Below are 83,110 nucleotides of genomic sequence, written 5' to 3'. Positions count from 1 at the left end.
GCCTGGCGCCCCCCCCCCCCCGGGGGGGGGGGGGGGCCGCGCCCCCCCCCCCCCCCGGCCCCCCCCCGCCTCGTTGCCGCTATCGCCTTGCGGCGCTAGTTCTCCGGGATCTCCGGCGTCGCCGAGGCGTCGTACTCCGGCGCGGGCAGCGCGCCCAGGATGTCGGTGATGTCCTCCCGCTCGAACGGGGCGCTGCCCGTCCACTGCACCGAGATCGCGGCGGCCCAACCGTCGGGGTCGAACCGGGTGACCTCGAGTTGGTGGTTGGTGTACTCGTCAGGGTCCGACGCGCCCTCGGGGACCTCCTGAGGCTCGATGAGCTCTTCGAAGGTCCAGACGGTCCCGTCGTACTCCGTCTCCGACTCGCAGACGGCACTGTCCAAGCAGCGGTGCAGCTCCGGGCCGAAGTCGGCCGAGTCGGAGATGCCCGGCACCCAGCCGCCCGGCAGCGTGTAGTTCAGATTGAAAGGGGCCTCGCCGCCGCTGTCGGCGAACTCCATGACCCCTGAAGCGTGGTAGCGGCGCTCGACGACAGCACCGTGATTCGAGCTTCCCAGGTACTCGGCCGTACCCTCGCCGAGCGAGGAACCGGGCATCTCGGCCTGGAACATGTCACGCGCCGCATCGGCCGAGGCCTCCGCCGCCTCCTGAGCCGACTCCTCCCATCCGGCGTCGTAGAGCCAGCCGGTCGGGACCTCCACCAGCTCCTCGACCGGACGCAACTCGCTCGTGTCGAAGGCCACCTCGGGCATCGCCGCCACGGCCTCGGTGAAGTCCTCGAAGGCGATCGCGAACTCCTGCGCCCCCTCCCCGCAGCCCATGTCCCACACGGCATGCAGACCGCTGCCGTCGGGATAGGTGAGCAGGGCTTCATACGCGCACTCGTGATTCACGGTGGTGAGTGTGCGGCCGCCGTCGACATCGGTGGTCTCGAGCTCGTCGGTCCAATCCGCATCCTCGTTCCAGGGACTGCCGCTGGCGCTGATCACATGCTGCGGGAAGAGCTGCTCGGTGACCGGCCCCGGCTCGGCGGTCCAGCCGCCGGGCAGCAGCGCCCGGACGTGGAGCGGCGTGTCCTCCTCATCGTCGCCCCCGTCCACGGAAACGCTGGTCTCATAGCTGCGCAGCCAGGTCTGGCCGTAGTTGCCGGGCGACTGGCGCGGCCGGAACGAGAACGGCTCGATGTCCTCCTGGACCACGCCCCCGACCTGCTCGATGAGCGGCCCGAAGGCCGCCTCCGTGTTCTCCTCGAGGAGGGCCCGCTCCTCCTCGGTGCCGAACACCTCGGACTGCGCATAGGGGTAGCCGGCCATCGCGGTGTCCTCGACCGAGTCGGCGGGCGGGCTCGCCTCCTCGTCGGCACCGGGCAACCCGAGCACGGACAGGGCGAGGACCGCGGCGATCGCGGCGACACCGGTCGCGGCGGCGCCGCCGACCATGGCGCGCTGGCGGCGGCGCACGCGGTAGCCGTCGCGCACGATCCGGTCGAGGTCGAACGCAGCGGGCGGCGGGGCTTCGGGCAGGGCGGTGCGGAACATCGCCTCGGGATCGTCTTGCAGGTTCATCGGTATTCGCTTCCTTCCGCTAGACCCGGGCCAGGACATGGGAATCGTTGAGGATCTCCCTCAGCTTTCGCAGAGCCTTGGCGGACTGGCTCTTCACGGTTCCCGTCGAACAGCTCATGGCGGTCGCGGTCTCGTCGACGGACAGTTGCTCCCAGTACCGGAGTACGAGCGTCGCGCGTTGCCTGGCGGGCAATTGATTCAGCGCCGCGATCAGCTCCATCCGGACCTCAACATCCTCTTGTGGACGGTCGAGTTCCTGAACGGGCAGTTCGGAACTGACTCGCTCGCGGCGAACCCAGGCGAGGCGCCGGTGGGATATGAACACGTTGGTGACGATCTTGCGGACGTACGCCGAAGCGCCGCCCGGCTCGACGCGCCGCCAGGCCGCGAACATCTTCGTCAGCGCCTTCTGCACGATGTCGTCGGCCTCGTACCAGTCCCCGCACAGCAGATACGCGTACCTGCGCAGGCTCTCGCGCTGGGCGATGGCGAAGGATCGGAACTCGGCCTCTTGCTGCTCCTCGGACTTCACGGGGCCTCTTTCAGATGACGGGTCGGAGCCGGGCCGGCCGCGGCAAGGTGGATTCGGCGCAGCCCGACACGCCTGATACGCGGGAACCGGCCCTGGGGTTGCCCGAGCGGTCGATGTGATCTGCGCCCTTAAATCGCGGCGCGGCCGGCACTCGCCTCGCCCTGATACCGACCGGCCTGCGTCCCTGCGGCGCGTTGTCGCGATCACAGGAACCCGTTTGTAGGGGCGCAGGCGCATCCGGTACAGTTACATCCCGTCGGCGCCGAGAGCTTCGAGGCGCTAACACACCAGTGGGGTATGGTGTAATTGGCAACACGGCTGATTCTGGTTCAGTTGTTCTTGGTTCGAGTCCAGGTACCCCAGCCAATTTGGTCTTATCCAAACAGACAGGCCCGCTGAGCGGGCCTTTTGTCTTGCCCTGGTCAACTCCTGCGCGACTCCGCGTCGCCGAAACCAGCGGCTCCAGCAACTCAGTGACTTGGTTATCAATAACCCGGGGAACCCGCTCCCCGTCTTCCACCGCGACGAAGAGCCGCCCGAAGAACCCGGTGTGAACTGCCCGATGGTGCGCCTCCGGGAGCACCTCGAGGAACCGCCGAGGATCCTCCAACAACTCCAACACCAGGCTCACCGCCCGCCTGGCGGTCTCCAGCCCAGTGCTCCCGACCCGCTCAAGCCGCTCGCTGATCCGAGCGAGCTGATCCCGCAGGTCCCGAACCTTCTCGTTCAGCCGAGCCTGCGGCCAGTCAGGGTCACCGACGAGCTCCAGAAGCTGATCCTGCTGACGCTCCAGCCGCTCACGCTCGCCCGACAACTGCGTCCGCAGCTCTTCATCGACGCGCTGGCGATCGACTACCGCCTGCTCCAGCTGCATCCGAAGCTCAGCCGCCAAGGACGGCGGTATCCGAAGCCTGCCGTAGTGCGCCCGCACTTCTGCTTCCATTACCGCGACCGGTACTCGCTCGCTGCGACAGGTCTTGTCTGCCCGGCCGCTGCAGACGAAGTACGAGTATTTGACCCCGCGGCCGTTCGTCACCGTGTCGAGGTAGAACCGCGTCCGGCAACGTGCGCACCAGATCACGCCCTTCAATGGGTGGTCGTACACCCGCTTCCGAAATCCGCCGTTGTTCTGCCGCAGGACTTCCTGCACCCGGTCGAACAGATTCTGACTCACCAGCGGCTTGTGTCGCCCCTGATGCTCGACACCCTTGAAGGTGACCCGTCCGAGGTAGTAGCGATTCCGCAGGATCGTGCCGATGGTGTACATCGGGATCTCCCGTCCGGCCGGGCACCGCTTGCTAGGCCGAGTCCGAAGCCCGGCGTCAGTCACAGCCCGCTGCAGCTCCTTGAGCGAGTACATCCCGCTCGCATACAGCTCGAACATCATCCGGATGAAGGGAGCCCGCTCCTCGTCAACGACCACGGTCCGAACCTCGCGGCCCTCGACGGTCTCGCCAGCGTTCCGGTATCCGATGGGCGCCTGGTACGGCGTTCCTCCATTGGCGGCCTTCGCACCCATCTTGTAAGCCACGTCTGCACCCGACGCCCGCGACTGATACTCGTTGACCCCATCGAGGATCGTGGCCACGAGATCGCCGATGTAGGTGTCCTCGGTGTAGTCCATGATCGAAACGAGCTGAACCCCAAGCTTCTTGAGCTCCCGCCGCGTGATCGCCGCATCCGCAGTGTCCCGGTGCATCCGCGACCGCGCGTACACGATGATCGCCCCGACGTCCTTCTCGTTCCGGATGCGCGCCATCATCTCCAGGAACTTCGGCCGCCCATCGACCGTCATACCGGACTTCCCCGGCTCGACGTACTCGGCCACGATCTCCATCCCAAGCTCCTCGGCCTGGCGCTGGCACGCGTTCCGCTGCGCTGGAATCGAGTTCCCCTCCGGGGCGTAATCCGTCTCCACCTGCCCCCGCGAGGACACCCGCAGATAGAGCACGGCACGTTTCGCCCTGACGTCCTGACTCATGATCGATCGGCCTTCCGACTGGTTGATTCGGTTCGACCTGCCGCATTCGCCGAGCCGGGCTCAACCGCGGCGCTCCGCTCCAACTCCAGTGCGGCATCGATCAAACTCTCCACGATCAGCCGCACATCAACGTCATCCCGAAGCGCCCCGGTCACCCGCACGCGAACCTCTCTGCCACCCACGAGGCTCACCGCCCCACCAAGGCAAAACAGCAGGTCAACGCCAAGGTAGACCCGCTTCGCGGCAACGTCGAGCGATGCGAATTATCCGACTCCGGAGTACGACGAAGCCTCCCGCGAACGGGTTGGACTCCGGGATCTGCGCCGGCAGAGGTGTCGGTGGCAGCCAACAAGAAGACGACCAAACGCGATGCCTCGCCGCGATCGATCGGTACAGCCTGGGCTCCCTAATTCTACCCTTTGCACCAATGGCGAAGCAGGATCAAGAACGGCCTTTTCGACAGCCGAAAACCAAGACGACAGATGTCCAGACGACTCGTTAGGCTCCGGAACATCGGACTACGAGGGAGGCAGGGCATGAGACGGAAGCTGGCGAGGTTCGTCGAGTCAGACCAGCCTGTCGACTACATGGGCGGATATGACCATGCGCTCGTGCACTGCCCGAGGTGCGACGGCATGGCGGTTCGCCGCAAAGAAAGGGTGACCTGCGGATCGTGCGCGTACACCTCTGAACTGCGTCGCAAGCCGAAGGAAGTCAAGTCCGAGCCCCCGCAAGTCGTCATGTGCCCCGAGTGCAATCGCTACGTCGGCACCTACCGCTCAGACCTTCGCTTGCTGCGCCTGCGCTGCCGAGGCTGCGGCTGGGTCAAGGAGCCGACGATCTCCGACTCGTGGGGAAAGCCGAAGCGCCAGAAGCGGACTCAGCTCTGGCTGGAGGTCGACTTCCGCGGGGAGCAGCTGTGGGCGGTGAACGAAGAGCATCTCAACTTCTTGGAGAGTTACGTCGCCGCCGGAGTCCGGGAGACCAGCCCGTTCAACAGCACCATCGCAAGCAGGCTCCCCGCCTGGATCAAGTCAGGCAAGAACCGCGACGACCTCCTCCGCGCGCTGGCGAAGCTGCGGACGCGACTGCCAGAGAATATGCCTCCGACACGCTAAGAACATGGCTCGGTTGTCGAGGCTCGTGTGACGGGTGAGAACATCCCTACGACGGCCGACACGAGGAATGGACAGTTGTTCCAAGCGGCGGTCATCAACAGTACTTCGAAGGAGACGCCATGTCCGCGATCAAGAGGCTGGAGTCCGCGATTCCTGCAATGGTGCAGTTTCGCGCGCCCGCGCCGCGCGAGGTGCGTTGGGAGGTGCTGCGCGAAGAACTGGGGGTGGAGCTTCCCTCCGACTTCCGTGCCTTGGCGGAGGCGTACCCGGAGCTGGTATTCGAGGATTTTCTTTGCCTTGGCTTGCCCCGTCCTGGGGAGGAGCTGTCCTACGTTGCGGTTCATCGACAAGCGGCCGAGATCCTCGATGTTTGGCGCGAGGAGGGTGACGCTGCAGGGTATGTTCCGTATCCGGAGCCCGGTGGACTATTGCTCTGGGCGTGGTCGTACTCAGGGGACTACTTCTACTGGCGAACGTGGTCGGCGTTCCCTGACGACTGGTCGGTCGTGGTTATGGGCGCAAACGGCGACTGGTCGGAGTATGCAATAGGCGTCGTAGATTTCCTTGCCGCGCTCTACCGCAAAGACTTCACCATTCCGGGCATGCCCAGGAATTGGCCGGGCGATGACCCCGATGTGGTAGCTGTCTGACCGCAATCCGGCTCTCAAGGACTCCACCCACCTCGCGCTCTTCGCCGGGACGACCGGTGCCGCCACCGATTTCAGCGTGATCAGCCTGGGTGGGACACCGCAGCGATGAGCCACCGTGAGACAGGTGCCGACCCCAGTTGACGTACATCGTCGATCCATCGTGCTTCAGCCAGTTCAGGAGAGAGGGAAACCTGCTCGTCCGGAGCGACTGCGCGCAAGATCGTCAAGGTGTCTCGTTTGCCTTCCAAGGTTGTCGCCACCGTTTCCAGGGCCGTGAAGGCTTCTGCGGGGAGCACGAGGGCAAGTTCCTCGGCCACCTCCCTGGAGATGGCCTGCTCGGGTGACTCCCCGGCAGGTTTGTAGCCGCCTCCGGGCAAGCCCCAACGGCTTGGATCGCTGTAGGAGTGGCGGACCACTAGAAACCGCCCTGACCCGTCCGGGTGCAGCAGAAGCGCCTTCACTCCGAACGTCGCCGGCTTCCGGATCTTCCACCACAGCCGCATCCCCGGCGCGACCAGGCGGAGGATCGGGGCGGGTAGGCGGATGTGTCTCATCGGGCGATTATGACGGTCCTGAAGTGCGGGTCGTCGTAGCGGTAGCGGATCATCCGGCGCGAGCCGGTGAACGGCTCACGGGCATGGATCATTGCCCGGTTGTCCACGACAAGCAGGTCACCGGGGCGCCACCGATGCACTACCGCGATCGCTTCGGACAGGGCAGCTTCCACCTCGGTGTACATCGACGCCTCCGACAAAGACGCCGGAAGCGGTTCGCAGACCGCATTAGTCTCAAGCGCTGACCGAAACCGCAGGGTCAGCCCATGCTCGGGGGTCTCAACGATCAGGGGGTGAGTCGAGGACGTCGGCCGCCAAGCGGTTGAGTACGCGATGCGGACCTGAGCCATCTCCGGTCGCGACTTCAGCAGAGCACGGGCAGCAATCCGGCCGTCGTAGAGGCAGGTCGCACCGCCACTGGTCGACGCGGACAGGCATCCGAGCGCGAAGTACCGCAAGGGTTCAGGATCGTCCAGCTGTTCGGTGTGGCGAGGCAGCCATTCCTGGGAACCATGCGCTTCCAGCACACGAACTCCCACCCATGCAGCACCGACGTGCGCACCGAACCGGACCGCCGCCTCCGTGAGCGCATGCTGATTCGCCTCGGAGCGGATGAGGGCGTATCCCCGAACGTTCAAGTCCAGAACTATCTCGTCAAGGTCGACAGCGACAGACTGCACAATGATCTCCAAAACCAGAGGAAGTCTGGGGGTGCGGAGCCACCGCCCACCCGGTGGCTCCGCGGGGGAGAAGGGTCAGAGCGCGCCGCGTTCGGCGGCGCGAAGGAGGATCGCCTCCACTTCGGCTCGCCATTGGCGACGCCGTTCTTCGGGAGCGGCTTTCCAGCTGGGACGAGCGACCATCCCGCAGATTCGACCGCTCTCATGGAGGAGGTCGGCGATGGGAGTCAGCTCGTTCATCGCATTGACGAGACAGAGCACCACATGCTCAGCGGCCGTGACGGGTTCGACGGCGAAGCGGAAGCCGTCGATCTCGAATGTGCCGACCACACTGGGCGGAAGTGGCGCTGGTTCGCGTGGCTCCGGACGGTCTGCGTGCCAGGCGGCAACGAGCGCGACAATCTGGGTCCGCTGCTGCGATTTCCAGGTGTCGGTCTGCTCCCGCCACGGCTCTTCCCACCGGACTTCACGGACGACACCGCCTGCATGCAGCGCGTACCCGATCTTTATCGGCGTCCCTTGCTGGTCGAGCCACACGGATGCATAACCGGTGCCCCGCCGAGCCATGACCGTGAGCTTGTTACCCCGACCTGTCAGCCATGAGCCGAGGATTTCGGGCCTCGTCCGGTTGCCCTTCTCGTCTTTGACTCGTAGTCTCTGAGCCGTCACCATTTCTCCCTTTGACGGATCTGGTGAGGCGGCCCGCCCGAAGCTTGGAACCCGAAGGCGGGCCGCACAACACTGGCTTGCGCACCGCCTGAGCAGCCAGGGTCCATGTGTAAGCGGTGGATGACTCTCGGGAGCCATGCTTGTAGCATCGTCTACAGCGAAGCCGACAGGAAGACCCAAACCGTCTACAAGGTGTCTACAGATGACCCCAGGACAACAACTGCGCGCGGCGCGAACCGCCGTTGACCTCAGCTTGGGCGACATGGCCCGCCGCTTGCCCTGGAGTAAAGCGGCCCTAGGGTTTTACGAGACTGACCAACGCCCTGTCCCGAGCGAAGTGATAGTGGCGTATACCGAAGTCGTCAACCAGGAACGCCGACGACTGGCTGAGGAGGAAGGCATGCGGCGCAGGGCATTGCTCTCACTCGGAGCTGCGGCGGTGCCGGGTCTCATCGCCGGAGCGCCGTTCCTCCCAGACAACGGCCTCAAGTCCCTCGGCGAAACCGAACTCGATCAGCTAGAAGCGCTGGCGACTCACTACCGAGACTGGAACGAGCGCACCGGAGGAGGCCTCCAACTCCGTGCCGTCCTCGTTCAGATTGACCAGCTTGCGGAACTGGCTGAAGTCGACCGGAACCGATCCCGTCGTGCTCGAACTTTCAAGGTGATGGCCCGCTTCTCTCAGACGGCCGCAACGATGTTTTGGGACACTGGCGACGACGGAAAAGCTCGCCGGTGCTACGAGTTCGCGCTCCATGCTTCGGTTGAGGCTCGCGATCGCTCCGGCGAGGTGAAAGCGCTGGTCGGCATGGGTCGCCAGGAACTCATCCTCGGCAACCCAAGTGAGGCCCAAGAACTCACGAGGCGCGCGCTCGAACGAGCTTCCGGACATGTCCCCGCGGCGTTGATGGCGAAGGTCTACACCCGCCACGCATGGTCAAAATCCAGCCTCAGTGACATCAACGAGTTCCGCAGAAGCACTGATCTAGCGGCCGAGACGCTCGCTGACGCAAACGACGATGGCGGAAGCTCCTTCGACAATGCCGAGTTCGCCGGCACCACTGGAGCGCGCCTCCTCGAGATGGCGCATGAAGACCGAAGCCTCGCAGCCGAAGCCGCTGCCTCGATCGAAACTGCAATCGCTGTGCGCGATCCGAGGAAGCTCCGATCGCTCGCTCTAGACCAGCTCGGGCTCGCGCAGGCACGGATGCTCCAAGGCGAACTCGAGGAAGCCTGCTTGCAAGGCAACCGAGCGGTCAAAACCGCGACGAAGACCGGTTCTTCCCACGTCCGAACCAAGCTCGAGAACCTGCGCACTCTCGCCGCGACCTACCAGAACGAATCCTGCGTCGCAGAACTCCGGGACCACATCGACACGGCTCTGGCAGCCTGACCTCATCCACAAGGAGCACCAAATGCGGATCGGCATCACCGGGCACATGAACCTCTCCCCGGAAACCGTTAACCTCGTGCGGGCCGCCATCAGAGAGGCGCTCGAAGAGTTCCAAGACGGCGACCTTGTCGGATTCAGCTGCCTCGCAGCAGGCGCAGACTCAATCTTCGCCCAAGCAGTCCTGGGCGCCGGTGGCAAGCTGACAGTGGTCGTCTCCTCCGCGGACTACCGCGACAAGAAGGTCGATCCAGAAGATCGACCCGCCTACGATCGCCTGATCACACAAGCTGCCGAGGTCAACGCGATGCCCTTCGAAACCGGCGGACGAGAAGCCTACGCGGCAGCCAACGAGCACATCCTCGCCTCGATCGACCACCTCTTCGCAGTCTGGGACGGCCAACTACCAGCAGCCAAAGGCGGCACTGCGGACGCAGTTTCCCAAGCACAGTCCCGCGGAATACCGGTCACAGTCATCTGGCCCAATGGTTCCGCCCGTGTGTAAATCAATCTTAGAAGTGCCTTAGAATTCGGATGTAAGGCTCTACTGAATAACCACATCATGATGATCGGTTGCAAGAATTGACCCATCTCTCACAATATAGACCTCGACGTAGTGGCGTCCAGACCAAGATGTGGATTCAATACGTTTGCGAGTCCGTTCTGAGATCATGCCGGCGGTCATGATCTTGTGCTTCTCGAGGGCTTCGAGGATTTCGAAGTCTCTCCTGGTCAGGCGGCTGGTTATCTCGTTGAAGTCGCCCGTGTTCGTACCTGGGATCCGCTTCGCGCACATGCCGATTCTCACCGCCTTCCCGTTGCGGCGGAGTCGGTCTCGGCGGCGAGGGGTGCTGTGAGGCGGGCGTGCAAGGCCTGTACCTGGGGGTACAAGTGCCCGTACGTCTCCAACGGGCCAGCCACAACAAATCTTGAGTTTATGAGCGGTCATCAGGTTGATGACCGCTCAAATGTCTTTGAAGTATCCCTTGCTCAAGCAACGCTTTTCGCGTCTTGATCCTCGCGGCGGGCCCACTTCCAACCTATGAGCCGCCCTGCCGCTTCGCATCAGCGCTCGCGGGACGGTTCCCGATGCGTGTGGCGCCAGGCGGGAGTGGCAACGCCGTTGAGTACCGTGTCGACGATCCGCTCGGCTACGTCGTGGTCCACCGGCAGATGTCCGAAGAGGACTCGGTAGTACACGGTCGCGCCGAAGAGATCCAGGAGCAGATCGATGTCGGCGTCGGGGACGATGTCGCCGCGTTCGATCCCTCGCCGCAAGGCCTCGGCAGTCGTCGCCCGGCGTGGGTGGAAGTAGCGCTCCAGGAAGACGCGGTCGAGTTCGGGATCGCCGGCGAGGTCGGCTACCAGGGCGGGCAGGACGGTGCGGCCGATTTTCACCGGATATGCGGCACCGAGGGTGCCAATGCCTTCCACCAGGTCGCATCGCGTGCAGCCCGTGTCTGGAGTGGGCGCGGTCCCGACGATAGCGGCGAGCGCGTCCACGACCAGATGAGCGCGGCTCGGCCACCTGCGGCGGAGCGCCGGCTTGCTTGTGGAGGCCCGGGCGGCGACGGCTTCGAACGTCAGCTTTGCGTAGCCGACCTCGTTCAGCAGCTTCGCTGTCGCTTCGATGACGGCCTGGTCGATGCGCTCGTCGCGGGGCCGCCCGGTCCGTGTGTCCGCCATGTCACATAGTCTAACACTTACATTCCGTTCCGTAACGGAACATAATCGCTCTCATGATGCATTCCACAGCAGCAACCGGCGGAGTGCTCTCTGCCGCGCACCGGTCCCGCACCATTGGCGTGACCCTTACCGTGAGCCTCGTGGCGTTCGAGTCGCTCGGCATCGCGACGGTGCTCCCCGGCGTCGCCCGCGATATCGGTGGACTCGGGTCGTACGGCTGGGGCCTCGCCGCGCTCATGCTCGCCAGTCTCATCGGCACCGTGCTCGCAGGACGCTCCTGCGACCGCCGCGGCCCGCACCGGCCGCTCCTCGCCGGGCTCGCCGTGTTCGCCCTCGGCTGCGGCATCGCGGGCAGCGCGACGTCGTGGCCGCTGTTCCTACTCGGACGTTGCGCCCAGGGCCTCGGTACCGGCGCCTTGATGGCCATGGCCTACACCGTCATCGGCCTCACCTACCCCGAACGACTGCGGGCCCGCATGTTCGCACTGCTGTCCTCGGCCTGGACCGTGCCGTCGCTCGTCGGGCCCGTCGTTGCCGCCGCCCTCGCTTCGGCCGCAGGGTGGCAGTGGGTGTTCGTGCTGATGCTCCCGCTCATCGTCCTCGCCGGCGCGCTCACCCTTCCCGGCCTGAGGCGGCTCGACGGCCGGACGGACGACGCGGCCCGGACTCCCCGGTGGCGGGGACCCGCCGCGGCCAGCGCCGCGCTCGCAGCGGGCACCGCGCTCCTGCTCCTCGGATTGCAGCTGCGTCATCCGGCTGCCGCGTTCCTATGCGTCGCAACGGGTGCGGCCGTCGCCGTCGCCGCAGTCCGAGTCGTCACCCCTGCGGGGACACTTACCGCACGGCGCGGCGTGGCGTCCGGCGTCATCGTGCGGTTCCTGCTGTGCGCCGTGTACTTCGGCAGTGAGGCGTTCCTCCCGCTCGGGCTCACCGAGCTTCGAGGCACCGGCGAACTCGAAGCCGGCCTGGGGCTGTCCGCGGGCGCGCTCGCGTGGGTCGCCGGCTCGGTGCTCCAGGCCCGGTGGGATACCGGGAGAGTACGCGCCACCGTGGTGGGGTTCGGGGTGCTCGCCGCCGGACTCGCCATCATGGCGTTCGGCGTACTCGCCGGACCCGGCATCGTCGCGGTGCTGGGGTGGGCCGTCGGAGGGATGGGCATGGGCATCGCCTTCAATGCCGCCACCACCGAAACCGTCAGCCAGACTCCGGCTGCGGGCCAAGGCGAGGTCAACGCCGCGCTGCAACTCGCGCAGACCCTCGCCACAGCCGTGGTGAGCGGTCTCGGCGGCGCCATAGTCGCGCACTCCGGCCCCGTGCCGCAGGCCTTCCTGGCGACGTTCCTCGTCACCGGCCTCCTGGCCGTACTCGGCCTTGTGCTTGCGCCCCGACTGCGCGCCAGCGGGCGAGGATCGGTGCAGGCCGGATGAGAGGGGCTCGAGCTTCTTGACACGTTTCCCGTATCCGCGTTCGCCTCATTCAGGAGGTAGAGGTGATGCGGATGGGCTGAGGACCCTGGCGCCGGGGCGGACTTGGGCCGCCCAGAACCAGCACCGCAAGGTGCGCCTCTGGCTCGAGACCGGCTTTCGCGGTGACATCCTGTGGGTAGTGAACGAGCAGCACCTGAGGTTCCTGGAGGACTACGTCGCCGCCTGTGTGCGCGAGACCAGTCCGTTCAACAGCGCCATCGCAAGCAGGCTCCCAGCCTGGATCAAGTCCGGCAAGAACCGCGAGGGTCTACTCCGCGCACTCGCGAAACTGCGGGCACGGCTGCCGGAGAACATGCCTCCGAAGGCTTAACTGACAAGTCCGACCTGGTGTTCGGCGATTCGTGCAGGATCGCAGGAATATACGACGTTATTCCAAACTCGACTGATTGTGTTCACTGGACGCGCCTTCCTCGCCCTTGAAGGGCGGCAGTCGGGTTGGGCGCGGCAGCGCCGGCGCGCGGACTTCGCGGCGGTCCCGGGTGTTGACGGCCGCTGCTAACATGAGGCACATTCTGGCTTCGAAGCTCGGTGATTGGGGACGATATGACGACTCCGGATTTCAGCGGTCTCACCGACGCCCTGCAGCAGACCCTCGATGCTGCCAAACGCGTCGAGGAGATACAAAGCGGCGCAGCGGAATCCGACCCGATCGAGGTCGAGGCCGCCGACGGCCTGATCACCGTCGGCGCCAAGCTCCCCGGTGCGATCGAACTGCGCATCGACCCCCGCGCGATGCGGCTCGGCTCCGAAGTGCTCGCCGCCGAGATCGCAAAGGCCGCGAATGAAGCGCTCACCAAGCTCCGCGAGAGCGTAGGCGCCGCAGCGGCAGTCGACCTCCAGGAGGTCACCGAGCAGCTCGGCGAGCTCCAGCAGGAAAGCGCCCAGCGCATGAACACCTTCATCGACGGTCTCTTCCAGGCCCACCAGCGGGCCGCCGAACGGGAGGGGCGCTGACGTGGACCGGCTTTCCATCGACCCCGACCTGCTCGACACCGTCGCCCAGGGGCTGGGCGTCAGCGCCGAGGACCTGGCCTCCGTGTGGCAGTCGTTCCGGGAGCGGATCGCCCCCCAAGCGGCGGAAGGCGCGGGCGGCGACGAGATCGGCGGCATCATCGGTGAGATCCACAATGTGATCGTCGAGATCTTCGACGAGTCGGTCAACTCGGTGATCGAGGAGTTCTCCGAGGCCGGGGCCGACGTGCAGGAATGGGCCACAGGCCACCGCGACGCCGACGAGAACATCCGGGCCATCTTCGAGCAGCTCAGCGGCGAACTGGGGGTCTGAGGATGGTCATCAACCTGCCTTCGGCCCTTGGCGAGCTGCTGAACATGCTCGGCTTCAACTGGCCGATGTCCAATGAGGACACATTGTTCGACGTCGGCACCGCCTGGATGGAGCTGCCGGGCGAGATCGACGGCGTCCTCTCCGGTGCGGGCCAGCACGCGGAGACGATGTTCAGCGAGAACATCGGCGACTCGATCGAGGCCTTCAAGACCTGGTGGGACAGCGAGGACAGCCCCGCGAAGCTCCTGCAGGACGGCACGGTCGGCATGTGCCTCACCGGTGGCGCCCTCATGGTCTGCGCCGGAGTCGTGCTCGCGTTGAAGATCGCCGTGCTCATCCAGCTCGGCATCCTCGCCGTGCAGATCGCCGCCGCCATCGCCGCGGCCGCCGCCACCTTCGGCATCGCCTCCGCGGCGCTCCCCGCCCTGTACGCCCTCGGCCGCAAGATCGTCGGCGACCTCATCCAAGAGGCCGTCATGCGGCTGCTGATGTAGCGGGGGCAGCCATGGCAAGGACTACGAGAGCCGGCTCCGGGGCCGTCAGCCGACTGGTGATGCCGGTCGCGCAGCGCCTGAAGATCGCACGGAAGCGGCGGCGCAACCTCAAACCGGTGAAGGACGTCAAGACGCCGCCGCCGGCCGGCTCGTACGACAAGCGGATCCTCATCGATCCCAAGAAGTACCCCGAGAGCGCCAAGCACATCCGCGGCGCGCAGAAGAAGGGCTACCCGCGGATCCTGACCAAGGATTCGAGCAAGTCGAAGAACCGCCGCCGCCGGAACCTCTCGCTGTTCCGGGTGCCGATCAGGCGCGGCAAGGACCGCGACGAGTACCCGTTCGCATCGACGCAGGAAGGCGGGCACGGCGCGAGCATCAAGTACCTCGATCCGAGTGACAACACCGGGGCCGGCAGCTCCCTGCGGCATCAATGGAGCGGCCTGCCCAACGGGTCTAGGATCTGGGTGGACACCTACCGCAGACCCGGCGACCCGCCCTAGATGAGGAGCAGCATCCATGTCGCAGCAAGCGCTGAATGACCTCCTGGCGCAAGGCGGGGGCGCCCTGGCCGCGCCCCTGCCCGCCGAGGAGCTCCAGTACGTTCCGGAGCCGCTGCGCCCGCTCATCTCGAAGCGCAACGGCTTCTACGCCTTCGGCCCGGCCCTGTACGTGCGTCCCTGGGGCGCGGGATACCAGGGCAACTGCCTGTGGTGGAACGCCAAGGACCTGTGGCGTCAGGAGTACAAGGGCGTCGGCGACGACCTCTTGTTCTTCGCCGAGGACCTGTTCGGCTTCCAGTTCGGCCTGGCCCGGAGCGGTTTCTACTCGTTCGACCCGGAGACGACCGAGCGGGAGTTCATGGCCAAGGACGTCTTCGGCTGGGCGCAGAAGATCCTGTCCGACGCCGACAACCTCACCGGGGCGCCACTGGGCGATGCGTGGATCGAGCAGAACGGCCCCCTGCCGCTCGGGACGCGGCTCGCCCCGGTCGTGCCGTTCTTCCTCGGAGGGGAGTTCGAGGTCGACCACCTCAACCCCATTCCCGAGGTCGAGCTCATGCGGTTCCGCGGGGACGTCTTCCAGCAGACCAAGGACCTCCCCGACGGAGCGCAGGTCGATCTGGGCTTCTGATCGGCCGGTCCGACGGTTAGGATCCGAGCATGGTCTACGAACCCGATCTCGACATCCTCCTGACCGACGGGTACCGCCCGGACTGGAAGAAGCGCACCGAGGTCGTCATGGAGCGCCACGAGCTGACCCCGGCCGTGCTGCCGACCGGTCGTCTCCTCGCCAGCGACGGCTATCCGACCCAGGACGACGAGCCGTTCGCGGTGACCATCCCTCCGGGCACCTACCCGATGTACGCGTGGGTGGCGGTCTTCTCCAAGCGCGGCAAGGAGGTCGACCGCCGCTGTGCCGCGCTGGAACTGCGGGTCCGCGACACCCCGACCATCGACTGGGAGATGGCCTGCGCCGAAGGCGAGAAGCTCGAGGACCTCGAGAGCGAGGACGACTTCTTCGGGTTCGACGTCGAATCCGGCCGCGCGACCATCGCCGACTACGCGACCTGCGAGGCGCTCTGGCGGTGGAACTTCAGCCGGTACGAGTCGGTGTTCATCCCCGACCCCCTGCCCGAGCGGCCCGTCCCGCGCTACGTCTCGGCGGTCGTCGACCCCGAGACCGGCGGCAACCTGACGGTGGTCGGCTCCGGCTGGGGCGACGGCGTCTACCCCACCTTCATCGGACGTGACGAGCACGGCGACATCACGAGTTTCGTCACCGACTTCATGCTCTTCGAGGAATAGCCTCCGCAAAAGACGCACACCGCAAATCCGGGACGGCGAGTCTTCGCCGTCCCGCATTTGTGTGCAGCGCTCGCCGAGGGCGAACCGTGATCACCTTCGGGTCCCACGAACGAGTGACTTTCGGTTCCTCTATTCGAACAGTTCTCTTCGCGCAGTTGTCAAACTGCACTGGGTTTGCAATGAAATGCCAGTAATGAGGAAACGGAGTGAATGAAAATACTCCGCTACACTCCGATCATGAAGGCCCGTACCCCGAGGTCGCCCACCGATGGCCTTGCCCCCGTACAAGATCAACTTCAGATCGACGGTCGTCCCATTGTTAGGAGGCCTTGATATGGCATCCCCCCGAGTGCCCAAACACCGGCGCCCACCGACCGGCGAGGCAAGCGATGAAATTGATCAATTGCCCGAAGGCGGCACCGAGTCGCCGCCTCGATTGAGCACCACCAACGGCGACATCTACTACATTCCCAAGGCTAATGGAGCCGTCAACGTCGTCAATCGGTCCCCGCGTTTCTCGAACCGGAAACTGACGTTCGGCGCGGCCGGAACGGCGGCCGCGGTCGCCGTGACCGTCGCGATCGTCATCTCTGCCAACTCGGGAGGCGATCCCGTCGACCCCGACAGGGCACTGGTCGTCTCCCTCGTCAGCAATGCCAGCGTCTGCGGCGGGCTGGGCTTCATGGCTGAGGACATGGAAGCCGCCGAGCCGTTCCTCAACACCGAACTCGTCTACTCCCAGTCGACCGACCGGTTCATGGAAGAGGCGTTGGGGGCGGGCGCGTTCGCCCTCGATGAGGGCCTTTTCGAGTTCGGCGTCAGCCTCGCGGAGGGAGTGGAGGAGGGTTCGGCGTCCATCCACGATATCCGTCCGGTCGAAGTCGAGCAGATACCCGAGCCCGTGAACGGCGCAGGAATCGACCTCGTGCTCTGCCAAGGCGACGAGTACAAGGCGATGACGATGCTGTTCGGCGCGGCCGACCCGGGCCCGTTCATCCGCGAGGAAGGGGACGGCACGGGAGTGAACACGGGCAAGCGGTTCTTCGACGGCAACGAAGGCATCATCCCGATCGAGGCGGGAGACAACGTCTATGTGGAGATGCTGGCGGCCATCGACGACACGGCGGAGACCGCGCACGTCCTCGCCTACGCGTTCAAGCTCGAGATCTCCTACCGGTTCGAGGGAACGGACCACACGATCGTGGTGGACAACGACGGTCAACCGTTCCGGATCGCGAAGCCGCCCACGTGCTTCGACTCGTACATCACCCGCGCCTACGGCGGTACCGCGATGCTCGAGCTCGAGCACGACCCTGCGCTCGAGACGCCTTCCGGCTGCGTGGAAGAGGTTGAAGAATGAGGTCCACTCCGTCGCGGCGAGCGCGACTGTACATCGGCATCCTCATCGCGGCGGTCGTCGCCGCGGCCGCCGTCACCGTCATCCTCAGGCTCGGATCCGATGGGGACGACGCGGGCACGGCTGCCTCGATCGGAGTCACCACGGTGCCGGTCCCCGACGAATCCCCATTCCTCGACCTCGCCGTCTACTACCCGAAAATCGAGGAGCTCCCCGAAGACGACCCGGTCAACATCGCGCTGCAATCGCTGGTGCTCGACGACCTCGCCGGCTACGAGGATTTCGCCAGGCAGGAGGCGGAGGCGCTGGGTACCACCGAGGAGGTCGGAGCTTACGCCATCGATGAGTCCCGGGCGGTGGTCGAGTCGCACGAGGGCTTCGTCAGTGTGGCGCTGCTGGTCCAGCAGGGCCTATACCACGGCATGGGCGACAGCTACTGGCTTTCCACCACTGTGGACATCAACGAAGCGCGCCCAGTCGAGATCTGGGAGCTGCTCATCGCAGACCGCCGCCCGATGGCGATCTTCACCCAGCTGGTGATCCTGGAGCTGCTCAAGGACGATGGCATCTGCGAGGACATGCTGCTGGAGAACAACTTCCTCAACGGCATCTACTCCAACTACGGGGGCGGGCTCCCGTACGAGGAATGGGACGAGCACGTCAACGAGTACACCTACATCGACTACGCGGTGACGGGCGAGGGGATCTTCGTCGCATTCGACGAGTACGGGATCGGTTCGGGCGCATGCGGATCGATGTCGACCCTCATCGAATGGCCGGTCGTGGAGGACTATCTCAGCGACTACGGCCGCACCGTCTTCGAGACCGCGGCGGGGTGACGGGATGCGCTTCGTGCAGTCGGTGAAGCTCGTACTGATCACCGCGATCCTGCTCGTCCCCGGCGGAGCGGCGGTCCATGTGCGGCAGGCGTCCGCTCAGGTCGCAGACATCATGCGGTCGTGGGACGCCTGCGAGGTGTTCGATGACTTCGCCCCGCTCCGCGACTACTTCGACATGTACGAGATCAGGACCCCGACAGGCGAGTTCATCGCGATGGGCTGGGGCGAGGGAGCGGATGCGGAGGCCACGACCTGCAGCGGCCGCTTCTCGCTGGCCGTCACCAATCAAGTCACCGGGGAGATGTACAAGTGCTGCTCGGGCGAGGTCTGGCTCTCCCTGTCGCCGTGGGAATCCGTCGAACTCGCCAAAGACGACTTCGATGCTCGGGCGTTCAGCGGCGCCATGCTTCCGATGACCCGCTATGCGACGAGCATCGACATCCCGGTGGGCGATTGGGACGAGGTGGTCTGCCACGAGGAGAGCATGACCCTGGACTTCGTGCTTCGCAAGGACCATTGGAACCTGGACTTCGCCCTCCGCATCGACTACACGGACGGGCTCCATATCGAAATGGAGCACCTCCGGGGCTTCATCGTCGAGTCGGTGCTGCCGGCCTATCAGGCGGCGGTCGTCGACCGACTCGAGCAGCCCTCGACCGGATGAGAGGACGACCGTGGCGAGAAGCCCCTTGAGGAGTTGATGGGAACCGGCCGTCTTCGGGCGGCGTCTTACCGGTGCCCACCTCTCACACGCTGGAGTGACCGATGCGCCGTCTCCTCGCCGCTGGCGCGGCAATCTTGCTTTCCGCTTTCATCGTCTTCGCCAACCCCGGCTCGGCCTGCGCGTGCAGCTGCGCCGAGCAGACCGATGCCGAGGCATTCGACGGCGCCGACGCCGTGTTCACCGGCACGTTGACCCGGAGTGACGAGAGCGGGTTCCCGCCCGGCTCATCCTCGGATCCGACAACGCTCGAATTCGAGGTGGACGAGGTCTACAAGGGAGAAGTCGCGGAGGTTCAGGGCCTCCTGACCCCCGGTTCAGAGGCCTCCTGCGGTTGGTTGCCGCCGGTCGGCGAGGAGTACCTGGTGTTCGCGTATCTGGAGGACGGCAAGCTGAACGCGGGATTCTGCGGCGGCTCCCGCATGCTCGACGGGCAATCACCCGCCTTCGGCGTCGAGGCGGCCGCGCCGGTGCCGGGCGAGGCCGACCTGGCGGAAACCGAGCTGTGGCCGTACGGCGTCGCCGCTGCCCTCCTGGTCGCCGCCACCGGCGCCGGCTGGTGGTTCCTGCGGCGGCGACACTTGAAACGGGTCCGATGATCGATCGGGCATCGCCCGGCCAGGTCGCGCTCACACTGCGGAGCGCCCGCTCAGCAGCGGGAACGATGCTCGCAGGGCCCATTGGGAGCTGCCCTCGGGTCCGGCCGAAGCCGTGCCGTCGAGGAGGCGGGCCCGTTCGGTGATGCCGATGAGGCCGCGCCCGTATCCCGTGGAACCGGGCAGCGCGGGAAGCGGATTGCGGACGGCGAGGTCGAGGCGCGATGGCGAGATCTCGACCAGGACGTGGATCGGTGAACCGGGCGCGTGCCGCAGCGCGTTCGTGAGCGCCTCCTGTGCGATCCGCGGAAGGCCTGTCCAACCGCGCGATCGCCGCGCGGCTCTTCCTCAGTCTGGAGACGGTGAAGACGCACGTCCGCAGCGTCCTCACCAAGCTCGGCGCCGGCAGCCGGACCGCGGCGGTGATGATGGCCTACGAGTCCGGTTTCATCAGCCCCCGAAAACAGTCGGAGACGATATGAGCTGTCCCACTGTTGGTGCGATCATGTCGAGATGCGCCGATCGGTTCCGTTCATTGGGTACAGGGCCGCGAGGGGCGCGGCCCAGGACTTGAGGAGGCAGCCATGACGGTCATCCGCATGGATCACGCCGGTTACGTGGTCGGAGACCTGCAGGCTGCCATCGCGTTCTTCGTCGAGCTCGGCCTGGAACTCGAGGGCGAGGCGACCGTGGAGGGCGCGTGGGTCGACCAGCTCATCGCGCTGGAGGACGCCAAAGCCGACATCGCGATGCTGCGGACCCCGGACGGGCGCAGCCGGATCGAGCTGTCGACGTTCCAGAGGCCGCTGACAGCGGTCCCGGCGCCGAGCGCTCCGGTGAACGTCCCGGGCATCCCCCGCCTCACGTTCGTCGTCGACTCGGTCGACGAGGTCTTCGGCCGCCTGCGCGCCCACGGTGCCGAGCTCGTGGGAGAGATCGCGCAGTACGAGGACATCTACCGGTACGGCTACGTGCGCGGCCCCGAGGGCGTCATCATCGGGCTGTGCGAGGAACTCCAGCGCGCCTAGACGATCTCGAGGTTGGCCATCATCCCCATGTCCTCGTGCTCGGCGTTGTGGCAGTGGAAGAGGTAGCGGCCGCGGTAGCCGTCGAAGCGGGTGATGATCTCCGCGGATTCGCCGGGGCGCAAGGCGATCGTGTCCTTGAGCCCTGCGTCGTGGGGGAGCGGCTCGCCGTTGCCGCGGGCGAGGACGCGGAATCCGACGAGGTGCAAGTGGACCGGGTGGTGCACGTCGGCGATGAGGCGCCAGACTTCGATGTCGCCGAGTCGGGCGGTGACGTCGGTGCGGTTGGGGTCGAAGGGAAGTCCGTCGATGAGCCAGCCGTGGCGGCCGTTCATTCGCCCGGCGCGGAACGCGATGTCGCGCACCACGGCCGCCTCGGAGCGGTCCCATTCCGGCAGGTCGTCGGCGAGCGACTCCGGGATCGGCATGCTCGTTCCTTCGCGCACGACGTGGAACGCCATGACGTCGGCGGTGCGGCCGGAACCGAGGCGGTTGGCGAGGCGGACCTTCGTGCCGACCGGCACGTCGCCGAAGTCGAGCAGCAGGTCGTAGCGTTCGGCCGGGGCGATCGGGAGCCGCTCGTGGCGGACCGGGGCTGACAGCAGTCCCTGGTCGGCGCCGATCTGGACGAGCGGCAGGCGCCGGCCCTCCTCGGTGACCGCCTCGAGTTCGTAGTGCCTCGCGTTGGAGGCGTTGAGGATCCGCAGCCGGTAGAGCCCGGTGTCGACCTCGTGCAGCGGCCACGGCGCGCCGTTCACGAGGATCACGTCGCCGAGGACGCCCGCGGTGAACGGCTCCTCGACGCCGATCTCGCCGGTCAGGCTCGGATCGAGCGACGGGTACGCGAGCTGCCCGTCGGCGTCGAAGGCGCGGTCGGCGATCATCAGCGGGAGCTCGTGGTCGCCGCGGGGCAGGTCGAGCGCGTCCTCGATGTCGTCGCGCACGAAGTGGAGCCCGGCGAGACCGCGCCAGATCGCCGGGGCGGTGAAGTCCATGCGGTGGTCGTGGTACCAGAGCATGGTGGCGCGCTGGTCGAGCGGGAAGCCGTACTCGCGCTGGACGTTCGTGACGACCGCGAGGCCGTCGGTCATGCCGTGCCCGCCGTGCCCGTGCGAGGCGCTCTCGGTCCAGCCTTCGGGGAGCACGAGATCGGTCGGGTACCCGTCGGAGGAGGCCGGGGTGCGGCCGCCGTGGAGGTGGACCACGGTGGGGACCGGGAGTTCGTTGCGGTGCGCGACAGTGACATGGCGTCCGCGCCGCGATTCGATGGTGGGCCCGGGGAACGTGCCGTTGTAGGTCCATAGTCGAGTCGAACGGCCGGGGATGATCTCGGCCTCGGTCTCCATCTGCACCATCTCGTACCGGTCGCCATCGGCGGTGGACGCGACGGGCGCGAGCACTGACGGGATCGGCAGCGGCACCGAGAACGGCTGCGGCAGTGGCACTTCGCTGACGAGCTGGTCGCCGGTCTGGGCGGGGCGGCGGGCCCACGCGGCCGAGAGCGCCAGGCCGCCGGCCGCGACGGCGCCGAGTCCCGCGCCGATGCCCAGCAGCCGCCGCCGCGACACGTGTTCAGCCATCGGTCCGGGCCTCCTTCACACGGCGGGGCAGCGGCCGCATCCACAGCGCCGCAAAGGTGACGGTGATCCCGGCGATGAGCGCCACGCCGAGCGGCAGGTGGAGCCAGAGCGCCCCCTCCATCCCGGCGAAGTACTGCGCCACCCCGCCGAGCATCAGCGCCAGCGAGGCCCAGAACGGCCAGGCCCGGCGCACCCGGATCCAGACCGCGACGGCCGCGCCGACCTGCGCGATGCTGATGGACGACAGCAGGTCGGCACCCAGCACGTGCGCGGCGAGGCCGTCGAAGTCGCCGCTGAGATAGACGCCCGCGAACGTCGGCTGCGCGAATCCGCCGATCAGGAAGAGGGTCGCCGCCGCGCGCAGCACCCAGCCGCTGACAGCCGTGCGCGTCCCGGGCGGCGCTTCGTCGAGTGTCGATAGTCGTTCCACGGCAACGACGGTATGACCACACGGTTAAGTCGGCAAAGACCAATATCGCTATGGTGTTATAACGCCGAAGGCATGAGAGGACGTCAATGGAGCTGAACGCCCTGTACCAGTTCCTCGCGGTCGCACGTGAGGAGCACCTCAGTCGAGCCGCGGCGCAGCTCCGCGTCGCCCAGCCCGCGCTCAGCCGCACCATCGCGCGCCTCGAGGCCGAGCTCGGCGCGCCGCTGTTCGACCGCGCGGGCCGCTTGCGGCTCAACTCGACCGGTGCCGTCTTCCGCGACCATGTGGAGCGGGCGCTCGGCGAGCTCGAGGCGGGCCGCCGGGCGGTCGCGAAGGCCGCGCTCGGCGGCGCCGACACCGTGAGGCTCGCTTCGGAGACGTTCCTGCCGCTCACCGGCCCGATCGCCGCGTTCAAGGCCGCGTACCCCGAGGTCGAGGTGCGGCTCCGCCAGATGTCCACACAGGAGATGGAGCACGCGCTGCGCGCCGGCGAGGTCGATCTGTGCCTCGCCTCGCAGCCGGTGAAAGCCCCCGGCACCACCGCCGAAGTCGTGCACGTCGAGCAGGTCTGGCTGGCCACCCCGACCGACCACCGTTTCGCGGCCGTCCCGCGAGTGACGATCGAGGACCTCGCCGAGGAGCCGTTCGTCATCACCCGGCGCGGCCAGTGGCAGCGGCGCCTCCTCGACTGGCTCTTCACCGACCGCAACCTCGAACCGCGCATCGTCTGCGAGATCGACGAGCCCGCGGCCACGTACACGCTCGTCGGCGCGGGCCTGGGCCTGAGCCTCTTCCCGCAGATCGCCCGGTTCAGCATGCCCGACCCGGGCGTGGCCTGGGTGGGCGTGGACCACCCGCACTGCTTTCGCACGCTCAGCCTGCACTGGGCGCGGCTTCCCGCTGCGGCGCAGCGCTTGCGCGCGCAGATCGAGGACTGGGACTGGAAACAGGGCACGCCCTAGCGTCGGCCTCCGACCGCGGCGGCGATGCCGTCGAGGATGAGGTCGAGGCCGAAGTCGAAGTCGGCCTGCGTGGTGTCCGCGCCGGTGTCTTCGAATGTGGCCGAAGCGAACAGCGCGGCCGCGTCCGGGAACCGCTCGGGGGAGACGAGGGCCGCCATCGCGCGGCCGTAGGCCTGCTCGACCGCCGCCTGGTCCTGGCCGGTGTCGACCTTGCCGGCTTCGAATCCTTGCGCCAGTTGGGCATTGCCGCGCACGTACTCGCCTACGAGCATGATCGCGCCGACCTTCGCGGGCCAGTCGAGTCCGGTGGTCCTGAGCGCGCGCAGCCCGGCGTCGAACCAGCCGATCAGGTTGGGGCCCTGCGGCGGTCCCGAGACGGGCGCGGTCGCGAGCCACGGGTGCCGGGCGAAGACCTCCCGCTGCTCGGTGGCCCACAGCCGCAGCCGCTCCCGCCACGGCCCGGTGCTGTCCAATGAGGAGGGAACTGGGCCGGCCGCCGCGTCCTGCATGAGGACCAGTAGCTCGTCCTTGGAGCCGACGTGCCGGTAGAGCGACATCTTGGTGACCCCGAGGGACTCGGCGACCTTCGGCAGTGTCGCGGCCGCGAGGCCGTCGCGGTCGGCGAGGGCGACGGCGGCGTCCACGACGCGGCCGACGTCGAGTTTCGCGGGCCGCCCGAGGCGGGACTCCGATGCGATCCGCCACAGCCGCGCCAGCTCATCAGGCACTGCCGCCTCATCCATGCGCCGTGGTCACCTCCGTCCCTCCGTCTCCAGGCTTGCGCGTCATCATCGCACATGCTATTAATATCTCAAGGATACTATCCCTAGGATATTAATTCAACCGATCGCGAACCCCGAAGGATCGACATGACCGCGCCAGCCGTCCTCGCCGAGCCGCGCATCCGCCGCGGCCCCGTGCGCCCCACCGAAAGGGCCCTCGCGCCCGACCTCGCGCGCGGCGCGATGCTCCTGTTCATCGCGCTCGCCAACAGCGCGGGCTACTTCCTCGCCAGCGCGCCCGGCGTCGAGACCGACCCGCGCGGATTCGAGCGCTTCTACAACTTCTTCATGGTCGAGTTCATCCACGCGAGGGCGTTCCCGCTGTTCGCGATCATGTTCGGCTACGGGCTCGTCCAACTCGCCCGCCGCCAGGCCGAGGCGGGAGCGACGCCCGGCCAGGTGCGGCGGGTCCTCCTGCGCCGCAACGCCTGGCTGTTCGTCTTCGGCATCGCGCACGGCGTCCTGCTGTACTCGGGGGACTTCCTGGGCGCATACGGACTCATCGGCATCGCGTTCACGCTCCTGCTGCTCCAGCGCACGGATAAGGTGCACCGCTTCGCGCCCTGGTACCTCGTCGTCGGCGGGCTCTACGTCCTGGTCCTCGCGGGTCTGCTCGCGGCCGGGTTCCAGGCGGGGGACGCCGCGATCCCCGTGTCGCCGTTCAACTCCGTCGAAGCGGGCACTTACCTCGCGTCGGTGGGCGAGCGGCTCGCCGAGTGGCCGGTGCACACGGCGACGCTGCTGCCGATGATCCTCATGGTCTGGGTCGGCGCGTGGGCGGGCCGCCGCCGCTTCCTCGAGGAGCCCGAGCGGCACTTGCCTCTCCTGCGCTGGACCGCGTTCGGCGGCCTCGCCGTGGCGGTCGCCGCGGGTCTGCCGATGGCGCTGCTCAGCGGCGGATTCCTGCACGTCGACGAAGGCACTGCCGCCGCGATGAAGCTGCTCTACGAGACCTCGGGCTTCTTCGGCGGCATAGGCTACGCGGCCGTCTTCGGCCTCCTCGCCCACGTCCTCACCCGCAGGCCCGCGGGGGTCATCGTGACGGCCGTGAGCGCCCTGGGGCAGCGGTCGCTCAGCGGCTACCTGCTCCAGTCCGTGGCCTGGCTGGTCCTGGCCACGCCGTTCCTCCTCGGCCTGGACGAGCGGGTCGGCAGTCCGCTGCTGGTCTCGCAGGCCTGCGCGCTCGCCGTCTGGGCGCTGTCCGTGCGGGCCGCCTACCTGGCGCACCGCCGCGGCTACCGCGGCCCCGCTGAGACGCTGCTGCGGCGACTCGCCTACGGCCGCAAGCGCTGACGAGTCCCGGGGGCCCGCCGTCGGCGGGTCCCCCGGATTACGCCCGACCTAGAATCGAGCCCTACTCGTCAGTGCTCAGAGAGACAAGGACCCGCCGTGCCCGAGATGATGCGCGCCGTGACTCAATCCCGCCTCGGCGGGCCCGAGGTGCTGGCGCTGACCGAGGTCGAACGGCCCGAACCGTACTACGGCGAGATCCAGGTCAAGGTCCGTGCGGCGGGCGTCAACCCCGTCGACCCCGCCGCCCGCGAGATCGGTCTCTACATCGGACAGCCGCCGTTCATCCTCGGCTGGGACGTCTCCGGCGTCGTCGAGAAGGTCGGCATCGGCGTCACCCGCTTCAAACCCGGCGACGAGGTCTTCGGGATGCCCCGCTTCCCGCACCAGGCCGGGACGCACGCCGAATACGTGACCGCCCCGAGCCGCCAGTTCGCCCGCAAGCCCGCCGCCCTCTCCCACATCGAGGCCGCCGGACTCCCGCTGTGCGGCCTCACCGCCTGGCAGGCCCTGGTGGACCACGCCGGGCTCGCGGCCGGCCAGACCGTGCTCATCCACGCCGCCGCCGGAGGCATCGGCCACCTCGCCGTCCAGATCGCCAAGTCCCTTGGCGCCCAAGTTATCGCCACCGCCAGCGCCGGCAAGCACGACTTCGTGCGCGGCCTCGGCGCCGACGAGGTGATCGACTACCGAACGGTCGATTTCGCCGAGGTCGTCTCGGGTGTCGACGTCGCCCTCACCACCCTCCCCGGCGATTACGCCGAGCGCTCGGTCTCGGTGATCCGCGATGGCGGCGTGCTGGCCCAGCTCTACTACTCCCTGCGCGACGCCGAGTTCCCTGAGGCGGTCGCGCGCGGCATCCGCACCGACTTCATGCTCGTCGAACCCGACCAGGTCGGCCTTGAGGCCCTCGCCCGCCTCGCCGACGACGGCAACCTCAAGGTCCACGTCTCCCAGACGTTCCCGCTCGAGGACTTCGCGAAGGCGCACGAGGCGATGGAGTCCGGCGGCGCGATCGGCAAGCTCGTCGTCACCGTCGACTAGGCAGCGGCGCCGCCGTGTTCCCGCGCTGGCAGAATACGGCGGTGCCCATCACGATCGCGCATCTCAGAGACCAGCTTGCCGCCTACCTCGTGCGCTGGCCCGAGGACTTCGAGGTCGTCGCACCGCTCCTCGCCCTCACCGGCCCGGACGCGTTCGACCGCTCGACCATGACCGGCCACGTCACAGCCTCGGCCATCCTCGTCAATCCCAAGGGCGAGGTGCTCCTCATCCACCACAAGAGCCTCGACCGCTGGCTGCAACCCGGAGGCCACGTCGAACCCACCGATGAATCACTTCCCTTGGCCGCCTTGCGCGAAGCCGTCGAAGAGACCGGCATCGAACCCTCGGCGCTGAAGCTCGCCGACCCCGTTCCCGTCCACGTGGACATCCACCCCATCCCCGCCAACCCGCGCAAAGGCGAAGAGGCCCACTGGCATTTCGATGTGCGCTACCGCTTCGACTGCGACGACCCCGAACTCGCACCGCAGCTCGAAGAGGTCCACGCCGCCGAGTGGCGCTCCGCCACCGATCTCGACAGCGAGGATCTGGCCGCGCGCCTCGAGGGTTGACGTCGTGATCCTGCCAGCATCCCGCTGCGCCGCCTGATGAGCTGGAACGCACGCACTTCCAGCCGCCAGAACAGGACGCACGTCGATGCACACCACCGCCCCGCCTCCCGCGAGGACGACCGAGCCGGCGAACCGCCCGGGCCTCACCCCATGGCTGGCGGTGGTCTCGGTGACGACGGGCATCTTCGCCATCGTCACCACCGAGATCCTGCCGATCGGCCTGCTGACCTCGATCGGCGCCGGCTTCGCGATCACCGACGGCATGGCCGGGCTGATGATGACCATGCCAGGTCTCCTGGCAGCGGTCGCCGCCCCGCTGGTGACCGTCACGACGGCGCGCTTCGACCGGCGCGCGATGCTCTGCGCCCTCATCCTGCTGCTGGCAGCGGCCAATTTCCTCGCGGCAGCGGCCACCGGCCGACGCGCATGTCGGAGCTGGGGAACATGCTGCGAGGCACCGGCACGCGATTCGCGCTGGCGTTGACCTTTCTTATCGTGGCGGCCCACTTCGGCGCTTACACGTACGTGACGCCGTTCCTGGAAGAGGTCACGGCGGCGGGTCCGGCCACGGTCACCGCGGTCCTGCTCGTCTACGGCGCGGCCGGGATGATCGAACCACCGTGTCCCGGTATCCGCGGGCCACGTTCGCGGCCGTGGCGACCGCGATCGCGCCGAGCACGCTGCTGCTGCCCGTCCTCGGCCACGGCCTCTTCGGAGCGATCGCGCTCCTCGCGGTCTGGGGGATGGCCTACGGCGGCGTCCCGGTCTGCTCCCAGACCTGGTTCGCCAAGTCCGCTCCGCGGTCCATTGAGGCCTCATCGGTGCTGTTCACCACGTCGATCCAGGCCACCATCGCCGTCGGGGCACTCGCCGGAGGCGTCGTCGTCGACCGCGCCTCGCCCGCGGCGATCATGTCGCTCGGCGGCGTCGTCGCCGCACTTTCGGCGCTGATCGTCTGCGCGCACTACGCGAAGCGAGTCCCCTGGCCCGAACCGAAGCGTTGAACGCGCAGGCGGTCGGCTCGCTGAGCCCGCCGGGCACAGGGAGCCGACCGCCGCAAAGGTCAGGCCGGGTCGCGGTTCCAGGTCCAGGCGTAGTTGGTGTCCTCCACGTCGAGGGCCGGTTCGCAGAGTTCGAGGGGGCGGAAGGTGTCGACCATGACGGCGAGTTCGTCGAAGTAGTCGGCGCCGATGGAGCGCTCGGGCGCGCCCGGCTGCGGGCCGTGGGTGAAGCCGGACGGGTGCAGGGAGATGGAGCCCTGCTCGATCCCGGAGCCGCGCCGGGCCTCGTAGTTGCCGCCGCAGTAGAACATGACCTCGTCGGAGTCGACGTTGTGGTGGTTGTAGGGCACCGGGATCGCGTCCGGGTGGTAGTCCACCTTGCGCGGCACGAAGTTGCAGATGACGAAGTTCGGGCCCTGGAAGACCTGGTGCGCGGGCGGGGGCTGGTGGATGCGGCCGGTGATCGGCTCGAAGTCGTGGATCGAGAACACCCAGGGGTAGAGGCAGCCGTCCCAGCCGACCACGTCGAACGGGTGGTGGGCGTAGGTGAACTTCGTCCAGAGGGTCGCGCTGCCCCGGCCCCGGTGCTGCACGTAGACGTCCACGTCCTCGCCTTCGACGAGGAGGGGCTCCTCGGGGCTGCGGAGGTCACGCTCGCAGTACGGGCTGTGCTCCAGGAACTGTCCTCGGACCGAGAGATAGCGCTTCGGCGGCGTGATGTGGCCCGTCGACTCCACGACCAGGGTCCGCAGCATCTCGGTGCCGGTGGGGATCACCCGGTAGATCGTCGACATCGGCATGATCAGGTAGTCGCCCTGGACGATGTCGATCGCGCCGAACGAGGTCTCGACGTGCGCCTCGCCGGATTCGACGTAGATGCACTCGTCGCCGATCGCGTTGCGGTACAAGGGGGAAGGCTGGTCGGCCAGCGCGTACGAGATGCGGCAGTCCGCATTGGACAAAAGGTGGTGGCGGCCGAAGACGGCGTCGCTCGCGCCGTTGAGCTTGTGGGTGCGGAAGTGGCGGGGCTTGAGGGGGTGGTTCGCGACCGGCTCGGCCTTCTCGGGCCGGTGCTCGGTGCTGGAGGAGATCGCGGTCGGCCGGAAGCGGTGATAGAGCAGCGACGAATCGGAGGAGAAGCCCTCCTGGCCCATCAGCTCCTCGGAGTACAGGCTCCCGTCTTCCTGGCGGAACTGCGTGTGTCGCTTGTCGGGGATCTGCCCGACGGAACGGTAGAACGGCACGTCGACTCCTTTGTCGGTTCGCACGGCGGGCGAGGGTGACGCCCGCTCGGGCGGCGGTTATGCCCTGAGGATAACCTTCCGGCCGTTCGATTTCGAGTGGTCCGCGCGCGCCCGCGCGCGGCCCGGGCCCATTCGCGCACGAGCTGCGCGGAGCGCTGGACCCGGACTCCGGGAACCGCCTAGGCTCGGCAGCATGGTTGGACCGATACCCGCGATGCTGCGGGGCCTGATCGATGACGCGGCGCTCTTCCCACCAGGAAACGCGCCCATGGAAGCGGCCGTCCCCGCCCACCGCGGGTACCGCCAGTCCTGGTACGAGGCCATGATCGGCCCGCTCCTGGTGCCGCAGTCGCAGCTCGCCGAGCTCGATCCCGGACGGGGCGAACTGGCCGTCGGCGTCATCGTCGACGGCGATCTCGAGCAGGTCGCCGACGACGTCGCCGCCCTCTCGCCGCAGGTCACCGTCGTGCACTACGAGTCCCGGCACGCCCTCGAGCACCTCGGCGAATACGCGCCCTCGTGGGGCAGGCCGGTCTTCGCCGAGCTGCCCTTCGGCGACGACGCCCTCGACGCCGTGCGCGTCACCTCCTTCACCCCGAAGTTCCGCACCGGGGGCATCGCCGCCGAGTTCTTCCCGGCACCCGAGACCCTCGCCGCCGCGATCGCGGGCTGCCGCCTCCGCGGCCTCCAGTTCAAGCTCACCGCCGGCCTCCACCACGCCGTGCGCCACCGCGATCCCGTCACCGGATTCGAGCACCACGGCTTCCTGAACGTCTTGGTCGCCACTGCTGATGCCGCCGACGGCGCCCTGACCGACGACATCGCCGCCACCTTGGCGTCCACCGACGCCGGCGACCTCGCCCAGCGCGCCCGCCGGGTCCTGCCGCGCCCGCGCGCGCTGTGGACCGGCTTCGGCTCGTGCAGTGTCGACGAGCCGCTGAACGACCTCATCGACCTGGAACTCCTGCACCGAGGGGAAGCCGCATGACCGACACCAGCTGGGTCGAGGGCGCCGACGACGGCCCCTTCGGCCTCGACCACCTCCCGTACGGCGTCTTCTCCACCGCGAAGGACCCTGCCGCGCGCATCGGCGTCCGCATCGGCGACCAGGTGCTCGACCTGCGCGCCCTCGCCACCGGCACGTTCTTCCTGCCCTGGATCCGGCCCGCGTTCCACGAGCACGACCTCAACGGCTTCATGGCCATGGGACCCTCCGCGTGGCGCCTCGTGCGCCACCAGCTCACCGAGCTCCTGAGCGATCGCCGCTTCCAGGACCAGTCCGCGACGCTCCTGACCCCGGTCGCCAAGGCCCGCATGCACCTGCCGTTCAGCGTGGCGGACTATGTGGACTTCTACGCCTCCGAGGAGCACGCCACGAACCTTGGACGGCTCTTCCGCCCCGATTCGGAGCCGTTGCTGCCCAACTGGAAGCACCTCCCGGTCGGCTACCACGGCCGCGCCGGCACCGTCGTGCCCTCCGGGACCCCGATCACCCGGCCCAGGGGCCAGCGCAAGTCGAAGGAAGGGCCGATCGAGTTCGGCCCGAGCGCGCGCCTCGACATCGAGACCGAGGTCGGCTTCGTCGTCGGCGTCGGCACCGAACTCGGCACCCCGGTGAGCCCCGACGACTTCGCCGAGCACGTGTTCGGCGCGGTCCTCGTCAACGACTGGTCCGCGCGCGACATCCAGGCCTGGGAGTACGTGCCACTCGGGCCCTTCCTCGGCAAGTCCTTCGCCACCTCGATCGGCCACTGGGTCACCCCGCTCGACGCGCTCGCCGGGGCCAAGACCGTCGCGCCCGTGCAGGAACCGGTCCCGCTCGGCTACCTGCGGGAGACCGAGCGGTTCGGCTACGACCTGCGGATGTCCGTGCGCTGGAACGGGACCGAGGTCTCGCGGCCGCCGTTCGGAGGCATGTACTGGACCCCGGCGCAGATGCTCGCCCACATGACCGTGAACGGCGCTTCCCTGCGCACCGGCGACCTGTACGCCTCCGGCACCGTCTCCGGGCCCGAACCCGGCCAGCGCGGCTCGTTCCTGGAGCTGACCTGGGGCGGCAGGGACCCGGTCGAGGTCGGCGAAGGCGAGACGCGCGCGTTCCTCGAGGACGGCGACACGGTCGTCATCGCTGCGACCGCGCGCGGCGCGAACGGCGGCGAGATCGGCCTGGGCGAGGTGACCGGCACGATCCTGCCCGCCCTCAACTGAGGTCCGCGGCCTGCCTGACGAGCGGGAGGGTCCGGTACGGGATCTGCTCGGCCAGGGCGATCACCGTGGTGGCCCGCTGGACCCCTTCGCTCGCCAGGACGCGGTCGATCACGCCCTGCAACTCGGCGTTCGTGCGCGCCACGATCCGGCACAGCATGTCCCCCTGGCCCGTGACCGTATGCGCCTCAAGCACTTCCGGGATCTTGGCGAGGCGCTGCGCCATGTGCTCGTGCCCGACCGCCTGCCGCAGCTCCAGTGTCACGAAGGCCGTCACCGGATACCCGAGGGCCGCGGGCTCGACCCGCGGCCCGAAGCCGCGCACGACCGCCCGCTCGGTCAGCTTGTCGAGCCGCGCCTGCACGGTCCCGCGCGCCACGCCGAGCCGCCGCGAGCACTCCAGGACCCCGATCCGCGGCTCCGCTTCCAGCAGCTCGATGAGCCTCGCGTCCAGAGCGTCGATGCCCGTTTCATTGGTCATATTGATCAGTATATGCGCGATCTCTCTGCAAGCTTTGCGCAAGTTGCCTACCATTAGATCGACTGCTTGCCCAGTCTCACGTTTTGGACAATGATCCGGGGGTACAGCTCTCGAGGACCAGGAGGCCGCCATGGTCGACACCGCCAACCGCCCCAGCGAGGCCGAGCTCGGCCCCGACTCGCCGAGTCTCGTGGGCGCCGTCGAGCACGACATCCGCGAGGACGCCTTCCCGATCAAGGGCTGGGACCACGTCCGCTACTACGTGGGCAACGCCCGCCAGGCCGCCCACTACTATTCGACCGCGTTCGGCATGACCCTCTTCGCCTACCGCGGCCCCGAGCAGGGCTACCGCGAGCACACCGAGTTCGCGCTCAAGTCCGGCGGCGTCGTCTTCGTCCTCGCCGGCGGCGTGACCGCCGACGCCGAGGCCACGAAGCACTATGCCGCGCACGGCGACGGCGTCATCGAAGTGGCCCTCGAAGTGCCCGATGTGGACGCGAACTACAAGCACGCGATCGAGCAGGGCGCCATCGCGATCGAGGAGCCGCACGACCTCACCGACGAGCACGGCACCGTTCGCCGCGCCGTCATCGGCACGTACGGCGAGACCCGGAACGTGCTGATCGACCGGTCGAATTACGACGGCCCGTTCCTGCCCGGCTTCGTCGCCGCGGAACCCATGGTCGCGCCGCCGCGGAAGCGCTTCTTCCAGGCGATCGACCATGTCGTGGGCAACGTCGAACTCGGCAAGATGCGCGAATGGGTCGGCTACTACGAGCGGGTCATGGGCTTCACCAACATCGTCGAGTTCGTCGACGACGCGATCGCCACCGAGTACTCCGCGCTCATGAGCAAGGTCGTGGCCAACGGCAGCCGCAAGATCAAGTTCCCGATCAACGAGCCCGCCGAAGGCAAGAAGAAGTCCCAGATCGACGAGTACCTGGAGTTCTACGGCGGCCCCGGCGTCCAGCACATCGCGCTCGCCACCAGCGACATCCTCGCCGCCGTCGACGCGATGCGCGAGCGCGGCGTCGAGTTCCTGGAGGCTCCCGACGCCTACTACGAGGACCCTGAGCTGCGGGAACGCATCGGCGAGGTGCGGGTGCCGATCGAGGAGCTGCAGGCGCGGCGCGTCCTGGTGGACCGCGACGAGGACGGCTATATGCTCCAGATCTTCACCAAGCCGCAACAGGATCGGCCGACAATGTTCTACGAGATCATTGAGAGGCACGGCTCGCTCAGCTTCGGCAAGGGCAACTTCAAGGCCCTGTTCGAGGCCTTGGAGAAGGAGCAGGCCAAGCGCGGCAACTTGTGACGGGGAGCGGACACATGCACGCACCACACGGGCCTGACCTGCACTGCAAGACCTGGCAGGCGGAGGCGGCGTACCGGATGCTCCAGAACAACCTCGATCCCGAGGTGGCCGAGCGCCCCGACGACCTGGTGGTCTACGGCGGCACCGGCAAGGCCGCGCGCAGCCGCGACGACCTCAAGGCGATCCTGCGGACGCTCCTCACCCTGGAGGCGGACGAGACGCTGCTGGTCCAGAGCGGCCGCGCCGTCGGCGTGATGCGCACCCACGAGTGGGCGCCGCGCGTGCTCATCGCGAACTCGAACCTGGTGCCGGACTGGGCCAGCTGGCCCGAGTTCCGCCGCCTCGAAGCCCTCGGCCTGACCATGTACGGCCAGATGACGGCCGGTTCGTGGATCTACATCGGCACCCAGGGCATCCTGCAGGGCACCTACGAGACCTTCGCCGCCGTCGCCGAGAAACGCTTCAATGGCAGTCTCAAAGGGACGCTCACGCTCACGGCCGGGTGCGGTGGCATGGGCGGGGCGCAGCCGCTGGCCGTCACGATGAACGGCGGCGTGTGCCTGATCGTCGAGGTCGACCCCGAGCGCCTCCAGCGGCGCGTGCGGACCCGCTACCTCGACACGGTCGCGGCCGACCTCGGCGACGCGATCGCGCAGGCCATGGCCGCCAAGCAGAGCGGCGAGGCCAAGTCGATCGGCGTGGTCGGCAACGCCGCCGAGGTCTTCCCCGAACTGCTCCGCCGCGGCGTCGAGGTCGACGTCGTCACCGACCAGACCTCCGCGCACGACCCGCTGTCCTATGTGCCCTCCGGGGTCGACTACGCCGAAGCGGCCGAGCTCGCCAGGGAGGACGCGGACGGCTACACCGACCGCGCCCGCGAATCGATGGCCTGCCACGTGGCGGCCATGGTCGGCTTCCTCGACGCCGGCGCCGAGGTCTTCGACTACGGCAACTCGATCCGCAGCGAGGCGTTCCTGGGCGGCTGCAAGCGGGCCTTCGCGTTCCCCGGGTTCGTGCCCGCCTACATCCGGCCGCTGTTCTGCGAAGGCAAGGGCCCCTTCAGGTGGGCCGCGCTCTCGGGCGATCCGGCCGACATCGCCGCGACCGACCAGGCGGTGCTCGACCTGTTCCCGGAGCACCGCAGCCTGCACCGCTGGATCTCGCTCGCCCGCGAACGCGTCGCCTTCCAGGGCCTCCCGGCCCGGATCTGCTGGCTCGGCCACGGCGAGCGCGACGTCGCCGGAGTGCGCTTCAACGAGATGGTCGCCGACGGGACCCTGAAGGCCCCCATCGTGATCGGCCGCGACCACCTCGACTGCGGCTCGGTCGCCAGCCCCTACCGCGAGACGGAGGGGATGAAGGACGGCTCGGACGCGATCGCGGACTGGCCCCTGCTCAACGCCCTCGTCAACACCGCTTCGGGCGCGAGCTGGGTGTCGATCCACCATGGCGGCGGCGTCGGCATCGGCCGCTCCATCCACGCCGGGCAGGTGACCGTCGCGGACGGGACGCCGCTCGCGGCCGAGAAGCTCGCCCGGGTGCTCGCGAACGACCCGGCGATGGGCGTCATCCGCCACGTGGACGCCGGATACGAGGAGGCCGAGCAGGTCGCGGAGAACCACCGGATCCGCGTACCGGTACGGGAGTCCTGAAACGCGGCCGCAGATGTGAACGGGGATTGGCATGGACACGGACGGGTTCCGTCGACTGTGGAATGAAGTGGAGCCGGTCGGCCGCGCCGACTCGGGAGGCTACGTCCGGTTCTCCTGGACCGAGCCCGACCTGGTCCTCCGGCGCTGGTTCCTGGCGCAGGCGAAGCTGCGAGGCCTGCGCTACGAGGAGGACCGCAACGGCAACCTGTACGCCTGGTGGTACGCGGAGAAGGAGGAGGTCGTCGACCCTGACCGGCCCCGTCCGCACGGGGCGGTCCTCACCGGCAGCCACTTCGACTCGGTCCCGCACGGCGGCGCCTACGACGGGCCGCTCGGCATCGTCGCGGCCTTCCTCGCCGTCGACCGGCTCCGGGCCGCAGGCGCACACCCCAAGCGGCCCATCGGCATCGCCGCGTTCACCGAAGAGGAGGGCGGGCGCTTCGGCGTCCCCTGCCTCGGCTCGCGCCTCATGGCCGGCGTGATCGACCCCGACCGGGCCCGATTGCTCACGGACCCCGACGGCGTCACGCTCGCCGAGGCCATGCTCGAGGCCGGAGCCGACCCCGCCACCCTCGGTCCCGATCCCGAACGGCTCGAACACCTCGCCGCGTTCGTCGAGCTCCACATCGAACAGGGCCGCGCCCTCGACGGCAGTGAATCGCCTGTCGCCGTCGCCAGCGCGATCTGGCCCCACGGCCGCTGGCGCGTCACCTTCACCGGCGAGGCCGACCACGCCGGGACGACGCGCCTGCCCGATCGGCGCGACCCGATGCTGACGTTCGCGTTCGCGGTCCTCGCCGCCCGCAAAGAGGCCCGCCTCGCCGGGGGCGTGGCCACCGTGGGCCGGGTCGAGGTGGAGCCGAACGCCACCAACGCGATCGCCGCCACGGTGACCGCCTGGCTCGACGCCCGCGCCCCCGATGAGGCGGTGCTCGGCGAGATCCTGAGCGGCTTCGAGTCTAAAGTGACCGAACGGGCGGGCCGGGACGGCACGAGCGTGCGGATCACCGCCGAGTCCGAGACGCCGATCGTCGAGTTCGACGCCTCCTTGCGCGACAGGATCGCCGCGCTCCTCGGCGGCGCTCCGGTCCTGCCGACCGCCGCGGGCCACGACGCGGGCGTCCTGTCCGCGCACGTGCCGACGGCGATGCTGTTCGTGCGCAACCCGACCGGGGTCTCCCACGCGCCCGGCGAGTCCGCGAGCGACGAGGACTGCGCGGCGGGCGTCGAAGCGCTCGCGGCCGTACTGCGGGAGCTGGCGTGCTGACCTTCTGGGCCGAGCACGCCCTGCTGCCGGGCGGCCCGGCCGACGCGGTGGCGATCGAGGTCGCGGACGGCCGGATCGCGAAGGTGACGCCGGGCGGCAGGCGCCGAGGCGATGTGCTCGCGGGCGTGACCCTCCCGGGCTTCGCGAACGCGCACTCGCACGTGTTCCACCGGGTGCTGCGCGGCCGCACCCACGTCGGCTCGGGCACCTTCTGGACGTGGCGCGAAGGCATGTACGCGCTCTCGCAGCGCCTCGAACCCGATTCGTACTACCGGCTGGCGCGCGCGGTCTACGCCGAGATGGTCTTGGCCGGGATCACCGCGGTGGGGGAGTTCCACTACCTGCACCACTCGCCGGGCGGGCGCCCGTACTCGGACCCGAACGCCATGGGGGAGGCCCTGATCCAGGCCGCGGCCGACGCCGGGCTGCGGATCACCCTGCTCGACACGCTGTATCTCGCAGGCGGTTTCGGCCTGCCGCTCGAACCGGCGCAGCGGCGCTTCGGCGACGGGAGCCTGGAGGCCTGGCTCGACCGCGTCGAGAAGCTCGACCCGCCCGGCCATGCCGTGATCGGCGGCGCGGTGCATTCGGTGCGGGCCGTACCGGACGAGGCGATCGCCGCTTTCGCATGCTCGACCGAGGGCCGCCCGGTCCACGTGCACCTCTCCGAGCAGCGGTCCGAGAACGAGGCCTGCCGCCTTGAACACGGATGCAGCCCCACTGAACTGCTCGAACGCTGCGGCCTCCTCGGCCCCGACCTCACCGCCGTCCACGCCACCCACCTGGCCGGGCACGACATCGACCTGCTCCGCCGCTCGGGCACGACCGCGTGCTTCTGCCCCACGACCGAACGCGACCTCGCCGACGGCCTCGGCCCGGCGCGGGCGCTCGCCGAAGCGGGCGTGCGGCTCTCGCTCGGTACCGACAGCAACGCCATTGTGGATATGTTCGAGGAGGCGCGCGCGGTGGAGATGCACGAGCGGCTGGTCAGCGAGGAGCGGGGCCGGTTCACGGCCGGGGAACTGCTCGACGCGATGACCAGGCACGACAGTCTCGGCTGGCCCGACGCGGGCCGCATCGAGGTCGGCGCGCGGGCCGACCTGGTGACCGTGGGTCTCAGGACGCCACGCACCGCCGGGATCGACCCGTCCGGGGTCGTCTACGCCGCCACGGGCGCCGACATCACCGACGTGATCGTCGACGGCCGCCGTATCGTCGCGGGCGGCAGGCACCTGCGCATCGACGCGGGCGCCGAGCTCGCCGCCGCCATCGGAGGGCTGTGGGCATGAGCCTCCTCATCGCGAACATCGGCGAGCTCTTCACCGCCGACCCGGAGTGCGTCGTCAGGTTCGACGCCGCGATCGTCGTCGACGGCGACCGCATCGTCTGGATCGGCCTCAACGCCGATGCGCCGCAAGCGGACGAGCGCCTCGATGCGGGCGGTCGCGCCGTGATCCCCGGCTTCGTCGACAGCCACGCCCACCTCGTCTTCGCGGGCGACCGCCACGCCGAGTTCGCCGCCCGCATGAGCGGCGAGCCCTACACCGGCGGCGGCATCCGCACCACCGTCGCGGCCACGCGCATGACCGGTGACGAGGCGCTGCGCGCCAACACCGCCCGCCTCACCGAGGAGATGCTCCGCCAAGGCACGACCACGGTGGAGATCAAATCCGGTTACGGCCTCACCGTCGAGGACGAGGCCCGCTCGCTGCGCATCGCGGAGGAGTTCACGACCGAGACCACGTACCTCGGCGCGCACACCGTCCCGGCCGGTGCCGACGCTGACGAGTACACGGCCCTCGCCTGCGGCCCCATGCTCGAAGCCTGCGCGCCGTACGCCAAATGGGCCGATGTCTTCTGCGAACGCGGCGCCTTCGACGGCGACCAGGCCCGCGCGGTGCTCACCGCGAGCGCGAACGCCGGCCTCGCCCTGCGCGTCCACGCCAACCAGCTCACCGCCGGTCCGGGGGTCCGCCTCGCCGTGGAGCTCGGCGCGGCCTCCGCCGACCACTGCACGCACCTCACGGACGCGGACGTGGACGCCCTCGCGGGCGGCGACACGGTCGCCACCCTCCTGCCCGGCGCCGAGTTCTCCACGCGCTCGCCGTATCCGGACGCGCGACGCCTCATCGAGGCCGGAGCCACGGTGGCGCTCGCGACCGACTGCAATCCGGGTTCCTCGTTCACCAGCAGCATGGCGTTCTGCGTCGCCCTCGCCGTGCGCGAGATGCACATGACGCCCACCGAAGCCCTCACCGCCGCCACCGCGGGCGGTGCTGAGGCTCTGCGTCGCAGCGACATCGGCCGGATCATCGTCGGCGCCCGCGCCGATCTGGTCGTGCTCGACGCGCCCAGCCACGTCCATCTGGCCTACCGGCCGGGGACGCCCCTAGTGAAGTCCGTCGTACAAGACGGCACCATAGTGCGTTGAGGAGCAGCGATGTCCACAGTCCACATCAAGCCCGTCCCGGTCACCCCTGAAGCGGTGATCGCGGTGGCCCGCGAACACGCCCGGGTCGTGATCGACGCCGAGGCCCGCGAGGCCATGGCCGCGAGCCGGGCGATCGTGGACGCGATCGAGCGCGAAGGCCGTCCCGTCTACGGCGTCTCAACCGGTTTCGGCGCCCTCGCGAACACCTTCGTCGAGCCCGAGCGGCGAGCCGAGCTCCAGCACGCGCTCATCCGATCCCACGCCGCCGGCGTCGGCGAACCGATGCCCGAAGAAGTCGTGCGCGCCATGATGCTCCTGCGCCTGCGCTCCCTCGCGATGGGGCGCTCGGGGGTCCGACCCCAGGTCGCCGACGCGCTCGCGGCGCTCCTCAACGCCGACATCACCCCATGGGTTCCGCGCCACGGCTCGCTCGGCGCCTCCGGCGACCTCGCGCCGCTCGCGCACTGCGCGCTGGTCCTCCTCGGCGAAGGCTGGGTCCTCGAGGCGGACGGCGGCCGCGTCGACGCCGCCCCGGTCCTCGAACGTGCGGGCATCGCGCCGATCACCTTGTCCTCCAAGGAAGGCCTCGCCCTCATCAACGGCACTGACGGGATGCTCGGCATGCTCGTCCTGGCCGTCGCCGACCTCCGCCACCTCTTCACGATGGCCGACGTCTGCGCCGCACTGTCCAATGAGGCCATGCTCGGCTCGGACCGCCCGTTCCAGCCCGAACTGCACGAGATCCGCCCCCAGCCGGGTCAGGCGAAGAGCGCCGCGAACATGCACAAGCTCCTGCAGGACTCCGAGGTCATGGACTCCCACCGGAACGACCTCGCCCACGCCGTCCAGGACGCGTACTCGATGCGGTGCGCCCCGCAGGTCGCGGGCGCAGCGCGTGACGTGCTCGCCTACGCCGAGACCGTGGCCGCGCAGGAACTGCGCTCGATCGTCGACAACCCGGTGGTCATGCCGGACGGCAGGGTCGAATCGACGGGCAACTTCCACGGCGCCCCGCTCGGCTACGCGGCCGATTTCCTCGGCATCGCGGCAGCCGACGTCGGCTCGATCTCGGAACGACGGGTCGACCGCCTCCTCGACGTCACCCGCAACCGCGGCCTGCCGGCCTTCCTCAGCCCCGACCCGGGCGTGAACTCGGGGCTCATGATCGCCCAGTACACGGCTGCGGGCATCGTCGCCGAGAACCGCAGGCTCGCGGCCCCCGCCTCGGTCGACTCGGTCCCCACCTCCGGCATGCAGGAAGACCACGTCTCAATGGGCTGGGCCGCGGCCTGCAAACTCCGGACGATCATCGACAACCTCGGCACCCTGCTCGCGGTAGAACTCCTCGCCGGGGTCCAAGGCCTCCAGCTGCGCCAGCCCTTGATCCCGAGCCCGGCCGCCCGGGTCGCGATCGCCGCGGTAGGCCCCATCGCCGGCAAGCCGGGCCCGGACCAGTTCATGGCACCGGTCATCGAGCAGGTCAAGCACCTCGTCGGGAGTCCGATACTGAGAAGCGAGATCGAAACCGCAGTCGGCTCGCTCCACTGATTGCAGACCGGTGTCAGCCCAGACTGCGCGAACCCCGACTGGCGATCTTGAGGCAACTCCACGCGAAGGCCGGCGGTTTCAGGGAAGTCCTCGATGCGAGGTGCTGCGCGAAGCATCTCCTTGAAGGCTGGAACGGCTTCGCTTGGTTCGTTTCCCATGGGCGCCATGCAAGGAGCCGGGCGAGTCGGTGCTGTAATGGGAGCCCACTCGATCCCCGGAGGTTCCATGACTGCGACACCAGGTGCCGTCAACGGCGTGCACGCCTACCTTGCACTCCAGGTGGAGACGCTGCACCGGTACCGGGAACCGGTCATTCGGGCTGAACCGGACGCAGTGCACCGCATGCGGGTCGCCACCCGCCGACTGCGCTCGCTGCTGTCCACCTACTCGGGCCTGTACGAGGAGGCGCCGCTGAATCGCAGGAGGCTGCGCTGGCTCGCCGACGAACTCGGGAAGGTCCGGGACCTCGAGGTGCTGCGGATGCGCTTCGCGAAGCGGCTCGGTGACGAGCGGCCGGAATGGTTCGCGGCCTTGGCCGAGCAGGAACGCCTCGCCTACGGGCCGCTGGCGCAGGCGTGCAGCCGGGAGCGGACGACCAAGCTGCTCAACGCGGCCGAACACATGGCGACCTCACCGTCATTCGCGCCGCTCGCGGACGAGCCGGTGGAATCCGTGCTCGGCCCCATCGTCGAAACCGCTCGGCAGGACCTGTCGCGCGCATTCGACGCCATTGAGGGCGCCGCCGATCCCGACGAAGCCCGCCATGCTGCTCGCAACGTGGCCAAGAAGACCCGCTACACCGCCGAGGCCGCCGTGGACCTCGGCGAGACCGCCGCGGCGGTGGCGGCCGAAGCCAAGCGGCTGCAGAACCTGTTCGGGCGCTGCCAGGACGACGTGGTCGCGATCGCGTACCTGGAGGCGCACGCGCCCGATTCGCCGCTCCTCGAACGCGAACACCGAGCCCACGCCAAGCACCTCGCCAAGGCCGAGGCCGCGCTGGCCGAGCGCAGCGGTTCCTGAAGTCCTCCAGCGTCTCCCGCGTGCAGAGCGCCGCAGGCATAGAACGACCCGGCGGAAGTGATTCCGCCGGGCCGTGGAGGGGACGACAATAGGGGTTAGAGGCCGGAGAGTTTCTGGCCCGCGCGGATCACGGCCATGCCGAGGCGGTCGCCCGGGCGGCGTCCGAGACGCTCTATGGGGCCGGACACCGAGATCGCGGCGACGACGCGGCCGGTCTTGTCGCGCACCGGGGCTGAGACGCTGACCACACCGGGTTCGCGTTCGGCGACCGACTGCGCGAAGCCGCGGCGGCGGACCTCCGCGAGGGTCTTCGAGGAGAATCGGCACTTGGGCAGCAGCGGGAGGATTCCTTCCGGGGGCTCCCAGGCGAGCAGCACCTGCGCGCCGGAGCCCGCCGTCATCGGCAGGCCCGCGCCGACGGGCACCGTGTCGCGCAGCCCGGAGGCGCGCTCGGCGGCGGCCACGCAGACTCGTTCGTCGGCCCGCCTGCGATACAGCTGGGTCGATTCGCCCGTCTGGTCGCGGAGGAGGTTGAGCACTGGTTCGGCGGCACTGAGGAGGACGTCGGCCGTCGACCCGGCGAGCTCGCCGAGTTTCGGACCGGGGCGCCAACGGCCCTCGTGGTCGCGTTGCAGCATCTCGTGGGCTTCGAGGGCCTGTGCGAGCCGGTGGGCCGTGGCCCTGGGCAATCCGGTCTCGTGCACGAGCTCAGCCAGGCTGGCGCCGTTGGTGCAAGCCGTGAGGATGAGCACCGCCTTGTCAAGGACGCCGACTCCGCTGATAGTATTCGTTCTCACGAGCTGAACATTACCTCCCATATTTCGAGAAGTCCAACGACTGGGAACAGAGATGTCACCTACACCACACGAATCCGAGGGAACGGAACCGCGCACCCTCGCGCAGAAGGTCTGGGACGCCCACGTAGTACGCACGGGCGGCCAGCAACCCGATCTGCTCTACATCGACCTGCACCTCCTCCACGAGGTGACCAGCCCCCAGGCCTTCGACGGCCTCCGGGTGGCCGGGCGCAAAGTCCGCCGGACCGATCTCACGATCGCGACCGAGGACCACAACACGCCCACCGACAACCTCTTCACCATCGCGGACCCGACCAGCCGCAAGCAGATCGAGACGCTCCGCGCCAACTGCGAGGAATTCGGCGTCCGCATCCACTCGCTCGGTGACGAGAACCAGGGCGTCGTCCACGTCGTGGGACCCCAGCTGGGACTCACCCAGCCGGGCATGACCGTCGTGTGCGGCGACTCCCACACCTCGACGCACGGCGCGTTCGGCTCGATCGCGTTCGGCATCGGCACCAGCGAGGTCGAGCACGTGCTCGCCACGCAGACCCTGCCGCAGGCGAAGCCGAAGTTCATGGCCGTCACCGTGAACGGCTCGCTGCCCGAAGGCGTCTCGGCGAAGGACCTGATCCTCAAGGTCATCTCCATCACCGGCACCGGCGGCGGCAAGGGCCACATCGTCGAATACCGCGGCCAGGCCATCGAGGAGCTCTCGATGGAAGGCCGCATGACGGTGTGCAACATGTCGATCGAGTGGGGCGCCAAGGCCGGCATGATCGCCCCTGACGAGAAGACCTACGACTACGTCAAGGGCCGCGCGCACGCGCCCAAGGGCGAGGAGTGGGACGCCGCCGTCGAGTACTGGCAGACCCTCAAGACCGACGAGGGCGCCGTCTTCGACAAGGAGATCGTCATCGACGCGGCCTCGTTGAGCCCGTTCGTCACCTGGGGCACCAACCCCGGCCAGGGCGTCGAGCTCTCCGGCACCGTGCCCGCGCCCGAGGACTTCGACGACCCGATCGCGCGGACCACCGCCGCCGGGGCCCTGGAGTACATGGGCCTCGAAGCCGGCACGCCGATGCGCGAGATCGACGTCGACGTCGTCTTCCTCGGCTCGTGCACCAACGGCCGCATCGAAGACCTGCGCACCGCCGCTGAGGTCATCAAGGGCCGCAAGGTCGCCGAAGGCGTCAACATGATGGTCGTGCCCGGCTCCGCGAAGGTCCGCGAGCAGGCCATCGCCGAAGGCCTCGACAAGGTCTTCATCGACGCGGGCGCCGACTGGCGCTTCGCCGGCTGTTCGATGTGCCTGGGCATGAACCCGGACCAGCTGACGCCCGGCCAGCGGGCCGCCTCCACCTCGAACCGCAACTTCGAGGGCCGCCAAGGCAAGGGCGGGCGCACGCACCTGGTGAGCCCGGCCGTCGCCGCCGCCACGGCCGTCACCGGCCATCTCGCCAGCCCGGCGGATCTGTAGGAAGGGCAGGGAATCATGGACAAGTTCACGACCCACACCGGCCAGGTCGCGCCGCTGCGGCGCTCCAACGTCGACACCGACCAGATCATCCCGGCCGTGTACCTCAAGCGGGTCACCAAGACCGGCTTCGAGGACGGCCTGTTCGCCGAATGGCGCGAGGACGAGAAGTTCCTCCTCAACCAGCCGGAGTACCAGAACGCCACGATCCTGGTCACCGGCACCGAGTTCGGCACCGGCTCCTCGCGCGAGCACGCCGTCTGGGCCCTGAAGGACTACGGGTTCAAGGCGGTCATCGCCCCGCGCTTCGGAGACATCTTCCGCGGCAACTCCCTCAAGAACGGTCTGTTGACTGTGGAGTTGCCCGAAGCGGCCGTCGAGGAGCTGTGGCTGCGCGCCGAACTCCACCCGGAGTCGGAGATCACCGTGGACCTCGAGGCCTGCGAAGTCCGTGCGGGGGACCGCACCTGGGGCTTCGAGTTCGACGAGTTCCTGCGCTGGCGCATGATGGAGGGCCTCGACGACGTCGCCCTGACGCTGCGCGACGAGGACAAGATCGCCGCCTTCGAGTCGAACCGGGACGCTTGGCGGCCTAGGACTCTCCCCGTTCAGGTCTAGTGTCCTGAGCCCGATCCAGTTAGCAATCACGTACGGAGCCGGTGGCATCGCCACCGGCTCCAGGCGTGTTCGGGTCCCTCCCAACAGGGTTGCGAGCGTCGATTTCGGGCACCTGAATAAAAATTCCCTGCGACACAACGGGTCTATTTTCGCGGAAACAGTTGCGTTCGCTTTCGAAACGTCATAACGTGCGCTTAACAAGCTGGTATGGCTTCAAGGACTATCGGGAGGGTAGGACTCGTGAACAAGGCAGAGTTCGTCGAACGGATCGCCGCACGCACTGGCGACCGCGCCGCTGCGAAAGAAGTCGTGGATGTCGCGATCGACGAGATACAGCGCGCGGTGGTGAAAGGGGAGAAAGTCTCCTTCGCCGGTTTCGGCGTCTTCGAGAAGCGCCAACGCGCCGCTCGGATGGCGCGCAACCCCCGCACCGGGGAAGCGGTGAAGGTCAAGAAGACCGTGGTCCCCGCGTTCCGTCCGGGCACCGGGTTCAAGGAGCTCGTGACCGGCAAGCGCAAGGCCGCCAAGTCCGCCACCGCCAAGAAGGCGGCGCCGGCGAAGAAGGCCGCCGCGAAGAAGGCGACCAAGAAGACGGCCGCCAAGAAGACCACGCGGGCCGCCTCCACGGCGACCCGGTCGACCGCCACGAGCCGCGTGGGGGCCAAGAAGACCGCGGCGCGGAAGACCACGGCCAAGAAGGCCTCGCCCGCGAAGAAGGCCGTGCGCAAGACCGCGGCGAAGTCCGCCGCGAAGAAGACCACGGCCAAGAAGACCATGAAGCGCGGACGTAGCTGATGCCGCGGCCCCGAACCGGTTCGGGGCACGGTGAGGCGCCCGTCCGTACTCGCACGGGGAAGAGGGCATTCAGGAGCCACCTGAATGCCCTCGTGCTTTACCCGGGCTTTACCTGGAGGAGTGCCTCAGGCGCGACCACTCAGTGGGACGCGGCACCGCTCGCGACTGCGTCGGAGAAGTCATTGCCGAACTTCCCCTCTGGATCGACGCGAGCGCGAAGTTTCTCGAAGTCGCCCATTCGCGGATAACGCGAGCAGACCTCATCCATTGGTATCGAAAACAATTTACCCCAATGCGGCCGCGGTGAGAACGGTTCCAAAGCCGCCTCCGCCGCCGACATCACCGGCTCGACCGCCGCGAAGTCACTCACCCAAGTGAAATGCAGGCCCACTGTGTCGCGCCCGAATGCGGGCGAGAGCCACAGGTCGTCCGCCGCCATCGTGCGCACCTCGCAGATCTGCACGACCGAGGCGAGCTTGTCCCCGAGCCCGGCCAGCGCCTCGAGCGCCGCCGGCGCGTCCGCCCGGTCGACCAGGAACTCCGACTGGAGCTCGTCGCCCGCACTGGGCGTGAACTCGGGCTTGAAGTGCGGGAGGCGCTCGTGCCACGGGCCCGTCTGGCCCTGCTGCACGGTGCACGCCTCCGGGTCCACCCCGGGCACCGGGTGCCGCTTCCCGTCCGCCAGCGGCGCCCCGAACCAGTTCGCCTGCGGGAACGGGTGCGTCTGGTCGGCGGTGCGCTGCTTCACCCAGAACTGGAACACCGGGGACGCGCCCCACGCGGTGAACAGGCTGGTGCTGTAGGCGGCCGAGGTGAGCTCGTCGAAGTGCGCGACCGCCTTGTCGAAGCCCAGGCCGTCGTAGACGTACTGGCGCATCTCGAAGCCCGGCACGAGGTCCAGCGTCACCGTGTGCACGACGCCCAAGGCGCCCAGGTGGACCACCGAGCCGGGGAAGTCCTCGTCGCCGCGCGCGACCGTGCGCAGCTCCCCATCGGGGCCGATGAACTCGATGGCGGCCACGGCGGTCGCGAGGTTCCCGTTGCCGTTCCCCGAACCGTGCGTGCCGGTCGCGATCGAACCGGCGACGGAGATGTGCGGCAGGGACGCCATGTTGTGCAGCGCGAACCCGGCGCGGTGCACCGCATCGCTCAACGCGGCGTACGTGATCCAGCCGGAGGCGCGGACAGTGCCGGTGAGGGCGTTGATGGTCACCTCGGGCTCGATGCCCGCGAGCGAGAGCATCGTCGCGTCGGAGGCCGCGATCGCGTTGAACGAGTGGCCCGAGCCGAGCACGCGCAGACGCGACGCGGCGGCCACGGCCGCCCGGGCCTCGTCGAGCGTCGCGGGCGCCTCGAAGCGGCTGGGGGAGAAGCGGATGTTCCCGGCCCAGTTCTGCAGGGCGGTGGGGGAGCGGTCCGACACGGCGGTATTCCTCCTTGTAGGCGCGCCAGGGCGCACACAGAGCGGTGGGGCGGCCAACGGTACCGCGAAGGCCGCGCAGGAGGCACGCGAGCGGTCCAGGGGGCGGGAACACGGCAAGCAACGCCGCCGTGACCACAGCCACGGCAACTGCCGGACTGTCGTACCCCCAATGTCAGGGCTTTGACCGGGGCCTGCGATACGGCGCTCAGCGCCTCGGCCCGTGCCCGCGAACCGCGTCAGCGGAACCGGCTCTCCTAGAGCCGCTCCACTCCCACGAGCTTCTGGCCCGACAGGGACAGCACCCACGCCTCCCCGGGCCTCGTCGAGACATCCGGGGTCTCCACCCCGTCCTCGTCCGCCAGGATCGCCACCGTGTCGCTCACGACCTCCGGCTCGGCGCACACGATCGCCGCACCGCCGCCGCCCGCGAGCTCGCGGATGCGCGCACCCGAGCGCTCGGGATTGCGTTCGTGCGCTTCGGTGTCGAACGCCGCATCGCCGCTCAGCCTGCACCGCACCGCCTGCGCGATCGGCTCCAGCGTCTGCACGCTCGCGCGACCGGTCGCGCTGAACGCCCGATCCGGCTGGTACAGCGACGCCAGCGACGCCACCCGCACCGCCTGGTCCTGCCCGCGCGCGCTCAACGGCCGCGCCACATCGGGCCCGTCCCAATCCTGCTCGACCTCCGCCGGAGCCACCAGCAGCACCGTCGCGGTCACCGCGGGCAGCTCCCCGAACGCCTTGAGCACCTGCTGGTCCCGCGGCCGCGTCAACGCCTCCCGCGCCTCCGCGAGGGTGATCCAGCGCCGCTCGCCGATCTCCTCGTCAGCGGTGAACGCCGCATCCGGCTTCTCGGTGCGCATCGACCAGTAGTCGACGTACTTCAGCACGTCGCCTTCGGGATTCGGCAGCACATACGAGGCACGGCACAGCCGCATCTGCGGAATGACCGGAATCCCGGTCTCCTCCTCGACCTCCCGGCACGCCGCCGCGAGGGGGTGCTCGCCAGGGTCGAGCTTGCCCTTCGGCAGCGACCAGTTCCCGACCTTGGGCCGCCACACGGCGATCACTTCCACGAGGCCGCGCTCGCCGTTGCGCCACAACAGGCCGCCAGCGGCGGCGATCTGCCTCTGCGGCGCCCCGTTCCCGACAGTGTCCTGTTCCACACTCACGCTTCATACGGTACTGGGACTCACCCAATCGCGGGAAGTCTGCCACTCGCGCGGAGTAGGCGCGGCACGCCGCGTCTAGGCGTGCATCGTGGGAATGCGGACCGCGACGACGCGCCCTTCGGGGTCGGTGTCGAGGTCGACGCGCTGGCCGAGGCGGAGGAACCGCAGGCCGGAGACGGCGAAGGCCGCCGCGTCGAAGGCGACGCGGCGGCCGCTCAGTTCGGGAGGACTGTCGAGGACCACCTCGCCGGAGGTGTCCTCGTTGAAGTTCGAGACGGTGCCCTGCATGATCTCAGCTTGGCCCATGCGGAGCCCGAAATCCAGGCGCTACTCGCGGCTGTGCTTGCTTGTGCGGAACTACTTCCGACCGCGCTATTTGCGAATCTGGGGGTTGTTGCGGCCGCCGAGGGCCTTCTTCGCTTTGAGGCCGAGCCAGACGACGCCGCCGACGATGGCGATGAAGAGGGCGAAGTTGAAGATGAAGGCGAGGATGCCGCCGATCGCTTCGAGCGCGAATTGGATCACGTTCACCACGATGATCACGGCGATGACCGCGCCGCCGAACAGTGCCGCGAGCCAACCGAAGAGACGCCAGTTCATGTACTCACTCCGAGTCGAGTCGAGATTCGAGCCGGCACGTCCGGCCGGCTGGGTAGATGTCATTGTGACTCTATGATGACATCATAGCGGGTTTCGCGCAACCCTCGGGTACCGCCGCTCCGTTGCCGCGCTTCGCGTCCCGCGCGCCGCGTACCTGGGGGTTCACTCGACGTAGCGGCGTACCCCGCGGCGGGGAGTCAAACCCCACGCTTTGCTTACCGTCGCCTGAAGGGCCCGGCGCGGGAGTTAGAGTGCAATGCACTGACGATCCCGTACACGACGGCACAGGCCGAGCCCAGACGGCCGAGCCCTTCCCCGAGAAAGCGAGCCAGCAGGTGACCGAGCCGAGGCCCGAGGCGCAGTACACCTTCCGCCGCAAAGGCGGCGACGCCCTCCGCCCCGACGTCCGCGTCTACGCCAACATCGTCAAGGGCGCCATGCTCGGACTGAGCAGGCGCAACTGGGCCGGCATGGAGCACATCCCGCTCAAGGGCCCCGCGATCCTGGTCTGGAACCACTACTCGGACATCGACCCGCTCCTGGTCGTGCACTACGTCTACAACGCCGGCCGCCACCCCAGGTTCCTCCTCAAGGAGTCGATCCTGCGCATCCCCCTGGTCGGCCCGCTCGTGCGCAGCACCGGCCAGATCCCCGTCAAGCGCGGCAGCGCCGAGGCCGCGGACTCCCTGCGCACCCTCGAACGCGAACTCGCCCAAGGGCACGTGGTCATCATGTCCCCCGAGGGCACGGTCACGAAGGAGCCGAACCGCTGGCCGATGCGCGGCAAGACCGGCATCGCCCGTCTCGCCCTCGAATCCGGCGCGCCCGTGATCCCGATCGTCCAGTGGGGCGCCCTCGGCATCCACGACCGCAAGCGCGACCCCAAGTTCAAGATCGGGCGCAAGCCCGTCACGGTCCGGGCGCTCCCGCCCGTCGACCTCTCCCCCTGGCAGAGCAAGCAACCCACCCGCGAGGACCTCGCGGCGGTCACCGACCGCATCATGGAGGCCCTCCGCGCGGGCCTCGCCGAGATCCGCGGCCAGGAAGCACCCCCATTGTTCGATCCCCGGCAGCACCGATCTGATGAAAGCGAGTCTTCCGAGTGAGAGCAGCCGTCATGGGGGCCGGTTCCTGGGGAACCGTGTTCGCCAAGATCCTCGCCGACGCCGGGACGCCGGTCACGGTGTGGGCCAGGCGCGCCGAGGTCGCCGACGCGATCAACGCGAGCCACCGCAACCCGGACTACTTCCCGGACATCGAACTGCCGGGCCTGGTGAGCGCGACCGCCGACCCCGCCGAGGCGCTGCGCGGCGCCGACCTCGTCGTCCTCTCCGTCCCGAGCCAGACGCTGCGCGGCAACCTCGCCGCCTGGGCGGAGCACCTCGAACCGGTTGCGACCCTCCTGAGCCTCATGAAGGGCATCGAACTCGGCACGACCGAGCGCATGACCGAGGTCATCGCCGAGGTCACCGGCGCGCACCAGTCGCGCATCGCGGTCCTCTCCGGCCCCAACCTCGCCCGCGAGATCGCCGAGGAGCAGCCCACCGCCTCTGTCGTGGCGTGCATCGACCACGGCCGGGCCGTCGACGTGCAGAAGGCCGTCACCACCTCCTACTTCCGCCCGTACACGAACACCGACGTGGTCGGCTGCGAACTCGGCGGCGCGGTCAAGAACGTCATCGCGCTCGCCTACGGCATGGCCGCCGGGATGGGCATGGGCGACAACACGAAGGCCACGATCATCACCCGCGGCCTCGCCGAGACCACCCGCCTCGGCATGCGACTCGGCGCGGACCCGACCACGTTCGCCGGGCTCGCCGGGCTCGGCGACCTCGTCGCGACCTGCTCGTCCCCTTTGTCGCGCAACCACACCTTCGGCGAGCAGCTGGGGCTCGGCGCGACTCTCGAAGAGGCCGCCCGCGTCACCAAGCAGACCGCCGAGGGCGTCAAGAGCTGCCGTTCCATCACCGACCTCGCCCGCAAGGTGGGCGTGGAGATGCCGATCTGCGACGCCGTAGAACGGGTGTGCCACGAAGGGCTCGACCCCAGAGCCGCGGTCGCCGAACTCATGGGACGCGAGACCAAACCCGAAATCGACAGTTTGAGGTCCGACGATGCACAATGACAGCTCCGCAAGCTTCGCCGAGGGGACTAAACCGACCGTCGCCGTGTTCTTCGGCGGGCGCAGCGTGGAACAGCCGGTCTCCTGCGCCTCCGGCTCAGGTGTGGCCAAGGCACTGCGCGACAGGGGTTTCGACGTCACCACGATCGGGATCACCCGCGGCGGCGAATGGGTCGAGCTCTCCCCGGACGTCGCGTTCGCGATCGATTCCCCCGAGGCCCTCCCCGAGGTGACCGCCGAGGCCGGCAAGGCTGTCGCGATCGACCTCGGCCCCGGCGCGCAGCCCGTCGCCGACGTCCTCTTCCCGGTCCTGCACGGCCCCTTCGGGGAGGACGGCACGATCCAGGGCCTGTTCGAGATGGCCGGCACGCCGTACGTCGGCTCCGGGGTGCTCTCGAGCGCGCTGTGCATGGACAAGGAGTTCAGCAAGCGGCTCCTCGCCGCCGAAGGCGTCCCGCAGGGCGCGTTCGACGTCCTCAAGGCGGGCGAGGAACTCGACGCCGAAGCCGTGATCGGCAAGCTCGGCCTCCCGATCTTCGTCAAGCCCGCCCGCGCCGGCTCGAGCCTCGGCATCAGCAAGGTCGACTCGGGCGCCGAACTCGCCACGGCGGTCGCGAAGGCCCGCGAGGTCGACGACAAGGTCGTCTTCGAGGCGGCCTTCCAGAACGCCCGCGAGATCGAGATGGGCGTCGTCGAGACGCTCGACGGCGACCTCGAGATCACGTTCCCGCTCGAGGTGCTCGCCAAGGGCGAGGACGGCTGGTTCGACTTCGAGGCCAAGTACCTCGACAACCCCGAGCCGTTCAACCTCCACCCGGACTACCCCGACGGCGTCGCCGAGCAGGCCCAGGCCCTCGCACGCAAGGTCTTCCGGCTCCTCGACTGCCGCGACCTGGCCCGCGTCGACTGCTTCCTCGGCGAGGACGGTGTCGTCTATCTCAACGAGGTGAACACGATGCCGGGCATGACGCCGATGAGCGGCGTGCCGCAGGCCTTCGCCGCCTACGGCATCTCGTACGGCGAGCTCGTAGAGCGCCTGGTCACTCTCGCGGAGGCCCGTGCTCGACGCTCCTGAGCACGGCGAGTACCCTGGCTGAGTTGGCACCACTGTCTCGGTGGTGTCCAGCCACTGCATCACCGTGTGCGCGCCAGTCCCCGGCTACCCCGGGTGCATAACTGAGCGCGCTACACTCACGCGTTCCTGCTGGTCAGGAGCGTACTGTGCCTCGTATCTTCTTCGAGGCGACGCATGAATTACTGGAGAGATCATTGCAAGCTAAGGCGAAAGTCAAGCTTTCCCGATCCCTCGGCATCGCTCTGACGCCGAAGGCCGCCAAGTACATGGAGCGCCGTCCCTACCCTCCGGGGCAGCACGGCCGCGGCCGCAAGAAGGAATCGGACTACAAGAACCAGCTCGTCGAGAAGCAGCGTCTGCGCGCGCAGTACAACATCTCTGAGCGCCAGCTGCGCAACGCCTACGCCGAGGCCGTGCGCAAGCCCGGCAAGACCGGTGAGGTCCTGGTCGGCCTGCTCGAGTCCCGCCTGGACGCCTTCGTGCTCCGCGCCGGATTCGCCCGCACCATCTACCAGGCGCGGCAGTTCGTCAACCACGGCCACTTCACCGTGAACGGCCGCAAGGTCGACATCGCGTCCTACCGGCTCAAGGCCGGCGACTTCGTGCAGGTGCGCAAGAAGTCCCGCGAGACCACGCCGTTCCAGCTGGCCGCCGCCGGCGCCTGGGCGGGCGAGACGACTCCGGCTTACATCGAGGCTCACCTCGAAGGCCTGATCGCCCGCTTCCTCTCGGTGCCCGAGCGCAAGCAGATCCCCGTGATCTGCGACGAGCAGCTCATCGTCGAGTACTACTCGAAGTAAAAGCCTGAGCGAGCAATAAGCGCCGCCCGGCTTTCCGGGCGATCGGGATTCCGGGCGGCGCTCCGCTTGCGTCCGAGTGCCCTCCGTCACGGTCAACCCCCTGGTAGGCGGTATTGGGACGCGAGTAGACTCGCTCAGTGGTGCAGTGCGTCCCCATGTGGGTTGCCCTGCGGCAAGAATGTGGGTAATTGGCATTCAAGCCGCGGCCGGCGAAGCACAGCATCATTCCTACGCCGCCCGAATCCTCGGGCCGGTGTGCCAGTAGCTCCGACCTGTCATGGGTGCGGGGTTTTCAGACCGAGTTGTCACGGTAGCGGAGGACATGCCGAAAAAAGACGGTGCCATCGAGATTGAGGGCAAGGTCGTCGAGTCCCTCCCGAACGCTATGTTCCGGGTGGAACTCACCAACGGCCACAAGGTACTCGCCCACATCAGTGGCAAGATGCGCCAGAACTACATCCGAATCCTCCCCGAGGACCGGGTCGTGGTGGAGCTCTCGCCGTACGACCTGTCGCGCGGGCGGATTGTCTACCGCTACCGCTGACCTGACGACTACACGTAAGTAGGACTCGTGAAAGTCAAGCCGAGCGTCAAAGTGATCTGCAAGAACTGCCGCGTGATCCGCAGGCACGGACGAGTGATGGTTATCTGCTCGTCCGACCCGCGTCACAAGCAGCGTCAGGGCTAACGCAGCACAACGCCAGCAAGAAAGGCCCCAGAAGGGGAAGCCGCCGCCAGTGCGCAAGCACAACCCTCGGCTCGGAGGCCGAGGCTCGCATCGCCCATCAGGGCAGGGGATCAGACCCCGGCGAGAAGGCAGTGGTCAGACCTCCGACAACGCTAGGAGTACGCCTGAATGGCACGCCTGGTTGGAGTCGACCTCCCGCGCGACAAGCGCCTGGAGATCGCACTCACCTACATTTTCGGCATCGGCCGCACGCGTTCGCTTGAGACGATCGCGGCGACCGGCCTCGACCGCGACAAGCGCGTCAAGGACCTCACCGACGAAGAGCTCGTGCAGCTTCGTACGCACATCGAAGAGCACTACCAGGTCGAAGGTGACCTGCGCCGCGAGGTGCAGGCGGACATTCGCCGCAAGATCGAGATCAACTGCTACCAGGGTCTCCGTCACCGCTACGGCCTTCCGGTCCACGGTCAGCGGACCAAGACCAATGCCCGTACTCGCAAGGGTCCGAAGAAGACCGTCGCGGGCAAGAAGAAGGCACGTTAGGAGACCAGCTGATGCCACCGAAGACTCGCGGCGGTTCCAAGAACCCGCGCGCCAAGAAGAAGAACGTGCCCCACGGGCACGCCCACATCAAGAGCACCTTCAACAACACCATCGTGTCGATCACCGACCCGACCGGTGCTGTGATCGCCTGGGCCTCCTCGGGCCAGGTCGGTTTCAAGGGCTCGCGCAAGTCCACCCCGTACGCCGCGCAGATGGCCGCCGAGGCCGCCGCCCGCCGTGCGATGGACAACGGCATGCGCAAGGTCGACGTCTACGTCAAGGGCCCGGGTTCGGGCCGCGAGACCGCGATCCGCTCCCTCCAGGCCGTCGGCCTCGAGGTCGGCTCGATCAACGACGTGACCCCGCAGCCCCACAACGGCTGCCGTCCGCCGAAGCGTCGCCGCGTCTAATACGCGCAGCGTCACCCAAGCGGATATCGTCACCGAAAATCCATGAGTTTTAGGCGTCAAATAGCGGGCGCCCCGAACAAAGGAAACACGCAACAGTGCTTATCACCCAGCGGCCCACGCTCACCGAGCAGCAGATCAGCCCGACCCGCTCCAAGTTCACCATCGAACCCCTGGAGCCCGGTTTCGGCTACACGCTCGGCAACTCGCTGCGGCGCACGCTGCTGTCGTCCATCCCGGGCGCGGCGGTCACGTCGATCAAGATCGACGGCGTCCTGCACGAGTTCTCCACCATTCCCGGCGTGAAAGAAGACGTCGTCGAACTGGTGCTGAACGTCAAGCAGATCTGCGTCTCCTCGGAGAACGACGAGCCGGCCACCATGTACCTGCGCAAGGAAGGCCCGGGCGAGGTTCTCGCCGGGGACATCCAGCCGCCCGCCGGCGTGCAGGTCCACAACCCCGAACTCAAGCTCGCGACCCTGAACTCCAAGGGCCGCATCGACATGGAGTTCGTGGTGGAGCGCGGCCGAGGCTACGTCTCGTCCCCGGCCAACAAGGGCGAGACCAACGAGATCGGCCGCATCCCGGTCGACTCGATCTACTCGCCCGTGCTCAAGGTGGCCTACTCCGTCGACGCGACCCGCGTCGAGCAGCGCACCGACTTCGACAAGCTCACCGTCGACGTCGAGTCCAAGCCGTCCACGACCCCGCGCACCGCGCTGGCGTCGGCCGGTTCCACCCTGGTGGAGCTGTTCGGCCTGTACCGCGAGCTCGACACCGAGGCCGAAGGCATCGACGTCGGGCCCAGCCCGGCCGACCAGCAGCTCGCCGCCGATCTGGCCCTGCCGATCGAGGACCTGGACATGACCGTCCGGTCCTACAACTGCCTCAAGCGCGAGGGCGTCAACACCGTTGGCGAACTCATCAACCGCACCGAGGCCGACCTGCTCGATATAAGGAATTTCGGGCAGAAGTCGATCGACGAGGTCAAGATGAAGCTCGCCGGCATGGGCCTGAGCCTGAAGGACTCGCCCGGCACCTTCGACCCGAGCGAGGCCGCTGTGGCCTACGGCGGGTCGCCGGTCGCCGAACACGACGAGTACGAAGAAGACGGTGAAGATCTCCGCGAGACCGAGGAGCTCTAAGCTTCCCGACCAGTGGCGGTCGGTTCCGTAAGACGGCCGGCCGCGTCAATTTTGAAGGAGCAAGACAATGCCCAAACCTACAAAGGGCCCGCGCCTGGGCGGTTCCCCGGCTCACGAGAAGCTCATGCTCTCGGGCCTCGCGGCCTCCCTGTTCGAGCACGGCAGCATCACCACCACGGTGACCAAGGCCCGCCGCCTGCGCCCCTACGCCGAGCGTCTCATCACGTACGGCAAGAAGGGCACGCTGCACCACCGCCGTCTGGCGCTGGCCAAGCTGCGCAACAAGGACGCCACGCACGACCTGTTCGAGCAGGTCGCGCCCCGCTTCGCCAACCGCGAAGGCGGCTACACCCGGATCATCAAGGCCGGGAACCGCAAGGGCGACAACGCTCCGATGGCGATCATCGAGCTGGTCGACTAGCTAGGCTGTCGAACCGCGCGCAGGGCTCATGCTCTGCGCGCGGTTTGCTTTATCCGGAAGGACTGCTGTGGACGAGGTTGTGGACAGGACCCGCTTGCGGCTGGGTGTCGCCTACGACGGGGCCGCGTTCTCGGGCTGGGCGCTCCAGCCGGGGCTGCGAACGGTGGCCTCCGAGGTCATCCGCGCGCTGGAGCTGCTGTTCGGCGAGATCAGTGACTTCACGGTGGCCGGGCGGACGGACGCGGGCGTGCACGCGACGGGCCAGGTGGTGCACGTCGACGTGCCGACGGCGAAGTGGGAGGCCTTGGAGGAGCGCCTGCTGTGGAGGCTGCGAGGCATCCTCCCGGCCGATGTGCGGGCGGTCTCCGCCGAAGCGGTGGATCGGAGCTTCAACGCGCGCTTCGCCGCGCAGTGGCGGCGGTACCGGTACCGTGTCGCGGACGCGACCTGGGGTGTGAACCCGCTGCGGCGCTTGGACACCCTCGCCTGGCAGCGGCCTATCGACGTCGAGCGGATGCACGCGGCGTGTCAGCGCCTCATCGGCGAGCACGATTTCGTGGGCTTCTGTAAGCAGCGCGAGGGCGCGACGACGATCCGGGAGCTGCAGCAGTACGACTGGGCGCGTGACGAGGACGGGGTAGCAGTCGCGACGGTGCGCGCGGACGCGTTCTGCCATTCGATGGTTCGGAGCTTGGTCGGCGCGGCACTCGCGGTGGGCGACGGCCGCAGAGACGAAGATTGGCTCGCCTCGATCCTCCAGATCGGTGAGCGAGCCAACGATGTGCATGTGGTGGGACCGCACGGCCTGACGCTGGTCGAGGTCTCCTACTCGGAGGACCCGAAGGACTGGCAGGCCCGAGTCGACCTCACACGCCGGGTGCGGACGCTTTAAGCAGAGCGAGCCAGGAGCCGTATTCCGTCACTGAAGACCTCCTCAACCGGTGTCCCGATGCTCCCGCAAAGTCGCTGTGCGTGACGAAGTGTCGGCACCTCGTTTCGGGTAACGAATTTTCGGTGCCTGTTCTTTGGGGGTCGTTCACGCGTCAGTCAGTCCGAGCCTCGATGCTGAGGCCATGAGACGCTTCCTCACAGTTGGTGCAGTGGCGGCCACCGCCGCGACCGCGCTTTTCGTCGCCCTTCCCAGCCCCGCCGACGCGCATCCCTCTCGCGATTTCGACCTGCAGGCCCACCGAGGCGGGCTCGGGCTGGTCGTCGAGAACACCTTGCCCGCCTTCGCGAACGCCCTCGAGCTCGGCGTGAGCACGCTTGAGCTCGACGTCCAGATCACCGAGGACGGCTTCGCCGTCGTCACCCACGATCGCCGCGTGAGCGGCGGTAAGTGCCTCGACACCGCGCCGGTCTTCGAGGGCGACCCCGAGTACCCCTATGTCGGGAAGTACGTCAAGAACCTCACCCTGGACCAGGTCCGCACCCTCGACTGCGGCAGCCTCGTGCAGGCCGCCCACTCGAACCAGGAGACCCATCCTGGTGAGCTGATGCCGCTGCTCAGCGAGGTCTTCGACCTCGTACGCGAATACCACGCGCGCGGCGTGAAGCTCAACATCGAGACGAAAGTGGAGGCCGGTGCGCCGGACGAGACCGCGCCGCGCGAGGCGTTCGTGGAGACCGTGGTCGCCGACATCCGCGATGCCCGGATCGGCCGCCAGGTCACGATCCAGAGCTTCGACTGGGGCACGCTCATGCTCATGGGCGAGACCGCGCCCGAGCTGCCGCTGGTCGCGCTCACGAACATCTCGTTCCTCCAGACCGGCCAGGCCGGGGCCTCGCCTTGGCTGGGCGGCATCGACATCGACGACTTCGGCGGCGACCCGATCGCGGCGATCGACTCGTTCGGCGCCGACGCGTTCTCGCCCGTCCACGGGTCCCCGCAGAACGGCAAGGTGACCGACGCGAATTACGTGCCGTACGTGACCGAGGCGATGGTCGACCACGCGCACGACTACGGCATCGAGGTGGTGCCGTGGACCGTGGACGACGAGGCCACCATGCGCAAGCTCATCGACGACGGCGTGGACGGCATCATCACCGACTACCCGGACGTGCTCCGAGAGGTCATGCGGGACTACGGCTTCCACCTCCCGAAACGGTACTGCGACCGGTAGCGACCGAATCGTTACGCGGTGTCGGCCCGGTCACGACAGGGTCCTGTTTGCTCACCGCCCCATCACGGTTCGGCCACGAGGGGAACCGAAACGCGGAATCGGCTGTCTCATGGAAGTACCCCGTCATCCCGAGTGAGAAGGGAACCCCTCCATGAGACGCCACCACGTGGCCGGTATTCCGGCTGCCCTCCTGCTGATCGCCCTCGCCGCCTGCTCCGGTACCGCCGGTTCGGAATCCGGTGCCGCGCAGGACATGGGCGAGGTCGGGCCCGCAGACCCCGAGGAGACCTACGGCGCCGAACAGCCGGTCTCGCCCGGCGATGATCCTCAATCGACGTTCGCGGTCGACGTCGACACCGCCTCCTACGACTACGCGCGCCGCTCACTCGAAGACGGGGCGCTGCCACCGGCCGACCAGATCCGGCCCGAGGAGTTCGTGAACTACTTCGACCAGGGCTACACCGAACCCGAAGGGAACGGCTTCGCGGTCAGCGTCGACAGCGCCGAGCTGCCGAGCTGGTACGACGCGGGCGACGCGACTCACGTGATGCGCGTGGGCCTCCAGACCCGCAGCGAGCCCGAAAGCGAACGCGCCGACGTGAACCTGACCTTCGTCATCGACGTCTCGGGGTCGATGGACGAGGACGACCGCATCGGCGTCGTCCGCGACTCGCTCGACCTGCTCGTGGGCCAGCTGCGGCCGACCGACTCGGTCGCGATCGTCACCTACGAGTCCGATTCCGAAGTGCTGCAGCAGATGACGGAAGTCGGGGACGGCGAGGAACTGCGCGGGGCGATCGACGAGCTGTACGCGCGCGGCTCAACGAACATGCAGGCCGGCCTGGAGGACGGGTACGCGCTGGCGGGCGAGGCCTTCGACGCGGACAAGGACAACCGGGTCATCCTGCTCTCCGACGGCGAGGCGAACGTCGGCATCACCGACCACGACGAGATGCTGGACGCGCTCGGCGAGGACGTCGCCGAGGGCATCACGCTGCTCACCGTGGGCGTCGGCGACTCCTACAACCAGGAGATGCTGGAGCAGCTGGCCGACAACGGCGACGGCTGGGCGGTGTACTTCGCGACCGAGTCCGAGGCCGAGCGCGTCTTCTCGGAGCGGCTCACCTCGACGCTCGGGGTCGCCGCGCGGGACGCGAAGATCCAAGTGACCTTCGACGAGACCACGGTGGCGGAGTACCGCCTCATCGGCTTCGAGAACCGCGCGATCGCGGACTACGAGTTCGAGGACGACAGCGTCGACGGCGGCGAGGTCGGGCCCGGGCACAGCGTCACGGCGCTGTACGCGCTGACGCTGACCGGCGATGCCGGTGACGTCGCGCAGGTGGGGGTGCGCTGGCAGGACCCGTCGGGCGAGCACACCGGGAGCGCGGAGGCGGTCCTGCCGACGACCGCGATGTCCGCGTATCCCAACGCGCACTTGAGTGTCGACCTGGTCGCGGCCGCCTTCGCCGAAGTCCTGCGCGGCAGCGCCGGTTTCGACTGCGACGACATCCTCGCCGCGGCCCGCGAGCTCGCCGAGACGACCGAGGACCCGGACGTGGACGAGTTGGCGGAGCTCATCGCGATCGCCTCGGATCTCGGGGCGTAGTCTCGTCGCCGGTGCCGCCCGAGCCTTCGGCTCCGGGCGGCCACCGGGGCCTCGACCTCGGCGTCGAGGCGGTCGAGTGCGGGTCGGTTCAGCCCGGCTCGGACGCGGCCCGAGGCGCCGGACGAGAAAATTGAGCGCTTCGGCCTCGGCGTCCTAGCCGCTTGGCCGGATGCCGAGGTCCGGGCGCATATGCCCTGGTCCTGAAGTTTTTGAACACGTTCGATCGCACGATCCGCGGGCTTGTGAAAGCATTCACAAGAGCGTGATTTCGGGTTCCCGGGCCCGTAGCTTCAAGGCATGGATGCAACCCAGCTCCTCGCCCAGGCGTCCGATGTAGTCGCCGCCGCAGACCCCGCCGGGCTCATGCCCGCGCGCCAGCAGATGGCGCTGTCCCTCGGATGGCACATCATTCTGGCCTGCTTCGGAGTCGCCTTCCCCGCCATCATCTTCGCGATGCACCTGCGCGGCATCCGAAGGAACGACCCCGTCGCGCTGAATCTCGCCAAACGCTGGGGCAAGGCCTCCGCCGTGCTCTTCGCGATCGGCGCCGTCTCCGGCACCGTCCTCAGCTTCGAGATGGGCCTGCTGTGGCCCGGCCTCATGGGCACCTTCGGCGACGTCCTCGGACTGCCCTTCGCCTTCGAAGGACTCGCGTTCTTCCTCGAAGCGATCTTCCTCGGCATCTACCTCTACGGCTGGGGCAAGATGCCCCCGAAACTGCACCTCTTCATGGTGCTCCCCATGGCGATCACCGGCGTCATCGGCACCTACTGCGTCCTCGCCGTCAACGCCTGGATGAACGCCCCCGTCGGCTTCGACATCGTGGGCGGCGAAGTCGTGAACATCGAGCCTTGGGCCGTCCTGTTCAACCAGCACGCGTTCCTCGCCTTCGCGCACATGTGGCTCGCCGCCTACATGGTCACCGGGTTCACCATCGCCGCCGTCTACGCGGTCGGCATGCTCAAAGGCCGCCGCGACCGCCACCACCGGCTCGGGTTCATGGTCCCGTTCGCCTTCGCGACCATCGCGGCCCTCGCGCAGCCCCTCGCCGGGCACTTCCTCGGCCACGACCTGGCCGAACGCCAACCCGCGAAACTCGCCGCGTTCGAATACGCCGACGAGACCGCCGACGGCGCGACCCCGCTCACCATCGGCGGCTTCTACATCGACGGCGAAGTCAAGTGGGCCATCGAGATCCCCTACCTCAGCTCGGTCGCCTCACTGAACTCGTTCACCGAGCCCGTGCCCGGCCTCGACCAGTTCCCCGAGGAGGACCAGCCGCCGGTGAACTTCACCCACTACTCGTTCCAGGCCATGGTCGGGATCGGCCTGCTCCTCCTGGCGGCTGTCGCCCTGTACTGGTTCCTGCGCTGGCGCAAGAAGGACCTCCTCGAGAACCGCTGGTTCCTCCGGTTCATGGCGGTCACCGGACTGCTCGCGATGACCGCCATGGAAGCGGGCTGGATCGCCACCGAAGTGGGCCGCCAGCCCTGGATCGTCTACGGCGTCATGCGCACCCCCGAAGCGGCCGCCGACCACTCCGGCGGACTCTGGGGCATCTACGGCGCCTCCGTCCTCCTCTACGGCGGCATGACGATCGCCGCGATCGTCATCCTGCGGTCGATGGCGCGGCGCTGGCGCTCGGGCGCGGCGGACCTGCCGAGCCCTTACGGGCCGAGGCCCTTGCCGGCCGACGGACCCGGCGAGGTCCGGGAGTGCGCCGATGAGAAGGCCGACGGCGCGAACCGCCCGACCGCCGAGCAGGGAGCCGCGAAATGATGTCGCTCGAATTCGCCGTCGCCGCAGCGCTGTTCGCCGGGGTCGTCGCCTACGCCGTCCTCGGCGGAGCCGACTTCGGCTCGGGCTTCCACGACCTCACCGCGGGCGGCGCGCGCCGCGGGGCGCCGCTGAGGACGCTCATCGACCACAGCATCGGCCCTGTGTGGGAGGCCAACCACGTCTGGCTCATCTACGTGCTGGTGATGTGGTGGACCGGGTTCCCGGAATCGTTCGCCGCCACGATGACCACCCTCTACGTGCCGTTCGTGCTCGCCCTCGTCGGCATCGTGCTCCGCGGCGCCAGCTTCGCGTTCCGCAAGTACAGCGAGACCCTCTGGCAGGCCAAACTGTTCGGGGTCGTCTTCGCGACCTCATCGGTGCTCGCCCCGTTCTTCCTCGGCACCATCGTCGGCGCGCTCGCCTCGGGCCGGGTCCCGGCGGACGGGAACGGCGACCCGTGGTCGTCGTGGATCAACCCGACCGCCCTTCTCACCGGGTGCATCTCGGTCGGCACCTGCGCGTTCCTCGCCGCGACGTTCCTGACCGCCGACGCCGCCCGGCGCGGCGAGAACGCACTGGCCGCGAAGCTCCGGATTCGATCCCTTGTGGTCGGTGCGGGGACCGGGATCGTGGTCTTCGCCGGGCTCATCCCGATCGAGCACGACGCGCCGACGTTCTGGGACGGCCTCACCAGCCGCGCCGCACCCGTCATGGCGCTCTCGGCGCTCGGCGGGATCGCGACGCTGGTCCTGTTGTGGCGCGGGCGTTTCGGCCCGGCCCGGTTGGCCGCGGTGGTCGCCGTCGCGGCGGTGATGGCCGGGTGGGGGATCGGGCAGTACCCGTGGGTACTCGTCGACCAGGTGAGCATCGCCGACGGCGCTGGGGCGCGGGCGACCCTGCAGGGGCTGCTCGTGGCCGTGGGGATCGCGGCGGTGATAGTCGGCCCGGCGCTCGGGTACCTGTTCTATCTGACGCAATCACCCGAATGGAACGGGGAGGCGCGCGGCGGCGTCGAAGCGGGAGAGGGTGGTTCGATCCGCCGCGGCGACTCGCATTGGAGCGGTCGGCTGGGGAACTGACCGCTTCGGGGAAGGCTTGACACCTGCGGTGGATGAAGGGAGGGCCGGGCGCGCCAGTGCCCGGCCCTCCTTGGTGCGCAATAAGCGATGCGCGGGATCAGATGCTGAGCGACCAGCTGTTCAAGGTGCCGCTGGAACCGCCGGAGTAGGTGTCGGTGACACGCAGCGTCCAAGTGCCCGAACGGTTCTCGGTCGAGAGGTTGACGCTGTAGGTGGTGGCGATGTTCGCACCGGAGCCGCCCGCGGCCTTCAGCGTGCGGCTCGTGCCGTCAGGGGCGATGAGCGCGATGGTGATGTCGCCGCTGTAGGGGTGGGTGATGTTGACCGTGACCGAGCTCGTGGAGGACGCGGTCCCGGTGCAGGACAAGGCGATGGTCGAGTTCAGCGGCGAGCCTTCGGGAATGGCGGCCGCGGTGGTCTTCGAGCCGGTGCAGCCGGTCGGGGTGCCGCCGGAGGACCCGCAGTAGTTCGTCAGGTGCGACTGGATCGCGGACTTCTCGGCGGCGTCGACCGAGAGCTTGTACAGGTACTTGACGTGGGTCCAGGCCTTGACGTAGTCGCAGCGCAGACCGGTGGTGTTGACGGGCATCCACTCGGCCGGGTCGTAATCGCTCTTGGAGGAGTTCGCCGAGGTGGTGGCGATCCACAGCTGCGGGGAGTTGATGTCGTTGGCGAAGGCCTGGCGCTGCGCGGTCGTCCAGGACCAGGCGCCGGAGGCCCAGGCCTCGGAGAGGGCCACGACGTGGTCGATGGTGGCGTTGGAGACCGAGGTCGTCCAGGTGTTGTCGAAGTCGGACTGCCAGTTGCCGGAGGTCGGCTGGCAGCCGTCACTGGTGACGACGTTCTGGCCGTCGCGCTTGAGAACGTACTGGCGGGCGGTGCAGCTCCCGGTGCCGCTCACGGACTTCCAGTGCGGGAAGAGGCTGCGGTCGTAGGTCGAGCCGTGGGACTCGGCGGCGACGGTGAGCGCGTTGAGCTCGGATTGCGCGGTCGCGGTGGACGGGATGCCCGGCGGGCGGACGGCTTCGGCGGGCGCGGCGTCGAGGATGACGACCGAGAGGACGGCCAGCGCGGCCGCGGCGAGCGCGGCGATGGTGCGGCGGGCGGGGAGGGTCCAGGAAGGCATTGTTCGGCTCCTGAGGTGAGGCGGTCGGGGGAGCGGCCGATGGGGTCGGCCGCGGGGAAGCGGGCCCGCCGGGGATGGGACGCGGGCCTGGATTGATCAAATCATGGGATGATCGGCTATGGCAATAGTCACAGTAGATTGTTCACATTCCCGACACGAGCCGGTCGGTGCCAGGCGGTCGGAAGTTCGCCGAAAGACATAGGCGCACAACGGGACTGCCCGCGCGGAGGGCGCGCAACGGGGATCCCCGAGCTGGACGTGCGCGACCGGAACCGCCCGTCCGGAGGACGACAACCGCTCGTGCGGAGGACGCAACCGCCCCCTCGCGGAGGACGGTTACCGCCCGCGCCGGAGGGCGCGGGCGGTAGCGGTGTTCGAGAAGTAAGGCGTGAGCGCGGCAGTTGACGTGCGATTCGCTGTCGCACCTAGGAGTCAGCGTTGATTCGGGGTGCTTACGAATGCCCGATTTGCCGGGACACTCCCGTTCATGTTGTTGCGGCTGAACCGATGTCGTACCTCGTGGGCAGAATGGAATTGGGGGGTCCCCGGGTGTCCGATTTGCCGGGGCCCTCCGCTCATGTTCGGGCCAGCGGCCTTACTGCACTTCGCGCCTCGGGTTGAGCTGGTCGATGAACCAGACGTCCACGAGGTCGCTCACGATGGCGCGCACCGGTTCTGACGCCTCCTCGATGGGTTCCCCGTCGGTGCGGCCGATGACCACGTACATCAGGTAGTGCCCGTAGGTGTTGTACCCGACCATGGTGGCGGCTCGGCCGAGTTCCGCTGCCTCGCCGTCGGTTCGCAGCGCCGCGAAGCCGCCTTCGAGGCCCGCTTCGATCGCGGCGCGCAGCGAGTCCGCCTCGGCCGCGTCGGCGAGGTTGAGGACGCCCGCGGTCGCCGCGTATCCGCCGTCCGGGTTGACGAGCGTCGCGCGCACGGTCTGCGTGCAGTCGGCGTCGTCCAGCAGATCGGCGAGCTCGTCGAGGCCGGCGTCGGCGCAGTTCGAAAGCGTTTCCGTCTCAAGGACTTTGTACGCGCCCGTGCCTCCGTCCGGGACGATCGCATCCGCTCCGAACAGCTCCTCGACCGAGATCGGCGCGGTGTCGGTCGCGCGGCTGGCGATCGGGTCGACCACATCCGGCGCACCCGCGAATTCATCCACTGAGGATGGTTGACCGGCCACGGGTTCCGCGCTCGACGCCGACGGGTCCGGTTCGCCCTCGCGGAGGACGATGAACGCCCCCGCCGTACAGGCCGCGGCGACCGCGAGCCCGCTCACGATCGCGAGCGCGACCAGCCACCACTTCGTGCGGCGTCGCGCGCGCTGCGCGGCGCGGCGCAGGGGGCGCGAGGCCTGGATCTGGTCCAGGTGCGCTTCCATCTCCTCTTCGGCCGAGTGCTGTCCCGGCGTCGGCGGCAGCGGGCGATCGCCAGCGCGGAGCCGCACGGTCGGCGTGCGGTCTTCGGGGCTGAGCCGCGCTGTGGGCGCGCGCATCTGCGAACGCTCGTCGAACTCCGCCCAGTCGAAACCTGGATTGTCCGGAGGCCGGTGCGCTTGCGTCTCCTGGGGAACTCCGAACGGTGACGGGCCATGTGCCATGGAGGCAGCTTAGACCCGGAAACCGCCGAAACCGGGAAACGTTCCCCCGGGAGAAGGACGGCGTCGAGCGGCGTTCATCTCCTCGGGTGATAAGTCGCGCCACGTGACATATCACATGTCACACTGCGGAATCGGTACGGTGAACGGCATCTGCCAGGTGGCATATCACATGTCACGCAGTGCAGCCCGGGAGCGAGAACGGCGCAGGTCTCTAACCGGCCGATCCCGGCGACCCGCGCGCGCCCGGCGCGCGACAATGTGGGACATGTCCAAAGGCCCAGCCGACCAGCCAGAGCACTACTTCAGCGAGCAGCCCGCCGTCGACGACCGCGAACGCACCGTCGAGTTCGACCTCGACGGCGTCAAGTACGAGCTGACCGCCTCCACCGGGGTCTTCTCCGGCAACCGCCTCGACCCCGGCACCAGCGTGCTGCTCAACAAGGTCGTGCCGCCCGAGACCGCCGGGACCTTCCTCGACCTCGGCTGCGGATACGGGCCGATCAGCGCCGTGCTCGCCCAACGCGACGACGCCGAGATCTGGGCCGTCGACGTCAACCGCCGCGCCCTCGACCTGACCCGCCGCAACACCGAGAAGGCCCCGGGCACCGTGCACGTCGCCGCGCCCGAGGACGTCCCGGCCGACGTGCGGTTCGACGAGATCTGGTCCAACCCGCCCATCAAGGTCGGCAAAGAGGCCCTGCACGAGCTGCTCGAGACCTGGCTGCCGCGCCTCAAGGACGGCGGCGTCGCCTGGCTCGTCGTCTCCAAGCACCTCGGCGCCGACTCGCTCGCGCGCTGGCTCACCGAACAGGGCTGGGAAGTCGACAAGCACGCGAGCGCCAACGGCTACCGCGTCCTGAAGGTCGAGCGCCCCGAGTCGTAGCGGCGTACGTCGGAACCGCGCCGCCACTGCGGATCGCAGCGGCGGCCGGGTTTCGCGAACCGGTCGGCTGGACCCGCCCGGCGCCACTCGCTCCGCCGCCGCGAACGATCGGACGGAGTGCCGCGAACGACACGGGCCGCGCCGCTCGCTCGAGGCGAACGGCGCGACCCGACTGGTGCGCTCAGCGCGCCCCCGTCACTCTCCCGAAGGCGGATTCAGGACGATCCCGCTGGCCACCGGCGTGCCGAAGTTCGGCGTCCCGTCGGCGTTGAACGTGAACGGCTGCACCCGCGTCTCCCGGTTCGAGCCGCAGCCCTGGCCGCTCTGCGGGTTGCCGTGGTACACGATCCACTGCTGCGAGCCGTCAGGCGAGGCGAAGAAGCCGTTGTGCCCCGGCCCGAACACCCCGTTCCCCTGCGACAGCACGGGATTCGCGCTCTTGTCCCAAGAGGACGCCGAGAGCACCGAGCCGCCGTCGTACGACAGCAGGCCCAGCTTGTAGTCGTCCGTCGTGCACGACGAGGCCGAGTAGACGATGAACGTCCTGCCGCCGTGCTGGAGCACCACCGGCGCCTCGTTCACGTTGGCCCCCACCGTCTCCCACGAGAGCGTCGGCGTCGCGATGGTCACCTGCGAGCCGGTCACGGTCCAGGGGTTCGACATCGCCGCGATCCGGATCGACTGGTTCGCGCCGACCCACTCCGACCACAGCAGGTACAGCGAGCCGTTGAGCTCCAGATAGGACCCGTCGATGTTCCACTGGTTCGGCAGCGGCGTGCCCATGAACTCGTACGGCCCCATCGGGGTCGAACCGGTCGAGCGCAGTACGTGGAGGCGCTGGCCGTCGAAGTTCGTCTGGGAGTTCCCGGAGGTGTACATGAGGTACCAGACGCCGCCGATGCGGTGGAACTCCGGCGCCCAGTGGGAGCAGCAGCGGTTCGCGTTGCCCGAGTCGTTCCACACCACCGTGTCCGCGGCGGTCTTGAGTCCCGCCAGGGTCGTGGCCCGGCGCATGATCACTGTGGAGTTCCACGTGGTGGTGGACATGTAGTAGTAGCCGTCCCAGTACTCGATCCAGGGGTCGGCGCCGTTGGAGCGGATCGGGTTGGCGACACCGGTGTTCGCGGCCTCGCTCAGGAACCACTTCTGCGCGTTCAGTCCGTTGTACGTGTACTGCGAGATCCGGGCGCCTGCGGTCGTGGACCAGCCCCACAGGTCGAGGGCCTTGCCGGAGAAGCGGTTGACGAAGCTGAAGGACCCGTCGGCGTGCTCGGTCACCGACCACTGCTGGTTGGTGAAGTTCTGGTCCGCCGCCTGGGCGATGACGGCCCCGTCGGCGGCGTCCCAGCCCCAGACGTCGAGCACGAGGTTCGAGTGGCGGGCCTGGATCTTGTAGTAGCCGCTCCCCGCGGCGACGAACCGGAACTGCTGGTTCGTGCCGGCGTCGCGGCCCCACTGGACCAGTTCGGCGCCGGCGGCCGTGGAGGCGCCCTCGATGTCGAGGGCGAGGTGGGAGTGGGCGCTGGTGATGGTGAACCAGACGCCGGTGGTCACGGCGCCCTGCGCGGGCGCGGGGGTAGCGGCGACCAGGCCGAGGGCGGCCATGGCGGCGGCTGCGGCGAGCGCCAGCAGCGAGCGGCCCCGTCGCAATATGGCTGTGGACATCGTTGTCTCCTGGTGTGAGGGTCGTCGGCCGAAGCCGATGTATCGCTTGATCGAAATGTGCGGATAAACTGTCGCCGAGTCGGCCGCCGCAGGCGGAACGATCTCGTGGGAGCGGTCCGGCAGCACCGGTTTGCATCGTTGTAGAATTCTGCGGAACGGAGGAGGTGCGATGGCGGCGACCTTGCGCGATGTCGCGAAACTGGCAGGCGTCTCATTCAAGACCGTCTCGAACGTCATCAACGACTACCCGCACGTCCGCCCCGCGACCAGGGAGAAGGTCGAGAGGGCAATCGCCGAGCTCGGCTACAAGCCGAACCTGAACGCGCGCAGCCTGCGCTCGGGCCGCACCGACACCGTCGCGCTCGCCGTCCCCGAGCTCAACCTGAGCTATTTCGCGGAGCTCGCCGGGATGGTCATCGCCGCCGCCGAGGAATCGGGGCTCACGGTGGTCGTCGAGCAGACCGGCGGCGACCGCGACCGCGAGCTGGCGCTCCTGCGCAGCCCCCGCCTGAGCATGACCGACGGCCTCATCCTCAGCCCGCTCGGCATGGGCCAGGAGGACGCCGACGCGCTCGAAGTCCCGTTCCCGCTCGTGCTCCTGGGCGAGCGCACCTTCGACTGGCCGTGCGACCACGTCACCATGCGCAACGTCGAGGCCGCCCGCGCGGCGACCGAGTACCTGCTGGCCTCGGGCCGCCGCCGGATCGCCGTCATCGGCGAGTACGAGGGCGAGGTCATGGGCTCGGCCCGACTCCGCCTGCGCGGCTACCGCGAGGCGCTCGCCGCGCACGACGTGCCCTACGACGCCTCGCTCGTGGTCCGCGCGACCCTGTGGCACCGCGCCGACGGCGCCCGCGCGATGCACGAGCTCCTCGACCGGGACGTGCCGTTCGACGCGGTATTCGGCTTCAACGACACCATGGCGCTCGGTGCGATGCGCGTGCTCCAGGAGGCCGGCCGCCGTGTCCCAGAGGACGTGGCGGTGATCGGCTTCGACGACCTGGACGAGGCCGCCTACTCGATCCCCTCGCTCACCACAGTGGACCCGGGACGGGAGTGGCTGGCGCGCACCGCACTCGAGACGCTGCTCGCACGGATCGCCGAGACCGGTCCCAAGCAGCCGCCGCGCACCGAGCTGGCGGACTTCACGATCGTCGAGCGCGAGTCGGCGCCGAAGAACTGACCTCCGGGCGCTCCGCGACGCCTCGGGTCCGGGCGCCGTGGCGCTGAGCGCCGGTCGTCCACCGGTCCGGGGACGCTTCGCGGTTCCGAATGGGCGCCCCGCCTGCCCGGACCCCGATCGTTCCGCCAACTCCAACATCCGTCCTCCAGGTCTGAAGCGAAGCCGCGCAGCGGATCGGGGATCGCGCCGCGCGGGCCGCGGGTACACGCCGTCCGGGAGCGGCGGGGCATCGAGCGCCCGCCGCTCCCGGCGGCCGCCTACTGGATGCCCTCTTTCACGAGCCGCCACTGCTGGCACGTCGATCCGTTCGCGGTCCACTGCTGCGCCACCGCGCCGTCCGCGGTGGCGCATCCGTTGATCTCGAGCCTCTTGCCGCTGTTGGCGTTCGCGAAGGTCCACCAGCCGCCGCTGGTCGCGGCCGTCCACGACTGCGTCGAGCTCCCGGTCGGTCCCCACTGCACCGCGTCCACCCCGTCGGCGGTCTGCGCCGAGGGGATCTCGAGCAGCTTGCCGCTGTTCTGGTTGGTGAACTGCACTGTGGCGCCGCCGCTCACGGTCCACCGCTGCGCCGCGTTGTTCGTGTCGCCCCACTGGCCAACGGCCGCGCCGTCGGTCGTCAAGGCGCTCAGCACCTCCAGGTACTTGCCGCTGTTGCGGTTCGCGACCTGGAACACCGGCGCGAGCGCGCTGCTCGAGTACAGGTGGATCGCGTCGAGCTCGGCGAAGTTGGTGCCCTTGGTGAACCGGATCGTGTTCGTGCCCGCGTTCAGCGTGACGGTCTTCTGCGCCCAGCCGTACCGGCCCCAGTCCACGGTGGCCGGGTAGCTGATCGACGAGCCGGAGCCGCCGTTCACGCTCACCGAATGCGTCGCGGTCGAGCCGAAGCCGTTGTCGTAGCGGACGTTCATCGTGTAGGACCCGGCGGTCGGCACGTTCACGGTGAACTGCACGTAGCTGCCGGCGTTGTTGATGTTCCCGACCTTCGACCCGTTCGCCGCCTGCACATGCGCGACCGTCGACACGTCGTTCAGCGTCGCGTTCTCGGCCTCGTACTGCCGGGCGTCGAGCGGGATCGAGCCGACCCTGATGTCGTTGAGGTCGGTGGTCGTGTTCTCGACGTTCACGGCCTGGTAGAGCGTGCGGCCGTCGGCGCTGTAGTCGATGCCCTGCGCGAACCCGCTGAAGCTCCCGCCCTGAGTGTCGCTGGCGTCGTAGGTGACCGCCATCGGCAGCCGCTCCCACGGCCCCTCACCGAGGTTGTAGTTGACGTAGAAGTTCTGGCCGCCGTCGATGTTGCCGCTCCCGTCGAGCGACCACTTGGAGGCCACCACGACCATCCCCTTGGGGCCGCCGGACGGCACCCACTTCACATACGGGGAGGAGCCGATGCCGCGGCCGTTCGCCAGCTTGATCTGGGTGCCGATGCTGTTGGTCGTGCCCCAGTTCAGGCCGTCGGCCGAGATCTTGTAGTAGACCGGCGCGGTGTTCTGCGACTGGCTGGGCCGGTTCACGACCTCGAAGGTCGCCATGTAGCGGCCGTCGGGGAGCTTCGTCACCGTGATCATGCCGGGCCGGTCGCTCTGGTTGGTCGGGGCCGAGACGTTGACCAGCGAACCCCAGGTCTTGCCGCCGTCGGTGGAGCGGCGGTAGGAGACCGCCTGGAGCACGCCGTTCGCCTTCTGGCGCTCGTCCGAGAAGTACGCGGCGAGGCCGCCGTTCCCGTCGATCGCGAGCGAGGGCTCCCACACGGTGGTGGTGGTCGACGACGGCGACGGGTCGTAGACGGCCGGGCCGCCGGTGTCGATGGTGCTCAGGTAGCTCCAGCTGGTGCCCTGGTTGGTGCTCTTGTACACGACGAGGCGGCTGGTCGAGCGGTTCTCGGGCATGACCATGCCCGCCAGGAGGATCGTGCCCGCGGCCAGGTCGCCGGTGGTCTGGGTGACCTCGTAGAGGAACGGCTGGGCCGTGCGGGTGAGCGCCGGGAAGGTCGCGCTCGGGTTCACGTCGGCGACGTGGGTCCAGCTCGCGCCGTTATTGGTGCTGCGGTAGATCGGGTAGACCTGCACGCCGTTCTGGAGCACCAGCTTGTCGAACGTGACCAGCTGCGTGCCGTTGGCGCTGCCGCTGTTCTTGAGCACGATGATCTTGGCGTAGGTGGTCCCGGCGGGCGTGCCGCCTTCGGGGTTGAACGAGCTGCCGGCGGCGGGCGAGTAGACGAGCGCGCCGTTTCCGGTGGTCACAGCCGCGGCGGGCGCGGGCGCCCAGCCGATCGACGCGGCGATCACGGTGAGGAGGAAGGCGGCGACGGCGAACACGGCGCCGCCCCGCCTGAGGCTGAGGAGTTGAGGGCTTCGCATGCGACTTCCAATCTTTACAACGTTGTATCATGCGTGCGGGCCATCGTAAGACCATCAAAGCCCGCAGGTCAAGCCCCCGCTCGCGGATCCGGTCACAGATCGGAAACGAAGTGGACACGAACGGTGGGTCCCGTTGACAGTCTCGTCGGGGTGTGCGTACGATTCCCAGACTTACAACGTTGTACAAGACGGTTCCCCCAGTACAGGACCCCCTCGACGTTGTACGGCACCAATTGAAGTCAGCACCAATTGACAGCGCCGGTTGTGACAGCACAGTCGCGTTGGGAGGGAACTGAAATGAAACGCAAGACGGTACTCATCGGCGGCGCCGGCAGCGCCGCGCTGGCGCTCCTCGGGTCCGGTTGCTCGGGCGAGGAGACCGGCGGCCCGGCCACCCTGACGTTCTGGCACGGCTACACCGAGGCCGACGGCGACGTGCTCCAGGGCATCGTCGACGACTTCAACGCCTCGCAGGGCGACATCACGATCAACACCGAGGTCAAGACCTGGGCCAGCATCGACGACACCCTGCTCACGGCGCTTTCCGCCGGCGAGGGCCCCGACATCGTCGCGATGCCCGCCGAGCGGCTCCCGGTGTACGCCGACAAAGGCGCGTTCGCCGAGCTCACCAGCTTCTACGCCGACGACTCCTCCAACACCGCGAACCTCATCCCGGGCGCGGTCGCGATGATCGAGGTCGAGGGCACCAAGTACGGCGTGCCCACCGGTTTCGTGCCGCTGGCCGTCTACTACAACACCGCGCTGTTCGAGGCGGGCGGCGTCACCGCGTTCCCCGGCACCTGGGACGAGTGGGTCGCCACCGCCAAGCAGCTCACCGTGGACGAGGACGGCGACGGCACGCCGGAGCAGTACGGGGTGGTCCTCCCCGACCACGCTACCGTGGCCAATGGACTCTGGCCGTCCCTGTTCTACGGCAACGGCGGTGACATCGTCAGCGAGGAGATCGACGCGGTCATCGACTCGCCCGAGAACGCCGCGACGCTCGAGTACTGGCGCAAGGCCATTGTGGAGGACAAGATCTCGCCGACGGGCATCGACGGCGTCGGCGCCGACGAGCTGTTCGGCGCGGGCAAGGCCGCCATGACGATCGGCGGCCCCTGGATGGCCTCGATCGCCGCCGAGAACGGCATCGACTGCGCGATCGCCGCGATCCCGGCCGGCCCCGCGGCCCAGGCCGCCTCGGCCATCGGCGTCTCCATGGCCGTCACTGTGGACGCGGACGACAACGCCCGCGCCGCCGCCGAGAAGTTCTTCGCGTTCTTCCTGAACGACGAGAACGCGGCCGCCTGGTCGCTCGGCTCCGGCTGGCCGCCGCTGCGGACCGACGTGCCCGCCGAAGCGGTCAACTCCAACCCGGTCGTCGCGTCGCTGACCGAGATCGCCGACCTCGGGCGGCCCCTGCTGCCGGGCGTCGTCAACAGCGTCGACGTGCTCGCCGCCGTGGACGAGCTGACCCAGCGCGCCATCGCCGGCGAGGACATCGACGGGCTGCTCGCCGAGGCGCAGGGGACCATCCAGGACGCGCTCTAGGCCGGACCGACGTCCGAACAGGACAGCGATCGGCGGGGACGCCGCCCCTCGGCGTCCCCGCCGCCCCAAGGGGAGTGAAGGAGACCATGACCACCGCACCACCGACGGGCCGCCGGTACCGTCCGCCCGCACCGCTGGGTGGACGCCGCCGCGTCGACAGCCCCAAGCGCCGCAGCGCGATCGCGGCCGCGTTCCTCGCGCCGGCACTGATCATCCTGGGCCTGTTCACGATCTGGCCGATGCTCTCCGCCCTGCGGCTGTCCTTCACGGACGCCAGCGGCTTCGGCGAGCCCGAATGGGTCGGCCTCGAGAACTACATCGGGGTCTTCACCGACCCCGACCTGCTCAACGCCGTCACGAACACCGCGCTCTACACGGTGCTGTTCACCCCGGTCGCGGTCGCCGCGGCCCTCGGCTTGGCGCTGCTGCTCAACAACCCGCGCCTGCCGTTCCGGGGCTTCTTCCGCACGGCCCTGTTCGTGCCGTTCGTGGTCTCGTTCTCGGTGGCGGCCTTCGCCTGGAGCTACCTCGTCGACCCGCAGGTGGGCCTGCTCAACTACTGGCTGCGCGGCCTCGGCATCCAGCTCGGCAACGTGCTCGAGGACCCGAACCTGGCCATGCCCATGGTCGTGCTCGTCGCGGTCTGGAAGCTCTTCGGCTTCTACTTCGTGATCTTCCTGGCCGGACTGCAGGACATCCCGACCTCGATCTACGAGGCGGCCCGCATGGACGGCGCGGGGGCGTGGTCGCGCCTGCGCAACGTCACGCTTCCCATGCTCTCCAACACGATGGCGTTCGTGCTCGTCTTCGCGATGATCGCGGCCCTCCAGGCCTTCGACCAGATCTACGTGATGACCGGCGGCGGCCCCTACGGCAGCACCCAGACCCTCGTCATGGAGATCTACGAGTCCGGGTTCCGCAAGCTCGAGATCGGCTTCGCCTCGGCGCTGTCGTACGTGCTGCTGGCCGCGACCCTGCTGCTGAGCCTCGTGCAGTTCGTGTTCTTCGGCCGCAAAGAAAAGGACCTGGCATGAGTACCGCACGCCGCTCCCTGCGCGACCTCCGGCCCTCCACTGTGCTCACGACGATCGCGTTCGTGATCGTCACCGCCCTCGTGCTGCTGCCGATCGCGATCATCGTGCTCACCGCGTTCAAGCCCGCGGCGGAGGTCAACGCCTACCCGCCGAGCCTGCTCCCGGACGACTGGACGCTCGCCAACCTCAAGACCGTGACCTCGGAGCTGCCGTTCGCGCGCCTGGTCGGCAACAGCTTCGTCTTCGCCGGGGGCGTGACGCTGTTCGCGCTCGTCTTCGACTCGCTCGCCGCGTACGCCTTGGCGCGCTTGGACTTCAGAGGCCGGAAGGTCCTGCTCGTGGCCATCATCGCGACACTGATGATCCCGTTCCAGGCCACGCTCATCCCGCTGTACCAGCTCGTGGCCGACCTCGGCTGGGTGAACACGTACACCGGGCTCATCGCGCCGCGCGCCGCCGATGCGTTCGGGATCTTCTTCCTGCGCCAGTTCTTCCTCGCGCTCCCGCGCGACATCGACCAGGCGGCGCGCATCGACGGCGCAGGGGAGTTCCGGATCTTCCGGTCCGTTGTGCTCCCGAACGCGGTTCCCGCCCTGCTCACCTTGGGGCTCTTCACCTTCGTCAACAACTGGAACGACCTGCTGTGGCCGCTGGTGTTCACCACCGACGCCGAGATGGGCACGATCACCTCCGGCCTGACGCAGCTCACCGGACCCAGCGGCATCGTGCCCCACGGCGTGATGATGGCCGGCTCGCTCATCGCGATCCTGCCCCTCGTCATCGCCTTCCTCTTCATCCAGCGCCGCTTCATCGAGAACATCGCAACGACAGGACTCAAATGACCGGTTCACCGCACTGGCACCGCGACGGCGGACTGCACTTCGCCGTAGGTGTCGAGGACACCTTCGTGCCCCAGGCCGGACCGGGCGAGCGGCCGATCGACGAGTACGAGCTCACCGAGCACTACGAGCGGTGGCACGCCGACCTCGGCCTCGCCGTCGAGGCGGGCGCCGAGCTGGTGCGCTGGGGCGTGCCGTGGCATCGGATCCAGCCCGAACCCGGGCGCTGGGACTGGGACTGGCTCGACCGCGTCATGGACCGCTACGCCGAACTGAATCTTCGGCCCATTGTGGACCTCATGCACTACGGCACTCCGCTGTGGCTCGAGCGCCAGTTCGCGAACCCCGACTACCCGAAGCTCGTCGCCGAGTACTCCGCCCGCGTCGCCGAACGCTACGCGCACCTCGACGTCACCGACTACACGCCGGTGAACGAGCCGATGATCCACGCCCTGTTCTCCGGCGAGTACGCGTACTGGCCTCCCTACCTCTCCGGGCCGCGAGGACTCTCGACCATGGTGGGGCAGCTCGCGCGCGGCTTCGTGCTCGCGCAGCGGGCCATGCGGGACGTGCTCGGCGACCGCGCCGTCTTCGTCCACGTCGACGCCGGGATGCGCTACGTCGGCGACACCGACGCCCCCGAGCACCGCGAGCACGCGGCGCGCCTGAAGGACCAGGTCTTCCTCGTCGAAGACCTCGTCACCGGCCGCGTCGACGCCGCCCATCCGCTCGAAAACCACCTGCGCGCCAACGGATGGGACGACGCCGACTTCGCGTGGTTCGCCGAGGCACCGGTGCGGCCCGACGTCATGGGCGTCAACTACTACCCGCGCCACTCGACCGAGCTGTTCGAGGCCGGGGTCTTCCACGGCGGCGGCTTCCGCGACCCGCGCCCGACCCGCGACGACGGCGTCGCCGGCATGAACGAGCTCCTCCGCGAGGCGCACGCCCGGTACGGGGCGCCGGTCATGCTGACCGAGACCTGCGTGACGGGCTCGGTCAAGGAGCGGATCGACTGGCTCGACGAGTCCGTGGCGGCGCTGCACGACCTGCGCGGCTCCGGCGTCGACGTCATCGGGTACACCTGGTGGCCCCTGTTCGACATGTACGAATGGACGTACCGGCACTCGGAGCAGCCGCGCGAGGCGCACCGACTCACCATGGGGCTGTGGCGACTCGAGGAGAGCGCGACCGGTCTCGAGCGAGTGCGCACCGACATCGTCGAACGCTTCCGGCGCCACGCGCGCGGTGACTAGCCGTCCAGCCCGCCGAACCCCGGGCGGGACGGCGGTGTCCACTTCCTGACACCGCACTTGCGAGGGCCGCTCGCGATGACGTAGCGTAACGGCCGTAAACGAATAAACCCACGGGAGTCCGATGCATCGGGCTGAGAGGGGACTTGGTAGTCCCGACCGTCGAACCTGATCCAGATCATGCTGGCGCAGGGAGAAGGAGCTATGCGCGCTACTCGTCTACCCCGACTTCACGTCATCACCGACACCCGCGGCCCGGTCGCCCCGGCGGCTCACACGGTGCGGAGCGGTCCCGCTGCCCGCGAACCAGCGCTCGAACACGGCGGTCCCGACACCGCGACGCCGCCCGACCCGGCCCGCGGCGTCATCGCGCCATCCGAACTGATCGTCACGCAGCGTGACGCGAGCCAAGCCATCAGCAGTCCGCTGCAGGCTTCCGCACCGCACGACGTGCTCTTCGCCATCGAGGCGGCGCTGGCCGCCGGAGCCCGCCTCGTCCAGGTCCGGCCCGAGGACCACTACACCGACCGCGCGGCCTTCGACCTCGCCACCGCGATCGCCGCCCTCTGCGACCAGTACGGCGCGTTGTGCCTGGTCAACGACCGCGTGCACATCGCCGAAGCGGTCGGCGCGGACGGCGTCCACCTCGGCGCGGACGACCTCCCGATCGACGCCGCCCGCCGCATCCTTTCCGCCGCCTCGGTCATCGGCGGCACCGCCCGCGACCCGGAATCGGCGCGAGCGGCACGCCGCGCCGGGGCCACCTATCTCGGCGTCGGCCCGGTCTGGGGCACGACCACCAAAGCCGGTCTGCCGCAACCGATCGGACTCGACGGCCTGGCCGCCGTCTGCGAAGCGGTCGACCTCCCGGTGATCGCCATCGGCGGCATCACCGCCGAACGCGCGGCGCTCTGCCGCGAGGCCGGAGCCCATGGCGCGGCGGTGGTCGGCGCGGTCTCGGCCGCTGCCGACCCGCGCCGTGCGACGGCGGAACTCCTTGAAGCCCTGGGAGAAAGCCCGGGGGAGTGGCGCGGAGTAGGCACGGGGCGAAGCGGACCCGACGCGGGCCCGCGCGGGACCGGCGCAGCTCCCGATCCCGGCCTCCTGCGAGTGGCGGGCGAAGCCTGATGCGCATCGCCATCGTCGGTGCCGGGTCGATCGGGCTCGCCGTCGCTTGGCGGGCCGCCCAGTCCGGCGCCGAGGTCGTCGTGCACGACCCCGACCCGGGTTCGGGCGCTTCACGCGTGGCCGCCGGAATGATCGCGCCCGTCACCGAATCCCATTACGGCGAAGCGGCCCTCGGCCCGTTCATGGCCGCCTCCGCCGACGCCTGGCCCGGCCTCGCCCGCGACCTCGAAGCGGCGTCCGGGCTCGCGATCGGGTTCCGCGACGTGCCCACCCTCGTCGTCGGCGTCGAAGACGGCGACAGGGCCGAGATCGACCGGCAGGCCGAGCTGTACCGGCTGACCGCAAGGAACGTCGAGACGCTGACGGCGCGCGCCGCGCGCAAGGTCGAGCCTCTGCTCAGCCATCGCGTGCGCGGCGGCGTGCTCGCACCAGAGGACCGCGCGGTCGATCCGCGAGTAGTACATGACGCACTACTGATAGCCGCCGAGCGGGCCGGAGTCGAGCTGCGGGCGGAACGCATCGACGACCTCGCCGAGCTCGACGCCGACCAGGTGGTCATCGCGGCCGGATGCGGATCGGCGAGCTTCGTTGGTGCGGGCGGTGCGGGCGGCGCGAATGACGGTGCCGCCTCCGATCCCGGCTCTGGCCCGGACTTCCCCGAGCGGCACCGCGACTACGCGGGAACCGCCACTGACGAAGGCTGCCTCGCGGCGCGCAGCGAACACTCGGATGCGGCCACAGCAGATGGCCGCCTCAGGGGGCGCGATGAAGCCGCCTCCGAGGGCGCCCGCTGGACACTGCCGGTGCGACCAGTGCGCGGCGCAGTCCTGCGGCTTCGAACCGTCGGCGACCAGCCGCTGCCCCGAACTACCGTGCGCGGCTATGTCAAAGGCCACCCGATCTACATCGTGACCCGCGAAAGCGGCGAAATCGTCGTAGGAGCATCGAGCGACGAACGCGGCTTCGACCGACGCACCGGCACCGCCGGAGTGGTGCACGACCTGCTCCGCCGAGCGATCGAACTCGTGCCCGAGATCGCCGAATACCACCTCGACGAGGTGAGCGTCGGCTTCCGCCCGGGCACGCCCGACAACCTCCCGCTCATCGGCCGCCTCGACAGCCGGACCGTGGCCGCGACCGGCCACTACCGCAACGGCATCGCCCTCATCCCGGCCACTGCCACCGGAGTCGCCGCCCTGCTGGCCGGAGACGACAAGGCGATCCCAGCAGCCTTCGACCCACTCCGCTTCGGGCCGTTTGCAAGGCAGCGACCGAATGACGTGACTCGGCGGCAGCGTCCTGAGAACCCGCTTTCAGACGGTTCGTCGCGGCTCGTTCAGCCCGGAGCGCCTTGCGCGGACCCGATTCCGGGCAGCGGCCAGCGCTCCGCTGCGCCGTCCGCAAGTGCCCCTGAATCCAGGGTGCCCGCGGGGTCCGACAAGACCGAGTCCCGCGGGGACGAAAACGGTCATGAAGCGGCCGATGACACATCCACCCACGAGGAGGCCGACTCATGAAGATCGAAGTCAATGGTGAAGCGCGCGAAGGCATCGCCACCATCGCCGACGCCGTAGCGGCCGTCACCGACGCCCGCCGCGGGATCGCCGTGGCGCTCAACGGGGAAGTCGTGCCGCGGTCCGAATGGGACCGCCCGCTTACCGACGGCGACGCCGTCGAAGTGCTCACCGCGACCCAAGGAGGCTAGCCATGGACCAGCACGCCACCACCAGAACCGACGCCGACCTCAAGATCGCCGACAAGACCTTCACCTCGCGCCTCATCCTCGGCACCGGCGGCGCCGCCAACCACGCCCAACTCGCCGAGGCGATCACCGCCTCCGGCACCGAACTCGTCACCGTCGCACTGCGTCGCGTCGACCCCGGCGCCTCCGGCTCCATCCTCGACGTCATCGAACGCTGCGGTGTCGAACTCCTCCCCAACACCGCCGGATGCTTCACCGCCGAACAAGCCGTGCGCACCGCCAAACTCGCTCGCGAAGCGTTCGGCACCAACTGGATCAAGCTCGAGGTCATCGGCGACGAGGACACCCTCCTCCCCGACCCCGTCGAACTCCTCGACGCCGCCGAGACCCTCGTCGCCGACGGATTCACCGTCCTGCCCTACACCAGCGACGACCCCGTGCTCGCCCGCCGCCTCGAAGACGCCGGGTGCGCCGCCGTCATGCCCCTCGCCGCGCCCATCGGCACCGGCCTCGGCGTCCGCAACCCGCACAACATGGCCCTGATCTGCGAAAACGCCAACGTCCCCGTCATCTGCGACGCGGGCATCGGCACCGCCTCCGACGCCGCGCTCGCCATGGAGCTCGGCTGCTCGGCGGTCCTCCTCGCCACCGCCGTCACCCGAGCGGCCGATCCCGCGCTCATGGCCGCCGCCATGCGCGACGCGGTCAACGCCGGCCGCGCCGCCCGCCTCGCCGGCCGCATTCCCAAGCGCCACTTGGCCAACGCCTCGTCGAGCTTCGAAGGGATGGCCGACTTGTGAACCGCGCATACCCGGGGAGCCCGCGAGCGGGGGATCGGCGCACCCCGCCCGTCGCCCTCACCATCGCCGGATCCGACTCGGGCGGCGGCGCCGGCATCCAAGCCGACCTCCACACCTTCGCCGCGCACAACGTGCACGGCACCAGCGTCGTCACCGCGATCACCGCCCAGAACACGCGCGGCGTCACCGCCGCGGAACCGGTCGGGGCGGATCTGGTTCGCGCCCAACTCGACGCGGTCCTCGGCGATTTCACGGTCGCGGCCGTCAAGACCGGGATGCTCGGCGGCGACGCCCTGCTCGCGCTCGTCGCCCAGTACGGCGAGGCCGACCGGCTGCCGAACCTCGTGGTCGACCCGGTCATGGTCACCACGACCGGCGACTCCCTCTACGCGGGCGACCCGGCCGCTTACCTCGCCCGACTCGGCCCGCTCGCGACCATCCTGACGCCCAACCTGATCGAAGCACGACAGCTGCTCGGCCGCGAGATCACCAGCGTGGACGACATGCGCGAGGCCGCCCGCGCGCTGGCGACCTACGGGCCGCGGGCAGTGCTGGTCAAAGGCGGCCACCGTGAAGACGCCACTGTGGGGCAAGTGCGGCTCGACGGCTCGCATGAGGACGAACCCGCGAGCGGCAGCGACCGCGAGCGCAGCGGTGCTGGCGGAGCGGAGGACACCGGGGGAGTGCCGAGCGGCCGGGGTAGCGGAGCACCGAGGGGCGCGGGCGAGTTCGGCGACGTTCTGCTCGGCTCGGGCGAGACCGTCGGCGCTGCAGCCGATTCGGGCTCGGCGATCGATGTGCTGTGGTGCGACGGCCAGATGCTCGACCTGGCCGCGCCGCGCGTAGCGACCCGCAACGACCACGGCACCGGGTGCACACTCGCCTCGGCGATCGCGGCCCGGCTCGCTCTCGGACACCCGCTGCCGCAAGCGGTCGCGGGCGCCAAGGTCTACGTCACCGAGGCGTTGAAGGCCGCGGCCGATTGGCGCCTCGGCCTCGGCCCGGGCCCCGTCCACCACCATCACGGCCGCAAGAGCGCCGCCCTGTGAACGGGTCCAGCCCGGCCACGGCAGTCGCCGAGCGCGCGGGAGCAGATCAGGGGCCGAATCGGGGCGACTCTCGCGCGGGCGCGACCGTCGGTCGGCGCGGTTTTCGGGCGCGGCGAGAGCTTCAGGCGGCTGGTCGCCGGGCCCCCGGTTCAAACCCTGGCATCGAGGTCTGACACGACCGCGCCGCTGACGATTCGAACAGCGCACGGACCGATCGAGATTCCCATCGAACAACTTCAAGGAGACAGCATGAACGGCAGAAGCAAGGTCTACGTCGAAGGGCCCCAGAACGACATCCGGGTCCCGTTCACCCAGGTCGAGCTGAACGGCGGCGAGCCGCCGGTCCGGCTCTACGACACCTCCGGGCCTGGATCCGATCCCGAGGTCGGGTTGCCGAAGCTCCGCGAGGCGTGGATCGCCGAGCGCGCCGACGCAGCCACGAGCAAGATCGAGCACGAAGGCGCCCAACTGGACTGCCCCACCCAGCTCCACTACGCCAAGCAGGGCATCGTCACCCCTGAGATGTCGTTCGTCGCGATCCGCGAAGGCCTCGAGGCCGAATTCGTGCGCGACGAGATCGCCGCGGGCCGCGCGATCCTGCCCGCGAACGTGAACCACCCCGAGACCGAGCCGATGATCATCGGCAAGAACTTCCTCACCAAGATCAACGCGAACATCGGCACCTCCGCCGTCTCCGACTCCGTCGCCGCCGAAGTCGAGAAGCTCACCTGGGCCACCAAGTGGGGCGCGGACACCGTGATGGACCTCTCCACCGGCAAGCACATCCACGAGACCCGCGAGCACATCATGCGGAACTCGCCGGTCCCGATCGGCACCGTCCCGCTCTACCAGGCCCTCGAGAAGGTCAACGGCGACCCGGTGAAGCTCAACTGGGAGGTCTACCGCGACACCATCATCGAGCAGGCCGAGCAGGGCGTCGACTACATGACCGTCCACGCCGGGGTCCTGCTGCGCTACGTCCCGCTCGCCGCCCGCCGCGTCACCGGGATCGTCTCCCGCGGCGGCTCGATCATGGCCGCCTGGTGCCTCGCCCACCACGAGGAGAACTTCCTCTACACGCACTACCGCGAGCTCTGCGAGATCTTCGCGAAGTACGACATCGCCTTCTCCCTCGGCGACGGCCTGCGTCCGGGCTCCATCGCCGACGCCAATGACGAGGCCCAGTTCGCCGAGCTCCGCACCCTCGGTGAGCTCACCCACATCGCCTGGGAGTACGACGTCCAGGTCATGGTCGAGGGCCCCGGCCACGTGCCGATGCACAAGATCAAGGAGAACGTCGACCTCCAGCAGGAGATCTGCGGCGAGGCCCCGTTCTACACGCTCGGCCCGCTCACCACCGACGTCGCGCCCGCCTACGACCACATCACCTCCGCGATCGGCGCGGCCATGATCGGCTGGTTCGGCACCGCGATGCTCTGCTACGTGACGCCGAAGGAGCACCTCGGCCTGCCCAACCGCGAGGACGTCAAGGACGGCGTGATCGCCTACAAGATCGCCGCCCACGCCGCCGACCTCGCCAAGGGCCACCCGAAGGCCCAGGAATGGGACGACGCGCTCTCCAAGGCCCGCTTCGAGTTCCGCTGGCAGGACCAGTTCAACCTCTCGCTCGACCCCGACCGGGCCCGCGAGTACCACGACGAGACCCTCCCCGCCGAACCCGCGAAGACCGCGCACTTCTGCTCCATGTGCGGCCCCAAGTTCTGCAGCATGAAGATCAGCCAGGAACTGAAGGAGTACGCGGAGAAGGGCATGGCCGACAAGAGCGAGGAGTTCGCCGCCTCCGGAGGCAAGGTCTACCTCCCGGTGGTCGAGACCACCTGACCGTACGACGTACGGAGTACTGAGTACGAAGTACCGGGAACGGTGTACCCGGTACGGTGTACGAGGTACGGAGTGCGACGCGCAAGGCGCGGCGTACGTTGTACGGAGCCCGCGTCCGGGCTGTAGTCGAGGTCACGGCGGCCGCCTTCAGGGGGGCCGCCACCACCGCGTAGACTCGGTACCTGTTGTTCGAGTGCCTCCGCACTGAGCCGACTGACGGCTCGCAGTTCCACGCGGAGACGCTGTCCAACGAATCCCACGCCGACGGCTTCGCCGCCGAGCGCGCCGATACCGGCCCCGGGGATTCAGGCGGTCCCGCTCTCATCTGCGGGATTCGTTCCACACCGACAACGAAAGCTAGGTAAACCTGTGCGCACGTACAGCCCTAAGCCGGGTGACATTGACCCGCAGTGGCTCGTGATCGACGCGACCGACGTGGTGTTGGGCCGGCTCGCGACGCACGCTGCCGATCTGCTCCGCGGCAAGCACAAGCCGACCTTCGCACCGAACGCGGACACGGGTGACTACGTCATCATCGTGAACGCCGAGAAGATCGTGCTGACGCGGAACAAGCTCCAGACCAAGAAGGCCTACCGCCACTCCGGCTTCCCCGGCGGTCTCAAGGAGAAGTCCTACGCCGAGTTCATGGAGAAGGCCCCCCACAAGGTGGTCGAGAAGGCCGTCTTCGGCATGCTGCCGAAGAACAAGCTCGGCCGCGCCGTGTCCAAGAAGCTGAAGGTCTACGCGGGTCCCGGCCACCCGCACGCCGCCCAGCAGCCGAAGCCGTACGAGATCAAGAAGATCGCGCAGTAGGCGCGGGCGTAGAGGAGCATTCACATGAGTGACGAGATCCAGGCCACCGAGGCCACCGAAGCCGCCGAGGTCGCCGAGACCGAAGCCCCCGAAGCCGTCGAGACCGAGGCTGTCGAAGCCCCCGTCGAGGTGCCCGAGGTTCCTGTCGAGGTCCCCGCCGACGTCGCCGCCGCGCCGTCCGTGCCGAGCATCCCCGTGGTGCCCGTCGACCGCGCGATCCAGACCGTGGGCCGCCGCAAGCGCGCGATCGCCCGCGTCCGACTGGTGTCCGGCACCGGCAAGTACGTCGTCAACGGCAAGACCCTCGAGGACTACTTCCCGAGCAAGGTCCACCAGCAGACCGTCGCGGAGCCC

The 83,110-nt window shown here is 68.7% G+C and carries 82 protein-coding genes, 1 tRNA gene, 4 pseudogenes and 1 riboswitch (1 of these 88 cut by a window edge); of the genes and pseudogenes, 65 read left to right on the top strand and 22 right to left on the bottom strand.

Annotation, left to right across the window (positions count from 1 at the left end):
• Positions 1-95: 95 nt before the first annotated feature.
• Both O1R50_RS18595 and O1R50_RS18590 read right to left on the bottom strand, forming a co-directional pair.
• Positions 96-1,565 carry a hypothetical protein gene (locus tag O1R50_RS18595; RefSeq protein ID WP_270111662.1) on the bottom strand — a complete coding sequence of 490 codons (1,470 nt, stop codon included), beginning with the start codon at positions 1,563-1,565 and terminating at the stop codon, positions 96-98.
• Between the two features lie 19 nt (positions 1,566-1,584).
• Positions 1,585-2,097 carry a SigE family RNA polymerase sigma factor gene (locus O1R50_RS18590; RefSeq protein WP_270111661.1) on the bottom strand — a complete coding sequence of 171 codons (513 nt, stop codon included), beginning with the start codon at positions 2,095-2,097 and terminating at the stop codon, positions 1,585-1,587.
• A 291-nt stretch (positions 2,098-2,388) separates the two neighbouring features.
• Here O1R50_RS18590 and O1R50_RS18585 point away from each other — a divergent pair.
• A tRNA-Gln gene (locus O1R50_RS18585) sits at positions 2,389-2,463 on the top strand.
• Between the two features lie 619 nt (positions 2,464-3,082).
• On the opposite strand, the pseudogene O1R50_RS26440 reads toward O1R50_RS18585, so the two are convergent.
• Positions 3,083-4,078: pseudogene (locus O1R50_RS26440) on the bottom strand (recombinase family protein); the annotation flags it as partial.
• 536 nt (positions 4,079-4,614) lie between these two features.
• Here O1R50_RS26440 and O1R50_RS18575 point away from each other — a divergent pair.
• Entirely contained in the window at positions 4,615-5,196 is a 582-nt protein-coding gene (locus O1R50_RS18575) for a hypothetical protein (RefSeq protein WP_270111659.1), read from the top strand.
• A gap of 119 nt (positions 5,197-5,315) precedes the next feature.
• Positions 5,316-5,846, top strand: coding sequence for an SMI1/KNR4 family protein (locus tag O1R50_RS18570; RefSeq protein ID WP_270111658.1), 531 nt, complete (start codon positions 5,316-5,318; stop codon positions 5,844-5,846).
• A gap of 80 nt (positions 5,847-5,926) precedes the next feature.
• On the opposite strand, the gene O1R50_RS18565 is transcribed toward O1R50_RS18570, so the two are convergent.
• From O1R50_RS18565 to O1R50_RS18555, 3 genes are all read right to left on the bottom strand, one after another.
• Complete coding sequence (locus tag O1R50_RS18565; RefSeq protein WP_270111657.1) at positions 5,927-6,400, bottom strand: NUDIX domain-containing protein; 474 nt, start codon at positions 6,398-6,400, stop codon at positions 5,927-5,929.
• Complete coding sequence (locus O1R50_RS18560; RefSeq protein ID WP_270111656.1) at positions 6,397-7,092, bottom strand: TauD/TfdA family dioxygenase; 696 nt, start codon at positions 7,090-7,092, stop codon at positions 6,397-6,399. The genes O1R50_RS18565 and O1R50_RS18560 overlap by 4 nt, the downstream gene beginning before the upstream one ends.
• Before the next feature lie 63 nt (positions 7,093-7,155).
• On the bottom strand, positions 7,156-7,752 hold the full coding sequence (locus O1R50_RS18555; protein WP_270111655.1) for a hypothetical protein: 597 nt from the start codon (positions 7,750-7,752) through the stop codon (positions 7,156-7,158).
• A 199-nt stretch (positions 7,753-7,951) separates the two neighbouring features.
• Here O1R50_RS18555 and O1R50_RS18550 point away from each other — a divergent pair, with 199 nt between their 5' ends.
• Positions 7,952-9,142: a helix-turn-helix domain-containing protein gene (locus O1R50_RS18550; protein ID WP_270111654.1), complete on the top strand. Its 1,191-nt coding sequence runs from the start codon at positions 7,952-7,954 to the stop codon at positions 9,140-9,142.
• Between the two features lie 22 nt (positions 9,143-9,164).
• The gene (locus O1R50_RS18545; protein WP_270111653.1) at positions 9,165-9,644 is read left to right on the top strand and encodes a hypothetical protein; all 480 of its coding nucleotides are present in this window, start codon (positions 9,165-9,167) and stop codon (positions 9,642-9,644) included.
• Positions 9,645-9,683: 39 nt separating this feature from the next.
• Here O1R50_RS18545 and O1R50_RS26435 read toward each other — a convergent pair whose 3' ends face one another.
• Positions 9,684-9,812 carry a nucleotide-binding domain-containing protein gene (locus tag O1R50_RS26435; protein ID WP_408612746.1) on the bottom strand — a complete coding sequence of 43 codons (129 nt, stop codon included), beginning with the start codon at positions 9,810-9,812 and terminating at the stop codon, positions 9,684-9,686.
• Positions 9,813-10,204: 392 nt separating this feature from the next.
• Positions 10,205-10,825 (bottom strand): TetR-like C-terminal domain-containing protein, encoded by a 621-nt coding sequence (locus O1R50_RS18540; protein ID WP_270111652.1) that lies wholly within the window; start codon positions 10,823-10,825, stop codon positions 10,205-10,207.
• A gap of 119 nt (positions 10,826-10,944) precedes the next feature.
• Here O1R50_RS18540 and O1R50_RS18535 point away from each other — a divergent pair, with 119 nt between their 5' ends.
• From O1R50_RS18535 to O1R50_RS18470, 14 genes are all read left to right on the top strand, one after another.
• Positions 10,945-12,252 carry an MFS transporter gene (locus O1R50_RS18535; RefSeq protein WP_270111651.1) on the top strand — a complete coding sequence of 436 codons (1,308 nt, stop codon included), beginning with the start codon at positions 10,945-10,947 and terminating at the stop codon, positions 12,250-12,252.
• Between the two features lie 178 nt (positions 12,253-12,430).
• Positions 12,431-12,622, top strand: coding sequence for a hypothetical protein (locus O1R50_RS18530; RefSeq protein ID WP_270111650.1), 192 nt, complete (start codon positions 12,431-12,433; stop codon positions 12,620-12,622).
• A gap of 233 nt (positions 12,623-12,855) precedes the next feature.
• Positions 12,856-13,266, top strand: coding sequence for a hypothetical protein (locus tag O1R50_RS18525; protein ID WP_270111649.1), 411 nt, complete (start codon positions 12,856-12,858; stop codon positions 13,264-13,266).
• A gap of 1 nt (position 13,267) precedes the next feature.
• On the top strand, positions 13,268-13,597 hold the full coding sequence (locus tag O1R50_RS18520; RefSeq protein ID WP_270111648.1) for a hypothetical protein: 330 nt from the start codon (positions 13,268-13,270) through the stop codon (positions 13,595-13,597).
• A gap of 2 nt (positions 13,598-13,599) precedes the next feature.
• Positions 13,600-14,091 (top strand): WXG100-like domain-containing protein, encoded by a 492-nt coding sequence (locus O1R50_RS18515; RefSeq protein ID WP_270111647.1) that lies wholly within the window; start codon positions 13,600-13,602, stop codon positions 14,089-14,091.
• A gap of 11 nt (positions 14,092-14,102) precedes the next feature.
• Positions 14,103-14,594: a NucA/NucB deoxyribonuclease domain-containing protein gene (locus O1R50_RS18510; RefSeq protein ID WP_270111645.1), complete on the top strand. Its 492-nt coding sequence runs from the start codon at positions 14,103-14,105 to the stop codon at positions 14,592-14,594.
• 16 nt (positions 14,595-14,610) lie between these two features.
• Entirely contained in the window at positions 14,611-15,225 is a 615-nt protein-coding gene (locus tag O1R50_RS18505) for a hypothetical protein (RefSeq protein WP_270111643.1), read from the top strand.
• A 29-nt stretch (positions 15,226-15,254) separates the two neighbouring features.
• Positions 15,255-15,899 (top strand): DUF4241 domain-containing protein, encoded by a 645-nt coding sequence (locus O1R50_RS18500; protein WP_270111642.1) that lies wholly within the window; start codon positions 15,255-15,257, stop codon positions 15,897-15,899.
• A 436-nt stretch (positions 15,900-16,335) separates the two neighbouring features.
• Positions 16,336-17,259 carry a hypothetical protein gene (locus O1R50_RS18495; protein ID WP_270111640.1) on the top strand — a complete coding sequence of 308 codons (924 nt, stop codon included), beginning with the start codon at positions 16,336-16,338 and terminating at the stop codon, positions 17,257-17,259.
• The gene (locus O1R50_RS18490) at positions 17,256-18,095 is read left to right on the top strand and encodes a hypothetical protein (protein WP_270111639.1); all 840 of its coding nucleotides are present in this window, start codon (positions 17,256-17,258) and stop codon (positions 18,093-18,095) included. Before O1R50_RS18495 ends, O1R50_RS18490 begins: the two co-directional genes overlap by 4 nt.
• Positions 18,096-18,099: 4 nt before the next feature.
• Entirely contained in the window at positions 18,100-18,759 is a 660-nt protein-coding gene (locus O1R50_RS18485; RefSeq protein WP_270111638.1) for a hypothetical protein, read from the top strand.
• 101 nt (positions 18,760-18,860) lie between these two features.
• Positions 18,861-19,415, top strand: coding sequence for a hypothetical protein (locus tag O1R50_RS18480; protein WP_270111637.1), 555 nt, complete (start codon positions 18,861-18,863; stop codon positions 19,413-19,415).
• Between the two features lie 293 nt (positions 19,416-19,708).
• On the top strand, positions 19,709-19,894 hold the full coding sequence (locus O1R50_RS18475) for a response regulator transcription factor (RefSeq protein ID WP_270111635.1): 186 nt from the start codon (positions 19,709-19,711) through the stop codon (positions 19,892-19,894).
• 102 nt (positions 19,895-19,996) lie between these two features.
• Entirely contained in the window at positions 19,997-20,440 is a 444-nt protein-coding gene (locus tag O1R50_RS18470; protein ID WP_270111634.1) for a VOC family protein, read from the top strand.
• Here the strand turns inward: O1R50_RS18470 and O1R50_RS18465 are convergent.
• Positions 20,437-22,017 carry a multicopper oxidase family protein gene (locus O1R50_RS18465; protein WP_270111633.1) on the bottom strand — a complete coding sequence of 527 codons (1,581 nt, stop codon included), beginning with the start codon at positions 22,015-22,017 and terminating at the stop codon, positions 20,437-20,439. The two genes, O1R50_RS18470 and O1R50_RS18465, sit on opposite strands and share 4 nt — an antisense overlap.
• Entirely contained in the window at positions 22,010-22,447 is a 438-nt protein-coding gene (locus O1R50_RS18460; RefSeq protein ID WP_270111632.1) for a hypothetical protein, read from the bottom strand. Before O1R50_RS18460 ends, O1R50_RS18465 begins: the two co-directional genes overlap by 8 nt.
• A gap of 86 nt (positions 22,448-22,533) precedes the next feature.
• Between O1R50_RS18460 and O1R50_RS18455 the strand changes: the two genes are divergently transcribed.
• Complete coding sequence (locus O1R50_RS18455) at positions 22,534-23,409, top strand: LysR family transcriptional regulator (RefSeq protein ID WP_270111631.1); 876 nt, start codon at positions 22,534-22,536, stop codon at positions 23,407-23,409.
• Here O1R50_RS18455 and O1R50_RS18450 read toward each other — a convergent pair.
• A complete protein-coding gene (locus O1R50_RS18450) occupies positions 23,406-24,137 on the bottom strand; it encodes a TetR/AcrR family transcriptional regulator (RefSeq protein ID WP_270111630.1) in 732 nt (243 codons plus the stop codon). The two genes, O1R50_RS18455 and O1R50_RS18450, sit on opposite strands and share 4 nt — an antisense overlap.
• Positions 24,138-24,278: 141 nt before the next feature.
• Here O1R50_RS18450 and O1R50_RS18445 point away from each other — a divergent pair, with 141 nt between their 5' ends.
• From O1R50_RS18445 to O1R50_RS26430, 4 genes and pseudogenes are all read left to right on the top strand, one after another.
• Positions 24,279-25,484 carry a DUF418 domain-containing protein gene (locus O1R50_RS18445; protein ID WP_270111629.1) on the top strand — a complete coding sequence of 402 codons (1,206 nt, stop codon included), beginning with the start codon at positions 24,279-24,281 and terminating at the stop codon, positions 25,482-25,484.
• 108 nt (positions 25,485-25,592) lie between these two features.
• Positions 25,593-26,525, top strand: coding sequence for an NADP-dependent oxidoreductase (locus tag O1R50_RS18440; RefSeq protein ID WP_270111697.1), 933 nt, complete (start codon positions 25,593-25,595; stop codon positions 26,523-26,525).
• 41 nt (positions 26,526-26,566) lie between these two features.
• Positions 26,567-27,094, top strand: a complete 528-nt coding sequence (locus O1R50_RS18435) for an NUDIX hydrolase (RefSeq protein WP_270111627.1) — start codon at positions 26,567-26,569, stop codon at positions 27,092-27,094.
• An 85-nt stretch (positions 27,095-27,179) separates the two neighbouring features.
• Positions 27,180-28,098 (top strand): annotated as a pseudogene (locus O1R50_RS26430) (MFS transporter).
• Between the two features lie 59 nt (positions 28,099-28,157).
• On the opposite strand, the gene O1R50_RS18420 reads toward O1R50_RS26430, so the two are convergent.
• Positions 28,158-29,339 (bottom strand): homogentisate 1,2-dioxygenase, encoded by a 1,182-nt coding sequence (locus O1R50_RS18420; RefSeq protein ID WP_270111624.1) that lies wholly within the window; start codon positions 29,337-29,339, stop codon positions 28,158-28,160.
• 193 nt (positions 29,340-29,532) lie between these two features.
• Between O1R50_RS18420 and O1R50_RS18415 the strand changes: the two genes are divergently transcribed.
• On the top strand, positions 29,533-30,327 hold the full coding sequence (locus O1R50_RS18415; protein ID WP_270111622.1) for a hypothetical protein: 795 nt from the start codon (positions 29,533-29,535) through the stop codon (positions 30,325-30,327).
• The gene (fahA, locus tag O1R50_RS18410; RefSeq protein WP_270111621.1) at positions 30,324-31,547 is read left to right on the top strand and encodes a fumarylacetoacetase; all 1,224 of its coding nucleotides are present in this window, start codon (positions 30,324-30,326) and stop codon (positions 31,545-31,547) included. The genes O1R50_RS18415 and fahA overlap by 4 nt, the downstream gene beginning before the upstream one ends.
• On the opposite strand, the gene O1R50_RS18405 is transcribed toward fahA, so the two are convergent.
• On the bottom strand, positions 31,540-32,025 hold the full coding sequence (locus O1R50_RS18405; protein WP_270111620.1) for an Lrp/AsnC family transcriptional regulator: 486 nt from the start codon (positions 32,023-32,025) through the stop codon (positions 31,540-31,542). The genes fahA and O1R50_RS18405 overlap by 8 nt on opposite strands.
• Before the next feature lie 130 nt (positions 32,026-32,155).
• Here O1R50_RS18405 and hppD point away from each other — a divergent pair, with 130 nt between their 5' ends.
• The 7 genes from hppD to O1R50_RS18370 all read left to right on the top strand — a co-directional run bounded on the left by hppD (position 32,156) and on the right by O1R50_RS18370 (position 41,258).
• Positions 32,156-33,340 (top strand): 4-hydroxyphenylpyruvate dioxygenase, encoded by a 1,185-nt coding sequence (hppD, locus tag O1R50_RS18400; protein WP_270111619.1) that lies wholly within the window; start codon positions 32,156-32,158, stop codon positions 33,338-33,340.
• 14 nt (positions 33,341-33,354) lie between these two features.
• Positions 33,355-34,992 carry a urocanate hydratase gene (hutU, locus tag O1R50_RS18395; protein WP_270111618.1) on the top strand — a complete coding sequence of 546 codons (1,638 nt, stop codon included), beginning with the start codon at positions 33,355-33,357 and terminating at the stop codon, positions 34,990-34,992.
• A gap of 31 nt (positions 34,993-35,023) precedes the next feature.
• Complete coding sequence (locus tag O1R50_RS18390) at positions 35,024-36,259, top strand: allantoate amidohydrolase (RefSeq protein WP_270111617.1); 1,236 nt, start codon at positions 35,024-35,026, stop codon at positions 36,257-36,259.
• Positions 36,253-37,548 (top strand): formimidoylglutamate deiminase, encoded by a 1,296-nt coding sequence (locus tag O1R50_RS18385; RefSeq protein ID WP_270111616.1) that lies wholly within the window; start codon positions 36,253-36,255, stop codon positions 37,546-37,548. The genes O1R50_RS18390 and O1R50_RS18385 overlap by 7 nt, the downstream gene beginning before the upstream one ends.
• On the top strand, positions 37,545-38,690 hold the full coding sequence (gene hutI, locus O1R50_RS18380; protein WP_270111615.1) for an imidazolonepropionase: 1,146 nt from the start codon (positions 37,545-37,547) through the stop codon (positions 38,688-38,690). The genes O1R50_RS18385 and hutI overlap by 4 nt, the downstream gene beginning before the upstream one ends.
• 9 nt (positions 38,691-38,699) lie before the next feature.
• Positions 38,700-40,238, top strand: a complete 1,539-nt coding sequence (hutH, locus tag O1R50_RS18375; RefSeq protein WP_270111614.1) for a histidine ammonia-lyase — start codon at positions 38,700-38,702, stop codon at positions 40,236-40,238.
• A gap of 225 nt (positions 40,239-40,463) precedes the next feature.
• Positions 40,464-41,258, top strand: coding sequence for a CHAD domain-containing protein (locus O1R50_RS18370; protein WP_270111612.1), 795 nt, complete (start codon positions 40,464-40,466; stop codon positions 41,256-41,258).
• A 95-nt stretch (positions 41,259-41,353) separates the two neighbouring features.
• Here O1R50_RS18370 and O1R50_RS18365 read toward each other — a convergent pair whose 3' ends face one another.
• The gene (locus O1R50_RS18365; RefSeq protein ID WP_344469158.1) at positions 41,354-42,040 is read right to left on the bottom strand and encodes an IclR family transcriptional regulator; all 687 of its coding nucleotides are present in this window, start codon (positions 42,038-42,040) and stop codon (positions 41,354-41,356) included.
• A gap of 67 nt (positions 42,041-42,107) precedes the next feature.
• Between O1R50_RS18365 and leuC the strand changes: the two genes are divergently transcribed.
• From leuC to O1R50_RS18350, 3 genes are all read left to right on the top strand, one after another.
• Entirely contained in the window at positions 42,108-43,535 is a 1,428-nt protein-coding gene (leuC, locus tag O1R50_RS18360) for a 3-isopropylmalate dehydratase large subunit (RefSeq protein ID WP_270111610.1), read from the top strand.
• Between the two features lie 15 nt (positions 43,536-43,550).
• Positions 43,551-44,150: a 3-isopropylmalate dehydratase small subunit gene (gene leuD, locus O1R50_RS18355; RefSeq protein ID WP_270111609.1), complete on the top strand. Its 600-nt coding sequence runs from the start codon at positions 43,551-43,553 to the stop codon at positions 44,148-44,150.
• 240 nt (positions 44,151-44,390) lie between these two features.
• Complete coding sequence (locus O1R50_RS18350; RefSeq protein ID WP_270111608.1) at positions 44,391-44,945, top strand: HU family DNA-binding protein; 555 nt, start codon at positions 44,391-44,393, stop codon at positions 44,943-44,945.
• A 139-nt stretch (positions 44,946-45,084) separates the two neighbouring features.
• On the opposite strand, the gene O1R50_RS18345 is transcribed toward O1R50_RS18350, so the two are convergent.
• From O1R50_RS18345 to O1R50_RS18330, 4 genes are all read right to left on the bottom strand, one after another.
• Positions 45,085-46,368 carry a D-arabinono-1,4-lactone oxidase gene (locus O1R50_RS18345; RefSeq protein ID WP_270111607.1) on the bottom strand — a complete coding sequence of 428 codons (1,284 nt, stop codon included), beginning with the start codon at positions 46,366-46,368 and terminating at the stop codon, positions 45,085-45,087.
• A 254-nt stretch (positions 46,369-46,622) separates the two neighbouring features.
• Positions 46,623-47,540, bottom strand: coding sequence for an NUDIX domain-containing protein (locus O1R50_RS18340; RefSeq protein WP_270111606.1), 918 nt, complete (start codon positions 47,538-47,540; stop codon positions 46,623-46,625).
• Positions 47,541-47,615: 75 nt separating this feature from the next.
• Positions 47,616-47,846, bottom strand: a complete 231-nt coding sequence (locus O1R50_RS18335) for a cold-shock protein (protein WP_270111605.1) — start codon at positions 47,844-47,846, stop codon at positions 47,616-47,618.
• Between the two features lie 66 nt (positions 47,847-47,912).
• Positions 47,913-48,140 (bottom strand): hypothetical protein, encoded by a 228-nt coding sequence (locus O1R50_RS18330; RefSeq protein ID WP_270111604.1) that lies wholly within the window; start codon positions 48,138-48,140, stop codon positions 47,913-47,915.
• 251 nt (positions 48,141-48,391) lie between these two features.
• Here O1R50_RS18330 and O1R50_RS18325 point away from each other — a divergent pair, with 251 nt between their 5' ends.
• From O1R50_RS18325 to O1R50_RS18255, 15 genes and pseudogenes are all read left to right on the top strand, one after another.
• Positions 48,392-49,246 carry a lysophospholipid acyltransferase family protein gene (locus tag O1R50_RS18325; protein WP_270111603.1) on the top strand — a complete coding sequence of 285 codons (855 nt, stop codon included), beginning with the start codon at positions 48,392-48,394 and terminating at the stop codon, positions 49,244-49,246.
• An 11-nt stretch (positions 49,247-49,257) separates the two neighbouring features.
• Positions 49,258-50,265, top strand: a complete 1,008-nt coding sequence (locus O1R50_RS18320) for an NAD(P)H-dependent glycerol-3-phosphate dehydrogenase (RefSeq protein ID WP_408612745.1) — start codon at positions 49,258-49,260, stop codon at positions 50,263-50,265.
• A complete protein-coding gene (locus O1R50_RS18315; protein ID WP_270111601.1) occupies positions 50,255-51,337 on the top strand; it encodes a D-alanine--D-alanine ligase family protein in 1,083 nt (360 codons plus the stop codon). Before O1R50_RS18320 ends, O1R50_RS18315 begins: the two co-directional genes overlap by 11 nt.
• 194 nt (positions 51,338-51,531) lie before the next feature.
• Complete coding sequence (gene rpsD, locus O1R50_RS18310) at positions 51,532-52,137, top strand: 30S ribosomal protein S4 (RefSeq protein ID WP_270111600.1); 606 nt, start codon at positions 51,532-51,534, stop codon at positions 52,135-52,137.
• Positions 52,138-52,459: 322 nt separating this feature from the next.
• On the top strand, positions 52,460-52,681 hold the full coding sequence (infA, locus tag O1R50_RS18305) for a translation initiation factor IF-1 (RefSeq protein WP_026929479.1): 222 nt from the start codon (positions 52,460-52,462) through the stop codon (positions 52,679-52,681).
• 27 nt (positions 52,682-52,708) lie between these two features.
• Positions 52,709-52,825 carry a 50S ribosomal protein L36 gene (rpmJ, locus tag O1R50_RS18300; RefSeq protein ID WP_081913453.1) on the top strand — a complete coding sequence of 39 codons (117 nt, stop codon included), beginning with the start codon at positions 52,709-52,711 and terminating at the stop codon, positions 52,823-52,825.
• Positions 52,826-52,993: 168 nt separating this feature from the next.
• Entirely contained in the window at positions 52,994-53,368 is a 375-nt protein-coding gene (rpsM, locus tag O1R50_RS18295; RefSeq protein ID WP_205325287.1) for a 30S ribosomal protein S13, read from the top strand.
• 11 nt (positions 53,369-53,379) lie between these two features.
• Positions 53,380-53,778: a 30S ribosomal protein S11 gene (gene rpsK / locus O1R50_RS18290; protein ID WP_136529806.1), complete on the top strand. Its 399-nt coding sequence runs from the start codon at positions 53,380-53,382 to the stop codon at positions 53,776-53,778.
• 95 nt (positions 53,779-53,873) lie between these two features.
• On the top strand, positions 53,874-54,920 hold the full coding sequence (locus O1R50_RS18285) for a DNA-directed RNA polymerase subunit alpha (protein ID WP_208495377.1): 1,047 nt from the start codon (positions 53,874-53,876) through the stop codon (positions 54,918-54,920).
• A gap of 67 nt (positions 54,921-54,987) precedes the next feature.
• Positions 54,988-55,335, top strand: a pseudogene (gene rplQ / locus O1R50_RS18280) (50S ribosomal protein L17); the annotation flags it as partial.
• A gap of 34 nt (positions 55,336-55,369) precedes the next feature.
• Positions 55,370-56,233, top strand: coding sequence for a tRNA pseudouridine(38-40) synthase TruA (truA, locus tag O1R50_RS18275; RefSeq protein ID WP_408612741.1), 864 nt, complete (start codon positions 55,370-55,372; stop codon positions 56,231-56,233).
• Positions 56,234-56,414: 181 nt separating this feature from the next.
• On the top strand, positions 56,415-57,464 hold the full coding sequence (locus O1R50_RS18270) for a glycerophosphodiester phosphodiesterase family protein (protein ID WP_270111596.1): 1,050 nt from the start codon (positions 56,415-56,417) through the stop codon (positions 57,462-57,464).
• A gap of 151 nt (positions 57,465-57,615) precedes the next feature.
• Positions 57,616-59,073: a vWA domain-containing protein gene (locus O1R50_RS18265; protein ID WP_270111595.1), complete on the top strand. Its 1,458-nt coding sequence runs from the start codon at positions 57,616-57,618 to the stop codon at positions 59,071-59,073.
• A gap of 297 nt (positions 59,074-59,370) precedes the next feature.
• Entirely contained in the window at positions 59,371-60,852 is a 1,482-nt protein-coding gene (locus tag O1R50_RS18260) for a cytochrome ubiquinol oxidase subunit I (protein WP_270111593.1), read from the top strand.
• Positions 60,849-61,931 carry a cytochrome d ubiquinol oxidase subunit II gene (locus O1R50_RS18255; RefSeq protein WP_270111592.1) on the top strand — a complete coding sequence of 361 codons (1,083 nt, stop codon included), beginning with the start codon at positions 60,849-60,851 and terminating at the stop codon, positions 61,929-61,931. The genes O1R50_RS18260 and O1R50_RS18255 overlap by 4 nt, the downstream gene beginning before the upstream one ends.
• 97 nt (positions 61,932-62,028) lie before the next feature.
• On the opposite strand, the gene O1R50_RS18250 is transcribed toward O1R50_RS18255, so the two are convergent.
• Entirely contained in the window at positions 62,029-63,057 is a 1,029-nt protein-coding gene (locus O1R50_RS18250) for a proprotein convertase P-domain-containing protein (RefSeq protein WP_270111590.1), read from the bottom strand.
• A 595-nt stretch (positions 63,058-63,652) separates the two neighbouring features.
• Positions 63,653-64,552 carry a hypothetical protein gene (locus O1R50_RS18245; protein WP_270111589.1) on the bottom strand — a complete coding sequence of 300 codons (900 nt, stop codon included), beginning with the start codon at positions 64,550-64,552 and terminating at the stop codon, positions 63,653-63,655.
• A gap of 370 nt (positions 64,553-64,922) precedes the next feature.
• On the opposite strand from O1R50_RS18245, the gene O1R50_RS18240 reads away from it, so the two are divergent.
• Positions 64,923-65,540 carry a class I SAM-dependent methyltransferase gene (locus O1R50_RS18240; protein WP_270111588.1) on the top strand — a complete coding sequence of 206 codons (618 nt, stop codon included), beginning with the start codon at positions 64,923-64,925 and terminating at the stop codon, positions 65,538-65,540.
• Between the two features lie 195 nt (positions 65,541-65,735).
• Here O1R50_RS18240 and O1R50_RS18235 read toward each other — a convergent pair whose 3' ends face one another.
• Positions 65,736-67,205 carry a family 43 glycosylhydrolase gene (locus O1R50_RS18235; protein WP_270111587.1) on the bottom strand — a complete coding sequence of 490 codons (1,470 nt, stop codon included), beginning with the start codon at positions 67,203-67,205 and terminating at the stop codon, positions 65,736-65,738.
• A gap of 169 nt (positions 67,206-67,374) precedes the next feature.
• On the opposite strand from O1R50_RS18235, the gene O1R50_RS18230 reads away from it, so the two are divergent.
• On the top strand, positions 67,375-68,388 hold the full coding sequence (locus tag O1R50_RS18230) for a LacI family DNA-binding transcriptional regulator (RefSeq protein WP_270111586.1): 1,014 nt from the start codon (positions 67,375-67,377) through the stop codon (positions 68,386-68,388).
• A 257-nt stretch (positions 68,389-68,645) separates the two neighbouring features.
• Here the strand turns inward: O1R50_RS18230 and O1R50_RS18225 are convergent, their stop codons facing one another.
• Entirely contained in the window at positions 68,646-70,745 is a 2,100-nt protein-coding gene (locus O1R50_RS18225) for an RICIN domain-containing protein (RefSeq protein WP_270111585.1), read from the bottom strand.
• A gap of 297 nt (positions 70,746-71,042) precedes the next feature.
• On the opposite strand from O1R50_RS18225, the gene O1R50_RS18220 reads away from it, so the two are divergent.
• From O1R50_RS18220 to rpsI, 12 genes and pseudogenes are all read left to right on the top strand, one after another.
• On the top strand, positions 71,043-72,296 hold the full coding sequence (locus O1R50_RS18220; protein ID WP_270111584.1) for an extracellular solute-binding protein: 1,254 nt from the start codon (positions 71,043-71,045) through the stop codon (positions 72,294-72,296).
• An 86-nt stretch (positions 72,297-72,382) separates the two neighbouring features.
• Complete coding sequence (locus O1R50_RS18215) at positions 72,383-73,330, top strand: carbohydrate ABC transporter permease (RefSeq protein WP_270111583.1); 948 nt, start codon at positions 72,383-72,385, stop codon at positions 73,328-73,330.
• Entirely contained in the window at positions 73,327-74,172 is an 846-nt protein-coding gene (locus tag O1R50_RS18210) for a carbohydrate ABC transporter permease (protein WP_270111582.1), read from the top strand. The genes O1R50_RS18215 and O1R50_RS18210 overlap by 4 nt, the downstream gene beginning before the upstream one ends.
• Positions 74,169-75,425, top strand: a complete 1,257-nt coding sequence (locus O1R50_RS18205; protein WP_270111581.1) for a family 1 glycosylhydrolase — start codon at positions 74,169-74,171, stop codon at positions 75,423-75,425. Before O1R50_RS18210 ends, O1R50_RS18205 begins: the two co-directional genes overlap by 4 nt.
• Positions 75,426-75,527: 102 nt before the next feature.
• Positions 75,528-75,634, top strand: a riboswitch (TPP riboswitch).
• Between the two features lie 202 nt (positions 75,635-75,836).
• A pseudogene (gene thiE / locus O1R50_RS26425) lies at positions 75,837-76,430 on the top strand (thiamine phosphate synthase); the annotation flags it as partial.
• 119 nt (positions 76,431-76,549) lie between these two features.
• Positions 76,550-78,067 (top strand): FAD-dependent oxidoreductase, encoded by a 1,518-nt coding sequence (locus O1R50_RS18195; protein WP_270111579.1) that lies wholly within the window; start codon positions 76,550-76,552, stop codon positions 78,065-78,067.
• Entirely contained in the window at positions 78,064-78,255 is a 192-nt protein-coding gene (gene thiS, locus O1R50_RS18190; RefSeq protein WP_270111578.1) for a sulfur carrier protein ThiS, read from the top strand. Before O1R50_RS18195 ends, thiS begins: the two co-directional genes overlap by 4 nt.
• A 2-nt stretch (positions 78,256-78,257) precedes the next feature.
• Positions 78,258-79,052 carry a thiazole synthase gene (locus O1R50_RS18185; RefSeq protein ID WP_270111577.1) on the top strand — a complete coding sequence of 265 codons (795 nt, stop codon included), beginning with the start codon at positions 78,258-78,260 and terminating at the stop codon, positions 79,050-79,052.
• Positions 79,049-80,101 carry a bifunctional hydroxymethylpyrimidine kinase/phosphomethylpyrimidine kinase gene (gene thiD / locus O1R50_RS18180; RefSeq protein ID WP_270111576.1) on the top strand — a complete coding sequence of 351 codons (1,053 nt, stop codon included), beginning with the start codon at positions 79,049-79,051 and terminating at the stop codon, positions 80,099-80,101. Before O1R50_RS18185 ends, thiD begins: the two co-directional genes overlap by 4 nt.
• Positions 80,102-80,350: 249 nt before the next feature.
• Entirely contained in the window at positions 80,351-81,943 is a 1,593-nt protein-coding gene (gene thiC / locus O1R50_RS18175; RefSeq protein ID WP_270111575.1) for a phosphomethylpyrimidine synthase ThiC, read from the top strand.
• Positions 81,944-82,312: 369 nt separating this feature from the next.
• Positions 82,313-82,756 carry a 50S ribosomal protein L13 gene (rplM, locus tag O1R50_RS18170; RefSeq protein WP_205325261.1) on the top strand — a complete coding sequence of 148 codons (444 nt, stop codon included), beginning with the start codon at positions 82,313-82,315 and terminating at the stop codon, positions 82,754-82,756.
• A 24-nt stretch (positions 82,757-82,780) separates the two neighbouring features.
• Positions 82,781-83,110 carry the 5' portion of a 30S ribosomal protein S9 gene (gene rpsI / locus O1R50_RS18165; protein WP_408612740.1) on the top strand. It continues 240 nt past the right edge of the window, so the window shows 330 of its 570 coding nt (coding positions 1-330); it begins with the start codon at positions 82,781-82,783; its stop codon lies beyond the right edge, outside the window.

It is taken from the genome of Glycomyces luteolus (genome assembly GCF_027622875.1).
GTDB lineage: Bacteria > Actinomycetota > Actinomycetes > Mycobacteriales > Micromonosporaceae > Glycomyces > Glycomyces luteolus.
This window is presented reverse-complemented; position numbering and strand designations above follow the sequence as displayed.

Bases quoted from the DNA above. Each gene is read 5' to 3' on its own strand.
- O1R50_RS18595 (WP_270111662.1), bottom strand. From the start codon at position 1,565: ATGAACCTGCAAGACGATCCCGAGGCGATGTTCCGCACCGCCCTGCCC.
- O1R50_RS18575 (WP_270111659.1), top strand. From the start codon at position 4,615: ATGAGACGGAAGCTGGCGAGGTTCGTCGAGTCAGACCAGCCTGTCGAC.
- O1R50_RS18570 (WP_270111658.1), top strand. From the start codon at position 5,316: ATGTCCGCGATCAAGAGGCTGGAGTCCGCGATTCCTGCAATGGTGCAG.
- O1R50_RS18565 (WP_270111657.1), bottom strand. From the start codon at position 6,400: ATGAGACACATCCGCCTACCCGCCCCGATCCTCCGCCTGGTCGCGCCG.
- O1R50_RS18555 (WP_270111655.1), bottom strand. From the start codon at position 7,752: ATGGTGACGGCTCAGAGACTACGAGTCAAAGACGAGAAGGGCAACCGG.
- O1R50_RS18550 (WP_270111654.1), top strand. From the start codon at position 7,952: ATGACCCCAGGACAACAACTGCGCGCGGCGCGAACCGCCGTTGACCTC.
- O1R50_RS18545 (WP_270111653.1), top strand. From the start codon at position 9,165: ATGCGGATCGGCATCACCGGGCACATGAACCTCTCCCCGGAAACCGTT.
- O1R50_RS26435 (WP_408612746.1), bottom strand. From the start codon at position 9,812: ATGATCTCAGAACGGACTCGCAAACGTATTGAATCCACATCTTGGTCT.
- O1R50_RS18540 (WP_270111652.1), bottom strand. From the start codon at position 10,825: ATGGCGGACACACGGACCGGGCGGCCCCGCGACGAGCGCATCGACCAG.
- O1R50_RS18525 (WP_270111649.1), top strand. From the start codon at position 12,856: ATGACGACTCCGGATTTCAGCGGTCTCACCGACGCCCTGCAGCAGACC.
- O1R50_RS18515 (WP_270111647.1), top strand. From the start codon at position 13,600: ATGGTCATCAACCTGCCTTCGGCCCTTGGCGAGCTGCTGAACATGCTC.
- O1R50_RS18510 (WP_270111645.1), top strand. From the start codon at position 14,103: ATGGCAAGGACTACGAGAGCCGGCTCCGGGGCCGTCAGCCGACTGGTG.
- O1R50_RS18505 (WP_270111643.1), top strand. From the start codon at position 14,611: ATGTCGCAGCAAGCGCTGAATGACCTCCTGGCGCAAGGCGGGGGCGCC.
- O1R50_RS18500 (WP_270111642.1), top strand. From the start codon at position 15,255: ATGGTCTACGAACCCGATCTCGACATCCTCCTGACCGACGGGTACCGC.
- O1R50_RS18490 (WP_270111639.1), top strand. From the start codon at position 17,256: ATGAGGTCCACTCCGTCGCGGCGAGCGCGACTGTACATCGGCATCCTC.
- O1R50_RS18485 (WP_270111638.1), top strand. From the start codon at position 18,100: ATGCGCTTCGTGCAGTCGGTGAAGCTCGTACTGATCACCGCGATCCTG.
- O1R50_RS18480 (WP_270111637.1), top strand. From the start codon at position 18,861: ATGCGCCGTCTCCTCGCCGCTGGCGCGGCAATCTTGCTTTCCGCTTTC.
- O1R50_RS18470 (WP_270111634.1), top strand. From the start codon at position 19,997: ATGACGGTCATCCGCATGGATCACGCCGGTTACGTGGTCGGAGACCTG.
- O1R50_RS18465 (WP_270111633.1), bottom strand. From the start codon at position 22,017: ATGGCTGAACACGTGTCGCGGCGGCGGCTGCTGGGCATCGGCGCGGGA.
- O1R50_RS18455 (WP_270111631.1), top strand. From the start codon at position 22,534: ATGGAGCTGAACGCCCTGTACCAGTTCCTCGCGGTCGCACGTGAGGAG.
- O1R50_RS18445 (WP_270111629.1), top strand. From the start codon at position 24,279: ATGACCGCGCCAGCCGTCCTCGCCGAGCCGCGCATCCGCCGCGGCCCC.
- O1R50_RS18440 (WP_270111697.1), top strand. From the start codon at position 25,593: ATGCGCGCCGTGACTCAATCCCGCCTCGGCGGGCCCGAGGTGCTGGCG.
- O1R50_RS18415 (WP_270111622.1), top strand. From the start codon at position 29,533: ATGGTTGGACCGATACCCGCGATGCTGCGGGGCCTGATCGATGACGCG.
- fahA (WP_270111621.1), top strand. From the start codon at position 30,324: ATGACCGACACCAGCTGGGTCGAGGGCGCCGACGACGGCCCCTTCGGC.
- O1R50_RS18405 (WP_270111620.1), bottom strand. From the start codon at position 32,025: ATGACCAATGAAACGGGCATCGACGCTCTGGACGCGAGGCTCATCGAG.
- hppD (WP_270111619.1), top strand. From the start codon at position 32,156: ATGGTCGACACCGCCAACCGCCCCAGCGAGGCCGAGCTCGGCCCCGAC.
- hutU (WP_270111618.1), top strand. From the start codon at position 33,355: ATGCACGCACCACACGGGCCTGACCTGCACTGCAAGACCTGGCAGGCG.
- O1R50_RS18390 (WP_270111617.1), top strand. From the start codon at position 35,024: ATGGACACGGACGGGTTCCGTCGACTGTGGAATGAAGTGGAGCCGGTC.
- hutI (WP_270111615.1), top strand. From the start codon at position 37,545: ATGAGCCTCCTCATCGCGAACATCGGCGAGCTCTTCACCGCCGACCCG.
- hutH (WP_270111614.1), top strand. From the start codon at position 38,700: ATGTCCACAGTCCACATCAAGCCCGTCCCGGTCACCCCTGAAGCGGTG.
- O1R50_RS18370 (WP_270111612.1), top strand. From the start codon at position 40,464: ATGACTGCGACACCAGGTGCCGTCAACGGCGTGCACGCCTACCTTGCA.
- leuC (WP_270111610.1), top strand. From the start codon at position 42,108: ATGTCACCTACACCACACGAATCCGAGGGAACGGAACCGCGCACCCTC.
- leuD (WP_270111609.1), top strand. From the start codon at position 43,551: ATGGACAAGTTCACGACCCACACCGGCCAGGTCGCGCCGCTGCGGCGC.
- O1R50_RS18335 (WP_270111605.1), bottom strand. From the start codon at position 47,846: ATGGGCCAAGCTGAGATCATGCAGGGCACCGTCTCGAACTTCAACGAG.
- O1R50_RS18330 (WP_270111604.1), bottom strand. From the start codon at position 48,140: ATGAACTGGCGTCTCTTCGGTTGGCTCGCGGCACTGTTCGGCGGCGCG.
- O1R50_RS18320 (WP_408612745.1), top strand. From the start codon at position 49,258: ATGGGGGCCGGTTCCTGGGGAACCGTGTTCGCCAAGATCCTCGCCGAC.
- O1R50_RS18315 (WP_270111601.1), top strand. From the start codon at position 50,255: ATGCACAATGACAGCTCCGCAAGCTTCGCCGAGGGGACTAAACCGACC.
- infA (WP_026929479.1), top strand. From the start codon at position 52,460: ATGCCGAAAAAAGACGGTGCCATCGAGATTGAGGGCAAGGTCGTCGAG.
- rpsM (WP_205325287.1), top strand. From the start codon at position 52,994: ATGGCACGCCTGGTTGGAGTCGACCTCCCGCGCGACAAGCGCCTGGAG.
- rpsK (WP_136529806.1), top strand. From the start codon at position 53,380: ATGCCACCGAAGACTCGCGGCGGTTCCAAGAACCCGCGCGCCAAGAAG.
- truA (WP_408612741.1), top strand. From the start codon at position 55,370: ATGCTCTGCGCGCGGTTTGCTTTATCCGGAAGGACTGCTGTGGACGAG.
- O1R50_RS18270 (WP_270111596.1), top strand. From the start codon at position 56,415: ATGAGACGCTTCCTCACAGTTGGTGCAGTGGCGGCCACCGCCGCGACC.
- O1R50_RS18265 (WP_270111595.1), top strand. From the start codon at position 57,616: ATGAGACGCCACCACGTGGCCGGTATTCCGGCTGCCCTCCTGCTGATC.
- O1R50_RS18260 (WP_270111593.1), top strand. From the start codon at position 59,371: ATGGATGCAACCCAGCTCCTCGCCCAGGCGTCCGATGTAGTCGCCGCC.
- O1R50_RS18255 (WP_270111592.1), top strand. From the start codon at position 60,849: ATGATGTCGCTCGAATTCGCCGTCGCCGCAGCGCTGTTCGCCGGGGTC.
- O1R50_RS18250 (WP_270111590.1), bottom strand. From the start codon at position 63,057: ATGCCTTCCTGGACCCTCCCCGCCCGCCGCACCATCGCCGCGCTCGCC.
- O1R50_RS18245 (WP_270111589.1), bottom strand. From the start codon at position 64,552: ATGCGCGCGCCCACAGCGCGGCTCAGCCCCGAAGACCGCACGCCGACC.
- O1R50_RS18240 (WP_270111588.1), top strand. From the start codon at position 64,923: ATGTCCAAAGGCCCAGCCGACCAGCCAGAGCACTACTTCAGCGAGCAG.
- O1R50_RS18235 (WP_270111587.1), bottom strand. From the start codon at position 67,205: ATGTCCACAGCCATATTGCGACGGGGCCGCTCGCTGCTGGCGCTCGCC.
- O1R50_RS18230 (WP_270111586.1), top strand. From the start codon at position 67,375: ATGGCGGCGACCTTGCGCGATGTCGCGAAACTGGCAGGCGTCTCATTC.
- O1R50_RS18225 (WP_270111585.1), bottom strand. From the start codon at position 70,745: ATGCGAAGCCCTCAACTCCTCAGCCTCAGGCGGGGCGGCGCCGTGTTC.
- O1R50_RS18220 (WP_270111584.1), top strand. From the start codon at position 71,043: ATGAAACGCAAGACGGTACTCATCGGCGGCGCCGGCAGCGCCGCGCTG.
- O1R50_RS18215 (WP_270111583.1), top strand. From the start codon at position 72,383: ATGACCACCGCACCACCGACGGGCCGCCGGTACCGTCCGCCCGCACCG.
- O1R50_RS18210 (WP_270111582.1), top strand. From the start codon at position 73,327: ATGAGTACCGCACGCCGCTCCCTGCGCGACCTCCGGCCCTCCACTGTG.
- O1R50_RS18205 (WP_270111581.1), top strand. From the start codon at position 74,169: ATGACCGGTTCACCGCACTGGCACCGCGACGGCGGACTGCACTTCGCC.
- O1R50_RS18195 (WP_270111579.1), top strand. From the start codon at position 76,550: ATGCGCATCGCCATCGTCGGTGCCGGGTCGATCGGGCTCGCCGTCGCT.
- thiS (WP_270111578.1), top strand. From the start codon at position 78,064: ATGAAGATCGAAGTCAATGGTGAAGCGCGCGAAGGCATCGCCACCATC.
- O1R50_RS18185 (WP_270111577.1), top strand. From the start codon at position 78,258: ATGGACCAGCACGCCACCACCAGAACCGACGCCGACCTCAAGATCGCC.
- thiC (WP_270111575.1), top strand. From the start codon at position 80,351: ATGAACGGCAGAAGCAAGGTCTACGTCGAAGGGCCCCAGAACGACATC.